Source organism: Pseudomonas crudilactis (assembly GCF_013433315.1).
In the GTDB taxonomy this organism is placed as follows: Bacteria; Pseudomonadota; Gammaproteobacteria; order Pseudomonadales; family Pseudomonadaceae; genus Aquipseudomonas; species Aquipseudomonas crudilactis.
The window spans coordinates 1-81,834 of record NZ_WXVV01000032.1 but is presented as its reverse complement, the minus strand read 5'-3'; the positions used below and the strand labels follow the sequence as shown (position 1 = coordinate 81,834).

The following is an 81,834-nucleotide window of genomic DNA, read 5'->3' as shown; positions in this document are numbered from 1 at the left end:
CTGAAGCAACCTGCTGCCGAAACCTACATAACTCATTGAATCTCAAGGAGTTTTCCGTTTCGACTGCGCCGGAAGTGGGGCGAATTATAGACATCTGAAATCTGCCGTCAACCGTTAATTTCGCTTTTGAGCCCTGACCTTCAATTTGAATCCGCGAACGTCCGATTAGATAGCAGATCGGATTTTGCTTGGTTGCGTGTTTTTTGCAGCGACTTTTATCGCCGCATCTGTCTTAAAATGTTTTCACAGAGCACCGACCGTTTTCTGCCTGCCACCACAGACTGATCTGGATCGATGGGCGCCCACAACGGCGCGGCAAACCGCACCAAACCTGATTGCTTTGCTAAACGATGACTCACCTTCGAAACCTGAAAACAGCAGCTAGGACTTAAATCATGGAAACGTCACTGGAAACAGTCGCCCTTTTCTCCCTCAAGCTGGCTTACGAGGAAGAAGGCCTGAGCCCGATTTTGCGCGACGACCTTGTTATGGGGGATTACCAGAAAGACGTATTCGAATTGCTGGTGAGACGCGGAGATGTCGAGACCATTCAGTTCAAATTGAATCAGTGCCTGGGGTTGGCGATGGATGCCTTGGGGGGTGCAGAGAAACCCCTGGGGCGCGAACTGCACAAGTTGTCAGCCGATTTCGGCGAGGTACGGTCGATGGAGCAGTTGAATCAACCGCTTCTCGCGCTCAAGGGTTATCTGAAAGACATCTTGTGATTGGACTGGGCCTTTATAGAAGATGCTTTGAATGTACTTCGACGTTCCCACCATTGAAGTCTTCGCCGTGAATTCGAACTTCACTTTCCCCTGCGACGAAAAGCAAATCAGTCCGATACTTCAGCGATGAGCTTTCAGCGCTCGAATATCCGTCGCAGCCCCATCGGCACCGACCAGCTTTTTCCACCCCTAGTATTGAAGCTCACCCCGTTCATCTATGTAGTCACCCTTCTCCACCGATCGACCGCTACCACTGCCACGTACTTAACTTCGCCTTCTTTCCAGACGGCGACCACCGGGATCGTTGCAACAGCCAGTGTGCTCACACAGAACAGGCGCAAAGAGCGGGTGCTGACAGGCAGATGAGTTTCTTTGCTCTCAACGTTTAACCTGTTTTGGTATCGTGCTGCCCATCATCGCGGCGCTCGCTGCGAATGCCTGTTGTCGGCTATCGAAAGTTAAGGAAAGGATCGAATGGAGTTTCTGCATTTTCTGGCATTTGTCGCGGTCTGGGGTTTCATGTGGCGCTGGGTGGTAAAAAACCGAGGCAGCTGGAATATTTTCTACGGCAACATCGTCGGCGCAGCGGGCGGCTTCATCGTTGCGCTGGTGGTGCTGTCGATCACCTTGTCGTTGTTTCCTTCGTCGCATGATTACGAAGCGGCGCAGACTGAAAACACGGTCACGCAAGTTGCCGAGCCGACCTCTCTGTTGCCTGAAGCCGAATCTGTAATGCCCGCCGCGGAGCTGAAAGATGCGCCCGTTTTTGCTGCCATCGAGCAGGACGACAAGCCATCTCCTGCCGACTCGGCATTGTTGCCGAACTATGCCAGCCGGGCGCCGAAATCGATCGGGTTACAGACCGTGCTGGATCAAAGCGACTATCAGGGGCGCATGGCCCTGGCAGCGCTGAACAAGAAACTGCGCGGCGACGCACAGGCCGACAAGTCAATGATCGCGTATGTCATGTGCAGCCCGTTTGTGACCAGCACGTTGCGCTTTCCCGCTTCGGCGCGTTTCGCTGACAGCAAAGCGCTAGTCAGCCACCGCTTCAAGGATCAGGTCTACACCTTCAGCAGCACCGTCACCGCGCGCAACATGAACGGCGACGATGTCGCCTACCGTTTCGATTGCTCGGTGCAAGAACAGCCTCGAGCTGACGCCCTACCTGCGCAATGGCGTCTGTTGGCGCTGAAACTGCAAAAAGCCGACTCTTAAGGCTCATTTAAGGGTTCAAGGCGCCGCCTGCGCTATCATCGCCGGCCTGTGCGCCTTGAGCTTTACCCTCGATGTCTCCAACACCCGATGACCTGATCCCGTTGCCTCCTGTTCTGGCCGGCCCTCTGCTGCGACGGCTGGAGCCAACGCGCGTGGTCATGTGGCTGGTCGGCACGCGGCCATTGTCGCTGACCTTGCGCTTGCAAGGTGTAGGAGACATTCCTCTCTGCGCCGGGAAATGCACGGTCATTCCCGTAGGTCGCCAGGCGTTTGTTCATCTTATCGATGTTGCTCTCGAAAACGCCCTGCCCTGCGATACGCCAATCGACTATGACCTGCTGATCGACGACACCACTGGCATCGCTGACTGGGCGGCGCATCTGCTGTACGGCGATGCAAGCTGCCCGAACTTCGTCCTGCGCTCGCGGATCGACCAACTGCTGCACGGCTCCTGCCGCAAACCGCATCACCCGGCGGCGGATGGTTTGCTTTGCGTCGATCAGCTATTGGCGAGCGAAGCCGACCCGCAACAACGCCCGGCCTTGCTGATGATGAGCGGCGACCAGGTTTACGCCGACGATGTCGCCGGCCCGATGTTGCGGGCGACTCATGCCTTGATCGAACGTCTTGGCTTGTTCGACGAACATCTCGAAGGCGCAGTGGTCAGCGACAGCGCCAAGCTCTATGAACATCCGGCCAGTTACTACCACCGTGCGGACTTGTTACCGGCGCTGGAGAGCAACGAGACATTGCGCGAGCGATTTTTCGGCGGTGCACGCAAGCCGATTTTCACCAGCAGTAGCGCTGACAATCACTTGGTGACCTTCGCCGAAGTCATGGCGATGTACTTGCTGGTGTGGTCGCCGACGGCCTGGTCGCTGATCGACCCGCAAGCGCCCGAACTGACGTCCGAACGCCTCAAGCGCTACGCCCTCGAACAGACTCGCATTGACGCCTTCAAGGCTGGACTGGGCAAGGTCGCCCGCGCACTGGCGCATCTGCCGAGCCTGATGATATTCGACGATCACGACATCACCGATGACTGGAACCTTTCCGCACAATGGGAGGAAACGGCCTACGGCCACCCGTTCTCCAAACGCATTATCGGCAATGCGCTGATCGCCTATATGTTGTGCCAGGGCTGGGGCAACAATCCCGATGCATTCAAGGACGTGCTGGAGAAAACCTTGGAGCTGAGCGCCAGCGGTGAAGATCGGTATATCGACAGCCCGGTGCAGGATGCTTTGATCGATGAACTGCTGCGCTTTCAGCATTGGCATTTCGTCCTGCCGAGCAGTCCGGCGCTGGTGGTCATCGACACGCGCACCCGGCGCTGGCGCAGTGAGATGGCGCTCAAGCAACCCTCGGGCCTGCTCGATTGGGAGGCGCTGAGCGAACTGCAGCAGGAGTTGCTCGATCACCCGTCAGCGATCATCGTGTCGCCGGCGCCGATCTTCGGCGTGAAGCTGATTGAAACCGTGCAGAAGGTTTTCAGTTGGTGCGGTTATCCGCTGCTGGTCGACGCGGAGAACTGGATGGCCCATCGCGGCGCCGCGCAGGTGATCCTGAACATTTTTCGCCACTCGCGCACACCGGGTAACTACGTGGTGCTGTCCGGCGATGTGCATTATTCCTTCGTCTACGAAGTACTTATTCGCCACCGCAAGGCCGGGCCACGGATCTGGCAGATCACCAGCAGCGGCATCAAGAACGAGTTTCCGAAAACGCTGCTGGAGTGGTTCGACCGCCTCAACCGCTGGCTCTACTCGCCACGCTCACCGCTGAACTGGTTCACCAAACGCCGACGAATGCGCATCGTGCCGTACACGCCGGAACATGCAGAGGCTGGCGAACGTCTATGGAATTCGGCGGGGATCGGTCAGGTGTTTTTCAATGAACAGGGGCAGCCGCGCGAGATCATTCAACACAATTCCAATGGCGCGGCGAAGACGCGGATGCTCGCGCCGGATCTGGCGGATTATCCGGACTAAGGCCTGCACCGAAAATGTGGGAGCGAGCCTGCTCGCTCCCACAGTGCTGCTTGCCAGCGATCAATGCGCAATCAGCGCTCGCCCCACACCTCTGACAATCATCTCCACCTCCCGCTCATCAATCGTCAACGGTGGCAGCAGCCGTATCGTCTTGCCCCGCGTGACGTTGATCAACAGCCCATGATCCCGCGCGGCGATCAGGGTCAGATCACGCACTGGTTGTTTCAGCTCGATACCGATCATCAAGCCCTGACCACGAATCGCCAGCACATTGGGATTGTCCGCCAGCTCTGCACGCAGACGAGTTAGTAACCGTTCTCCCTGAACCCGGGCGTTTTCCAACAGGCTCTGTTCTTCGATGATGTCCAGCACCGTGCAACCGACCCGGCACGCGAGTGGATTGCCGCCGAAGGTGCTGCCATGGCTGCCGGGGGTGAACAGATCCGCCGCCCGGCCCCGTGCCAGGCAAGCGCCGATCGGCACTCCATTGCCCAGTCCTTTTGCCAGGGTCATGACATCCGGAACGATGCCTTCATGCTGAAAGGCGAACCAGCGCCCGGTGCGGCCGATACCGGTCTGGATTTCATCAAGCATCAATAACCACGCATGGCGATTGCACAGTTCGCGCAGGGCTTTCAAATAACCGGAGGGCGCGAGCTGCACGCCGCTTTCGCCCTGAATCGGCTCGACCAGAATTGCCACGATGCGCTCGCCGTGCTTTTTCTGCGCCTGCTCGAGCGCCGCGAGATCACCGAACGGCACTTTGAGGAAATCCCCCGGCAATTCGTTGAAACCCAGGCGCACCGCCGGGCCATCGCTGGCCGACAAAGTGCCAAGTGTGCGGCCATGGAACGCGTTGGCCATGACCACCACCAGCGGCTGTTCGATGCCTTTGCGCCAGCCGTACAAACGCGCGAGTTTCAGCGCCGTTTCATTGGCCTCGGCCCCCGAATTATTGAAGAACGCGCGCTCCATCCCCGACAGCTCAGTCAGCCGTTTCGCCAGTTGTAGCTGCCAGTCAATGCTGTACAGATTCGACGTGTGCAGCAGCAACCCGGCCTGCTCGCTGATCGCCGAAACGATACGCGGGTGCGAGTGGCCGACGTTGGTCACCGCGACTCCGGCAACCGCATCCAGGTACTCGCGACCGGCCTGATCCCACAGGCGGGCGCCGAGGCCTTTGGTGAAACTCAGGGCCAGCGGTTGGTAGGTGTTCATCAGGGCGGCGGTCATGACTTCAAACTCCAGTGAAGGTCGGTGTGCTGGCAGTATGGTTAGCCACCGAAACTGGATAAACTCGGGAAAACTTCATTCATTTAAAAGCAGGGCTTGATAATGGACCTGTTCCAGTCGATGAGCGTCTACGTCAAAGTCGTCGAAGCCGGGAGCATGACAGCGGCCGCGTTGCAGTGCGACATGTCGACGACCATGGTCGGCAATCACCTGCGCGCGCTGGAGCAGCGGCTCGGTGTGCAACTGCTGCAACGCACGACGCGGCGCCAGCGGCTGACTGAATTCGGCAGCGTTTATTACCAACGTTGTCTGGATGTCCTGGGACTGGTGGCCGACTCCGAACGCTTGGCGGAACAAGCACTCGATGAGCCTCGTGGCCTGCTGCGCATTACTGCACCACTGACCTTTGGCGTAGAGCGTCTGGCGCCGGCGCTCAGCGAATTCTCCCTGCAGTACCCGCAGGTCAAACTCGATGTGGTGCTGACCAACAGCCGCCCGGATCTGCTCGAAAGCGGTCTGGACGTGGCGTTTCGGCTGGGGCACTTCGAGGAGTCGAATCTGATCGCCCGCCCTCTGATCGATTACACACTGACCGTCTGCGCCTCCCCGCAATATGTGGCCCGTCGCGGCATGCCGCAAACCCCTGAAGACCTGCAACAACACGACTGCCTGTCGTTCGCCTACCCTGCCGGCGACGATTGGCAATCGGTGGAAAAACGCTGGCGCCTCGGCGGCCCGGAGGGAGAAATTCTCGTCGACGTCAGCGGGCCGATGCTTATGAATACTTCTGCCGGCTTGCATCAGGCTGCCCGCACCGGCATGGGCATCGTGATGCTGCCGGATGCGCTGGTGGAACAGGATCTGCGCGACGGCAAACTGGTGACCGTCGTTCCCGACTATCAACCGCCCAGCCGCCCCCTGCATTTGCTTTATGCTCCGGATCGCTATCGCCTGCCGAAGCTGCGCCGCTTCGTCGAATTTGCGATGCAGACGTGGGGCAGATAATGATATCGAGCGACAACTGACAAGGAGTCGAACCGTAGATGAATAGCAATCTGACCGTACGCGACCTGCTGCCTGACGAAGTGGAGCCGGTACGACTGTTCCTCGGCCAAAACGGCTGGGCTCACCGAACCCGTTCCAGCGAGCATTTCGCGCAACTCATCAAGAACTCTCAACGCACGGTGATTGCCCTGCACGGTACCCAGGTCGTCGGCTTCGCCCGAGGCATCAGCGATGGTTTGTGCAACGGCTATCTTTCGATGGTCGTGGTCGATGGCCAGCATCGGCGCGCAGGCATTGGCCGCAGACTGGTTAAACATGTCATGGGCGATAACCCCGACATCACCTGGATGCTACGTGCCGGGCGAGAAGGCGCCGAGGCATTTTTTGCCAGCCTGGGTTTCGAGACGTCAGTGATTGCCATGGAGCGACCGAGGCTCAAATAACGAGCCTTGATCACGACCCGTCCCTCACCAACACCGGTTTCTCCTGATAACGCTGCGCAAACACCTGCTTCAGATTCGCCACTTTCGGCATGTCGTTGATCACGATGTACGGATAGCTCGGGTGCTCGTTCAGGAAATCCTGGTGATAGTCCTCTGCCGGATAGAAGCCGTTATAGCTTTCCAGTTTGGTGACAATGGGTTTGCTGTAGGCGTGAGCCGCATCCAATTGGGCGATGTAGGCCTGCGCGACCTTCTGCTGATCGGCGTTGACCGGGAACAGTGCCGAACGATACTGAGTGCCGCTGTCCGGGCCTTGGCGATTGAGCTCAGTTGGGTTGTGCGCTACCGAAAAGTAGATCTGCAACAGGCTGCCATAGCTCACCTGAGTCGGATCGAAGGTGACCTGAACTGACTCGGCGTGGCCGGTATCGCCTTCGCTGACACGCTCATATTCCGCCGTATTGGCCGCGCCGCCGGCGTAACCCGAGACGGCTTTCTGCACGCCTTTGACGTGCTGGAAAACACCCTGCACACCCCAGAAGCAGCCACCCGCGAACACGGCAGTTTCGCTGTGCGCCTGGGTCACTTCATCAAGAGTTGGTGGCGGAATCAGCACAGCATCCTCGCCCCCAAAGGAGAACGCCGAAACCTGGCCAATCACTCCGGCCACTGCAACCCCCAGCAACACGCGACGCCATGTGATTTTCATTTCAATGACTCCTGATCAACCGAAGGTAAAGGCGTAAGCCGATACGCCCGGGTCGAGAAATTCGATGGTGAAGGTTCGGTCCTGCACGCCGTCGTTTTGCCGCACCAATTGATACAGGCGTTGTTCGGTCACATGGCCAGTGCCGTCAGGAGCGACATCGACGCCATGGGCATCGCCCGGAACCTGGCCATCGATCATCACCTTGAAGCGCACGGGTTTGCCGTCCGCTGCCGGACCGAGCACCAGATGCAAGTCGCGGGCATGGAAGCGATAAACGATACGACTGACCGGTGCACTGGCCGTGGCACGCTCGGCACCCACCGACCATTGACCGCCGAGGCTCCAGTCATTGAGTGCCAGTTTGTCCGGCGGGTTGTAGGCCGCGACCTTGTCAGGCACGAGGCTGGTTTCCGGTACGAAATGTTCCGCACGCTGGTAGCCGACATAGGTTTCCGGTGACTGCACTTCGTTCATGTCCGGCGCCAGTTGCACGCCCTTGGCGTCAGCATTGATCAAGCCGTCCGCCACGGTTTTCGCACCCGCCTCACGCAGCAACTGTTGTATGACGCGTTCCGACTCGGCGTAGTCCCCTTCGCCAAAATGGTGGTAACGAATGCGTCCCTGAGCGTCGGCAAAGTAATGCGCTGGCCAATATTCGTTGTTGAAAGCACGCCAGATCTTGTAGTCGTTATCGATGGCGACCGGGTAGTTGATACCCAATTCCTTCATGGCTTTGGTGACGTTGCCCACATCACGCTCGAAGGCGAATTCCGGCGCGTGCACACCGATCACTACCAGCCCTTGATCGCGATACTTTTCAGCCCAGGCTTTGACATACGGCAAAGTGCGCAAGCAGTTGATGCAGGAGTAAGTCCAGAAATCCACCAGCACCACTTTGCCTTTCAACGCTTGGGCATCAAGCGGCGCTGAGTTGAGCCATTGGACGGCGCCATCAAGCGGCGGCAACTGACCTTCGACCGGTAAAGTGCCCGGAGCCTTCGCGGCCATTTTCATTGCACCACCAGCGGCCATCATGCTGCCGTTCGCAGCGCCTTCTTCAGCAGGAACCTGCGCCATCATCGTGCCGCTCGCCTTGGCAGATTTGCCAGACAGCTTGCCGACCAGCGCCTGCTCCAGGCCACCGGTGGAAGCCGTCGATAACCGTGCGAGAACCCCGGTATCGAGCCCCAGCGAAATGGCCGCGACGCCGGCCAACATCAATACGCCCAGACCCCGACGGATCCACTCACCGGTGCCAATCGAGCGTTTCATCAGCGCAAAAACCTTACCGCCCAGCAACAGCGCTGCGGCGAGCGAGGTGGCGGCACCCGCCGCGTAGGCGAGCAACAACAGCGTGGTGGCGATGCTTGCCCCTTGCAGCGCGGCGCCGGTCAGAATCAGCCCCAGGATCGGCCCGGCGCAAGGTGCCCAGAGCAGCCCCGTGGCGACGCCGATCAGAAACGAAGCGCCGGGACGCGGACGATTGTCCTGCCCGGCGGCCTCCGACAGCCGACTGCCGGCCGACACCAGCGGCCGGGTCAGACGCTCGGCCACACGCGGCAGCAGCAAGGTCAGCCCGAACAGAGCAACGAACAGTAACGCGAGCCAGCGCCCGTACTGATTGACTTGAACCACCCAACCGCCGCCCACCGCCGCCAACGAGGCGACGAGCGCAAAGGTCACCGCCATCCCCGCCAGCAGCGGCAAGCCACTCTTGATAAACGGCTGCCCGGTGCGAGCGAAGACAAAAGGCAGAACCGGCAGGATGCACGGGCTGACGATCGTCAGCACACCACCGAGATAAGCGAGAACCAAGAGCCACATAAATTCGTCCTGTCTGAAGTGAAGATCGCGAGCGGGTCATGACTCAAGCCGCCACGGCTTTGAAGGTCATCGCCAGGCCGTTCATGCAGTAGCGCAGACCGGTGGGCTTGGGACCGTCATCGAAAACATGGCCCAGATGGCCGCCGCAACGGCGACAGTGAACTTCGTCGCGGGACATGCCGAACGAACGGTCCTGACGCGTTGCCACCGCGTGTTCCAGCGGCGCCCAGAAACTCGGCCAACCGGTACGACTGTCGAATTTGGTGTCTGATGAAAACAGCGCCAGATCACAGCCGACACAGGCAAACGTGCCAGTGCGATGTTCGTTGTTGAGCGCGCTGGTATAGGCCCGTTCGGTGCCTTCCTCACGCAGGATCTGGTACTGCTCGTCGCTCAGGATCGAGTGCCATTCACTGTCGCTGTGTGTCACCTCGAACGCCTCGTCCGCGTGTGCCTCGCCGATCACTGCCGTGGCAGTCGACAATTTTGGCAATACACCCGCCACCAGGGCTGCAACCCCCAGCCCGCCGCCCGCTAACAGAATCTGTCGCCGTGAAAACATGGCCGTCTCCAAAAATTCCAGATGCCCTTCATGGAACACAGCCTAGGCTTGGATTGATCGCCAAATCCTCACGGGGAGTTAACGAATTCGTGATAACTCGCCCGGAGGAAAACCCGCACAATGCGCTTATCGCGCCGAAGGATTGAGCTCCATGGAACAGACCAAACGCATCCTTGTGGTCGAGGATGACCAACACATCGCCGACCTGATTTGCCTGCATTTGCGGGATGAACAATTCGAGGTGACACACAGCGCCGACGGCGACGAAGGCATGCGCCTGCTGCAGCAAGGTCACTGGGATGCACTCATCCTCGACCTGATGTTGCCGGGGGTCGACGGTCTGGAAATCTGCCGCCGCGCCCGCGCGATGGCCCGCTACACACCGATCATCATTACCAGCGCCCGTTCCAGTGAATTGCACCGCATTCTTGGCCTGGAGCTGGGCGCCGACGATTACCTCGCCAAACCGTTCTCCATGCTCGAGCTGGTGGCGCGGGTCAAAGCCTTGCTGCGCCGGGTCGATGCGATGGCGCGCAATCTGAAAATGGACGCCGGCAGTCTCAGTCTCGACGGGTTGACCATCGACCCCATCACCCGCGAAGTCAGCTTCGACGCTCAGCGCCTGGACCTCACGCCACGGGAGTTCGACTTGCTCTACTTCTTCGCCCGTCAACCGGGCAAAGTGTTCTCGCGCATGGATCTGCTCAACGCGGTCTGGGGTTACAGCCACGAGGGTTACGAACACACGGTCAACACCCACATCAATCGCCTGCGGGCGAAGATCGAAAAAGACCCGACCCAGCCCTCTCGCATCCTCACCGTGTGGGGTCGCGGCTATAAATTCGGTACCGAGCAGCCATGAAACTGAACCTGACGCAGCGCCTGTCCGTGGTATTCGCCGTGCTGCTGTTGGTGTGCTGCGGCACATCGGCATGGCTGCAAGTACGTTCCAGCCAGATGCATGAACTGGAAGTGGTGCAGGGGCTGTCTCGGGATCTGGCACAACACATCGCCCACGACACGGTGCTGATGGACAGCAACGGTCTGATGCCCGGTGCCGTGCGCGAATTGTTCAGCCAGTTGATGTTGGTCAACCCCAGTGTCGAGGTGTATCTGCTCGACACCGAGGGGCGCATTGTCGGTAACGCTGCACCCGAAGGAAGGATGCGGCGCCAACAGGTCAATCTGGCGCCAATCCGCCAGCTGCTCGACGACCAGCCATTACCGATCCTCGGTGATGACCCGCGCAGTGTCGATGGACGCAAGGTGTTCAGTGCTGCGCCGTTGCAGGTCAACGGTAAAGCTGCCGGTTATCTGTATGTGGTGCTGCTGAGCGAAGCACATGATCGTTACGCCGAGCGAGGCGCCACCAGCGCCGCGCTCAACACCGCATTGTTATCGATTGGACTGGTCGCGTTGCTGTGCCTGATCGCCGGTCTGACGGCATTCAACCTGATCACTCGGCCATTGCTGCGATTCACCGAAACCGTCAGCCGCTTCGACATCGATGGCGCGCCGCAACCTCTGCCGATAACGACAGCTGTGGATAAAACCGCTGACCCGGATGAAATCGCCGTACTTGATGCTGCCTTCCGCCAGATGCAAAACCGCCTCGGCGAACAATGGCGCTCGCTTACGCGACAGGATCAGGAGCGCCGCGAATTGGTGGCGAATATTTCCCACGACTTGCGCACGCCGCTGGCTTCGTTGCACGGGTATCTGGAAACCCTGCAACTAAAGGACGCCACGCTGTCGGCCGAGGAACGCCGACGCTATCTGGGCATCGCTCTGGATCAAAGCCGCAAGGTCGGCGGCCTGGCGCAATCGCTGCTGGAACTGGTGCGACTGGAACACGGATTCGTGCAACCGGTGCTGGAGCGCTTTTCCCTGATCGACCTGGTGCAGGACATCTTCCAGAAATTCGAACTGACGGCGGAAGCACGGCAGGTCGAACTCAAAGCCCATTTTGTCCCCAATCTGCCAACAGTCTGCGCCGACCTCGGGTTGATCGAGCGGGTACTGACCAACCTGGTGGACAACGCATTGCGTCATACCCCTCAGGGCGGCGAAATCGAATTCGATCTGAAACATCAGGGGGCCTTGGTCGATGTGACGGTCAGTGACACCGGCCCCGGCATCGCTCCCGAGTTGCGCGAAGGTTTGTTCCTGCGCCCGTTCAATATCGGTGGCGCAAGGCGTGATGGCGGACTGGGGCTGCGTATCGTGCACCGTATCCTGCAATTGCACGGGCGTGATATCCAGTTACTGGACATGAGCGGGCGCGGCGCGACGTTCCGCTTCTCGCTATCAACAGATCAGCAAAGCGCCGAACAGTGGATGATGCGTTCAATGAATTTGCACAGCCCCGGCAAATAGTTGAGACCGCCGGCCCGTTGCTCCGTGACAACGCCGCGCCGCTCCCCTAAATTAGTCGGCCTGAAAAAGCCCTCGGGTTTTCTCATCTCCACTCAAGTTAAAAAGTAGTGAAATTTCAATGTCCGATTTCAACACCGCTGAATCCGTAGTCACCGAATCGTCCAAAGCGGAATACGAAAACTCCATCAATCTTTCACAACACCTGCCACAAGCCAAAATCATCAGCGAGATGGTCCTGGACGCGTTCCAGTCGACCCGCGAAAGCGACCAGATCCGCGAGCTGCGCGCGGCGATCCGTCAGGCTCACGACAGCTTCGATGACGACAAGGCCTACGAGCTGATGGGCGAACTCAAGGCGTTGAAGGATGCTGAAGCGGCCGACCTCGCCGCCCTTGAAGACCTGAGCAGCAAGTTTTCGATCGGCCGTATCCTGTCCAGCTTCAAGGACGATCCGGCGTTCCAGGAAATCGTTTATGGTCTGGCCCTCAAAGTACTGAACCAGACCCATCAGGCGATCAGCAACCCGAGCGGCGGCAAGAGCAAGGCAGCGAAGAAAAAAGAAGTCGAAATCTTCACCATCAGCAAGGACGGTATCAGCGTGACCCTGCCGCTGCGCACGCCGCGTTCGCGTCTGAACGTTGACCGTGCAGCGCTGGAGTTCCTCGGTTTCACCTTCGTCGGTGAAGGCGAAGAAGCGGAACTGGAAAGCGAAGTCTTCGTCGACAACGCGGGTACCGAGCAGGCAGTTAACCGCAAGAACATCATTACTGCGTTGCAGCAGAAGACGGCGTTTGATGGGTACAGCATCGCGGCGCAGTAATAGCGCGGCCGTTGTACGAAAAAGCCCCGCACTGAGATTCAGGCGGGGCTTTTTGTTGCCCGGCTTGGGATTTTTGAGAAGGCGAAAATCCTCGCCCCTCACCCCAGCCCTCTCCCGATGGAGAGGGAGCCGATCGGGAGATATTCAAGAGATGCACCGAAATGAAAGTGCGGTGCCGAATCCACAATCGCCTCAATCTCTCAGGTCGATATATAGCGCAAGACACCTCGGTCAGTCCCCTCTCCCTCCGGGAGAGGGTTAGGGTGAGGGCAAGCCGTGAAGTCACCCTCAAGCCGAAGGATGCAACGCCACAATCATGTCCACTTCAATCGCCGCGTTCTTCGGCAACTGATACACACCGACTGTGGTGCGCGTGTGCCGACCGGCATCGCCAAGCACATGACTGAACACGTCCGACGCACCGTTGGCCACTTCACTCAGGTCAACGAAGTCCGGCGTCGACTTCACATAAACAGTGACCCGCAACAACGCCTTGATCTTGTCCAGCGAACCCACCGCATCAACAATCAGCGCCAGACAACGCATCGCACTGATACTCGCAGCGGCTTGCGCATCCTTGAGGTTCAGTTCCAGCCCGACCCGACCGGGGTACTGAATCTTGCCGTGGGTGCGCGGCACCATACCGCTGATGTACAACTCATCGTGATGACGGATCAGCGGCGCGTAATTGCCGCCGGCGGTGTTCTCGCCATAAATGTCGTAGTTCAGCTCTTGGGCCAGGGCAATAAAACGCTCGTCGCAGGTCATCCTCTCAGTCATTTCGCCCAGCCTTTTGATCAGTGCATGAAGAACCGCAGGTTAAGACAGATGGGCAACCGCAAATGGCAAGGAGCTATCACTGTCATGGTTGGATCCAAATCTAGGGGGTTTGTTACTGCGCCGCAACCCGCAGTCACGGAAAACAAAAGCCCCACACCTCTTTCGAAGTAATGGGGCTTTAAATTTAAATGACTTTGTCGTTAAACGGCGCTCAGGCGGTCAACCATGTCAGGGAATTTTTCAACCAAACGGATCAACAAAGCAGCTTGAGCATTTGGCTTTGACTTTTCCTGCTCCCAGTTTCTCAGAGTGCTGGGACTCGCCCTGATTCGTTTGGCAAAGACGGCTTGAGACATATGTAACCTTTCTCTCAAAGCCACGATTTCTTGGGCTCCGACTTCCGGGACTGGTTTGTCCTCAAGCACTGTATTGCGCAGGGTAATTTTTCCTTCGCGTTGAGCCGCCATCTCATCAACGCCCTGCATCAACTCTGCAAACAGGTCGCGTTTTTTCATGGGGTACCTCGTGTTTTCAACTCTTTATCTATGGCTTTTTTGAGCGCCTTTTCTTGCTCGGCAGTCAGATTATCAAGCTCATCTTTGTCGTAAATTGCAAACATCCAGAACTGACCATCATTCATAAGCCAATAATAGATGACCCGCAAGCCGCCTCGTCGGCCCTTGCCACGTCGAGCATCAGCCCAGCGTAGTTTTCTGAATCCACCCGTTCGGGGCATCACATCGCCTGCCAACGGATTGCCCTGCATATAAGCCTGCAGTTCTCGGTACTCATCGTCTGTCAGGTACTGACCAACGCTTGTGGTAAATATCGTTGTTTCAAAGAATACGGTTCGCATGTGCAAACTATAGGCAAATCGCCTACAGACAGACTATCAACAAATCCGGCTCCAGATAAACAAAAAACCCCGCACATCTCTCAATGTGCGGGGTTTTTCTTCAAGCCTTTGAGCCTTACGGCGCGTACGTCAGCAGCAGCTCTGCGGGCACTTTGAAGTCCAGGGACATCATGACGCTCAACGCAGTGATGGTGAAGATCGAGAACACGAACAGCTTGCGTGCCCAGACCGTGTCATCCACCGCTTTGTAGCCGGTCCAGGCCATGTACAACCAGTACATGCCCATGGCCGCGGCGACGGCGAGGTAGCTCATGCCGGCGTAACCGCTGAAGGTCAGCATCAAGGTCGCTACGAGGAACGCCAGGATGTAGAGCAGGATGTGCTTCTTGGCCACTTGAATCCCGCGCTTCACTGGCAGCACCGGAATCGATGCGGCCAGGTAATCGTTGAAGCGGAAGATCGCGATGGCGTAGGAATGCGGCATCTGCCACAGGCTGAACATCACCAGCAACGTCAGCGCGGCCATGTCGAAGCTGTTGGTTACGGCAACGTAACCGATCACTGGCGGCATGGCGCCCGACAGACTGCCCACCAGCGTGCCGTGAACCGACTTGCGCTTGAGGTACAGGCTGTAGAAGCCGACGTAGATGATGAAGCCGATCACCGCGAACAGAGCGGCCAACGGGTTGGCCACCTTGTACAACAATGCAACGCCGAGAACACCAAGGATGGTCGCGTAGACCAGGGCCAGTTTCAGGGAGATCAAGCCCTGTACCAGCACCCGGTTCTTGGTGCGTTCCATCTTCAGGTCGATGTCGCGGTCGATGCAGTTGTTGAACACGCAACCGGAGGCGACAACCAGGGATGTACCGATCATGGCAGCCAGAAACACCGCCAGATCGACATGCCCTTTCGAGGCCAGGAAGAACCCGCCTGCCACAGAAAGCACGTTACCGAAAATGATCCCCGGTTTGGTGATTTGGATAAAGTGCTTGAGCGACATCGGGTCTTACCTCACTTCGCCATCATGTAGGTGTGGATGCTGAACATGATCCACAACGACAGGCCAACCAGCAGCACGATCACGATCGCCGTAAAGACGAATGCAATCACGTTGTTACGCTGAGCAATGGAACGGTCCAGGTGCAGGAAGTAATACAGGTGAACAATCACCTGGATCACTGCGAACAGCAGAACGATTGCCAGTGTGGTGGCCTTCGGCAGGCTCGGGTACATCACCAGACCGAATGGGATGACGGTCAGGATCACCGACAGGATGAAGCCAATGGCGTACGACTTTACGCTGCCGTGGCCAGCATCATGGCTGTCATGGGAGTGTGCATTAGCCATTACAGAGTCCCCATCAGGTAAACAACGGTGAATACGCAGATCCACACCACGTCCAGGAAGTGCCAGAACAGGCTCAGGCAGCTCAGACGGGTCTTGTTGGTCGCCGTCAGGCCGTGCTTGTTGACCTGGTACATCATGATGCCCATCCAGATCAGACCAGCGGACACGTGCAGACCGTGGGTACCAACCAGGGTGAAGAACGCCGACAGGAAGCCCGAACGGCTAGGACCGAAGCCCTCGGAGATCAGCAGGTGGAACTCGTTGATCTCCATGGCGATAAAGCCTGCGCCCAGCAGGAAGGTCATGAACAACCAACCCAGAACCTGCTGCTTCTTGCCTTTGAACAACGCCAGCATGGCGAAGCCGTAGGTGATCGAACTGAACAACAGCAGAGCGGTTTCGCCCAGCACGTATGGCAGTTCGAAGATGTCGTGGCCCGCTGGGCCACCGGCTACGTTGTTTACCAGTACTGCGTACACCGCGAAGATCGACGCAAACAGAATGCAGTCGGTCATCAGGTAGAGCCAGAAACCGTATACGGTCATCTCGCCCGAGTCGTGGTGATGGTCATCGTGCCCATGGTCACCATGGGCGTGTCCAACATTGGTCACTAAGTTCGACATGGTTTAAGCCTGTTCCAACGAGGTTTCAACACGGGTGGCACCGGCCGGGATTTTCCCTGCCGCGACCAGACGCTTGTGCTGCTCGGCTTCGATACGCTCGATCGTTTCAACCGGAACCATATAGCCCTGGTCGTCACGTGCAGCGTGGATCACGAAGTAGATGACGGTGCCGGCCAGGCTGGCGATCGCCAACCACCAGATGTGCCAGATCATCGCGAAACCGAAGACGGTCAACAGTGCGCCCATCACCACGCCAGTGGCGGTGTTGTTCGGCATGTGGATCGGCTCGTACTTGGCCGGACGCTGGTACGCAGTACCGTTTTCCTTGGCTTCGGTGAACGGGTCGATGCAGTCAGCCTTAGGCAGCACAGCAAAGTTGTAGAACGGAGGTGGCGACGAGGTCGACCATTCCAGGGTGTGTGCATTCCACGGGTCACCGTGATCGCAAACGTTCTCTGGCTTGTTGCGGTCACGCACCGACACGTACAGCTGGATCAGCTGGCAGGCGATACCGACAGCGATCATCACCGCACCGAACATGGCAACGTACAGGTACGGTACCCACTCAGGGTTGGTAGTGGCGTTCAGACGACGGGTCATGCCCATGAAGCCCAGTGCATAGAGCGGCATGAACGCGACGAAGAAGCCCGAGATCCAGAACCAGAACGCTGCTTTACCCCAACCTTCGTGCAGCTTGAAGCCGAACGCTTTCGGGAAGTAGAACGCGAAACCTGCGATGTAACCGAATACCGCACCGCCGATGATCACGTTGTGGAAGTGCGCGATCACGAACAGGCTGTTGTGCAGAACGAAGTCAGCACCCGGGATGGCCAGCAGTACGCCGGTCATGCCGCCGATGGCGAAGGTCACCATGAAGCCCAGAGTCCACAGAACCTGGCTGGTGAAGCGCAGACGGCCCTGGTAGATGGTGAACAGCCAGTTGAATAGCTTCACACCCGTCGGGATGGAAATCAGCATCGTCGCCAGACCGAAGAAGGCGTTGACGCTGGCACCCGAACCCATGGTGAAGAAGTGGTGCAGCCAGACCATGAAGCCCAGTACCGAGATCGCGCCCGAGGCGTAGATCATCGAGTGGTGGCCGAACAGTTTCTTGCCGGTGAACGCCGAGATCACTTCCGAGAAGATGCCGAATGCCGGCAGGATCAGGATGTAAACCTCAGGGTGGCCCCATGCCCAGAACAGGTTGACGTACATCATTGGATTGCCACCAAGTTCATTGGTGAAAATGTGGAAATCCATGTAACGGTCAAGGGTCAGCAGTGCCAGGGTAGCGGTCAGGATCGGGAACGAAGCCACGATCAGAACGTTTGCCCAGGTGCAGGTCCAGGTGAAGATCGGCATGTCCATCAGTTTCATGCCAGGGGTACGCATTTTCAGTACGGTCGCGAGGAAGTTGACCCCCGTTAGCGTCGTACCTAACCCGGATAGCTGTAGCGCCCAGATGTAGTAGTCCATGCCCACGCCAGGGCTGTATTGCAGACCCGACAATGGTGGATAGGCAACCCAACCGGTCTTGGCGAATTCGCCGACGCCCAGGGACAGGTTGATCAGTACTACGCCGGATACCAGCAGCCAGAAGCTCAGGGAGTTCAGGAACGGGAACGCAACGTCACGCGCGCCGATCTGCAGCGGCACTGCAAGGTTCATCAGGCCGGTGAAGAATGGCATCGCCATGAAGATGATCATGATCACACCGTGAGCGGTGAAGATCTGGTCATAGTGTTCAGGTGGCAGGTAGCCAGGCGAACCCTCGGTGGCCATGGCCAACTGGGTACGCATCATGATGGCGTCGGCAAAACCGCGCAGCAGCATGACCATGGCGACGATGATGTACATCACGCCGATTTTCTTGTGGTCGACCGAGGTCAACCACTCGGTCCACAAGTAGGTCCACTTCTTGAAGTAGGTGATTGCAGCGAACAGCGCCAGACCACCGAGGGCGATCATGGCGATGGTCACCATCACGATCGGCTCGTGGAATGGGACTGCTTCCCAACTTAATTTACCAAACATCGTTTACTCCTCTGCCCCGGCAGCTGAATGCGAACTCGAGTCAATTTCCGTGGCCGCCACTTCTTTCTCTTTCTTCTCGTGCTTCAGCGGCTTGCCCGGCTTCATACCTTCGTACTTGTCGACGATGATCTGGAACTGGTTCGGCGTGACCGAGGAGTAGAGCTCGACTGGGTTGTTCTGGCTCGGTTTGGCAAGGGCCGCGTATTCAGCTTGATCAAGCTGTTTAGGTGACTTCTTGACTTCACTTACCCAGGCGTCGAAATCTTCCTGAGTGGTGGAGATAGCCTTGAATTTCATACCGGTGAAACCCGCGCCGCTGTAGTTGGCGGAGATACCGTCCATTTCAGCGTTACGGTCAGCGATCAGGTGCAGCTTGGTCTGCATGCCCGCCATCGCGTAGATCTGGCCGCCCAGACCCGGGATGAAGAACGAGTTCATCACAGCGTCAGAGGTGATCTTGAAGTTGATTGGCGTGTGCGCCGGGAACACGATCTTGTTGACCGTGGCAATGCCTTGTTCCGGGTAGATGAACAGCCACTTCCAGTCCAGCGCGACCACTTCGATGGTCACAGGCTTGACGTCGGACTGAATCGGACGATACGGGTCCAGTTCGTGGGTCGAAATGTAGGTGATGTAACCCAGGGCAATGATGATCAGAACCGGGATGGTCCAGACTGCCACTTCGATTTTGGTCGAGTGCGACCATTTCGGGGTGTAGACGGCGTTCTTGTTCGACGCGCGGTACTTCCAGGCGAACAGGAAGGTCATGACGATAACCGGCACAACGACCAACAGCATCAGCAGGGTCGCGGTGATGATCAGGTTGCGCTGTTCCAGGCCGACCTGGCCCGTTGGATTGAGCAAGGTCATGTTGCAGCCTCCCAGCAACAACGTGCCGAGCAGCGGCACTAGGCCTAGTAATCTGGGGTACCTGTTTTTACTCATCTCACGACCTCTAAAGCAGCTTGCGCAATGCAGTTGGGTTTTGATCGCCAACACTTCACCCTGCCAAGGGTTGGCATTTTCTTTGGATTGAATAAGGGCCGCCCGTCGCGCGTCAGACGCTCGACAAAACCTGGGACAGCGGTCAGTTCTTATTCGAATTCGTGGTCAAAGGCCTTGTTACAGACCAATTCCATTTGGTGCGGAAAGTTGGAAGGCACCGACACCTGGGTGTCTTGAAAGCCTCTCGACTCACTCGACACCCGACTTCCTGCTCGCCTCCTTAATAAAGGCTGAACAGTGCCGGGAATTCAGTGCGGGCGATTGTAGATAGGTAGCGCCCTATACACCATGTCTTATCCCGAAATAATTTTTATCCGTTCGAGCAACAATCCATCGCCATTTTTGCAAAAGTTCCGCATCTTATCGAAATCAATTCTCAACAAAAACACCAAAAATTGTAGGTGTACCCGCGTCAGTTCAGACAGCTCTGACGGCTTTTTCCGAACGCTGGAACAGCGCAAGCCCCGATAACCCAAGGCTTTTGGCCATATGCCAGCGCTTGTTAAAACTGCCTGCTCTGGCACCCGCGTGCTAAAGCCGAAAAACTCCGAAACAGACCAATCCTTTTTTGTAACAACGCCCGATTCCGCATCGCTGAAGCGTCCTGCGACACCGCGCGTGTGACAACATGTCGCACACCTGCAACACCCTGCCTTGTCGTCCGTCACGGTGTTTTCACAAACACTCTGAAATGCAAAAACGCCCCGATTGGCTGATCCGCAAATCGGGGCGTTTTCTGTATCGGCCAGACAGCCGAATAGTTGACTCAGCGCAGTGCTTTTCGGTTACGCGAGGTCAGCAGCGGCACCAGAATCACCACCAGCACGAATGCCACCAGCGCCCACTGTGCCAGCGACAGGCCGAGGATCGGCGGGTACGGCGTCGAGCAGAAACCGTCGACCTGAAAGCCCAGCGGGAAGATCTTCGCCAGCGGCAGATCATCGACAATCGGCTGCAGTACATCGATGCCGCAGCTCACCGCCGGATAGAACTGGGTGTACACGTGATGCCCGGCCACAGCCGCCCCGGCAAGCGCGCAAAGCACCACCAGCACTTCGAATACGGTAATGCTGCGACGGCTGCGCATCGCCGCGCCGATGAACGCGAACAGCGCGATCAGCAGCAACGCATAGCGCTGCAAGATGCACAGTGGGCACGGTGCCTCGCCAAGTACGATCTGCATGTACAGCGCACCACCGATCAGTGCCAGGCAGATGATGCCCAACAGCACCAGAAAGCGCCGCTCACGTCCCAGTCGAATCGTTTCCTCGCTCATCGCGTTTCCTTTATATGTCCATGGTTCAACCGGCTCGCGGCTGAAGGTTGTCGCAAGTCTACACCGGGGGAATAAACGATAAGGCGGTTAAGAAACGATTAACCTCTTAAACTCGGTTCACAAATTCAGGACCCATAACGGCCTTCGCGAGCAAGCTCGCTCCCACTTTGAATTTGCGTCAAACACAAATCCTGTGGGAGCGAGCTTGCTCGCGAAGGTGGCGCCTCGGTCTTAGATCATTCCAAAGCCGAAGCCGGCCCGAAGAACTCATAACGACTCTGCTTCTCCGGCACACCCAGCGCTTTCAGATGGCGCTTGATCGCGCCCATGAAGCCCTTCGGCCCAAGGAAGTACGCATCGACATCACGCTGCTGCGGCAGCCATTCGCCAAGCAGTGCCTGATCCAGCATCCCGACCTTGTCCGCCGCCGGGCTGACACCGTCATCTTCGGCGTAGCAGTAAAAGCGCTTGAGTTGCGGATGACGCTCAGCCAACTCATCAATCCAGTCGCGGAACGCATGCACGCTGCCATTGCGCGCGCAGTGGATAAAGTGCACCGGACGCTCGGTTTCCAGCGCCGCTTCCAGCATCGCCAGAGTCGGCGTGATGCCGACGCCGCCGCTGATCAACACCAATGGCTTGTCGCTCGCGGTCAAGGTGAACTCACCCGATGGCGGGAACAGCTGAATGCTCGCGCCGACATGCAATTGATCGTGCAAATGATTGGACGCACGGCCACCCGGTTCGCGTTTGACGCTGATGCGGTACTGACCGTTGTTGGCCAGGGCCGACAACGAGTAGTTGCGGCGGATTTCTTCGCCATCGAGGATCAGCTTCATGCCGATGTACTGACCCGGCTCGGCCGCGAGGATCGGGCCTTTGTCTGCCGGTTCGAAGTAGAACGAAATGATTTCCGCACTCTCCTCGACCTTGGCCGCGACGATGAATTCACGCGCACCGCGCCAGCCGCCGACGGCTTGTTCTTTCTGGTCGTAGATCGCGGTTTCGGCGCCGATCAGAATATCCGCCAGTTGCCCGTACGCCGCGCCCCAGGCGCTCATCACTTCTGGCGTGGCGATCTCTTCGCCGAGCACTTCGGAGATGGCGCGCAGCAAACAGGCGCCGACAATCGGGTAGTGCTCCGGGAGGATCTGCAGGGCGACGTGCTTGTTGATGATCTTCGCCACCAGATCGCCCAACTGGTCGAGCTGATCGATGTGCCGCGCATACATCAACACGCCGTTGGCCAAGGCGCGCGGCTGGTCACCGCTGGCCTGGTGCGCCTGGTTAAAGAGTGGGCGGACCTCTGGGTATTCGGAGAGCATCATGCGGTAGAAGTGAGTGATCAGCGCTTCACCGCCGCTTTCCAGCAGAGGCACGGTGGACTTGACGATGGCACGATCCTGGACGCTAAGCATAAGATAGACTCCTGAGCTTCTTTGAAAAGTTACCTTAGGCTTATCAGGTTTCATGCCAACTATTTTTTCTATATAAATCAATATATTGAAAACATAGTAGTCATAAAGACTCAAAGATCTTTATAGTCATCCCGACTACATCTTGTCTCTTTGACTACAAGCCCATGACCGCCAAATCCCTGCTGACTGCTCTGCTGCCTCTGGTTTCCGATCTGTCCCGCGAATTGCCCGAGGGCGAGCGTTATCGACGCCTGCTCGAAGCCATGCGCGCCCTGCTGCCCTGTGATGCGGCGGCGTTGTTGCGCCTCGACGGCGAAGCGCTGGTGCCGCTGGCGGTGGACGGTCTAAGCACCGACACCCTCGGCCGACGCTTTAAAGTCAGCGAACATCCGCGCTTTGAAATTTTGCTGAGCGGTGCCGGACCCACGCGCTTCGCCGCCGACAGCGACTTGCCCGATCCTTATGACGGTCTGGTCGATGGCCTCGACGAGCACCTCGAAGTTCACGACTGCCTCGGCTGCCCTCTTTTCGTCGATGAAAAACTCTGGGGGTTGATCACCCTCGACGCCCTCGACCCTGAGCGATTCGAACCGATCGAACTCGACGCCTTGCAAGCGTTCGCCAGCCTCGCCTCAGCCACGGTCAACGCCGCCGAGCGCATTCAACGCCTGGCCAATCGCGCTGAAGACGAACATCAGCGCGCCGAGGTTTATCGCCAAGCCAGCGGCCAGCACAACCGCGAAATGATCGGCCAGAGCAAGGCTCTGAAGAAATTAGTGGAAGAAATCAATCTGGTCGGCGGCAGCGATCTGACCGTGTTGATCACTGGCGAAACCGGGGTCGGCAAAGAGCTGGTCGCCCAGGCTATTCACGCCGCATCAGCGCGCGCCGACAAACCGATCATCAGCCTTAACTGCGCCGCCCTGCCCGACACGCTGGTAGAAAGCGAATTGTTCGGTCACGTGCGCGGCGCCTTCACCGGTGCCACCAGCGACCGGCGTGGCAAGTTCGAACTGGCCAATGGCGGCACGCTGTTTCTCGATGAGGTCGGCGAACTGTCGCTGAGCGTGCAGGCCAAGTTGTTGCGCGTACTGCAGAGCGGTCAATTGCAACGGTTGGGTTCGGACAAGGAGCATCAAGTCGATGTGCGTCTGATCGCCGCGACCAACCGCGACCTGGCCGAAGAAGTGCGCAGCGGTCGCTATCGTGCCGACTTCTACCATCGCCTCAGCGTGTACCCGCTGCGCGTGCCGGCACTGCGCGATCGCGGCCGCGATGTGTTGTTGCTCAGCGGCTTCTTCCTCGAACAGAACCGTTCACGCATGGGCCTCAACAGCCTGCGCCTGAACAGCGACGCCCAGGAAGCACTGCTCGCCTACACTTGGCCGGGCAACGTGCGTGAGCTGGAACACTTGATTGGCCGCAGTGCGCTGAAGGCGCTGGGCAACTGCAAGGTGCGGCCGAAGATTCTCAGCCTGAGTGCAGCGGATCTGGATCTGCCGCATGAGGTTGTGGATAACTCGGTTGAGGCGGTTGCCGGTGTCGTGGCTGAGATGCCGCTGATCAGTGGGGATTTGCGCAGTGCGACCGAGCAGTATCAGCGGCGTTTGATCAGTGCGGCGCTGGAGCGCAATCAGGATAACTGGGCGAGTGCGGCGCGGGAGTTGGGGCTGGATCGGGCGAACCTTGGGCGGATGGCCAAGCGGTTGGGGATGCGAGACTGAAAAACTTAAAAGCTACCCTCACCCCAGCCCTCTCCCGGAGGGAGAGGGAGCCGACTGGGGGATATTGCAGAATTCCGCCGACGTGATCGATCTTTACTGAATCCATAATCGACTCGGTCATTCAGGTCGATGTACAACGTTTGACACCTCGGTCGGCCCCCTCTCCCTCTGGGAGAGGGCTGGGGTGAGGGGCTTTGGCTTTTGATCGAAATGCCATCCGACAACTAACCTAAAGCCCACCCCTTTAACGCCGATAACCCGGCATCAATAGTTTCTGGCGATTTCCACCCTCGCCCACCACCTTTCCACAGAAGGTTCATATGTCCTCCACCAAAGCCCGCGCAGACTCACTTTCGCTTCTGCTGTTTACCTTGCGCAGCGGCAAGCTGATGGCGATCAACCTGCTGAAAGTCAGTGAAATCATCCCCTGCCCGCCGCTGACCAAGCTGCCGGAGTCGCATCCGCACGTGAAAGGCATCGCCACGTTGCGCGGCGCCTCGCTGTCGGTCATCGACCTTAGCCGCGCGATCGGTGAGCGTCCGCTGGAAGATCCGAACGGCGGCTGCCTGATCGTCACTGACGTCAGCCGCTCGAAGCAGGGCCTGCACGTGCAGGCGGTAAGCAAAATCGTCCACTGCCTGACCACTGATATCAAACCACCGCCATTCGGCTCCGGCGGTTCACGCGCCTACATCACTGGCGTGACCTCGGTGGACGGCACGCTGGTGCAGGTACTGGATATCGAAAAAGTTATCCACAGCATCGCCCCGGCGCAGATCGAAATGGCTCCGACCGATCTGAGCATGGAAGACGCTGATGTGCTCGGCAACGCACGCATCCTGGTGGTCGACGACAGCCAGGTGGCGCTGCAACAATCGGTGCACACCCTGCGCAACCTCGGCCTGCAATGCCACACCGCACGCAGTGCCAAGGAAGCCATCGATTGCCTGCTCGACCTGCAAGGCACCGCGCAGCAGATCAACCTGATCGTCTCCGACATCGAAATGTCCGAGATGGACGGTTACGCCTTCACCCGCACCCTGCGCGAGACCCCGGACTTCGCACATTTGTACGTGCTGCTGCACACCTCGCTCGACAGCGCGATGAACAGCGAAAAAGCGCGTCTGGCCGGGGCGAACGGCGTGTTGACCAAGTTCTCCTCGCCGGAACTGACCCACTGCCTGATCGAAGCGGCCAAACACGTCGCGGCGCACGGGCACTGAGTCTTGGCTGAGACGTACTGTTTTTTGATGCGGCGCGACCTCGGTAAGGACGCGCCGGATGCACCTTGGCCACAAGACATTGAACTGGGCACGTACTCCGTCGAACTGGCGGCGGACGTGCATCATTTGATGCAACTCGGCTACCACGAAGGTGGTGGCCGGGTACCGGCGCTGGACACTTGGCAGCAGCAGTTCGAGACCGATCCTGAATACGATCCGACCCTGTGCTTTATTGCCCGTGATGGCGAAGGCGTGGTCGGCGTGGCGCAATGCTGGACCAGTTCCTATATCAAGAATCTGGTGGTGCATCCGCGCATGCAGGGCCGAGGATTGGGTCGGGCGTTGTTGCTCAAGGCATTCAAGGTGTTTCAGCAACGCCGCGAAGGGTTTGTTGATCTGAAGGTGCTGGAAGACAACCGGCGGGCGCAGCGATTGTATGAAAGTGCCGGGATGTATGTGGTCCGCCGGGAACGGGTGCCGGACTGATCGAGCGTCTTCGCGAGCAGGCAACTTCCCGTCTCACACCGACTCCAACCTTGGCCACTCACAACCAAGGACGCCCACCATGAAAGCCATCACCGCAAGCCTGCTCTGCCTCATCGCCCTGGCTTCCCAAGCCTACGCCTCCAGCCCGGACGCCTGGGCCGCCTACGACAAAACCGTGCTCGCCAGCTGCACCAAAGCCAGCGGCCTGAAAAACGCCAAACCGGTCGGCACGCCCGCACAGTTCGATGACCGCGTCGGCTACACCGCCGTCCTGTTGCAAGGCCAATACCCGCAAAAACACATGAAAGGCCAGCAAGGCACCGAACTGTGTCTGTACAACAAACAGTCGAAAACCGCCTTCGTCACCGAGTGGGACTCGATCCGCCCGACCGCCAAAGCCCGGTGAGTGGCGCATAACTTGCTTCGATCCGCGCCTGTGCGGTGGTTTTCCGCCACCGTTTCACCCCCTGATTGAAGACAGATCGCTCAATGAATACAACGTTTTCCTGCGTAGGCTGCGGCAAGTGCTGCACCGACCATCATGTCCCCCTGACCCTGGCCGAAGCCCGCATGTGGGCGGCGGATGGCGGTCAGGTGATTGTGCTGGTGGAGGCTTTTCTCGGTAATGGCCTGGGTCTGCCGGCGCAGCAGCGAGAACATGCCGAACGTCGCTCAGCGATCGTTCGCAGCGGCGCAACCGACGCCCATGTGGCAATCACCTTCGCCGCGTACAACGTAGGCCCTTGTCGGAATCTTGACGAAAACAAGTTGTGCCGGATCTACGAGCGACGGCCGTTGGTGTGCCGCATTTATCCGGCGGAAATCAATCCGCATATCCCGCTCAACCCTGCCGCCAAGGATTGCCCGCCGGAGTCCTGGCAACAGGGGCCGGTATTGATCGCTGGCGGCGAGTTGGTTGATCAGGAACTGGTCGAATTGATTCAACGTTCGCGCCAGGCCGATCGCGATGACATCGGCATCAAGGACGCGATCTGCGCGATGCTGGGGATTCGCACCACAGCGTTGAAGGGCGACGGATTTACTGCGTACTTACCGAATATGGATGCGTTTGCGGCGGTGATTGATCAGGTGACAGCGCAGCCGTTGACGACTGCGCCGAGTGAGTGGGTGTTTCATCTGTCGGGCGATGATGTTGCCGGGCAGGTGTTGGCGGCTGGGGCTCAGGTGGTGACGGAGCCGGCGCAGACGTATGCGTTTATCTCGTTGCGCGCGGCTTGATCCAGATTCTTTAGCGTCTGCACGGGCCTCATCCCGAGGATTTTTCACCAGGCCCATACACGACCGTCCGCGCTTGAGCGCCTGCCACATATGCGCAAGCGCCTGCGCCGGCATGCATTCAGCCATCAGCCGCACGCACAACGCAGCGACGGCTGACGGGAATGCTTGCGACTTCTTCAGCTGGCAGCCACTGCCAGACACTCAAGCTCTACTTTAGCTCCCGGCACCACCAGTTGCTTGCCCGCGAACGTCGTGCGGGCAGGTAACCGGTCGGCAGGGAAATAGCGGCGATAAACCTCGTTCATCCCGGTGAAATCCCCGACGTCGGTGAGAATCACGGTGCACTTGGCTACGTGCGCAAGAGATGAGCCACTTCGGTCCAGCGCGCTACGCAGATTCTCCATGACCTGAACCATCTGCGGACGAATCCCGCCCGCCGCCAGTTGGCCATCGACATCCAGCCCGAGCACACCGGACAAATAGATCGTCTCACCAATCTGTACGGAATCGGAAAACGGCAAACCCTGCGCCTTGGCTCGATAGCGCGGGAAGTCGCTGATAGCAGGCGACAGATAGCGTTCAGTGATCGCCTGATACTGGCCGCTCTGTTTTAAACGCTCAAGGGCCGCATTGAGATCATCACGCAGTTTGCTGTCGGTTTTGCGCAAAGCCATGGCCACGCCCGTGCCCAGCATCGGATCCTTGAGCGCCGGCCCTGCAAAACCGAACGCCTGACCCTGCGGTCGGCTCAAGAATGCGTGCGTAATTTCGATGGAATCCTGCAAGGTGGCATCGATTTCACCGCTTTGCAGACTCGCAATCAGTTGATCGTTGAACTGAAAGCTACGAATCGTCACACCCGACTCAGCCCAGCGTGCCTTGGCGAACGCCTCGCGACTGGTGCCAGCCAACACACCAATACGTTTGCCTTGGAGTGATTTGGCATCAGGTTGCAGATGCGTCCCCTTGCGCGCGACCAACTGGCTGCTCAACGGGTAGAGGTTGTCGGTGAAATCCATGCGTTCCCGTCGCGCCGGGGTGGCCGTCATCGGCATGATCACGTCAAAACGATTGGCCTCAAGCGCCACGACATTGGTCGCGTAATCCTGATCGACCCACACGCAACGTTTTTGCAGTTCGGCGCACAAGGCATTGCCCAACTCGATGTTGAGTCCGACCAGTTCACCTTTATCGTTGCGACTTTCAAAGGGGGGTACGAGAGGTTCGACGCCAAACCGCAGCGTCGGCTCGACCGTCGACGACACACAACCGGTGCTCAGGGCTAACAGCGACAAAGCGGACAGGATTTTTGCCAGAGACATGGAAGCGACCTTTATCAAAGCGTTCACGGGGCATGAATCTTTGACGAAAGGTCGCTTGGATTCCCAGAGGGCGAATCTGCTATCTCTGTGGGAATATTCTGCGTCTAGGTGCGATTACCTCAAGAACAGATCAGCGCTTGCCCATCGACCGACGGGTGCCCGGCGGCGCCATGCCCGGGGTCTTGGTGTGGCCATTCTTGGCGCCGTTCTTGTACCACGGCTGGTTCGAGCCTTTGGCAGAGGCCAGCTCGCCCGGCTTGAACGGAAATTTGAACGCCGGGATATCGGCTTTGGTTTCGCTGGTGTCGGCCAGTTCAGCCGGGACATCGCTCACAGCGTCGTCAACCGGCGGCAGGGTCGGGGAAGTCATAAAAGCTCCGGAAAGCAAAAAGTCGGGCCCGATCAGTGAGCCGCGAAGGCGCGCAGTATACCTGTGCGCCCTGACTCGGCACCTGAAGATTTTTCAGCGCACGCCGAACGGTTTTACAGGTAACTGATGATGACGATGCCTTTGTCGGTTGAGGTGTTCAGCGCTTCGTAGCGCATGGAGATCGGCAGCGACTGAAGACTGCAAGCGTTGCGATCGGTGCCGACATCGACTTTCAGGCCGGGCTTGATTTCGATCTGGCGAGACTCACGAGACGCAAACGCCCCGACCGGTCCGACCTGACAGCCCGAATCAACGATTTGCCCGGTAAAGCGGATCTCGCCGGATTGACTGGCAGGCGCGGCGGAGGCTATGAGTGGAAGCAACAGAAGCACAGACGGCAGAGCGGTTCTCAGCTTCATTTCAAGACACTCCCGGGGTGAGCGGCCCAGAGAGATATGCGCCGTGCGCGGCCTGAGCCATACAAGCTGTATCCGCTCATAGAGGCGGATCTTTAGGAGATTAATCAGGATCGCAAGCCATGCCGGATGTCAGTTCATTCGTTGCTGGACGTTACTCAACAATTGCGAGGCGCTTTCCAACAACTGCGCCAGAAGAGCGTCATCCTCATCCATATACCCTTCGTATTCCGCGAGATTGCGCCGCTCATGACACAACGCGAACAATCGCACCTGAACCTTGCTGATATGCGCCGTATGCACCAGACACTGAAAGACCAGATAGCGTTTATCCGATCGATAACCACTCAATCGAAGCGCCGTCAGCGCCAATGCGTGCGCTGCGTTATAGGCCAAGTCGAAACGGCTGGAAAAAGACAACGTAGAAGTTTGCGCATCCTTGAGCCGATCCACCGCCGAGCGCATCAAGCCCTCACACTCCTTGCGATCCGGCGGCTCCGCTTTCAGCCCACCGCTACGTAGAAGATTCTCCAGACTCTCGTTGTTGCCCATCCTTGGACTCCAAAGGGTTTGCCCCTAACAGATCGATTTTTTCCTGCCGCACCACCCGCACGACAAAGCTGTTTTGCGCAGCCAGTTTCGCCGCCCAGTCTTGCGGGGTGTAAAGCGTCGGGTTGATGGGACGACCCAATTGCTCCTCCATGGGCATGAGCCGTTCCATGACGTCACTGTAGTGCAGGCCTTCGCCGATCAGCATGAGATCAATGTCACTGAGTGTGTTTGCTGTGTCTTTGGCGATGGAGCCATAGACAAACGCCCAAGTGATCTGCTCGGTAAACGGCTGCAATGCCTGACGCAGAGGCTCGGCGATGGCAAACGTCTTGCGAGCGATGCCCAGCAGTTCGGCATAGATGGGACAGGTGGGATTGGCCTGGTAATGGTTCTGATTGCCCACCCTTGTCATGCGCAACACACCGGCTCGCTGCAGACGGTCGAGTTCACGCATGAGACTGCCTTTGCCAACACGCGCCCAGCGCGCGATCTCATTGGCATAGAAAGTCTGGTCAGGCTTACCGAACAGCAGACCCAACACTTTTTGTTGAGTGGTGGTAAACAGCGCTTCGCTTAGAGAGATAGTTTCCACTGTGAAGGCCAAAGAGTCCCAAAAAGGGAACGATAGGTCCCTTTTTGGGACTTATCAACTTGCGGATATTTCCAGAGACAGCGGCCACAGAACAATCGCCATCGCAAACAGGCTCACACCTACATTTGGATTGCGATCCCCTTGTAGGAGCGAGCCTGCTCGCGAAGAACGATGACGCGGTGTTCAGACGGATTACGTTTGTGGATCAACCCGATCCAGCGCCCGGTTCACCGCCAGCTCGGCAAGCATGACGATCTGCTGGATCGCCAGCGCCGTACTGCGCTGCGGACGACTGAGCTGATCGGCCAGATCACCGGCCATGACATTGGCTGAAGCCAGTGATTCGCAGGCGTGGGCCAGCAGGCTTTCGGTGTCGATGTTCGGGTGGATGAGGAACATCGTACTGGGCTGACGCGGTTTGACCGGCTCGGGGCAGAGATAGAAGTCGAGGGCGCGCTTGATGGCTTCGCGGGTTTTGATCTGGTCGTCGGCGCGGATGGCGTCTTCGAGTGGGGTTGTGGGATCGATGGGTGGATCTGGAACTGGCTTAGTCATTGGAAACCCTATTTTGCAAATGGGAGCCATCCCTTGCCGTTTCTCACGCGGCGAAGTGGGTGGCAGCTATGTGCGGGGTGAGAAACCGGAAAAATAGGAAACCGGCCAGACCGAAGTCTGCCCGCACACAGCCGCCATGAAGCATTTGCAAGCAGCGGACAAGCCGCCGGCAATTATGCGGACTGATGGACTGATTCACTAATTTTTCAGGGTTCTCACACCCGATCACCGAGTTTTCGGCGACAACCCAAGACTAGAGAGCGCACGTCCGACGGACAACCTGAAAACCTTGTGGGAAGGTTCTGGTTATTTGACACAAATTTAAACAGCCAAAAGCCAACCCTCACCCTAGCCCTCTCCCAGAGGGAGAGGGGACTGACCGAGGTGTTTGGCAGAGCTACGCCGACGTGCGATACCGTGTTGAACTCAGGTTTTGAAACAGATCAAAAGCCCCTCACCCTAGCCCTCTCCCGGAGGGAGAGGGGACTGACCGAAGTGTTTGGGAGAGCTACGCCGACGTGCGATACCGCGGTGAACTCAGGTTTTGAAAAGCCCACAGATCGGCTCCCTCTCCCTCGGGAGAGGGCTGGGCGGGCGGCTTTCCGATGAGGGGCGAATCCAACGCAAATCAAAAGCCGGCCACGCTGTGCTTTTCACCACTCAATAGGCCGAGTGTCAGCTCGCCTGCTCTTGATCTTGATCCACGGGCGACGTCGGAAGGCTGAGTGGAGGGATTGATCCGGGCGTGGGAGCGCAGCGACCGTTTGGCGCAGCCAAACACAGCGAGAGGAGGTGCAGCGAAGCAAACCGTAGACGCTGCGCCCGGATCGATCCCGCAGCGAAGGAACCCCGAGCCCCAGCGAGCGGGCCGCACGTAGGAGCAAGCGTTTTTGGTTACTTTTTAGGCGTTTGTAAAAAGTGACCCGCCGTAAGGGCGGAACCGTAATCAGCCACACCCGCAGCAACGGATATGCACCCAGCGAAACTGACAGCGCCGACAGCTAGCCGTCACCCTCCTGACCCCCAAACAAGTTTATAAAGACCCTAACCCTGCCCAAACTCCGTCCGGCGCCCACCCCGCATGCGAATCCAAAAGAACAAAGCCCTGCTCGCCACCCTATTGATCGTCCTCGCAGGCGCAGGTCTGTGGTACACCCTGAAACCCGCCCCGACCAAACTCGCCACCCCCACCGCCATCCCGGTGCGAGTCATAGCGGTCAGCGAAAAAGACGTCCCCCGCTACACCAGCGGCATCGGCTCCGTACTCTCATTACACAGCGTCGTGGTGCGCCCACAAATAGACGGCATCCTCACCAAAATCCTCGTCAAAGAAGGCCAACTCGTCAAAGCAGGCGACCTGCTGGCCACCATCGACGACCGCTCCATCCGCGCCAGCCTCGACCAGGCCCGCGCCCAACTCGGCGAAAGCCAGGCGCAACTGCAAGTCGCCCTGGTCAACCTCAAACGCTACAAACTGCTCACCGTCGACGACGGCATCTCGAAGCAGACCTACGACCAGCAACAAGCCCTGGTCAACCAATTGAAAGCCACTGCCCAAGGCAACCAAGCCTCGATCGACGCCGCCCAAGTTCAGCTGTCCTACACGCAGATTCGCTCCCCAGTCACCGGCCGCGTCGGTATTCGCACAGTCGATGAAGGCAACTTCCTGCGCATGACCGACACCGCCGGCCTGTTCACCGTCACCCAGATCGACCCGATCGCCGTCGAGTTCTCCCTGCCGCAGCAAATGCTGCCAACCCTGCAAGGCCTGATCAACGACCCGCAACGCGCACCGGTCAAGGCCTACATCGGCGCTGACACTGATGGCGAAACCGGCAACCTGCTCGGCGAAGGGCACCTGACCCTGATCGACAACCAGATCAACGCCAACACCGGCACCATCCGCGCCAAGGCCGAATTCGACAACGCCAGCCAGAAGCTCTGGCCCGGCCTGCTGGTCACGGTAAAAATTCAGACAGCCCTCGACAAAGATGCGCTGGTCGTACCGCCCACCGTCGTACAACGTGGCCTCGACCAACACTTCGTTTACCGGGTCAACGGCGACAAGGTCGAAGCCGTGCAAGTACAGATGGTTTACCAAGGCAGCGGCCAGGACATCATCAAAGGCGTGAAGGCCGGTGACGTGCTGGTCACCGACGGCCAGTCGCGGCTCAAGCCCGGCTCGACCGTGCAAGTCATGACCGAGCCGGCGCAGGTGGTGCAAGCGGAGCCGAAACCATGAAGGCGCACAAAGGTGTCTCCACGTGGTGCATCGATCATCCGGTGGCAACCATTCTGCTGACCATCGCTTTGGTGCTGGTCGGTTTGATTGCCTTCCCGCGCTTGCCAATCGCCCCACTGCCGGAAGCGGAATTTCCGACGATTCAGGTCTCCGCGCAGTTGCCCGGTGCCAGCCCCGACACCATGGCCTCGTCCGTGGCCACGCCGCTGGAGGTGCAATTCAGCGCCATCCCCGGCATGACCCAGATGACCTCCAGCAGTGCGCTGGGCTCAAGCCTGCTGACCCTGCAATTCACCCTCGATAAAAGCATCGACACTGCCGCGCAAGAGGTCCAAGCCGCGATCAACACCGCCGCCGGCAAACTGCCCAAGGACATGCCGACGCTGCCAACCTGGAAGAAGGTCAACCCGGCCGACAGCCCGGTGCTGATCCTCAGCGTCAGCTCGACGCAAATGCCCGGCACCGAACTCAGCGACCTGGTGGAAACCCTGCTCTCGCGTCAGATCAGTCAGATCGACGGCGTAGGACAAATCAACATCACCGGTCAGCAACGTCCGGCGATCCGCGTACAAGCCTCGGCGGACAAGCTCGCGGCGATCGGCTTGACCCTCGCCGACATCCGACTGGCGATTCAGCAGACCAGCCTCAACCTCGCCAAAGGCGCGCTGTACGGCGAATCGAGCATCTCGACGCTGTCGACCAACGACCAGTTGTTCCACCCCGAGGACTACAGCCAACTCATCGTTTCCTACAAGGATGGCGCCCCGGTTCACCTGCGCGATGTCGCCAAAGTCGTCAACGGTTCGGAAGATGCCTACGTGCAAGCCTGGGCCGGTGATCAGCCGGGGGTGAACTTGGTGATCTCTCGCCAGCCGGGCGCCAACATCGTTGAAACCGTTGACCGCATTCAAGCCGCCCTGCCCGGCCTCGAAGCGATGCTGCCGGCCTCGGTGCAGGTGAAAACCCTGATCGATCGCACCCAGACCATTCGTGCCTCGCTGCATGAAGTGGAAATCACCCTGTTGATCGCGATCATGCTGGTGGTCGCGGTGATGGCGCTGTTCCTGCGCCAATTGTCGGCGACCCTGATTGTCTCGGCAGTGCTCGGCGTGTCGTTGATCGCCAGTTTCGCCTTGATGTACATCCTCGGCTTCAGCCTGAACAACCTGACGCTGGTGGCGATCGTCGTCGCGGTCGGCTTCGTCGTCGACGATGCGATCGTGGTGGTGGAAAACATCCATCGCCATCTGGAGGCCGGCGACGACATGCGCGAAGCGGCGATCAAGGGCGCCGGCGAGATCGGTTTCACCGTGGTCTCGATCAGTTTCTCGCTGGTGGCGGCATTTATTCCGCTGCTGTTCATGGGCGGTGTGGTCGGGCGCCTGTTCAAGGAATTCGCCCTGACCGCGACCTCGACCATCATGATTTCCGTGGTGGTCTCATTGACCCTCGCGCCGACGCTGGCAGCGCTGTTCATGCGCAAACCGGAGCATCACGCCCACGACAAACCGGGCTTCAGCGAACGTTTGCTCGGCTGGTATGAGAAAGGTTTGCGCCGCGCCCTCGCCCATCAGAAATTGATGATTGGCGTGTTCGGTCTGTCGCTGGCGCTGGCCATCGGCGGTTACATCTTTATCCCAAAAGGATTCTTCCCGGTGCAGGACACCGGTTTCGTCCTCGGTACCACTGAAGCCGCTGCGGATATTTCCTACGGCGACATGGTGAAAAAACACTTGGCGATGGCCGAAATCGTCGCCGCCGACCCCGCCGTGCAGGCGTTCTCCCATTCAGTCGGCGTCTCCGGCAGCAACCAGACCATCGCCAACGGCCGTTTCTGGATTGCCCTGAAAAAACGTGGCGACCGCGACGTCAGCGCCAGCCAGTTCATCGACCGTATCCGTCCGCAACTGATGAAAGTCCCCGGCATCGTCCTCTACCTGCGCGCCGGCCAGGACATCAACCTCAGCTCCGGTCCGAGCCGCGCGCAATACCAATATGTGCTGAAGAGTAACGACGGCGCGACCCTCGCGACATGGACGCAACGTCTCACCGAAAAACTGCGCAGCAACCCGGCGTTCCGCGACATTTCCAACGACCTGCAACTGGGCGGCAGCATCACCCACATCAGCATCGACCGCAGCGCCGCCGCGCGTTTCGGCCTGACCGCCAGCGATGTCGACGAGGCGCTGTACGACGCTTTCGGCCAACGCCAGATCAATGAATTCCAGACCCAGGTCAATCAGTACAACGTGATTCTGGAACTGGACACAAAACAGCGCGGCAAGGCCGAAAGCCTCAACTATTTCTACCTGCGCTCACCGCTGAGTGGCGAGATGGTGCCGCTGTCAGCGCTGGCCAAATTCGATGCGCCGACCATTGGCCCGTTGTCGATTGCCCATGACGGGATGTTCCCGGCGGCCAACCTGTCGTTCAACTTGGCGCCCGGTGTGGCGTTGGGTGATGCGGTGATTCTGCTCAATCAGGCCAAGGCCGAGATCGGCATGCCAACCGCGATCAGCGGCAATTTCCAGGGTGCGGCTCAAGCGTTCCAGAGTTCGTTGGCCAGTCAGCCGTGGCTTATCCTCGCGGCGCTGGTGGCGGTGTACATCATTCTCGGCGTGCTTTATGAAAGCTTCGTGCACCCGCTGACGATCATTTCGACTCTGCCGGCGGCAGGCTTGGGCGCGGTGATCATGCTGTGGATCTGCGGCCAGGACTTTTCGATCATGGCGCTGATCGGGCTGGTGTTGCTGATCGGTATCGTCAAGAAGAACGGCATCCTGATGATCGACTTCGCCCTCGAAGCCCAGCGCCACCGAGGCCTGTCACCGCAGGATGCGATTTTCGAAGCGTGCATCACGCGGTTCCGGCCGATCATCATGACCACCCTCGCCGCTCTGCTCGGCGCGCTGCCGCTGATGCTCGGTTACGGCACCGGCGCCGAACTGCGCCAACCGCTGGGGATCGCGGTGGTGGGCGGTTTGCTGGTCAGCCAGATGCTGACGTTGTTCACCACTCCAGTCATATACTTGTGGCTTGAGCGGTTGTTCCACCGGCCCAAACCGATGCCCTCACCGGCATTGGCGACCACAGACTGAGGCAGGGTCATGCGCGTTCTGATTATCGAAGACGAGGAAAAAACCGCGGACTATCTGCACCGCGGTCTGACGGAACAGGGTTACACCGTGGATCTGGCCCGCGACGGCGTCGAGGGCCTGCATCTGGCGCTGGAAAGCGACTACGCGGTGATCGTCCTCGACGTCATGTTGCCGGGCCTCGATGGCTTCGGCGTGCTGCGCGCGTTGCGTGCGCGCAAGCAGACCCCGGTGATCATGCTCACTGCCCGCGAGCGTGTCGAAGATCGCATCAAAGGCCTGCGCGACGGTGCCGACGATTACCTCGGCAAACCGTTTTCCTTCCTCGAACTGGTCGCGCGCCTGCAAGCGCTTACCCGGCGCAGCGGCGGGCATGAACCGGTGCAAGTGAGCATCGCCGACCTGTGGATAGATCTGATCAGCCGCAAGGCCACCCGCGCCGGCACCCGACTGGATCTGACGGCCAAGGAATTTTCTCTGCTCAGTGTTCTCGCCCGCCGCCAAGGTGAAATCCTCTCGAAAACTGCCATTGCCGAGATGGTCTGGGACATCAATTTCGACAGCGATGCCAACGTTGTCGAAGTGGCGATCAAACGCCTGCGCGCCAAGCTCGACGGGCCGTTCGACGAGAAACTGCTGCACACCATTCGCGGCATGGGTTATGTGCTGGAGAGCCGTGGTGTCCAGTAACTCGATCGCGCTGCGCTTGAGCGGGATGTTCACGCTGGTGGCGTTAGTGGTGTTTCTGTTGATCGGCGGCGCGCTGTATCAGCAGGTCGACAAAGGCCTGGGATTGCTCCCGGAAGCCGAGCTGGATGCGCGCTACAGCGTGCTTGAATCAGCGCTCAATCGCTTCGGCACGCCGGAGCATTGGCTGAAGATCAACGCCAAGTTGAAGCTGCTCGGCGAAGAAGACAAACGCATTCGTTTCTGGGTGGTAAGTAATGATCCGGGTTATGAATTCGGCCAGCCGGATGCCGCGATCCGCGCTTTCGCCCAAAGGCCAGTGGGCATGCATGACTTGCAGTTGCCCGGCCAGCCGTATCCGCTGAAGGTGCTGCTGACCGAGTTGCCGGCCAAGGATCAGCGCCCGCCGCTGCGCTTCATGATCGGCATCGATACCGAGACCTTCCACGAGACTCAACACAACCTGTTGATCGCGCTGATCGGGCTGGCGATTGTCGGCGTGCTGATGGCTTCGGCGCTGGGTTATTGGGTCGCGCGGATTGGTCTCAAGCCGTTGATCAAACTGTCCCACGAGGCTCAGCGCTTGGCGCCCCCATTAAGGGCCGGGCGCTTGCGTTTGTCGCCGCTGCCACCGGAGCTTGCGCAGTTTGTCGACTCGTTCAACTCGACGCTGGAACGGGTCGAACAGGCCTACTCGCGACTGGAGTCGTTCAACGCCGACGTCGCCCATGAACTGCGTTCGCCGCTGACCAATCTGATCGGCCAGACGCAGGTGGCACTGACCCGTGGGCGCTCTGCCGAACACTATTTCGAAGTGCTGCAATCGAATCTTGAAGAGCTGGAACGGTTGCGCTCGATCATCAACGATATGCTGTTTCTTGCCAGTGCCGATCAGGGCAACAAGGCGACCAAACTCACCTCCACTTCGCTGGCTGATGAGGTGGCAACGACGCTGGAGTATCTGGATTTCATTCTCGAGGACGCGCAGGTTCAGGTGCAGGTCACCGGTGATGCGCTGGTGCAGATCGAGGTCGCGCATTTGCGTCGGGCGTTGATTAATTTGCTGAGCAATGCGGTGCAGCACACCGGGCCGGGACAGGTGATCGAGGTATGCATCGAGGTCGAGGAGCATCAGGTGAGTATCGGCGTGGCCAACCCCGGTTCGCCGATTGCCAGTGAGCATTTGCCACGCTTGTTCGAGCGCTTTTATCGGGTCGATGCGTCGCGCAGTAACAGTGGCAATAACCATGGGTTGGGGCTGGCGATCGTCAAGGCGATTGCGCTGATGCATGGTGGGGATGTGTTTGTGCGCAGTGATCGGGGGATGAATACTTTCGGGATTTATTTGCCGGTTTGAAAAGCCCCTCACCCTAACCCTCTCCCGGAGGGAGAGGGGACTGATTGGGGGATGCTGCAAATGTGCACCGACCTGATCTTGATTCACCGAATCAATAATCGACTCGATCTTTCAGGTCGATGTACAACGCCAGACACCTCGGTCAGCTCCCTCTACCTCCGGGAGAGGGTTGGGGTGAGGGGGTGATTTTTGCTCCTGCTGTAACAGTCATTTATGAAAATCACGCTGTTTCCCAACGCCCGGCAACCTTATCTTTGCCCGCACCAAACAGCACTCGCCAAGCGAGAAGGTTTTCAAGATGTCCAACAGTATGGGTATTGCCAGCGCTTTTGTTTTGTCCTCATTGATCCTGTCGCCGATGGCGATGGCTGAAGAATCCCACGCGTTCGTGGCGCAGAACACCGCGCGCGCTCAAGCGTATGACCAGCATCAGGCAGAAATGATGGCCAAGGCCAAAGACGCGACGCAGGCCCCTCAGGCTGCAACTTCCCAGGCTCAATCGCTGGAAAAAGACAGCTGAGTCACACACAGCCCCCTTTCCCTCGACGCGGTTGTTTGGCTCTTCCCGTTCAACTGTCGTCATTCCAGGCCGCTGCCTTTCAGCGGCCTTTTTTCGTTGTGGTCTGAAAGCCGTTTGGTTCGTCTGTAACAACAAGAAACATTGAGCGCCTCAAAATATAGAGGTGCCAGTTGACCCAAGGAGCTCCATTGCACGTGCGTTACCCAGTCCGTTTCACTCCGCTGTTCATTGCAATTGCCGCAACGATTGCCCCTGCCGCTCACGCTGAAGAACCCGCTAAAGAGGGCTTCGTCGAGGGTTCGAGCCTCAACATCAACGCCCGCAACTACTACATGAATCGCAACCGCTTGCAGAAAGCGGACGACAACATCGAGTGGGGCCAAGGCTTTCTTGGGATTTTCAAGTCGGGTTACAGCGAAGGCACGGTCGGTTTCGGCATTGATGCCCACGCCATGCTCGGGCTGAAGCTGGATGGCGGTGGCGGCACCGACGGTTCGAGCATCCTGCCGGTCCGAGAGAATGGCGGCAAAGCACCGGGAGCGTTCTCCACCGCCGGGGGCACGTTGAAAATGCGTGCGTTCGATACCGAATTGAAGGCCGGCGACCTGTTCCTCACCAACCCGGTCATTGCTGGCGGTGAAACACGCATGCTGCCGCAGACTTTCCGTGGTGTGAGCCTGACCAACCACAGCTTCGATGGCTGGTTGATCGAAGGCGGCCAGGCGAGTTTCACCAAGCCTTACAACCAGAGTGGTCACACGCGCATTGGCACTTCCTACGGGACATTGGCCGATGGCGATGAAAGTCAGCACCTGAACTGGGCCGGTGTGGCCTGGAGCGGTGTCGAAGGCTTGACCAGCAGCCTGTACGCCTCTGAGCTCAAAGACATCTGGAACCAGTACTACTACGATCTCGACTACACCTGGCAGTTGAGCGATCTGGTCAGCCTCAACCCGGGCCTGCACTTCTATCACACGCAAGACACCGGTGATGCGTTGCTGGGCAACATCGACAACAACACCTACAGCCTGCATTTCACCGTTGGCGTCGGTAATCACAGCGTCACCGCCGCGTATCAGCGGGTCAATGGCAACACGCCGTTCGACTACATCAGCCAGGGCGACAGCGTTTACCTCGACAACTCCCAGCAGTATTCCGACTTCAACGGCCCGAACGAGCGCTCGTGGAAGCTCAAATACGCCTACGACTTCGCCGGTGTCGGCGTACCAGGGCTGACCTCGGCAGTCTCCTATTCGCGCGGTACGGTGGACCTGACCAAGGTGGATCCGAACAGCAAAGGCTATTCCAACTGGTACAGCGCCGACGGCAGCAACGCCAGGCATTGGGAGCGCGATCTCGATTTGCAGTACGTTGTGCAAAGCGGTCAGGCCAAGGATCTGGCGGTGCACTTGCAATGGGCGACCAACCGCGGTGGCAATGGTTACGGCGCGATTGATTCAGACACAGATGAATACCGCGTCATCATCGACTACCCGATCAACGTCTTCTAAGATCGGCGCCCATGACACCGTCTTGAATTCAGTGATGCACCCTGTGGGAGCGAGCCTGCTCGCGAAGGCGGTCTATCAATCGACATCTATGTTGAATGACACGCCGCTTTCGCGAGCAGGCTCGCTCCCACATTGGGAATGGTTTCTGGCTTCGGCTGTGGTGTTTGGCCTACTACGCTTATAAGACTCCCCCCAACCGACAGCCCAATCATGATCGCGAGCCGTACCCCACCCGTTGCGGGCAAGACCGGACGCCCCGAACTGCTGCTGATCTGCGGCAGCTTGCTGACCGTGATCGCGATTCTGTGCATCGTCACGTTCCTGCTGATCCGCGAGCACGCCAACGCTCAGGAATCGGCCACCCGCAGCGCCACCACTATCGCGCAACTGATCGACGCTGATGTGCTGCGCACGGTCGAGCTGTACGACCTGACCTTGCAAGGCCTGATCGCTGCCGCCCAACGCGATGATCTGCAAACTGTCTCACCGCAGATTCGTCATCTGGCCCTGTTCGACCGATCCACCACGGCGCGCTTCAAGGGTGACATCCTGTTGCTCGACAAACACGGCGATGTGGTCGCCGACTCTTCGCGAATCGAGCCGAAACCGGGCAACTTTGCCGACCGCGATTACTTCCTTGCCCACGCGTTCAACCGCGATGTCGGTATGTTTATCAGCCGGCCGTTCAAGACCCGCTGCGACTGCGACGAAGCCAATCAATGGCGGATCAGTTTCAGCCGAAGGATTTCCTCGCAGACCGGTGAGTTTGCAGGCGTGGCCGTGGCGTCGATGAAGCTCGACTACTTCGACCAGTTGTTCAACAGCCTCGACATCGGTAAAGACAGCACGTTGAACATCATCGACAACGACGGCGTCCTGCTGGCGCAGAAGCCTTATCTGCAAAGTGATTCCATCGGCAAAAGCTTCGGCAACCGGCCCAACGTCATACGAATTCTGCGCGACAAGAGTGGCAATGGCAGTTTCAACAGCGTTTCGAGCATCGACCATCAACAACGCCTGTATACCTATTCGCGGGTCGGCAATCTGCCGTTGATCGTGATGGTCGCGCTGTCCAGCGACGAGGTGTTCGGCACCTGGCGCCGCACCGCGCTGTTGATCAGTGGGGCCACCGGCGTGCTGTGCGTGGGTTTGTTATGGCTGACCTGGTTGCTGGCCCGCGAGTTGCGCCGACGTCAGCGTGCCGAGCACGAACTGGCGCAATTGGCCGCCACCGACGCGCTGACGGGGGTGGCCAATCGTCGGATGCTTGATCAGGCATTGCGTCACGAGTGGTTCCGCGCTCAGCGCTCGGGTAAACCGATGTCGGTGATGATGATCGATGCCGATCACTTCAAGGCCTTCAATGACCGCCATGGGCATCAGGCCGGGGATCAGGCGTTGAAGACGCTGGCCAGGGTCATTACTGAAAGTGTGCGGCGACCGGCGGATCTGGTGGCGCGTTATGGGGGTGAGGAGTTTTCGGTGATTCTCGCCGAGACCGACGGTCACGGCGCACAGCAGCTTGCCGAGCATATTCGTCAGGCGGTGGAGCAGTTGCCATTGGTCGACGGAGCCGAGCGGCCGATGACCGCGAGTATTGGCATCGCGACGTGGACGGCGGCGAGTGAGATGACCCTGGAGCAGTTGCTGTTTGCGGCGGACAAGGCGTTGTATCAGGCCAAGGAAGGTGGGCGCAATCGGGTGGTGGTGGCTGCCTGATAGGTTTGCTGGGGCCTCACCGGCCCTATCGCGAGCAGGTTCACTCCTACATTTGAAATGCGTGCCCCTGTAGGAGTGAGCCTGCTCGCGATGAGGCCGGCCCAGGCAACACAAAAACTGCAGGCATAAAAAAAGGCCATCCGAGGATGGCCTTCAAAAAACTAGAGAGGTTTTTTACTTACACTGCCGCAACCGGGCGCATGTAAGAGATCGGTGCAGTACTGGCGTCTTCGAACGTCACCACTTCCCAAGCGTCTGTCTGCTCAATCAACTTGCGCAGCAGCTGGTTGTTCAGTGCATGACCGGACTTGAAGCCTTTGAACTCACCAATCAGGCTGTTACCCAGCAGGTACAGGTCGCCAATCGCATCGAGGATCTTGTGCTTCACGAATTCGTCTTCATAGCGAAGACCATCTTCGTTCAACACGCCATCAGCATCGACCACGATTGCGTTTTCAACGCTGCCGCCGAGTGCGAGGTTGTGCTTGCGCAGGTACTCGATATCACTCATGAAACCAAAGGTACGGGCGCGGCTGACTTCTTTTACGAACGAAGTGCTGGAAAAATCCACGCTTGCACTTTGGGTGCGGTCCCGGAATACCGGGTGATCGAAATCGATCTCGAAGCTCACCTTGAACCCTTCGAAAGGGACGAAAGTGGCGCGCTTGTCGCCGTCTTCCACTGTCACTTCACGCAGGATGCGGATGAATTTCTTGGCGGCGTCCTGTTCTTCCAGGCCTGCCGATTGAATCAGGAATACGAAGGGTCCAGCGCTGCCATCCATGATCGGGACTTCGGACGCGGAGAGCTCGACGTAGGCGTTATCGATGCCCAGGCCAGCCATGGCCGAGAGCAAGTGCTCTACCGTGTCCACTTTGACGTCGCCGTTGATCAGCGTTGTCGACATAGTGGTTTCACCGACGTTTTCCGCGCGGGCAGGAATCTGCACCACAGGGTCGAGGTCAGCGCGACAAAACACAATGCCAGTGTCGACAGGCGCAGGCTTGAGGGTCAGATAGACCTTCTCACCGGAGTGCAGGCCTACACCTGTGGCACGGATAATATTTTTCAGTGTGCGTTGTTTAATCATGGCTTGGGCCGCTTCAGCGCAAATTGCGAACTGGTATCAACAAAGGCTGGCGATGATAGCAGACCATGCCTTTGCTGAACACCAATCACCTTCATAGCCCTGATACATTCCATCAATCGGCCTGACGACGCAGGAAAGCCGGGATGTCCAGGTAGTCCAGATCATCTTGCGGATTCATCTTCGCGGCAGCCGCAGCACCGGCCTGAGCCTGGTTGCGCATGACGGTCGGACGGTCCAGATCACGGTAGTTCACCGCTGGCGCTTCCTGACGGGCCGGAGCCGGTTGTTGCACCTGGGCGGAAGCCATGGAGGTGTGAACGGTGTTGTCGATGACCTTGACAGGCTTCTCGATTTTCGCGCCCAGACCCGTGGCAACTACAGTTACGTGCAGCTCGTCGCGCATGTCCGGATCGATAACGGTACCGACCTTGACCATGGCGTGCTCGGAAGCGAAGGCTTCGATGATGCTACCCACGTCGGAGTACTCACCCAGAGACAGGTCAGGACCGGCGGTGATGTTCACCAGGATGCCGCGTGCGCCTTGCAGGTTCACGTCTTCCAGCAGCGGGTTGCGGATCGCCGCCTCAGTGGCTTCACGTGCACGGTTCGGACCGCTGGCGCAGCCAGTGCCCATCATCGCCATGCCCATTTCGCTCATCACGGTACGCACGTCGGCGAAGTCGACGTTGATCATGCCCGGACGCTTGATGATGTCGGAGATACCGCGAACGGCACCGGCCAGTACATCGTCGGCCTTGGCGAAAGCCGACAGCAGGCTGGCGTCTTTACCGAGGATGGTCAGCAGCTTCTCGTTGGGAATGGTGATCAACGAGTCGACGCTTTCCGAGAGCATGCGGATGCCTTCATCGGCGATCTGCATACGCTTGCGGCCTTCGAACGGGAACGGACGCGTTACGACCGCAACGGTCAGAATGCCCATTTCCTTGGCCACTTCGGCGATGATCGGCGCAGCACCGGTACCGGTACCGCCGCCCATGCCAGTGGTGATGAACACCATGTTGGTGCCCTGCAGGACTTCGGCAATGCGCTCACGGTCTTCGAGAGCGGCCTGACGACCTACTTCAGGGTTGGCGCCAGCGCCCAGACCTTTGGTCACGCCGGTGCCCAGTTGCAGAATGGTGCGCGCGCCGATGTTTTTCAGCGCTTGAGCATCAGTGTTGGCGCAGATGAATTCAACGCCTTCGATGTTGCTCTTGACCATGTGATTGACAGCGTTGCCGCCGCCACCGCCAACACCGATAACTTTGATTACCGGGCTTGCGGGGATGTTGTCTACGAGTTCGAACATTTTCCCTCTCCTTACATTCTCTAGTTTTTTCGCCTACTGCTTTTTTGTTGCGGTGTTGCGGTAAAGCTTTAGAAGTTGCCTTGAACCCACTTCTTCAATCGGTCCAGCAACGGCGCCTGTGGCTCTTCGTTGCTGTAGCTGTCGCGGCTGCCGATGCCGGAGAACGAAACCCCGTCGGACTGCTTTTGCAGGCCGTACATCAACAAGCCAACGCCAGTGGAATAAATCGGGTTGCGCACCACGTCATCCAGGCCTTTCACGCCATGCGGCACACCGAGGCGGACCGGCATGTGGAAGATTTCCTCGGCCAGTTCAGTGGCGCCTTCCATCTTCGACGTACCGCCGGTCAGCACGATGCCGGCCGGGATCAGGTCTTCGTAGCCGCTGCGACGCAGCTCGGCCTGGATCAGCGTGAACAGTTCGTCGTAACGCGGCTCGACCACTTCGGCCAGCGCCTGACGCGACAACTCGCGCGGTGGACGGTCGCCAACGCTTGGCACCTTGATGGTTTCACCGGCACCGGCCAGCTTGGCCAGAGCGCAGGCGTAGCGGATCTTGATTTCTTCGGCGTACTGGGTCGGAGTGCGCAACGCCATGGCGATGTCGTTGGTCACCTGGTCACCGGCAATCGGGATCACTGCGGTGTGACGGATCGCGCCTTCGGTGAAGATCGCGATGTCGGTGGTGCCGCCGCCGATATCGACCAGGCACACGCCCAACTCTTTCTCGTCATCGGTCAGTACCGAGTAGGCCGAAGCCAGTTGCTCAAGAATGATGTCGTCGATTTCCAGACCGCAGCGACGCACGCATTTTTCGATGTTCTGTGCGGCGTTGACGGCGCAGGTGACCACGTGAACCTTGGCTTCCAGACGTACGCCGGACATGCCCAGTGGTTCGCGAACGCCTTCCTGGTTATCGATCACGTAATCCTGCGGCAGGGTGTGCAGCACGCGTTGGTCTGCCGGAATCGCCACAGCCTGAGCAGCGTCGAGGACGCGCTCAAGGTCAGCCGAGCTGACTTCACGATCGCGGATCGCGACGATGCCGTGGGAGTTCAGGCTGCGGATGTGATTGCCCGCCACGCCGACGAACGCCGAGTGAATGCGGCAGCCCGCCATCAGTTGGGCTTCTTCGATCGCGCGCTGGATCGATTGCACGGTGGACTCGATGTTGACCACCACGCCCTTCTTCAGGCCACGGGACGGATGGGTACCGATCCCGACGATTTCCAGCGAGCCGTCGTCGGAGACCTCGCCGACCAGCGCCACCACCTTGGAGGTGCCGATATCGAGACCGACGATCATTTTGCCGCTTTGCACGTTTGCCATGGGTCCTGCCTCTTCTTAATTCTTTGCGACAGCGGGTTGGGCTGTCGTCGGCGCTACTGGTTCCCGCCAGCCAACAGCGAGGCCGTTGGCATAGCGCAGATCGATGCGCGCAATGTTCGTAATCTGGTCTTTAAGTGTCTTGTCATAGATGGCGATGAAGCGGCGCATCTTTTCCACCAGGTTGCCGCGTCCCAGCAGCAACTCGATGCCGGGGCCAGAACTGCCGGCACCGGTGGTCAGGAACCAGCTTCCGCGTTCACGCAGTTCCAGGCGTGCAATCGAAAAGCCCAACGGCCGCAGCATCTGGCTCAGCACCTGATACTGCTGCATCACTTGCTGCTGGGCCCGTTGTGGGCCGAACAGCTGTGGCAGGTGTTCGTAGTTCGCCAGCTCCTTTGGCGTAAACGCCTGGCCCTGGTTGTTCAGTAACGACTCGTCGCCCCAACGCGCCACTGGCAGTTGCTCTTCGAGGCGGATCACCACTTGGTCCGGCCACACCCGACGTACTTCGGCGTGGGCGATCCACGGCATCTGCTCAAGCTCGGTGCGCATACCGGCCAGGTCGATGGTGAAGAAGCTCGACGCCACATACGGAGCGATACGCTGCTGCACCGCTTGCTGGCTGATGTAGCTCAGGTCGCCCTGCACGGCGATCTTGGTGATCGGCCGGTCGGCGTAAGGCAGCAAACGTGTTGCACCTTCGTAAGTACCAAAGCCCAGAGCGACCAGCAGCACCGGCCAGAACAGACTTTTCAGAAAGCTGAAATTGGCTTTCGGCAGGCGCGCGGACATCGGCTCTTTCGCCACCATGCGGCTGGCACCCCGTGGCACCGGCTTGCGGCCGGGGGCGGGAGGCTGATGTCGGAGCTGAGCGCCTTGCATCGTCTTAACCTCGAGCGTCTTCAACACTGGCGGCCAGAATGGCCAGAACCAGTTGTTGGAAATCCAGACCGGCCGCACGCGCGGCCATCGGTACCAGACTGTGATCGGTCATGCCCGGAGCGGTGTTCACTTCCAGGAACCAGAACTGCCCGTCGGCGTCCTGCATCACGTCCGCCCTGCCCCAACCGGCAATCCCCAGCGCCTCACTGGCCTTGGCCGTGAGATCCATGAGTTCCTTTTCCTTGGCGGCATCCAGCCCGCACGGAATGCGGTACTGGGTATCGTTGGCGATGTACTTGGCGTCGTAGTCGTAGAACGTGTGCGGTGTACCCAGGGCGATAGGAGGCAACACCTGGTCACGCAGGGTGGCGATGGTGAACTCAGGACCTTGAATCCATTGCTCAACCAAGACTTGCGAATCGTAGGTACTGGCCGCTTTCCATGCGTCGATCAACTCGGACGCAGAACTCACTTTGGCCATCCCGATACTTGAACCTTCATGCGCCGGTTTGACGATCAAAGGGAAGCCCAGTTCCGTCGCTGCCGAAATACAATCAGCTTCGCTGCACAGCACGGCGTGACGCGGCGTCGGAATCCCGAGGCTGTGCCAGACCTGCTTGGTGCGCAGTTTGTCCATCGCCAGTGCCGAAGCCAGAATGCCGCTGCCGGTGTACGGAATACCCGCCACTTCGAGCAGGCCCTGCATGGAGCCGTCTTCACCGCCACGGCCGTGAAGAATGATGAAGGCGCGGTCGATCTTTTCGCTGAGCAGACGTTGCAGAATGTCGTCGCCAACGTCGATGCCGAATGCGTCCACGCCAGCACTTTGCAGCGCTTCAAGTACGGCGTTACCGGATTTCAGCGACACCTCACGCTCGGCACTCAGGCCGCCGAAGAGCACGGCGACACGGCCGAAGTCTTTCGGCGCGATCGTGGAAAACAGCTTGGCGTAGGCAGCAGTCATTTCAACTTCCCCTCGACCGACGCCGCCACGGCGCCAGCGAACAATTCACTTTTCAACAGCTTCGGCGCGAGACCGCCGATATCACCAGCGCCCTGACACAGCAGGATGTCGCCCGCGCGCAGCAGTGGCTTGACCAGCGGCGCCAGATCGACGCCACGCTCGATGTAGATCGGGTCGAGCTGACCACGCTGGCGGATGCTGTTGCACAGCTTGCGGCTGTCGGCGCCCGGGATCGGCTCTTCGCCGGCCGGATAGACTTCCATCAGCAGCAGCACATTGGCGTCGGCCAGGACATTGACGAAGTCGTCGTACAGGTCGCGGGTGCGGCTGTAGCGGTGCGGCTGGTAAACCATCACCAGACGGCGCTCCGGCCAGCCACCGCGCACGGCTTTGATCACTGCAGCGACTTCGGTCGGGTGGTGACCGTAGTCATCGACCAGCATCACGTTGCCGCCGTCGACCGGCAGTTCGCCGTAAACCTGAAAGCGTCGACCAACACCCTGGAAGCCCGACAGGCCCTGGACGATGGCTTCATCGCTGACGCCTTCGTCGGTGGCAATGCAAATGGTTGCCAGCGAGTTGAGGACGTTGTGGTTGCCGGGCATGTTCACCGACACGTCCAGCGGCTCGCGATCCGGACGCAGCACGGTAAAAAACGTCTGCATGCCTTGCTGGCGAATATTGATCGCGCGCACGTCAGCGTCTTCGCTGAAGCCGTAGGTCACGGTCGGACGTTTCACCAGCGGGAGGATTTCACGCACCACCGGATCGTCCAGGCACATCACTGCCAAACCGTAGAACGGCAGGTTGTGCAGGAACTCGACGAAGGTTTTCTTCAGCTTGTTGAAGTCACCGTCGTAGGTCGCCATGTGGTCGGCGTCGATGTTGGTGACCACGGCCACCAGCGGTTGCAGGTGCAGGAAGCTCGCATCGCTTTCATCGGCTTCGGCGATCAGGTAACGGCTGGTGCCGAGCTGGGCATTGGTGCCCGCTGCATTCAGACGACCACCGATAACGAACGTCGGGTCCAGACCACCAGCGGCGAACACCGAAGCGATCAGGCTGGTGGTGGTGGTTTTGCCGTGCGTACCGGCGACGGCGATGCCGTGGCGATAGCGCATCAGTTCGGCAAGCATCTCGGCACGCGGCACCACCGGAATACGACGCTCAAGCGCGTTCGCCACTTCCGGGTTCGAGGTATTCACAGCGCTCGACACCACCAGCACATCGGCGGCAGCGGCGTTCTCGGCACGGTGGCCGATGAAGATGTGCGCGCCGAACGATTCCAGACGCTCGGTCACCGGCGAAGCTTTCAGGTCGGAACCGGAGACTTCATAGCCCAGGTTCAACAGCACTTCGGCAATCCCGCACATGCCCACGCCGCCGATGCCGACGAAGTGGATGCGACGGATGCGGCGCATTTCCGGTTGCGGCATGGCTTTCTGATTCTCAACCATGGGCCACCTCCAGACAGGTATCGACCACGCTACGGGTGGCATCGGGTTTCGCCAGACGGCGGGCCGCTTGGGCCATATCTTCGAGTCGTTGCGGTTGCATCAAGACCTCTGTCAGGCGCGCGGCAAGGTCCGCGGCACCAGTCGTTCTTTGCGGCATCAGGAAGGCAGCGCCTTCGCGGGCCAAATAATCGGCGTTGCGAGTCTGGTGATCGTCGATCGCGTGGGGCAAAGGCACCAGCATCGAGGGCAGACCGGCGGCAGCCAGCTCACTGATGGTCAACGCGCCTGCGCGGCACACCACCAGGTCAGCCCAGCCATAGGCCTGGGCCATGTCTTTGATGAACGGCTGCACCTGCGCTTCCACGCCGGCGGCGCGGTAGCGCTCTGCAGTGACTTCATCGTGGTTTTTGCCGGCCTGATGAAACACTTCCGGGCGCAAATCGGCAGCGACTTGGGCCAGGGCTTCAGGCAGCAACTTGTTCAACGGTTCTGCGCCAAGGCTTCCGCCGAGGATCAGCAAACGCGCTTTGCGCCCTGCCAGAGCAGGTCGCGATGTGTCGAGGAACAGCTCGCTGCGCACCGGGTTTCCGGTGGTACGGCGGGTGTCCGACAGAGTAAAGGTGTCGGGGAACGCTTCACACACTCGGGCGGCGAACGGCACCAGCAACCGATTGGCGGTGCCGGCCACGGCGTTCTGCTCGTGAACGATCACCGGCACGCCGGCCAGTTTCGCGGCGAGGCCACCGGGGCCAGTCACATAACCACCGAAGCCGACCACACACACCGGCTTCAAGCGACGAATGATCGCCCGCGCCTGCCACACCGACTTCAGCAGCATGAACGGCGCCTTGAGCAGCGACAGCTTGCCCTTGCCGCGCAGGCCGGTAGCGTTGATGCGGTGCAGCTCAAGACCTGCCGCCGGCACCAGTTCGTTCTCGATTCCGCGTGGCGTGCCGAGCCAGTGCACGGTGTAGCCGCGCGCCTGAAACTCGCGGGCACAAGCCAGCGCCGGGAACACGTGGCCGCCGGTGCCGCCGGCCATGATCAATACGTTAGCGCCCATGATTCGGCTCCTCAGCGAAGTCGCTTTCATGGAATTCCATCTCTTCACTGCCCAGGTGGGTTCGACTCTCCCACTCGATCCTCAATAACAAACCGAGGCAGGCACAGCAGATCACCAACGAGCTACCGCCATAACTGAGGAACGGCAAGGTCAGACCTTTGGTTGGCAGCAGGCCGACGTTCACACCGATGTTGATCAGGAACTGACCAATCCACAGGAACGACAGACCGTACGCAACATAAGCGGCGAAGAACTGTTTGGCTTTCTCCGCCCACAAGCCGATGTACATGCCGCGAATACACACGAACACGAACAGCGCGACGGTGCACAGCGAACCAACGGCGCCCAATTCTTCAGCCAGAACCGAGAACACGAAGTCGGTGTGCGCTTCCGGCAGGTAAAACTGCTTCTGCACGCTGTTGCCCAGGCCTACGCCCAGCCACTCACCGCGACCAAAGGCGATCAAGGCTTGCGACAACTGGTAACCGGCACCGAACTGGTCAGCCCATGGGTCAGCAAAGTTGGTCAGACGCGCCATGCGGTAAGGCTGCATTTGAATCAGCAAGACCACGGCCCCGACCGCCAACACCACCATCAGCGAGAAGCGGAACAGCCCGACCCCGCCGAGGAATAGCATGGCCGCCGCAGCGCCCATCATCACCACGGTGGCACCGAAGTCCGGCTCCATCAGCAACAGGCCGGCCATCGGCAGCAGCACGATGAACGGCTTGAAGAAGCCCATCCAGCTCTCGCGCACTTCCTTCTGACGCCGCACCAGATAACCGGCGAGGTAGATCACCACGAACACCTTGGCGATTTCCGACGGCTGCACGTTGAAGAAGCTGAACCCGATCCAGCGCATCGAACCGTTCACTTCGCGACCGATGCCGGGAATGATCACCATCACCAGCAAGCCGAACGCACCGATCAGCATCAGCCAGCCGAGACGTTGCCAGGTGGCGATCGGAATCATCATGGTGACGATGCACGCGCCCAGGCCCAGCACCACATAAATAAGGTGGCGAATCATGTAGTACAGCGGACTGCCCGACTGCGCGGCTGCCACCTCAGTGGACGCCGAGGCGATCATGATCAAACCGAGACCGAGCAAAGCCAGGCAACCGGCGAGCATCGGGAAGTCGAGGTCAATGCCGCGCCCGGTGATGATCGGCGACGGATACGGTTTGATGATATTGCGCAGGCTCATGCCAATTCCTCCACAGCGCGGACGAACTGGTGACCACGGTCTTCGTAATTCTTGAACATGTCGAAACTGGCGCAGGCCGGCGACAGCAGCACCACATCACCCGGTTGGGCAGCGGCGCGGCATTGCGCAACAGCGTCGACCAGTGAGGTCGCGCGAATCAGCGGAACCGCATCGCCAATGGCTGCGCCGATCTTGTCGGAGTCGCGGCCCATCAGGATCACGGCGCGGCAGTTGACCGCCACCGGATCACGCAGATCGTTGAATTCGGCACCCTTGCCATCGCCACCGGCGATCAGGATGACCTTGCCGTCGATATCCGCGCCCAAGCCTTCGATGGCGGCCAGAGCGGCGCCGACGTTGGTGGCTTTGGAATCGTTGTAGTACGCCACGCCGTCGAGATCGCGTACCCACTGGCAGCGATGTTCGAGGCCGGCAAATGTACGCAGCGCCGAGAGCATGGCGTCGAACGGCAGGCCCACGGCATGACCGAGCGCCAGCGCCGCGAGGGCGTTGGACTGGTTGTGCGCGCCGCGAATCTTCAGCTCACGTACCGGCAGCAGGTTCTGGAATTCGAAAGCGAGGTATTTCTCGCCGTCTTCTTCACGAATACCGAAGGCCTTGAAATCCGGTTTGGTCAGGCCGAAGGTCCAGCACGGCTGGCCCTCGCCCATCAGCGGACGGCTCAGCGCATCCTGACGGTTGACCACGAACTGCTTCGCACCCCGGAAGATCCGGTGCTTGGCCAGGTGGTACGCCGGCAGACCGCTGTAGCGATCCATATGGTCTTCGCTGATGTTCAGCACGGTGGCCACTTCGGCGTTGAGCTGGTCGGTGGTTTCCAGCTGGAAGCTCGACAGTTCCATCACGTACAGCTCGACGTCGTCGCTGAGCAGGTCCAGCGCCGGGGTACCGAGGTTGCCGCCGACGGCGACGCGCTTGCCGGCCGCAGCCGCCATCTCGCCGACCAGGGTGGTGACGGTGCTTTTCGCGTTGGAACCGCTGATGGCCACGATCGGCGCCTGCGCGTTACGCGCGAACAGCTCGATGTCACCGGACAGTTTCACGCCACGGGCCGCAGCGGCTTGCAGGGCCGGGGTCGCCAGCGCCAGGCCGGGGCTCACGTAGAGCTCGTCGGCACGGCAGAGGAATTCGACGTCCAGCTCGCCACAACGCACTTCCACGTGCGGATAGTCACGCTTGAGCGTGGCCAGTTCCGGTGGATTTTCCCGCGTGTCCGCCACGGCAAACGACGTGCCCCGGTTCGCCAGGAAGCGAACCAGGGACATGCCGCTCTTGCCGAGGCCGACAACGATGCGGAAGTGGTCAGAAGCGATCAGAGACACTCGTTCTACCTCAGCTTCAGGGTGGCAAGGCCGACAAGCACGAGAATCACGGTGATGATCCAGAAACGGACGATCACGCGCGGCTCGGGCCAGCCCTTGAGTTCAAAATGGTGGTGTATCGGTGCCATGCGGAACACACGGCGACCGGTCAGCTTAAAGGACGCAACCTGAATGACGACTGACAGGGTTTCCATCACGAACACGCCGCCCATGATGAACAGGACGATTTCCTGACGGACGATCACGGCGATGGTGCCCAGTGCCGCGCCAAGTGCCAGCGCACCGACGTCGCCCATGAACACTTGCGCCGGATAGGTGTTGAACCAGAGGAAGCCCAGACCGGCACCGATCAGCGCGCCGCAGAACACGATCAACTCACCCGCACCCGGCACATAAGGAATCAGCAGGTATTCAGCAAATTTCACGTTACCCGACAGGTAGCAGAAGATGCCGAGGCCACCGCCGACCATCACGGTCGGCATGATTGCCAGGCCATCGAGGCCGTCAGTCAGGTTGACCGCGTTGCTTGAACCGACGATCACGAAGTAGGTCAGCACGATGAAACCGAGGCCCAGCGGAATGCTGTAGTCCTTGAGCATCGGCAGGATCAGCGTGGTTTCCACCGGGGTGGAAGCGGTCATATAAAGGAAGATCGCCGCGCCGAGGCCGAACACCGACTGCCAGAAATACTTCCAGCGGCTCGGCAAGCCACGGGAGTTCTTCTCGATGACTTTGCGGTAATCGTCGACCCAGCCGATGGCGCCGAACAACAGAGTCACCAACAGAACAGTCCAGACGTAGCGGTTGCTCAGGTCAGCCCAAAGCAAAGTACTGACACCAATCGAAGACAGAATCAGCGCGCCGCCCATGGTCGGTGTACCCGACTTGGACAGGTGCGATTGCGGGCCGTCGTTACGCACGGATTGACCGATCTGACGGTTCTGCAAAGTGCGGATCATCCACGGGCCATAGCACAGCGACAAAACCAGCGCGGTCAGCACACCGAGGATCCCGCGCAGGGTCAGGTACTGAAAGACCGCGAAGCCTTTGTAGAACTGTTGCAGATACTCCGCTAGCAGCAGCAGCATTAATGTTTCTCCAGACTGGACCCGCACAGAGCCGCAACGATGTTTTCCATCGCTGCACTGCGCGAACCCTTGATCAAAATGGTGGTGTTTGTGTCCTGCTCGGCGTCGAGGGCCTGAATCAGTTCGGCTTGGCTGCCGAAGTGATGCGCCTGTTCACCGAAAGCGTTTACGGCGTGAACCATGTTTGGCCCAACGGCATAAAGCGCGGAAACCTTGCCCCGGGCGTACTCGCCCACGTCGCGGTGCCCCTGCTCCGCCCAATCGCCCAACTCGCCGATATCTCCGAGCACCAGGACGGTGCGGCCGGAAAAGCCGGCGAGTATATCAACGGCCGCGCACATTGAGGTGGGGTTTGCGTTGTAAGTGTCATCGATCACGCGCATGCCGTTTTTCGCCAGTTGCGCGACGGTGCGCCCCTTGACCGGTTGCACGGCGCCAAGCCCGGTGGCGATGCCGAACAGCGACACGCCCAAGGCGTGTGCGGCAGCGGCGGCAGCCATGGAGTTGGCGACGTTATGCGTGCCGAGCAGGTTCAGTTGAACGCGCTCGACACCTTCAGGTGTGTGCAGATTGAAAGCCGGGCAACCACGCGCATCGGTGGTCAGATCGCTGGCATGGAAATCCGCTTGAGTGTTGCTCAGGGCGAACGTCAGTACTTTGCGAGCGCCGGCACGGGTCTTCCAGATACCGAAGGCCTTGTCATCGAGGTTGAGCACGGCGATGCCGTCAGCCGCGAGGCCGTCGATGATTTCGCCTTTGGCTTCGACGATTTTTTCCGGACCGCCAAACTCACCAACGTGCGCGGTGCCGGCATTGTTCAGGATCGCTACGTGTGGCTTGGTCAGGCCAACGGTGTAAGCGATTTCGCCGAGGCGCGAGGCGCCCAGTTCGATCACCGCCGAAGTGTGTTCCGGGGCCAGTTCGAGCAGGGTCAGCGGCGCGCCGAGGTCGTTGTTCAGATTGCCACGGGTCGCCAGCACCGGTCCGCGCGTACGCAGGATGCTCGCGAGCATTTCCTTGACCGTGGTCTTGCCGCTGGAACCGGTGATCGCTGCGACTGGCTGAGTGAATGCAGCACGGTTCAGCGCGCCCAATTGGCCGAGGGCCTGACGGGTATCTTTCACCAGCAGTTGCGGCAAGGTGCTATCGGCGACTTCGCGCTCGACCAGCGCAGCGACGGCGCCTTTGGCGGCGACATCGTTCAAGTAGTCATGACCGTCGAAACGCGGGCCGGTCAAAGCTATAAACAGTTGACCCGGCTGGATCGCACGGCTGTCGATGCTGACGCCGTCGAAACGGGCATCGGCGGCAATCAAACGTGCGTCGAGCGCGTTGGTCAGTTCGCTGAGTTTCAGGGCCTTAAGCATGGGCCACCTCCCAAGCGGTCAGGGCATGATCAGCCTCGACCAGATCGGAGAAAGCGTGGCGCTCACCGTTGATTTCCTGATAGTCCTCGTGACCTTTACCGGCCAGGACAATCACGTCATCCGCCGAAGCACCGGCGATCAGCTGCGCAATCGCCTGGCCACGGCCGGCGACGAAAGTGACTTTATCCACAGCCGTGAAACCGGCGCGGATGTCGTCGAAAATCACCGCTGGATCTTCGGTGCGCGGGTTGTCGTCGGTGACCAGTACCTGATCGGCCAGACGCTCGACCACTTCCGCCATCAACGGACGCTTGCCGCGATCACGGTCACCGCCGCAGCCGAACAGGCACAGCAGTTGACCTTTGACGTGCGGGCGCAGCGCGGTCAGGACTTTTTCCAGCGCATCCGGGGTGTGGGCGTAATCGACGACCACCAACGGTTGCGTGCCACCACCCAGACGCTGCATGCGTCCGGCCGGGCCTTCGAGTTTCGGCAGTACTTTGAGAATTTCGTCGAGCGCGTAATCCAGACCGAGCAAGGCGCCGACGGCTGCCAGTACGTTGCTCAGGTTGAAGCGACCGAGCAGCGTGCTGCGCAGATGATGTTCGCCCTGCGGCGTGACCAGCGTGGCGCGCACGCCATGGTCGTCGAACTGCGCTTCGCGGCAGAACAGATAGGCACTGCTGTCGAGCAGGCTGTAGGTGATCAGCCGCGACTCACGTTTTTCAGCGGCCAGTTGCCGGCCGAAATCGTCGTCGAGGTTGACCACGCGGCACTTCAGATCATTCCAGGCGAACAGCTTGGCCTTGGCCTCGGCGTACGCCTGCATGGTGCCGTGATAATCCAGATGATCGCGGGACAGGTTGGTCATCACCGCGACGTCGAACGCCAGCGCGGTGACGCGGCCCTGATCCAGACCGTGGGACGAGACTTCCATGGCCACGGCTTTGGCGCCGGCCTTTTTCAGGTCGCCCAGGGTTGCTTGTACGGCGATCGGATTCGGCGTGGTGTGCAGACCGCTTTCCAGTGCGCCATAGAAACCGGAACCCAGGGTCCCGACGATGCCGCAATGCTGACCGAGCAGATCGAGTGCCTGCGCAACCAATTGGGTCACGCTGGTCTTGCCGTTGGTGCCGGTCACGCCGATCAGGTTCAGATGATGGCTCGGCTCACCGTAGAAACGCCCGGCGATGTCCGACAGCTGCGCTGCCAGGCCTTTGACCGGAATCAGCGGCACGTCAGTGATCGGCAGCACGGTGGCGCCTTCGACTTCATACGCTACAGCCGCCGCGCCGCGTTGCAGGGCATCGGCGATGTGCGCACGGCCATCGAATTTGCCGCCAGGCACGGCGAGGAACAGATCGCCTGCGCGTACGTTGCGGCTGTCCAGCGCCAATTCACGGATCAACAGATCGTGGCCGGCGTGGGGGAATATCTTGTTCAGACTTAATGACATCAGCCGCGCCCTCCATTGGCTTTCAGCGGAACGACCGGGGTAGCGTTGGCTTGTTGCGTCGTCGGCAGGTTGTCCGGCGTAACGTTCATCAGGCGCAGGGTGCCGGACATCACACGGCTGAACACCGGCGCGGAAACCAGACCACCGAAGTAACCGGCCTTGGACGGCTCATCGATCACCACCACAATCGCGTAACGCGGATCGCTCATCGGGCCGAAACCGGCGAACAGCGAGCGATAAGAGTTTTCGGCGTAGCCCTTGGTGCCCACCGAGGTTTTGCGTGCGGTACCCGACTTGCCCGCCACGTGATACGCCGGCACCTGCGCACGGAACACGCCGCGCGGCGCTTCGATCACCTGGGTGAGCATGCCTTGCATGGTTTTCGCCACGGCTTCCGGCAGCACTTGCGTGGTCTGCGGCGGCTTGTCGGTTTTGATCAGGGTCAGCGGTGCGAGGCGACCGTTGTTGGCCAACGCCGAGAACGCGTGAACCAGCTGAATCGCGGTCACGGAAATACCGTAGCCGTAAGACAGCGTCGCAGTTTCAGCCTTGCGCCACTCGCGATAGTTCGGCAGGTTGCCGACACGCTCGCCCGGGAAGCCGAGGCCGGTGTCCTGGCCAAGACCGACTTTCTGCGCGAGGCGGAAAATGGTTTCGCCGCCGATGTCGAACGCGACCTTACTCATCCCCACGTTACTGGAATTGATCAGAATGCCAGTCAGATCGAGCACCGGGCCTTCGGTCCTGGAAACGTCCTTGATCGTGTACTTGCCGATCTGCAGGGAACCCGGATACACCTCGACGGTGTCGCTCGGTTTCCAGCGGCCGGTTTCGATCGCGGCGCTCATCGAGATGGCTTTCATGGTCGAACCCGGTTCGAACACGTCGATCATCGCGCGGTTACGCATCATCGCCGGTTGCAGGTTGCGACGGTTGTTCGGGTTGTAGGTCGGCTGATTGACCATGGCCAGAATCTCGCCAGTCTTGACGTCCATGATCACCAGGCTGCCGGCCTTGGCGCCGTTCTCGATGATCGCGTTACGCAGCTCGCGGTTGGCCAGATATTGCAGACGCAGGTCAATGGACAACGCCAAGGGCTTGCCGGCCTTGGCGTTTTTGGTGACTTGGACATCCTTGATCAGCCGACCGCGCCGATCCTTGATGACCTGTCGTTTACCCGGCACCCCGGCCAGCCATTCGTCATAAGCCAGTTCGACACCTTCACGACCGTGGTCATCGATGTCGGTAAAACCGACCATGTGCGCAGTGACTTCACCGGCCGGATAGAACCGGCGGAATTCTTCGATGCCATAGACGCCCGGCACTTTCAGGTCGAGCACTGACTGGCCCTGCTCGGGGGTCAGCCCGCGCACCAGATAAATGAATTCTTTGTTGGCCTGGGCCTCAAGGCGTTCGGTCAGGGCTTTAGGGTCCTGACCCAGCGCGGCAGCGAGTGCCGGCCACTTCTCTTTCGCCGTCTGCATTTCCTTGGCGTTGGCCCACAGCGTGGTCACCGGCGTACTCACGGCCAAAGGCTCGCCGTTACGGTCGGTGATCAGACCACGGTGAGCCGGAATCGGAATGTGACGCAGGCTGCGCGCATCGCCCTGACCTTTGAGGAAGTCACGGTCGACCACTTGCAGGTCGATGATGCGCCAGCAGATCGCCGCGACCATGATGCCAAGCAGCGCCACCATCAGGCGGAAGCGCCATGGGAACAGTGCGCCTTCGAGTTTCATCATGGCGCCACCATCTTCACGTCAGCCGCGCCCGGAATGTGCATTTTCAGTTGTTCGGTGGCCAGCACCTCGATCCGGCTGTGCGCGGTCCAGGTGCTTTGCTCAAGAATCAGACGGCCCCACTCGGCCTGCGCCTTGTCGCGCACGCTGAGTTCGTTGTAAAGGGTGTTGAGCAACTGTCGGTTCCAGTGCGCGCTGTACGACACGGCAATGGCCGAGACGAGCACGCCGATGAACAGCAGCAGCATCAGAAAGCTGCCGCCGGGCAGTGGCTTGGCGAAAAGCTTGCTCACCGCAACTTCTCCGCGACGCGCATGACGGCGCTACGGGAACGTGGGTTGGCTTTGAGTTCGGCGTCGGAGGCCGTCTGCGCTTTGCCATGGACTTTGATTTTCGGTTCGAACGCCACGTGGCGCACGGGCAGGTTACGCGGCAGGTTGTCAGCTTCGCCTTTCACCAGTTTGCGCATGAACAACTTGACGATACGGTCTTCCAGCGAGTGGAAGCTGATTACGACCAGTCGGCCGCCGATTTCCAGAGCATCCAGAGCGGCTTCAAGGCCGGCTTCCAGATCACCCAGTTCGTTGTTGACGTGGATGCGCAAACCCTGGAATGCACGGGTGGCCGGGTTCTTGCCCTTTTCCCATGCCGGGTTGGCGACTTTCAACACTTCAGCCAGATCGGCGGTGCGCTCGAACGGCTTGATATCGCGACGCTCGGCGACGGCGCGAGCCATACGACCGGAGAAACGTTCTTCGCCGTATTCCTTGAACACCCGGGCGATTTCCTCAGCCGGCGCGGTGTTGACGAACTCGGCAGCGCTGATGCCGCGGGACGGGTCCATGCGCATGTCCAGCGGGCCGTCATTGAGGAAACTGAAGCCGCGCTCGGCGTCATCGAGCTGCGGCGAAGACACGCCGAGGTCGAGCAGAATGCCGCTGACCTTGCCGCTCAGACCTTGTTCGGCCACCACTGAACCGAGCTCGGCAAAGCTGCGCTGCACAACGACAAAGCGGCCGTCTTCGGCCGCTAGCGTTTGCCCGGTGGCAATCGCTTGTGGATCTTTGTCGAATCCGATGAGCCGACCGTCCGTACCGAGCTGGCTGAGGATCAACCGGCTGTGTCCGCCGCGACCGAACGTGCCGTCCAGATAGCAGCCATCAGGACGTACGGCGAGAGCCTCGACGGCTTCGTCAAGCAGTACGGTGATGTGGTTAAAGCCGCTATCAATAGTCACAGGATCAAATCACGCAGTTCATCAGGCATCGCGCCCGGTTGTTGAATGGCAGCAAGGTCGGCGGCAGATACCGCGTTCCATGCATCCTCGTCCCACAATTGGAACTTGTTCAGTTGGCCTACCAGCATTGCGCGCTTATCGAGCTTGGCGTATTCGCGCAGACGCGGTGGAACCAGAAAACGACCACTGCCATCGAGCTCGAGGTCGACGGCATTACCAATCAGCAAACGTTGCAGGCGACGGTTCTCTTCGCGAAGCGAAGGAAGCGCGCGCAACTTGGTTTCAATAATTTCCCACTCGTCGAGCGGATAGACACACAGACATGGATCAACGGCATCAATGGTCACGATCAATTGGCCGGAACTGCGCGAATCGAGCTCGTCACGGTACCGGCTCGGCATGGCGAGACGGCCCTTTGCGTCGAGACTGATAGCGTTAGCTCCGCGAAACACGTCTGCGTTTCTCCAATTTTTATCGTTTTGAGCTCAAAAAACCCACTTCATGCCACTTTCCGCCACTTGCGCACACTATAGGAATGCGCCCACCACACCGTCAAGGCGCGGATTAAAGGAAAACCCTTACAGAACGGAGATTTAGGAGCTTAAAAGGAGGTGTAACGACAATCTGGCGCGGACTTTCGACCCATAACTTGATGCAGCACTGATAGCTGCGCTCGGAAGTTAAAGTAATTTGTTAAGAGTAAGATTTTTTCGGTATTACAAAAGCGCTTCTGCTGTTGATTGAAGCAAGGTGGGAAATGGCTATTACTGCGTTTGCCGCTGCCGAACTTTCAGAGCAGGCCTGCTGATATTACACAGCCCTGTTGCCATTGATTCAAGCAGGGAAAGAAAAAGGTGGAGAGTCGATCTGTAAGCCGGGTTCTGTCTTGAACAGTCATTCGTCTACGATGGCCATCACTGGACATCTTTAGCAACCTACCCGGTCCCAGCGCGGGCCACGCCTTGGGACCCTATTTGGTCTTGCTCCAAGTGGGGTTTACCTAGCCACGAACTGTTGCCAGACGTGCGGTGCGCTCTTACCGCACCTTTTCACCCTTACCGGCGCCGAAGCGCTTAGGCGGTTATTTTCTGTGGCACTTTCCGTAGGCTCACGCCTCCCAGGCATTACCTGGCACTTCGCCCTATGGAGCCCGGACTTTCCTCCCCCCCCTAATTTTCATAGAGGGCAGCGACTGTCCGATCGACTCTCCGCCGCGAAGGTTAACGGCAGTGCGCCTGAAGAACAAGCGCTAAAAGCCTCAAGACCGCTATGGGCGACGGCTTACACGCCTTTCTGCTTATCCAGCGCGACCTGATACAGCACGTTTTTACGTTCGCCGGTTATCTGCGCGGCCAACGCGGCGGCGCGCTTGAGCGGCATTTCTTCGAGCAGCAGATCAAGGATGCGCATCGCCTCGCTGCTGACTGCATCTTCAGACTCCGGCGCGGTCCAGCCAGCCACCAACACCACGCATTCACCGCGCTGCTGATTAGTGTCGGATTCGACAAACGCGCGCAGCTCGGCCAGCGGCAAGCCCTTGAGGGTTTCAAACGTCTTGGTGATTTCACGGGCGAGCAATGCCTGACGCTCACCGCCAAATACCGTTTCCATATCCTGCAGACATTCAAGAATGCGGTGCGGCGCTTCGTAAAAGATCAGCGTACGCGGCTCTTCTTTAACGGCTTCCAGTCGCGCCTTGCGACCGACCGACTTGGCCGGCAGAAAGCCTTCAAAGATGAAACGGTCTGACGGCAACCCCGCCGCCGACAGTGCCGCAATCAACGCACAAGCACCCGGCACCGGCACTACATTGATCCCGGCTGCACGGGCCTGACGCACCAGGTGATAACCCGGATCGGAAATCAGCGGCGTACCGGCATCGGAAATCAGCGCCACGTTATCGCCTGCAAGCAAGCGGGTAATAAAGCGGCTACCTTCATCTCTTTCGTTGTGTTCGTGACATGCGGCCAGTGGCGTGCCGATCCCGAAGTGCTGCATCAGGCGCGCCGAGTGACGGGTGTCTTCGGCAGCGATCAAGGCGACCTCACGGAGGATCTTCAATGCCCGGGCGCTGATGTCGTCCAGGTTGCCGATGGGCGTCGCCACCACATAAAGCGAGCCAGCAGCGGAATTCAGGGAACCTGGAGCAGTCAAAGCGCACACCTCGTGATCGGTAAAAGCGGCCATTGTAGCGCGACACGAGGCTTGCGACGCGCCTCGACCTACCCTGGTTTTGCGCGCAGTTGTGCGCCGCCGCAACATTTACTCCAGCTAAATCGTCCGATTCACGCCAGTAACATCGCGCCCCGGCCAGTGCTTGGGTACAATTCGACGCTAATTTGATCGAGTATCAGGAACACTTACATGATCGCTTGCCTGCGGCTGTTCACTGCCCTCTGCCTCGCTGCCTTGTTGGCGGCTTGCGCCAGCTCCCCTTCCTCCAGCCTTGGCGAACTTCCACGGACTCCGGATGCCAGCATCGAGCAACTGCTCGAACAGGCTACCCAGGCGAAAACCCCGGAAAAAGCCGCCCTGTTGCGCCTGAGTGCTGCAGACCTGGCTTATCGCCAAGGCAACGCCGGTCAGTCCGCGCAGATCCTGCAACAAGTGCCGATGGAGCAACTCAAGCCCGGCCAGCAGATTTTTGCCAGCACGCTGAATGCCGAACTGGCCATGACCCGCAATCAGCCGAAAGCTGCGCTGACTGCCCTGAGCCATCCAAGCCTGCAACACCTGGGCGAGATGCCTGAAGAGCAGCAAGTACGCACCGGCACCGTGCATGCCCGCGCCCTTGAAGCCGATGGCCAGACTTTGGCTGCCGCCCGCGAGCGCGTGTTCATCGCACCGATGCTGCAAGGCGAAGCCGCGAGCAAGAACCACGAAGCGATCTGGACCCTGATCGGCTCGCTGCCAACTGATCAACTGCAACCCAACACCACCGACGACCTCGGCGGCTGGATGGGTCTGGCACTGGCAGTGAAATCCGCCGGCACCCTGGAACAGCAGCAAGCCGCGATCGACACCTGGCGCGCACAGAATCCAAAGCACCCGGCCGCAATCAACCTGCCACTACCGCTGACCAAACTCAAGGAGCTGGCCAGCCAGCCGCTGAGCAAAATCGCCCTGCTGCTGCCGCAGGACGGTCAATTGGCCGCCGTCGGCAAGGCACTGCGTGAAGGCTTCATGGCTGCGCACTACCAGGCCCAACAAGCCGGGCAGAAGCCGCCAGCGATCGAGTTCTATGACAGCTCGAAACTGACCTCGATGGACGAGTTCTACCGCAAGGCTCAGGCTGACGGCGTGCAACTGGTTGTCGGCCCGCTGGAAAAACCACTGGTCAAGCAACTGAGTACCCGCCCGCAACTGCCGATCACCACCCTCGCGCTGAATTACAGCGAAGGCGATCAAGGTCCGGCGCAACTGTTCCAGTTCGGTCTGGCCGCTGAAGACGAAGCTCGCGAAGTCTCGCGTCGTGCCCGTGCCGATGGCCTGCACCGCGCCGCGATCATGGTGCCGAAAGGCGAATGGGGCGACCGCGTCCTGCGCGCGTTCAGCCAGGACTGGCAGGCTAACGGCGGCAGCATCGTAGCGACCGAACGCGTTGATCAGCCGGTGCAACTGGCCCAGCAGATTGCCGACATGTTCCAGCTGCGTCAGAGCGAAGCCCGCGCCAAGAGCCTGCAGAATGCTGCCGGTACCAACGTAGCTGCGCAGCCGTCGCGTCGTCAGGACATCGAGTTCATCTTCCTCGCTGCCACACCGCAACAGGCGCAGCAGATCAAGCCGACCCTGAACTTCCAGTACGCCGGTGATGTTCCGGTTTACGCGACTTCGCACGTTTACAGCGCCAGCGGCGACGTCAACCAGTACAACGACATGAACGGCATCCGCTTCTGCGAAACCCCATGGTTGCTGGACAACAGCGATCCACTGCGTCAGCAAGTGGTTGCGCAGTGGCCGCAAGCCGCCGGCAGCCTCGGTCGCCTGTACGCGATGGGTGTGGATGCCTACCGCCTGGCACCGCGCCTGGGTCAACTCAAGGCCCTGCCGGACAGCCGTATCGACGGTGAGTCGGGCAGCCTCGGCATGACCCAGACCCAACGCGTTGTGCGCCAGTTGCCTTGGGCGCAGTTCGTCAGCGGCCAGGTTCAGCGCCTGCCGGACACCCCGCGCTAATGCCCGACAGGTCACGCTCGCAAAGCGGCAAGGATGCCGAGCGCCAAGCGCTCGAGCATCTGCAACAACAAGGTCTGCGCCTGCTGGCGCAGAACTGGTTTTGTAAACGCGGCGAGCTTGATCTGGTCATGCTTGATGGCGATACAGTAGTATTCGTTGAAGTTCGTTACAGAAAAAACACTCAATGGGGTGGCGCGCTCGCTAGCATCGATGGGCGCAAGCAGCAGAAACTGATTTTCGCTGCGCAGTATTTTCTTCAGCGCGAGTCGCGTTGGGCCAATTCCCCTTGCCGCTTCGACGTGGTGGCCATCGACAGCCATCCGGATCAGTTGAACTGGTTGCAGAATGCTTTCGACAGTTGATCGGCGGCGTTGCGACCCGGACAATCCCACCGACAAATTTTGCTCTTTGCTTTGCGGGCTGCACATTCATGTGCCGGACAGCCGCGCTACTTAAGGTCACACAGATGGACATGCAATCCCGAATTCGCCAGCTTTTCCAGGCCAGTATCGACACCAAGCAACAGGCGATGGACGTACTTGCACCGCACATCGAGCAAGCCAGCCAGATCATGGTCAACGCCCTGCTCAACGAAGGCAAAATGCTTTCGTGCGGCAATGGCGGCTCGGCCGGCGATGCCCAGCACTTCTCTTCGGAGCTGCTCAACCGCTTCGAGCGCGAGCGTCCGAGCCTGCCGGCTATCGCCCTGACCACCGACACCTCGACGATCACCTCGATCGCCAACGACTACAGCTACAACGAAGTGTTCTCCAAACAGATCCGCGCGCTCGGCCAGCCGGGCGACGTCTTGCTTGCGATTTCGACCAGCGGTAACTCGGCGAACATTATTCAAGCGATCCAGGCCGCACATGATCGCGAAATGATTGTCGTAGCTTTGACCGGACGCGATGGCGGCGGCATGGCTTCGCTGCTGTTGCCCGAGGACGTCGAGATTCGCGTACCGGCCAATGTCACTGCACGTATTCAAGAAGTCCACTTGCTGGCGATCCATTGCCTCTGCGATCTGATCGACAGCCAACTGTTCGGGAGTGAAGAATGACCCCTAATCGCCTTGGCCTTCTGGCCTTGACCCTGTGCCTCGGCATCAGCGGCTGCACCTCGGTGGTGAATGCCAGCCGTGAAGCGCCGATCGATGACGACCGCGGTACCCGCACCTTCGGCAGCAAGATCGACGACTCGTTGATCGAAACCAAAGTGGGTGTAAACGTGGCCAAAGCCGACCCGGCCCTGGACAACGATTCGCACATCGTCGTCACCAGTTTCAACGGCGTGGTTTTACTGGCCGGTCAAACGCCTCGCGCAGATTTGAAAGCCAAGGCCGAGCAAGCGGCAGCCGCCGTCCAGCGGGTTAAAACCGTTCATAACGAACTGCAAGTGATACCGCCGTCCGGCTTCCTGGCACGCCAGAACGACACCTGGTTGACGTCCAAGATCAAGACCCAGATGCTCACCGACGCCAGCATCCCTGGCTCGCGCATCAAGGTAGTGACCGAGAACGGCATCGTCTACCTGCTGGGCCTGCTGACCAAACAGGAAGCCACTCAGGCAACCAACCTGGTACAGGGCGTTTCTGGCGTACAGAAAATCGTGAAGCTGTTCGAATACATCGACTGACAGCCGAAACGCGCGCACAAAAAAGGCGATCCATCTGGATCGCCTTTTTTATTACTTCACCACTTTCAGGCTTGGCCGGCCGCTAGGGCGCGGTGGCTCGCTATCTGGTGGCGGCAGGTCGTCATCCGGCTCAATGTCATCTTCGTCATCCATTGGTGACTCGATATCGAACACCATGCCCTGACCGTTCTCCCGGGCGTAAATACCCAGGATCGCGCTGATCGGCACGTACAGGCTGTGCGGGACGCCACCAAAGCGACCTTCGAAGGTCACCACGTCGTTGTCCATGTGCAGATGACGCACGGCACTGGGGGAGATGTTCAGGACGATCTGCCCGTCACTGGCGAAACCCTGCGGTACCTGCACCGCCGGGTATTCGGAATTGACCAGCATGTGCGGGGTGCAATCGTTATCAACAATCCACTCGTAGAGCGCGCGGACCAGATAAGGTCGACTGGAGTTCATAGCGGCTCCTTAAGCCTTAGCGCATATCGCGTTCGACACCAGACAGACTCGCCTGGAAAGCCTCACGCGCAAACGAGCGCTCCATATAATCAAGCAGCGGCTTGGCTGGCCGCGGCAGTTCAATACCCAGAATCGGCAAACGCCAGAGTATTGGCAATAGGCAGCAATCCACCAGACTTTGTTCCTCACTGAGGAAAAACGGCTTGTCGGCAAACAGCGGCGACACGCCCGTCAGGCTTTCACGCAATTCCTTGCGCGCCACGACTCGCGCGGCCTCCTTGCTCTTCGGATCCAGGATCAGATCCACCAGACCACACCAGTCACGCTGAATACGGTGAATCAGCAGACGACTGTTGGCACGCGCCACCGGATAAACCGGCATCAATGGCGGATGCGGGTAACGCTCATCCAGATATTCCATCACCACGGTCGACTCCCACAACGCCAGGTCACGATCGACCAGCGTCGGCAGACTGCCGTAAGGGTTTACCTCAATCAGTTTAGGCGGCTGGCGACCAGCTTCCACATAAATGATCTCGGCGCTGACACCCTTCTCTGCAAGCACGATGCGCACTCGGTGGGAATAGTGGTCGGCGGGGTCGGAGTAACAGGCCAACCGATTGGTCACGCCCATGGCGATCCTCCTCGCTTGTTGAATTTGTCGGAACCGGAAAAACGCGCGCGCCCAGAGGGCGCCTCCCGCAACGTCTGGCTGACCAGAGTTGCGCTATCGGAGGCGCCCTTGGGCGCGCGCGATTAACAGCAATGCTTGAAGCGTATCAGTGCACGTCTTTCCAGTATTCACGCTTGAGCAGGTAGGCGAACACAAAGAAGAACGCCAGGTACAGCAAGACATAAGTACCGATGCGCTGATGTTGCAGCTTAACCGGGTTAGCCGAGTAAGCCAGGAAGGTTACCAGATTCTTGACCTTCTCATCGAACTGCTCTTCGTTCAGAGCACCGGATTTCGGCACGATGGTCAGTTGATCGCACGCTTCATGGGTCAGAGGCGTGCCGGTCAGCGGATCATATTGCTTCTTGCCGTCTTCGACGATCTGCACCTGCTTGCAACCCACGACCTGACGACCCTGCAGGCCGACCAGCACGTTAGGCATGCCGACGTTCGGGAAGACCTTGTTGTTCACGCCCCATGGGCGTGCCGGATCTTCGTAGAACGACTTCAGGTAACCGTAGAGCCAATCAGTGCCACGCACACGAGCGACCAGAGTCAGATCCGGTGGTGCCGCGCCGAACCAGGTCTTGGCGTCCGCCGGCTGCATACCGATGGTCATGTGATCACCGATCTTGGCGCCGGTGAACACCAACTTCTCCAGCATCAGTTCGTGCGGCACGCCGAGATCATCGGCAACCCGTTCGTAACGCTGGAACTTGGCGCTGTGGCAACCCATGCAATAGTTGGCGAAGGTGCGCGCACCGTCCTGCAAGGCAGCTTTATCGGAGACATCGATGTCGACTTTTTCCAGCTCCGGACCACCGTGTTCAGCGGCGAAAGACAGCACAGGCAACGCAGCAAAAATCAGAGCAAAAAATAACTTTTTCATCAGCCAGTCACCCTTTCCGGAACCGGTTTGGTCTTCTCGAGCCTGGTGTAGAACGGCATCAGAATGAAGTAGGCGAAGTACAGGAAGGTGCAGACCTGCGACAGCAAGGTTCGCTCCGGCGTCGGCGCAAGCACACCGAGAATGCCGAGAATCACGAACGAAATGCAGAACACCACCAGCCAGATCTTGCTCATCCAGCCTTTGTAGCGCATCGATTTGACCGGGCTGCGATCCAGCCATGGCAGTACGAACAGCACCGCAATCGCCGCGCCCATGGCGATAACACCCATGAGTTTGTCCGGGATCGCACGCAGGATTGCGTAGAACGGCGTGAAGTACCAGACCGGGGCAATGTGTTCTGGCGTCTTGAACGGGTTGGCTTGCTCAAAGTTTGGCTTTTCGAGGAAGTAACCGCCCATTTCCGGGAAGAAGAACACAATGAAGCAGAAGATAAACAGGAACACCACAACACCGACAATGTCCTTCACGGTGTAGTACGGGTGGAAGGCGATACCATCCAGCGGGATGCCGTTTTCGTCTTTGTGCTTCTTGATGTCGACGCCGTCAGGGTTGTTCGAACCGACTTCGTGCAGCGCCAGAATGTGCAGCACCACCAGACCGAGAATCACGATCGGCAGCGCGACAACGTGCAAGGCAAAGAAGCGGTTCAGGGTGATCCCGGAGATCAGATAGTCACCACGAATCCACTGGGTCAGGTCGTTGCCGATCACCGGAATCGCACCGAACAGCGAGATGATCACCTGGGCACCCCAGTACGACATCTGGCCCCACGGCAGCAGATACCCCATGAAGGCTTCGGCCATCAGCGCCAGATAAATCAGCATGCCGAAGACCCAGACCAGCTCACGCGGCTTCTGATAGGAGCCGTAGAGCAGACCACGGAACATGTGCAGATAAACCACGATGAAGAACGCCGAAGCACCGGTCGAGTGCAGCAGACGCAGGATCGAGCCGTACTCGACGTCACGCATGATGTATTCAACGGAAGCGAAGGCTTCTTCTGCCGACGGCGTGTAACTCATCGTCAGCCAGACACCGGTGACGATCTGATTCACCAGCACCAGCAGCGCCAGGGAGCCGAAGAAGTAGAAGAAGTTGAAGTTTTTTGGAGCGTAATACTTGCTGAGATGGTCTTCCCACATTTTGGTCGCAGGGAAGCGCGCATCAACCCAATCCATGAACTTGCTCATCACGCTTTCTCCGTATCGACGCCAATGACAATCAGGTCATCGGTCTCATAGGAATGCGGGGGAACTGGCAGGTTCAAAGGCGCAGGTTGCGACTTGTAGACGCGGCCAGCCAGATCGTAGTGAGAACCGTGGCAAGGGCAGAAATAGCCACCGACCCAGTCTTTACCGAGATCCGCAGGTGCCACTTCGGGACGGAAAGTTGGTGAGCAACCCAGGTGTGTGCAGATCCCGATCAGCAGCAGAATTTCCGGCTTGATCGAGCGCACTTCAGGGTCGACATAGGTAGGTTGCGTGGAGTTTTTGGAGGTTGGATCGGAGAGCTGGCCTTCGATCTTCTTGAGATTCCCCAGGATTTCCTCGGTACGACGAACAATGAACACCGGCTGGCCGCGCCATTCAGCAATCATCTGCTGTCCTGGCTCGATTTTGCTGACATTCACTTTCACCGGTGCACCAGCGGCTTTCGCCTTGGCACTGGGAAACCATGACCCCACGAACGGGACCGCAGCCCCCACCGCTCCTGCAGCACCCACCACGGATGTGGCTGCTACCAAGAAGCGACGCCGGCCTGCATTCACGCCGTCATTGCTCATTCAGTCCTCTCCCATCAGCTTTTGTGGCCTGTTAAATCAGGCATCTACTAAATAAATCAATGTTACTTATAAAAATTTTGCCGAGATGGTAATGAAAAGCCCCAATTCTGACAAGGGAATTACCCGGAGCTCTTACCCTCAAGCCTTGCAGTATAGGGGGTCTACGGAAGTGGCAAGTTGTCGCAGCGCAATTCTTTGATAAATCACAGGCATAAAAAAACGCCCGCTTCCGTGAGGAGGCGGGCGTTCTTTTTGAACGTGGAAGCGGAATTAACGCTTCGAGTACTGCGGACGCTTACGCGCTTTACGCAGACCAACTTTCTTACGTTCAACTTCACGGGCGTCGCGAGTAACGAAGCCAGCTTTGCGCAGAGCGCCACGCAGGGTTTCGTCGTAGTCCATCAGAGCGCGAGTGATGCCGTGGCGGATTGCGCCAGCTTGACCACTTACACCACCGCCGATCACGGTGACGTAGATGTCGAACTTCTCGACAGTCTCAGTCAGCTCCAGCGGCTGGCGAACTACCATGCGGGCAGTTTCACGGCCGAAGAAGTTTTCCAGCGAACGGTTGTTGATGGAGATGTTACCAGTACCCGGACGCAGGAAAACGCGTGCGGTTGCGGTCTTGCGACGGCCAGTGCCGTAATTTTGAGTCGCCGACATAATGTACTATTCCGTTAAAACTTCAGTTCTTGGGGCTGCTGAGCAGTATGTGGGTGTGCAGCGCCCGCATAGACTTTCAGCTTACGGTACATGTCGCGACCCAGTGGGTTTTTAGGCAGCATGCCTTTAACCGCGGTCTCGATCACGCGCTCAGGGGCTTTAGCGATCAGCTTTTCAAAGTTGATCGACTTGATGCCGCCCGGGAAACCGGAGTGGGAGTAGTACATTTTGTCAGTGGTTTTAGCACCGGTAACACGAATCTGCTCAGCATTGATTACGACGATGTAGTCGCCGGTGTCAACGTGAGGAGTGTACTCAGGCTTGTGCTTGCCACGCAGACGGCTCGCGATTTCGGTGGCCAGACGACCCAGGGTCTGACCAGCAGCGTCGACGACAAACCAGTCGCGCTTTACTGTTTCCGGTTTAGCAGTAAAAGTTTTCATTCTTTATAGCCTCAGGGGCCGCCCTGTAAATTAGACGGCGGATCTTACTGAATAGTGCGTACTTTGACAAGTCAAAGGCAGCCGGATACAGACGCTTTCGGGGGCTCGGGTCGGCGCGTCCGTTCAACGGCAAGATTCTTCGGCGGCGGCGCATCACTTCCACTGCAGAAAGAGGTCGGCAATTATGCAGATTGCGAAAAATATTTCAACCTGCTTTTATGATTGTTTTGCCCAAGGAGCACCCGATGGACTATCGCCAGCTAGGCCGTACCGACCTGAACGTGAGTGCAATCTGCCTCGGCACCATGACCTGGGGCGAGCAAAACACTGAAGCTGAAGCCTTCGCGCAGATAGAAAGGGCCAAAGAGGCCGGGATCAATTTCATCGACACCGCCGAGATGTACCCGGTGCCGCCGAAAGCCGAAACCTACGCCACCACCGAGCGCTATATCGGCAATTACTTCAAAAGTCGCGGCGACCGTGCCGACTGGATCCTCGCCAGCAAGATTGCCGGACCCGGCAACACCATCGACTACATTCGCGACAAAAACCTGCGTCACAACCGGCAGCACATCACCGCAGCGGTGGATGCCAGCCTCGAGCGCCTGCAGACCGACTACATCGATCTGTATCAACTGCACTGGCCGGAGCGCAGCACCAACTTTTTCGGACAGCTGGGCTACAAACACAAGATCGAAGCCAACCTGACCCCGCTCGAAGACACCCTTGAGGCGCTCGACGAGCAAGTAAAGGCCGGCAAGATCCGCCACATTGGCCTGTCCAACGAAACCCCGTGGGGCACCATGCGTTTTCTGGCGCTGGCCGAAGCCCGTGGCTGGCCGCGTGCGGTGTCGATCCAGAACCCGTACAACCTGCTCAACCGCAGCTTCGAGGTGGGTCTGGCGGAAATCGCCATCCGCGAACAATGCGGCTTGCTCGCCTATTCGCCGCTGGCGTTTGGTTTCCTCTCAGGCAAGTACGAGGGTGGCGCTCGCCCGCCGAAAGGTCGTCTGAGTCTCTACAGCCGCTTCAGCCGCTATTTCAATGCGCAGTCGGAAGCAGCGTGCAGCCGCTATGTGGCACTGGCCCATGAACATGGCCTGGATCCGGCGCAGATGGCTTTGGCTTTTGTGACTCAGCAACCGTTTGTCACCAGCAATATCATTGGGGCAACGACGCTTGAGCAACTGGACAGCAACATTGCCAGTTTCGATCTGAAGCTTTCCGATGAAGTGCTGGCAGGGATTGAGGCGATTCACAAGGATCATCCGAATCCTGCGCCTTGATCGACCGTTAAAAGCTTCGCGAGCAGGCTCGCGCCCACAGGTACGGTGATCCCCTGTGGGAGCGAGCCTGCTCACGAAGAGGCCAGCCAATGCAGCGAAGATCAAAGCGAGCGCGCAATGATCTCCTTCATGATTTCATTGGTGCCGGCATAAATCCGCTGCACGCGCGCATCCGCCCACGCCCGGGCCACCGGGTACTCCCACATGAAGCCGTAACCGCCATGCAACTGCACGCACTCGTCGAGCACCTTGCATTGCAGGTCAGTGCCCCAGTATTTCGCCATCGCCGCAGTTGGCACATCCAGCTTGCCTTGCAGGTGCAGTTCCAGACATTTGTCGACGAAGACTCGGCCGATCTGAATCTCGGTGGCCATTTCTGCCAGCTTGAAGCGCGTGTTCTGAAAGTCGGCAATCGCTTTGCCGAAGGCCTTGCGATCACGGGTGTAGTCCAACGTCCACTGCAACGCCGCTTCGGCTGAGGCCAAACCGCCAATGGCCACCGTCAGACGCTCTTGCGGCAACTCCTGCATCAGATAAGCAAACCCTGCCCCGGCCTGCCCCAGCAGGTTTTCCTTGGGCACGCGCACATCCTGAAAGAACAACTCGGAGGTGTCCTGCGCCTTCATGCCGACCTTCTCCAGGCGCTTGCCCTTGTCGAAGCCCGGCGTATTCGCTTCCACCAGAAACAGGCTGGTGCCCTTGGCGCCGGCCTTCGGGTCGGTCTTGGCGACCACGATCACCAAGTCCGCCAGAAAGCCGTTGGTGATAAAGGTTTTCGAACCGTTGATCACATATTCGTCACCGTCCAGAACAGCGGTGGTCTTCACACCTTGCAGATCGGAACCGGCGCCCGGCTCGGTCATGGCAATGGCCGTGACCATCTCGCCCGAGACCAGTTTAGGCAGGTATTTGTGTTTCAGCGCTTCACTGCCGTAATGCAGGATGTACGGCGCGACAATGTCCGAATGCAGCGAGAAACCAATACCGGTCAAACCCAATCGACCGACCTCCTCGATCACCACCGCGCTGTAAAGAAAATCCGCCCCCAACCCACCATACTCTTCCGGCAGGTGCGAGCAGAGCATCCCCGCCTCGCCTGCCTTGTTCCAGAGTTTGCGGTCGATATAGCCTTGCTTCTCCCATTGCGCATGAAACGGCACCGCCTCTTTTTCGAGGAAGGTTCGTACGCTGTCGCGAAACAATTCGTGCTCGGAGCTGAACAAGGTTCTGGGGATCATGCGGCACCTTTCTTTGTTGTTGGTGGGAGATGACCTTCAGAGACTAAGCCTCCCCTCTGACACAGGACACTGGACACATCCGACAAAAAATAAGACGATCCAGCCGTCTGGTGACCACTTTCCCTTATAAAAACAAAACAAAAGTTGAATTATGTCCAAGCAAGTCTCCACGCCCTTGCGGCGCGTCAGCATCCTGGCAATCGACCGGGTTTTCGCTTCCACTCTCATGCAAGCCAAGGATTTCTTCCATCTGGCCAGCCTGCGTTATGGCAAACAATTGGGCCATGGCCTGACACCGGCATTCGAAACACGCCTGGTCAGCCCCGACGGCAAACCGGTGAACAGTTTCAGTGACGTCGTGATGCCGGTCGACGGCGGCCTGGAAAACGCCGATGTCATTATCCTCCCGGCGTTCTGGGACGATTTCGACACGCTGTGCGGCCGTTATCCGCAAGTGTTGCCCTGGCTGCGTGAACAGCATGCCCGCGGTGCGGTGTTATGCGGCGAAGCCACCGGGGTGTTCTGGCTGGCCGAGGCCGGCCTGCTCAACGGCAAGGAAGCGACCACCTACTGGCGCTTCTTCAATGCCTTCGCCGAGCGCTTTCCAAAGGTCTATCTCAATCAGGACAAGCACCTGACCGATGCCGACAACCTGTACTGCGCCGGCGGCACCACCTCGGCCTGCGACCTCTACATTTACTTGATCGAGCGCTTCTGCGGGGCCAACGTCGCACAAGCCGTGGCCCGCGATATTCTCTATGAAGTGCAGCGCAGCTACGCGCCGGGTCGCATCGGTTTTGGCGGGCAGAAACTGCATCAGGACGTGATCATTCTGCAGATCCAGCACTGGCTCGAAGAGCATTTCGCCGACAAGTTCCGCTTCGAAGACGTCGCCCGCGAGCACGGTATGAGCATTCGTAACTTCATGCGACGCTTCCAGACTGCGACTGGCGACAAGCCGCTGCATTACCTGCAACGCCTGCGCATCGAGACGGCAAAAGGCTTGCTGTCCGGCAGCCGCAAGAGCATCAAGACCATCAGTTATGAGGTCGGTTACGACGATGCGAGCTTCTTTGCGCGGTTGTTCCGTCAGCACACCGAGCTGTCGCCGAATCAGTATCGGCAGCAGTTTCAGCAGGCTGCGTAACCCTCTGCCCCTACACAAACCGATGTAGGAGTGAGCCTGCTCGCGATTGCGTCCGTCCATGCAGCATTTATGTGACTGATCCACCGCTATCGCGAGCAGACTCACTCCTACAGGGTATTGCGGTGAATTCTGGACATAAAAAAGGGCCTGCAATTGCAGGCCCTTTTTTTGTTTCGCGATTCTGCTTAAGGCTTGTGCGCCCGTGACAGGAATTCGTGCGATTGCATCTCCAGCAGACGGCTCAGCGTACGCTGGAATTCGAAGTTCAGACGGCCGCCGGTGTAGAGATCCTTCAGCTCGACTTCAGCGGAAATGATCAGCTTCACGTTGCGGTCGTAGAACTCGTCGACCATGTTGATGAAGCGACGAGCGATGTCGTCGGTGGTGACGCTCATCTGCTCGACACCGCTGAGCAGCACGGCGTGGAAGATCTTGCCCAATTCGATGTAGTCGTTCTGGCTACGCGGGCCGTCGCACAGTTCGCGGAAGTCGAACCAGGCCACGTCGTCGCAAGTACGCAGGGCACGGATCTCACGGTTCTCGATCATCAGCACATCGTTCTCGACCGCAGCCGTGCATTCCGGCGTCAGTGCCTTGAAGCTCTTGCGCAGGCTTTCGTGAGCGGCTTCGTCGAGCGGATAGTGGAACAGCTCCGCTTGTTCGAGGTGACGCAGACGGTAGTCGACGCCGCTGTCGACGTTGACGATCTCAGTGTTCTGCTTGATCAGCGCGATGGCCGGCAGGAAGCGCGCGCGTTGCAGCCCGTCCTTGTACAGACCGTCCGGGACGATGTTCGAGGTCGCGACCAGGGTCACGCCGTTCTTGAACAACTCTTCCATCAGCGTGCCGAGGATCATCGCGTCGGTGATGTCGGAAACGAAGAATTCATCGAAGCAGATCACCCGCGACTCGTCGGAAAAACGCTTGGCGATGATGGTCAGCGGGTTTTTCTCGCCGCCAAGGGTTTTCATCTCTTCGTGCACGCGCTTCATGAAGCGGTGGAAGTGGGTTCGGGTCTTTTCCTTGAACGGCAGCGCTTCGAAGAAGGTGTCGACCAGGTAAGTTTTGCCGCGACCCACGCCGCCCCAGAAATACAGGCCCTTGACCGGCGTCTGATCCTTCTTGCCGAACAGCTTGCTCAGCAGGCCCGGCTTGTTTTGATCGGCGGCGATCAGATCGTCGTACAGACGCTGCAAATGACGCACAGCAGTCTCCTGCGCGGCGTCATGGAAGAAGTCCGGGCGTTTCAGATCAGCTTGGTATCGTTCTAGGGGCGTCATAATTCGTTAGCAAGGCAACAAAAACGGGCGGTCACTGTAGCGACGGCCCGTGGGAATGGCAATCGGCCCTTGGTCGGACCGTGCCGCCGATTAGTCCTGAACCGGGGTCAGCGCGACGCGCAGAGCCTCGATGGCCGCGTCCCGCGCAGCAGTGTCAGCGAATGCCGGGCTGTCGCCAACGCACTCGCCGTCCAGCCAGATGCTGAAGCTCAGGTCTTCGCTGCGCACGTCCAGTGGCTGGCCGGATTGCAGCTGTTTGGTCACCTGCCCTGCGGCTTTGCCGTCAGCAAAGTTGCGCGACAGCAACAGTTGCTCGCCATCGGCTGCCAGCAGACGGAAACGGAAGCTGCCGTCGTCTTCGCGGAAGCTGACGAAACGCGCGGCTTTCGCGGCTTTCTTTTTGGTCGTCGCAGCAACCTGAACCTGATTGACGAAGGAGCGCAGGCCGACGGCTTCGCGCAGTTCGTTGAGGAACGGCGTTGCCACAGCACGGGCCTTCTTCGCACCGATCTGCAAGATGTCTTCCAGGTCTGCCGGGCGCTCGATCAACTGGTGATACTTCTCGCGCGCTTCGCCGAGATCGTTATCGAGCAACTGGAACAGACGGTTCTTCGCCTCGCCCCAACCCAGACCACCGAGCAGTTCGCTGCGGAACTCGTCCGCCTGCGCCGGCGTGGCGAAGGCCTGAAACAGCGTGAACAAGTGCGAGTTGTCCGGATCCTTGGCTTCGCCTGGCGCCTTGGAGTCGGTGACGATCCGCGAGATCGCGTCCTTCATCTCTTTGGCGCTGGAGAACAACGGGATGGTGTTGTCGTAGCTCTTCGACATCTTGCGCCCGTCGAGGCCTGGCAACGTCGCCACGCTTTCTTCGATCAGCGCTTCGGGCATGGTGAAGAATTCTTTGCCCTGACCGAACAGGTGGTTGAAACGCTGGCCGATATCGCGGGCCATTTCCACGTGCTGGATCTGGTCACGACCGACCGGCACTTTGTGCGCGTTGAACATCAGGATGTCTGCGGCCATCAGCACCGGGTAGCTGTAGAGGCCCATGGTGATGCCAGCATCCGGGTCTTCACCGGTTTCGACGTTCTTGTCGACCGACGCCTTGTAGGCGTGCGCACGGTTGAGCAGGCCCTTGGCGGCAACGCAGGTCAGCAGCCAGGTCAGTTCAGGGATTTCCGGGATGTCGGACTGGCGGTAGAAAGTCACGCGGTCGACATCGAGGCCACCGGCCAGCCAGGTCGCGGCGATTTCCAGACGCGAACGCTGGATGCGCAGCGGGTCATCGCATTTGATCAGGGCGTGGTAGTCGGCCAGGAAGTAGAACGAGTCGGCATTGCTGTCGCGGCTGGCGAGGATCGCCGGGCGGATGGCGCCGGCGTAGTTGCCCAGGTGCGGCGTGCCGGTGGTGGTGATGCCGGTGAGGATTCGGGTACGGTTCGTCATGGGTAATCGCTTGTCAGACTGCAATCAATTCGAGAGACGCGGCAGGATCAGATCCTTGAGATCGGTCAGCTTGCCATGAAAAAAGTGTCCGCATTCTGCCACTTTCAGCAGCTCATGGGGGCGCTGGAGTTTTTCCGACCAGTCGTAAACCAGCTGCGGATCGATGACCTCGTCGGTTTCCGGCTGGATCACCGTGAGTTCACCCTGCTGCGGCAGTTGATCCTGCTCGCCCAGACGCATCACCGCCGGCGCAACCATGAACAGGTGCTTGAGCTGTACGCCCTGCGCTTCGAGTCGACCGCCGAGACTTGCTGCAACAAATCCTCCGAAGGAGAAACCGAACAGGGTCAGCGGCAGATCCGGGTGTTTATCACGCAGCCACTTGGCGGCAGCCTGAGCGTCGTCGACCTCGCCGGTGCCCATGTCGTGGGAACCTTCGCTGGCACCAACGCCGCGATAGTTGAAACGCAAGGTGATCAGGCCCGCGTCGCGCGCGGTGCGCTGCAGGGTCGAGACGACCTTGTTGAGCATGGTGCCGCCCTGCACCGGGTTCGGATGGCAGATCAGCGCGATGCCGCGCGGCTGTTCATTATCCAGGTACAAAGCTTCGATCTGGCCGATAGGGCCATCAATCACTACAGGGGTTTCACGCATCAGCAAGGAAGGAACTCCGTGACCTCGAATCGGGTCGACTCGTCTAGCAAATTGTCTGTGCCAATCTATTGCGAGTGAATCGCGGTATACAGCGCAGGTTCGAGCCGTTAACGTAAAGCAAAGCCGTTTATAGAGGAAGGACTCGTGGAACACTCGCTCTTAGTTTGGTTGTTACCGACTCTTGCCCTGGTTGTGGGTGTCGCCATTGGATTCCTGATCGCGCGCGTTGCGCCGAACGCCGCGCCGAGCCGTACGCAGCGTCAACTGGATGATATCCAGGAGCGTTTCGACAGTTATCAAAACGAAGTGGTCACCCACTTCAACAGCACCGCGATGCTGGTCAAGAAGCTGACCCAGAGCTATCAGGAAGTGCAGGATCATCTCGCCGAGGGCGCCAATCGTCTGGCCCTGGACGAGCAGACCCGCCAGCGCCTGATCGCTGCCCTGCACGCTGACGCGGCAGTCGCGCCACGTGAACGCCTGACGCCACCGCGCGACCAGGAGCCGCCACGTGATTACGCACCGAAGACCCCGAACTCGCCGGGCATGCTCGATGAGCACTATGGTCTGAAGAAGTAATCAGCCTTCGCTGACAAACAAAAAGCCCCCGGACAGTGATGTGTCCCGGGGGCTTTTTTGTGTCTGTAATCTTCGGTGTTTGTAGCGGCCCCTTCGCGAGCAGGCTCGCTCCCACAGGGGAATGCATTTCAAATGTGGGAGCGAGCTTGCTCGCGAAGGGGCCGGCACAGGCCAGACAAAAAATACCCGATCACAGGACCGGGCATTTCTTCATTCAGGCATTCGCTTACGGATACTGCTGAACCGTGCCCGGCTGCTGTTGCTGCTGACCACCATACTGCTGGCCCGGAATCGCCTTCAGGTTGACTTCAACGCGGCGGTTCTGCGCCCGGCCATTGACGTCACCGTTGCTGGCAATCGGGTTATCGGGACCGGCACCACGGGCCGACAGGTTGGCACCGCTGACACCTTGCGAAGTCAGGTAGGTCGCCACGCTCTGCGCACGACGCTGGGACAGGTCCATGTTGTGCTGGCGGCTGCCGGTGCTGTCGGTGTAGCCGACAATTTCGATCTGGTTCTGGCTGAACTCTTTCAACGAGCCCGCGAGGTTGTTCAACGGTTGGTAGAAGCTGGAAGCGATATTCGCCGAATCGGTGGCGAAAGTGATGTTGCCCGGCATGATCAGTTTGATTTGATCGCCCTGACGCTGCACTTCAACACCGGTATTGGCCATGCTCGCGCGCAGTTTCTTTTCCTGCTGATCGGCGTAGTAGCCGTAACCGGCAGCGGAAGCGCCCACCACGGCGGCACCGATCAAGGCACCTTTGCCGCGATTGTTGTGGTCGATAGCGGCGCCGGCAAGCGCACCGGCCAGAGCACCCAGGCCGCCGTACTTGGCGGTTTTGCTCATGCCTTGCGAGCCACCGTCGGCCTGGCCTTGATTGTCATACGGGTTAGGCGAGGCGCAGCCGGACAGCACGGCCACGGCAGTAGCGACAATAATCAAACGACGCGTGGTGAACATGGAGAGCTCCTGGTTTTCGCATTCTGTGGTGCAGCGGCCCAATTGGCTAATGGACCTGCGCGGGCGTTTGATCATGACAATGCACAAAAATTCCGCCGGACACTCGTGACAAAATATTTAGGCCCTGACGAACGGGTTTTCGCGCATTTCATCACCCAGACGCGTATCCGGCCCGTGACCGGTCACCACGGTCGCATCCTCGTCCAGCGTATATAGCCGCTGCTTGATCGAACGCACGATGGTCGCCTGATCGCCGCCCCACAAATCCGTGCGCCCTACGCCGCGACGAAACAGCGTGTCGCCAGCTATCAACAGCTTAGCCTCGGAAAACCAAAAGCTCATGGAACCGGGTGTATGTCCAGGCGTATGCAGCGCCACACCACAACCACAGGCCAACTCTTCGTCATCGCTCAACCATCGATCTGGCGATGGCACCGGGGTGTATGGCACACCGAACATCTGGCATTGCATTTCGAGGTTGTCCCAGAGGAACTGGTCTTCTTTGTGCAAATGCAGGGTCGCCCCGGTTTTTTCTTTCATCTGCCCCGAAGCGAGAAAGTGATCAAGGTGTGCGTGGGTGTGAATGATGCTGACGACTTTCAGACCATGCGCATCGAGCCGCGCCATGATCATGTCCGGATTGCCTCCGGGGTCGACAACGATGGCTTTCTTTGTGACCGGATCGCCGATGATGGTGCAATTGCACTGGAGCGGGCCGACAGGGAAGGTTTCACGGATGAGGGTGATCATGGGATGTCTCGTCGAATATTGATGCGCGTTGACCCGCGCAAGGATAACAACAGGTTTTCCTGCAGATATTGCCAACCTTTCCGATATATCACTGAGTCAGTTTTCTGACGTTGCGCTGAAAAAAAGTAATGGCTCAGTGATATCAATTGACGCAGGATCTGATACAAAATTATCGCCAGTAGCGACCACATCAGGACGGTCGCAAACCCTCTCAGGATATTCGAATGTCGTCTCCACTTGGCTATGCACTCACCCAATCGTCGTTTTTAACCGGCAATGCTCAGACTGATAGCCTGATCTATGGCACGCAGTGGCTGAGCCCCGACTTTGGCGGTGAAGATTTTTTTTCGACACGGCTGACCTACAGTTTTGTAACACCCGGCCAATCGTACTTCGCCAAGGATTACAGCCCTGACAACGAATTCCTGAACAGTTTCAACCTGACCACCGCGCAACAGACGGCTATAACCAGCGCCCTCAGCACGTGGAGTTCGGTGGCGAACATCAAGTTCACACTGGTCAGTGACAACATCAACAGCGCTGGCGATCTGCGATTCGGTGGATACGCGGGCATGGATCCGAAGACCGCTGCGTGGGCGTACTTTCCAGATAGAACGCCATTGGCAGGCGACGTATGGATCGGGCCATCGACAAACAATCCGGACCCGGGCAAAGGCACTTACGACTACATGACGTTCGTGCATGAGATCGGTCATGCGCTGGGCCTCAAGCATCCTTTCGAAGCCAGTGCATCCAACAGCAACGTGATTTCGCCGTTGCTGGACGACTCGCACTTCACGGTCATGAGTTACAACAATGCCTACTCGTTCCAGCCAACCACGCCCATGTTGCTGGATATCCTGGCAATCCAGAAGCTATACGGTGCCAACATGCTTTGGCAGAACGGTGACAACGTATACAAATGGGGCGCCAATCAATCGGTTTTCGAGACCATCTGGGACGCCGGCGGCAACGATACGATTGATGCCAGTAACCAGTTAGCGGCCGTCAGCCTGAATCTCAACGAAGGAGCCTTCAGTCAAATAGGCAAAGCGTTCACCGACGGCACCAACCTGCTCAATGATGGTTTGGCGATTGCCTACGGTGCGCAGATCGAAAATGCTATCGGCTCAGCCTTTGACGACACGCTCACCGGTAACGACCTGAACAACACCCTCAATGGCGGCCTCGGCGCGGACACCATGATCGGCGGCGCGGGCATCGACACTTATTACGTCGATAACGTCAACGACGTGGTCATCGAAACCGATGCTTCGCTGACCGCACTCGACCGGGTGTTTTCCAGCATCAGCTACACCCTCGGCGCCAACGTCGAGAACCTGCTGCTGATCGGCAGCGACAACATCAACGCCACCGGCAACGAAGTCAGCAACCGCCTGGTCGGCAACGATGGCAGCAACACGCTCGACGGTGGCCTCGGTGCCGACCGCATGGAAGGTGGCGCTGGCGTCGACACCTATTACGTCGATAACGTCAACGACGTGGTGATCGAAACCGACGCTTCGCTGACCGCACTCGACCGGGTTTTCGCCAGCGTCAGCTACAGCCTCGCCGCGAACGTCGAAAACCTGCTGCTGATCGGCAGCGACAACATCAACGCCACGGGCAACGAAGTCAGCAATCGTCTGGTCGGCAACGACGGCAACAACATTCTCGACGGTGGCCTCGGCGCCGACCGCCTAGAAGGTGGTCTGGGCAATGACACCTACATCGTCGACAACGTCGGTGACACCATCACCGAGAGCAGTACATTGATCAGTGAAATCGACACTGTTCGCTCTTCGGTCGACTGGACGCTGGGCGCCAACCTGGAAAACCTCGTTCTGACCGGCAACGCCCTCAATGGCACTGGCAACAGTCTGAACAACACCCTGACCGGCAACGATCAAAACAATACGTTCGATGGCGGTCTCGGCGCGGACACCATGATCGGCGGCGCTGGCGTCGACACCTATTACGTCGATAACGTCAACGACGTGGTGATCGAAACCGACGCTTCGCTGACCGCACTCGACCGGGTTTTCGCCAGTGTCAGCTACAGCCTTGGCGCCAACGTCGAGAACCTGCTGCTGACCGGCAGTGACAACATCAACGCCACGGGCAACGAAGTCAGCAACCGTCTGGTCGGCAACGACGGCAACAACATTCTCGACGGTGGCCTCGGTGCCGACCGCCTGGAAGGCGGACTGGGCAATGACACCTACATCGTCGACAACGTCGGCGACACCATCACCGAGAGCAGTACATTGATCAGTGAAATCGACACTGTTCGCTCTTCGGTCGACTGGACGCTGGGCGCCAACCTGGAAAACCTCGTTCTGACCGGCAACGCC

Annotated in this window: 78 protein-coding genes and 1 other RNA gene; 28 read left to right on the top strand and 51 right to left on the bottom strand. The window is 59.0% G+C overall.

Features of this window, described 5'->3' with window-relative positions; genetic code table 11:
- The first annotated feature begins 395 nt into the window (after positions 1 to 395).
- The 3 genes from GTU76_RS27385 (at position 396) to GTU76_RS27375 (ending at position 3,934) form a co-directional block, all read left to right on the top strand.
- Complete coding sequence (locus GTU76_RS27385; RefSeq protein ID WP_016983455.1) at positions 396 to 725, top strand: hypothetical protein; 330 nt, start codon at positions 396 to 398, stop codon at positions 723 to 725.
- Between the two features lie 474 nt (positions 726 to 1,199).
- A complete protein-coding gene (locus GTU76_RS27380) occupies positions 1,200 to 1,943 on the top strand; it encodes a hypothetical protein (RefSeq protein WP_016983456.1) in 744 nt (247 codons plus the stop codon).
- A 71-nt stretch (positions 1,944 to 2,014) separates the two neighbouring features.
- Entirely contained in the window at positions 2,015 to 3,934 is a 1,920-nt protein-coding gene (locus GTU76_RS27375; protein ID WP_180700023.1) for an alkaline phosphatase D family protein, read from the top strand.
- A 60-nt stretch (positions 3,935 to 3,994) separates the two neighbouring features.
- Here the strand turns inward: GTU76_RS27375 and GTU76_RS27370 are convergent, their stop codons facing one another.
- Positions 3,995 to 5,167 carry an acetylornithine transaminase gene (locus GTU76_RS27370; RefSeq protein WP_180700022.1) on the bottom strand — a complete coding sequence of 391 codons (1,173 nt, stop codon included), beginning with the start codon at positions 5,165 to 5,167 and terminating at the stop codon, positions 3,995 to 3,997.
- A 102-nt stretch (positions 5,168 to 5,269) separates the two neighbouring features.
- Between GTU76_RS27370 and GTU76_RS27365 the strand changes: the two genes are divergently transcribed.
- Positions 5,270 to 6,172: a LysR family transcriptional regulator gene (locus tag GTU76_RS27365; protein WP_180700021.1), complete on the top strand. Its 903-nt coding sequence runs from the start codon at positions 5,270 to 5,272 to the stop codon at positions 6,170 to 6,172.
- Between the two features lie 38 nt (positions 6,173 to 6,210).
- Positions 6,211 to 6,615 carry a GNAT family N-acetyltransferase gene (locus tag GTU76_RS27360; protein ID WP_180700020.1) on the top strand — a complete coding sequence of 135 codons (405 nt, stop codon included), beginning with the start codon at positions 6,211 to 6,213 and terminating at the stop codon, positions 6,613 to 6,615.
- 10 nt (positions 6,616 to 6,625) lie between these two features.
- On the opposite strand, the gene msrA is transcribed toward GTU76_RS27360, so the two are convergent.
- Genes msrA through msrB form a run of 3 tightly spaced genes read right to left on the bottom strand, consistent with a single transcriptional unit; the run spans position 6,626 to position 9,710 of the window.
- Entirely contained in the window at positions 6,626 to 7,324 is a 699-nt protein-coding gene (gene msrA / locus GTU76_RS27355; RefSeq protein ID WP_180700019.1) for a peptide-methionine (S)-S-oxide reductase MsrA, read from the bottom strand.
- 15 nt (positions 7,325 to 7,339) lie between these two features.
- Positions 7,340 to 9,148, bottom strand: a complete 1,809-nt coding sequence (locus GTU76_RS27350) for a cytochrome c biogenesis protein DipZ (protein ID WP_180700018.1) — start codon at positions 9,146 to 9,148, stop codon at positions 7,340 to 7,342.
- Positions 9,149 to 9,191: 43 nt separating this feature from the next.
- Positions 9,192 to 9,710: a peptide-methionine (R)-S-oxide reductase MsrB gene (msrB, locus tag GTU76_RS27345; RefSeq protein WP_175553257.1), complete on the bottom strand. Its 519-nt coding sequence runs from the start codon at positions 9,708 to 9,710 to the stop codon at positions 9,192 to 9,194.
- Between the two features lie 151 nt (positions 9,711 to 9,861).
- On the opposite strand from msrB, the gene GTU76_RS27340 reads away from it, so the two are divergent.
- From GTU76_RS27340 to GTU76_RS27330, 3 genes are all read left to right on the top strand, one after another.
- Positions 9,862 to 10,572 carry a response regulator transcription factor gene (locus GTU76_RS27340; RefSeq protein ID WP_175553256.1) on the top strand — a complete coding sequence of 237 codons (711 nt, stop codon included), beginning with the start codon at positions 9,862 to 9,864 and terminating at the stop codon, positions 10,570 to 10,572.
- The gene (locus GTU76_RS27335) at positions 10,569 to 12,086 is read left to right on the top strand and encodes a sensor histidine kinase (protein WP_180700017.1); all 1,518 of its coding nucleotides are present in this window, start codon (positions 10,569 to 10,571) and stop codon (positions 12,084 to 12,086) included. Before GTU76_RS27340 ends, GTU76_RS27335 begins: the two co-directional genes overlap by 4 nt.
- Before the next feature lie 118 nt (positions 12,087 to 12,204).
- A complete protein-coding gene (locus GTU76_RS27330) occupies positions 12,205 to 12,906 on the top strand; it encodes a hypothetical protein (RefSeq protein ID WP_016985616.1) in 702 nt (233 codons plus the stop codon).
- A 288-nt stretch (positions 12,907 to 13,194) separates the two neighbouring features.
- On the opposite strand, the gene GTU76_RS27325 is transcribed toward GTU76_RS27330, so the two are convergent.
- The 10 genes from GTU76_RS27325 to hmpA all read right to left on the bottom strand — a co-directional run bounded on the left by GTU76_RS27325 (position 13,195) and on the right by hmpA (position 22,248).
- Complete coding sequence (locus GTU76_RS27325; RefSeq protein ID WP_016985615.1) at positions 13,195 to 13,686, bottom strand: RidA family protein; 492 nt, start codon at positions 13,684 to 13,686, stop codon at positions 13,195 to 13,197.
- A 200-nt stretch (positions 13,687 to 13,886) separates the two neighbouring features.
- A complete protein-coding gene (locus tag GTU76_RS27320) occupies positions 13,887 to 14,201 on the bottom strand; it encodes a helix-turn-helix domain-containing protein (RefSeq protein WP_016985614.1) in 315 nt (104 codons plus the stop codon).
- Positions 14,198 to 14,542 (bottom strand): hypothetical protein, encoded by a 345-nt coding sequence (locus tag GTU76_RS27315; RefSeq protein WP_016985613.1) that lies wholly within the window; start codon positions 14,540 to 14,542, stop codon positions 14,198 to 14,200. Before GTU76_RS27315 ends, GTU76_RS27320 begins: the two co-directional genes overlap by 4 nt.
- A gap of 115 nt (positions 14,543 to 14,657) precedes the next feature.
- The gene (cyoE, locus tag GTU76_RS27310) at positions 14,658 to 15,545 is read right to left on the bottom strand and encodes a heme o synthase (RefSeq protein WP_007916939.1); all 888 of its coding nucleotides are present in this window, start codon (positions 15,543 to 15,545) and stop codon (positions 14,658 to 14,660) included.
- Positions 15,546 to 15,556: 11 nt separating this feature from the next.
- Positions 15,557 to 15,892, bottom strand: coding sequence for a cytochrome o ubiquinol oxidase subunit IV (gene cyoD, locus GTU76_RS27305; protein WP_007916940.1), 336 nt, complete (start codon positions 15,890 to 15,892; stop codon positions 15,557 to 15,559).
- Positions 15,892 to 16,515 carry a cytochrome o ubiquinol oxidase subunit III gene (cyoC, locus tag GTU76_RS27300; RefSeq protein WP_016985612.1) on the bottom strand — a complete coding sequence of 208 codons (624 nt, stop codon included), beginning with the start codon at positions 16,513 to 16,515 and terminating at the stop codon, positions 15,892 to 15,894. Before cyoC ends, cyoD begins: the two co-directional genes overlap by 1 nt.
- A gap of 3 nt (positions 16,516 to 16,518) precedes the next feature.
- Positions 16,519 to 18,549 carry a cytochrome o ubiquinol oxidase subunit I gene (cyoB, locus tag GTU76_RS27295; protein WP_007916945.1) on the bottom strand — a complete coding sequence of 677 codons (2,031 nt, stop codon included), beginning with the start codon at positions 18,547 to 18,549 and terminating at the stop codon, positions 16,519 to 16,521.
- Positions 18,550 to 18,552: 3 nt separating this feature from the next.
- Entirely contained in the window at positions 18,553 to 19,494 is a 942-nt protein-coding gene (gene cyoA / locus GTU76_RS27290; RefSeq protein ID WP_007916947.1) for a ubiquinol oxidase subunit II, read from the bottom strand.
- An 826-nt stretch (positions 19,495 to 20,320) separates the two neighbouring features.
- Positions 20,321 to 20,830, bottom strand: coding sequence for a disulfide bond formation protein B (locus GTU76_RS27285; protein WP_016985610.1), 510 nt, complete (start codon positions 20,828 to 20,830; stop codon positions 20,321 to 20,323).
- A gap of 236 nt (positions 20,831 to 21,066) precedes the next feature.
- Positions 21,067 to 22,248 carry an NO-inducible flavohemoprotein gene (gene hmpA / locus GTU76_RS27280; protein WP_180700016.1) on the bottom strand — a complete coding sequence of 394 codons (1,182 nt, stop codon included), beginning with the start codon at positions 22,246 to 22,248 and terminating at the stop codon, positions 21,067 to 21,069.
- A 164-nt stretch (positions 22,249 to 22,412) separates the two neighbouring features.
- On the opposite strand from hmpA, the gene norR reads away from it, so the two are divergent.
- The 5 genes from norR (at position 22,413) to GTU76_RS27255 (ending at position 26,920) form a co-directional block, all read left to right on the top strand.
- Positions 22,413 to 23,972, top strand: a complete 1,560-nt coding sequence (gene norR, locus GTU76_RS27275) for a nitric oxide reductase transcriptional regulator NorR (RefSeq protein WP_180700015.1) — start codon at positions 22,413 to 22,415, stop codon at positions 23,970 to 23,972.
- Positions 23,973 to 24,292: 320 nt separating this feature from the next.
- Entirely contained in the window at positions 24,293 to 25,195 is a 903-nt protein-coding gene (locus GTU76_RS27270; RefSeq protein WP_007916955.1) for a chemotaxis protein CheV, read from the top strand.
- 27 nt (positions 25,196 to 25,222) lie between these two features.
- Positions 25,223 to 25,681 (top strand): GNAT family N-acetyltransferase, encoded by a 459-nt coding sequence (locus GTU76_RS27265; RefSeq protein ID WP_180700014.1) that lies wholly within the window; start codon positions 25,223 to 25,225, stop codon positions 25,679 to 25,681.
- Positions 25,682 to 25,760: 79 nt separating this feature from the next.
- A complete protein-coding gene (locus tag GTU76_RS27260) occupies positions 25,761 to 26,087 on the top strand; it encodes a hypothetical protein (RefSeq protein WP_180700013.1) in 327 nt (108 codons plus the stop codon).
- Between the two features lie 83 nt (positions 26,088 to 26,170).
- Positions 26,171 to 26,920 (top strand): YkgJ family cysteine cluster protein, encoded by a 750-nt coding sequence (locus GTU76_RS27255; protein WP_180700012.1) that lies wholly within the window; start codon positions 26,171 to 26,173, stop codon positions 26,918 to 26,920.
- A 176-nt stretch (positions 26,921 to 27,096) separates the two neighbouring features.
- On the opposite strand, the gene GTU76_RS27250 is transcribed toward GTU76_RS27255, so the two are convergent.
- The 6 genes from GTU76_RS27250 to GTU76_RS27225 form a co-directional block, all read right to left on the bottom strand.
- Positions 27,097 to 28,242 carry a transporter substrate-binding domain-containing protein gene (locus GTU76_RS27250; protein WP_180700011.1) on the bottom strand — a complete coding sequence of 382 codons (1,146 nt, stop codon included), beginning with the start codon at positions 28,240 to 28,242 and terminating at the stop codon, positions 27,097 to 27,099.
- A gap of 130 nt (positions 28,243 to 28,372) precedes the next feature.
- The gene (locus GTU76_RS27245; protein ID WP_016985604.1) at positions 28,373 to 28,612 is read right to left on the bottom strand and encodes a hypothetical protein; all 240 of its coding nucleotides are present in this window, start codon (positions 28,610 to 28,612) and stop codon (positions 28,373 to 28,375) included.
- 113 nt (positions 28,613 to 28,725) lie between these two features.
- Positions 28,726 to 29,031: a type 1 fimbrial protein gene (locus tag GTU76_RS27240; protein ID WP_180700010.1), complete on the bottom strand. Its 306-nt coding sequence runs from the start codon at positions 29,029 to 29,031 to the stop codon at positions 28,726 to 28,728.
- Positions 29,032 to 29,160: 129 nt separating this feature from the next.
- Positions 29,161 to 29,580: a hypothetical protein gene (locus GTU76_RS27235; RefSeq protein WP_180700009.1), complete on the bottom strand. Its 420-nt coding sequence runs from the start codon at positions 29,578 to 29,580 to the stop codon at positions 29,161 to 29,163.
- Positions 29,543 to 30,172 (bottom strand): nucleotidyltransferase domain-containing protein, encoded by a 630-nt coding sequence (locus tag GTU76_RS27230; RefSeq protein WP_180700008.1) that lies wholly within the window; start codon positions 30,170 to 30,172, stop codon positions 29,543 to 29,545. The genes GTU76_RS27235 and GTU76_RS27230 overlap by 38 nt, the downstream gene beginning before the upstream one ends.
- A gap of 192 nt (positions 30,173 to 30,364) precedes the next feature.
- A complete protein-coding gene (locus GTU76_RS27225; RefSeq protein ID WP_016985602.1) occupies positions 30,365 to 30,727 on the bottom strand; it encodes a DUF6124 family protein in 363 nt (120 codons plus the stop codon).
- A gap of 1,081 nt (positions 30,728 to 31,808) precedes the next feature.
- Between GTU76_RS27225 and GTU76_RS27220 the strand changes: the two genes are divergently transcribed.
- The 7 genes from GTU76_RS27220 to GTU76_RS27190 all read left to right on the top strand — a co-directional run bounded on the left by GTU76_RS27220 (position 31,809) and on the right by GTU76_RS27190 (position 41,858).
- The gene (locus GTU76_RS27220) at positions 31,809 to 32,969 is read left to right on the top strand and encodes an efflux RND transporter periplasmic adaptor subunit (protein ID WP_175553247.1); all 1,161 of its coding nucleotides are present in this window, start codon (positions 31,809 to 31,811) and stop codon (positions 32,967 to 32,969) included.
- Entirely contained in the window at positions 32,966 to 36,067 is a 3,102-nt protein-coding gene (locus GTU76_RS27215) for a multidrug efflux RND transporter permease subunit (protein ID WP_175553246.1), read from the top strand. Before GTU76_RS27220 ends, GTU76_RS27215 begins: the two co-directional genes overlap by 4 nt.
- Before the next feature lie 9 nt (positions 36,068 to 36,076).
- Positions 36,077 to 36,754: a heavy metal response regulator transcription factor gene (locus GTU76_RS27210; protein ID WP_007916978.1), complete on the top strand. Its 678-nt coding sequence runs from the start codon at positions 36,077 to 36,079 to the stop codon at positions 36,752 to 36,754.
- Positions 36,744 to 38,108 carry a heavy metal sensor histidine kinase gene (locus GTU76_RS27205; protein WP_016986471.1) on the top strand — a complete coding sequence of 455 codons (1,365 nt, stop codon included), beginning with the start codon at positions 36,744 to 36,746 and terminating at the stop codon, positions 38,106 to 38,108. The genes GTU76_RS27210 and GTU76_RS27205 overlap by 11 nt, the downstream gene beginning before the upstream one ends.
- Before the next feature lie 298 nt (positions 38,109 to 38,406).
- Positions 38,407 to 38,628 (top strand): hypothetical protein, encoded by a 222-nt coding sequence (locus GTU76_RS27200; protein ID WP_016986472.1) that lies wholly within the window; start codon positions 38,407 to 38,409, stop codon positions 38,626 to 38,628.
- Positions 38,629 to 38,822: 194 nt separating this feature from the next.
- Positions 38,823 to 40,139 (top strand): OprD family outer membrane porin, encoded by a 1,317-nt coding sequence (locus GTU76_RS27195; RefSeq protein WP_180700007.1) that lies wholly within the window; start codon positions 38,823 to 38,825, stop codon positions 40,137 to 40,139.
- A gap of 210 nt (positions 40,140 to 40,349) precedes the next feature.
- Positions 40,350 to 41,858, top strand: coding sequence for a sensor domain-containing diguanylate cyclase (locus GTU76_RS27190; RefSeq protein ID WP_180700006.1), 1,509 nt, complete (start codon positions 40,350 to 40,352; stop codon positions 41,856 to 41,858).
- 178 nt (positions 41,859 to 42,036) lie between these two features.
- Here the strand turns inward: GTU76_RS27190 and lpxC are convergent, their stop codons facing one another.
- The 18 genes from lpxC to rsmI form a co-directional block, all read right to left on the bottom strand.
- On the bottom strand, positions 42,037 to 42,948 hold the full coding sequence (gene lpxC, locus GTU76_RS27185; RefSeq protein ID WP_007916984.1) for a UDP-3-O-acyl-N-acetylglucosamine deacetylase: 912 nt from the start codon (positions 42,946 to 42,948) through the stop codon (positions 42,037 to 42,039).
- Between the two features lie 112 nt (positions 42,949 to 43,060).
- The gene (gene ftsZ, locus GTU76_RS27180; RefSeq protein ID WP_016986475.1) at positions 43,061 to 44,257 is read right to left on the bottom strand and encodes a cell division protein FtsZ; all 1,197 of its coding nucleotides are present in this window, start codon (positions 44,255 to 44,257) and stop codon (positions 43,061 to 43,063) included.
- Between the two features lie 68 nt (positions 44,258 to 44,325).
- The gene (ftsA, locus tag GTU76_RS27175; protein WP_007916987.1) at positions 44,326 to 45,585 is read right to left on the bottom strand and encodes a cell division protein FtsA; all 1,260 of its coding nucleotides are present in this window, start codon (positions 45,583 to 45,585) and stop codon (positions 44,326 to 44,328) included.
- Positions 45,586 to 45,600: 15 nt separating this feature from the next.
- The gene (locus GTU76_RS27170; protein ID WP_180700005.1) at positions 45,601 to 46,467 is read right to left on the bottom strand and encodes a cell division protein FtsQ/DivIB; all 867 of its coding nucleotides are present in this window, start codon (positions 46,465 to 46,467) and stop codon (positions 45,601 to 45,603) included.
- A gap of 4 nt (positions 46,468 to 46,471) precedes the next feature.
- Entirely contained in the window at positions 46,472 to 47,431 is a 960-nt protein-coding gene (locus GTU76_RS27165; RefSeq protein ID WP_175553243.1) for a D-alanine--D-alanine ligase, read from the bottom strand.
- Positions 47,428 to 48,888, bottom strand: coding sequence for a UDP-N-acetylmuramate--L-alanine ligase (gene murC / locus GTU76_RS27160; protein ID WP_016987574.1), 1,461 nt, complete (start codon positions 48,886 to 48,888; stop codon positions 47,428 to 47,430). Before murC ends, GTU76_RS27165 begins: the two co-directional genes overlap by 4 nt.
- Positions 48,881 to 49,951, bottom strand: coding sequence for an undecaprenyldiphospho-muramoylpentapeptide beta-N-acetylglucosaminyltransferase (murG, locus tag GTU76_RS27155; protein ID WP_007916994.1), 1,071 nt, complete (start codon positions 49,949 to 49,951; stop codon positions 48,881 to 48,883). Before murG ends, murC begins: the two co-directional genes overlap by 8 nt.
- Positions 49,941 to 51,158 carry a putative lipid II flippase FtsW gene (gene ftsW / locus GTU76_RS27150; protein WP_007916996.1) on the bottom strand — a complete coding sequence of 406 codons (1,218 nt, stop codon included), beginning with the start codon at positions 51,156 to 51,158 and terminating at the stop codon, positions 49,941 to 49,943. Before ftsW ends, murG begins: the two co-directional genes overlap by 11 nt.
- Positions 51,155 to 52,501 carry a UDP-N-acetylmuramoyl-L-alanine--D-glutamate ligase gene (gene murD / locus GTU76_RS27145; RefSeq protein ID WP_180700004.1) on the bottom strand — a complete coding sequence of 449 codons (1,347 nt, stop codon included), beginning with the start codon at positions 52,499 to 52,501 and terminating at the stop codon, positions 51,155 to 51,157. The genes ftsW and murD overlap by 4 nt, the downstream gene beginning before the upstream one ends.
- Positions 52,502 to 52,506: 5 nt before the next feature.
- Complete coding sequence (gene mraY, locus GTU76_RS27140) at positions 52,507 to 53,589, bottom strand: phospho-N-acetylmuramoyl-pentapeptide-transferase (RefSeq protein ID WP_008082775.1); 1,083 nt, start codon at positions 53,587 to 53,589, stop codon at positions 52,507 to 52,509.
- Positions 53,589 to 54,956, bottom strand: coding sequence for a UDP-N-acetylmuramoyl-tripeptide--D-alanyl-D-alanine ligase (locus tag GTU76_RS27135; RefSeq protein WP_180700003.1), 1,368 nt, complete (start codon positions 54,954 to 54,956; stop codon positions 53,589 to 53,591). Before GTU76_RS27135 ends, mraY begins: the two co-directional genes overlap by 1 nt.
- Positions 54,949 to 56,412 carry a UDP-N-acetylmuramoyl-L-alanyl-D-glutamate--2,6-diaminopimelate ligase gene (locus GTU76_RS27130; RefSeq protein ID WP_016987578.1) on the bottom strand — a complete coding sequence of 488 codons (1,464 nt, stop codon included), beginning with the start codon at positions 56,410 to 56,412 and terminating at the stop codon, positions 54,949 to 54,951. The genes GTU76_RS27135 and GTU76_RS27130 overlap by 8 nt, the downstream gene beginning before the upstream one ends.
- Positions 56,412 to 58,151: a peptidoglycan D,D-transpeptidase FtsI family protein gene (locus GTU76_RS27125; RefSeq protein WP_180700024.1), complete on the bottom strand. Its 1,740-nt coding sequence runs from the start codon at positions 58,149 to 58,151 to the stop codon at positions 56,412 to 56,414. The genes GTU76_RS27130 and GTU76_RS27125 overlap by 1 nt, the downstream gene beginning before the upstream one ends.
- Positions 58,151 to 58,444: a cell division protein FtsL gene (gene ftsL / locus GTU76_RS27120; RefSeq protein WP_007917008.1), complete on the bottom strand. Its 294-nt coding sequence runs from the start codon at positions 58,442 to 58,444 to the stop codon at positions 58,151 to 58,153. Before ftsL ends, GTU76_RS27125 begins: the two co-directional genes overlap by 1 nt.
- Positions 58,441 to 59,388 (bottom strand): 16S rRNA (cytosine(1402)-N(4))-methyltransferase RsmH, encoded by a 948-nt coding sequence (gene rsmH / locus GTU76_RS27115; RefSeq protein WP_008082779.1) that lies wholly within the window; start codon positions 59,386 to 59,388, stop codon positions 58,441 to 58,443. Before rsmH ends, ftsL begins: the two co-directional genes overlap by 4 nt.
- The gene (gene mraZ / locus GTU76_RS27110) at positions 59,385 to 59,840 is read right to left on the bottom strand and encodes a division/cell wall cluster transcriptional repressor MraZ (RefSeq protein WP_007917012.1); all 456 of its coding nucleotides are present in this window, start codon (positions 59,838 to 59,840) and stop codon (positions 59,385 to 59,387) included. Before mraZ ends, rsmH begins: the two co-directional genes overlap by 4 nt.
- Before the next feature lie 402 nt (positions 59,841 to 60,242).
- Positions 60,243 to 60,596, bottom strand: an RNA gene (gene rnpB, locus GTU76_RS27105) — RNase P RNA component class A.
- Positions 60,597 to 60,669: 73 nt separating this feature from the next.
- Positions 60,670 to 61,575 carry a 16S rRNA (cytidine(1402)-2'-O)-methyltransferase gene (gene rsmI / locus GTU76_RS27100; protein WP_180700002.1) on the bottom strand — a complete coding sequence of 302 codons (906 nt, stop codon included), beginning with the start codon at positions 61,573 to 61,575 and terminating at the stop codon, positions 60,670 to 60,672.
- A 177-nt stretch (positions 61,576 to 61,752) separates the two neighbouring features.
- Between rsmI and GTU76_RS27095 the strand changes: the two genes are divergently transcribed.
- The 4 genes from GTU76_RS27095 (at position 61,753) to GTU76_RS27080 (ending at position 65,199) form a co-directional block, all read left to right on the top strand.
- A complete protein-coding gene (locus tag GTU76_RS27095) occupies positions 61,753 to 63,564 on the top strand; it encodes a penicillin-binding protein activator (protein ID WP_016985144.1) in 1,812 nt (603 codons plus the stop codon).
- Positions 63,564 to 63,926, top strand: coding sequence for a YraN family protein (locus GTU76_RS27090; RefSeq protein ID WP_034156479.1), 363 nt, complete (start codon positions 63,564 to 63,566; stop codon positions 63,924 to 63,926). The genes GTU76_RS27095 and GTU76_RS27090 overlap by 1 nt, the downstream gene beginning before the upstream one ends.
- Positions 63,927 to 64,030: 104 nt before the next feature.
- A complete protein-coding gene (locus tag GTU76_RS27085; RefSeq protein ID WP_008082788.1) occupies positions 64,031 to 64,624 on the top strand; it encodes a phosphoheptose isomerase in 594 nt (197 codons plus the stop codon).
- Positions 64,621 to 65,199, top strand: a complete 579-nt coding sequence (locus GTU76_RS27080; protein WP_007917023.1) for a BON domain-containing protein — start codon at positions 64,621 to 64,623, stop codon at positions 65,197 to 65,199. The genes GTU76_RS27085 and GTU76_RS27080 overlap by 4 nt, the downstream gene beginning before the upstream one ends.
- Positions 65,200 to 65,250: 51 nt before the next feature.
- On the opposite strand, the gene GTU76_RS27075 is transcribed toward GTU76_RS27080, so the two are convergent.
- The 7 genes from GTU76_RS27075 to rplM form a co-directional block, all read right to left on the bottom strand.
- The gene (locus tag GTU76_RS27075) at positions 65,251 to 65,664 is read right to left on the bottom strand and encodes a ClpXP protease specificity-enhancing factor (RefSeq protein WP_016985146.1); all 414 of its coding nucleotides are present in this window, start codon (positions 65,662 to 65,664) and stop codon (positions 65,251 to 65,253) included.
- Between the two features lie 16 nt (positions 65,665 to 65,680).
- The gene (locus tag GTU76_RS27070; protein ID WP_007917025.1) at positions 65,681 to 66,298 is read right to left on the bottom strand and encodes a glutathione S-transferase N-terminal domain-containing protein; all 618 of its coding nucleotides are present in this window, start codon (positions 66,296 to 66,298) and stop codon (positions 65,681 to 65,683) included.
- 145 nt (positions 66,299 to 66,443) lie between these two features.
- On the bottom strand, positions 66,444 to 67,226 hold the full coding sequence (locus GTU76_RS27065) for a cytochrome c1 (protein WP_008080280.1): 783 nt from the start codon (positions 67,224 to 67,226) through the stop codon (positions 66,444 to 66,446).
- Entirely contained in the window at positions 67,226 to 68,437 is a 1,212-nt protein-coding gene (locus tag GTU76_RS27060) for a cytochrome b (protein WP_016985147.1), read from the bottom strand. Before GTU76_RS27060 ends, GTU76_RS27065 begins: the two co-directional genes overlap by 1 nt.
- On the bottom strand, positions 68,437 to 69,030 hold the full coding sequence (petA, locus tag GTU76_RS27055) for a ubiquinol-cytochrome c reductase iron-sulfur subunit (protein ID WP_007917031.1): 594 nt from the start codon (positions 69,028 to 69,030) through the stop codon (positions 68,437 to 68,439). The genes GTU76_RS27060 and petA overlap by 1 nt, the downstream gene beginning before the upstream one ends.
- Positions 69,031 to 69,300: 270 nt before the next feature.
- Positions 69,301 to 69,693 (bottom strand): 30S ribosomal protein S9, encoded by a 393-nt coding sequence (gene rpsI / locus GTU76_RS27050; RefSeq protein ID WP_008080273.1) that lies wholly within the window; start codon positions 69,691 to 69,693, stop codon positions 69,301 to 69,303.
- Between the two features lie 14 nt (positions 69,694 to 69,707).
- A complete protein-coding gene (gene rplM, locus GTU76_RS27045; RefSeq protein WP_007917032.1) occupies positions 69,708 to 70,136 on the bottom strand; it encodes a 50S ribosomal protein L13 in 429 nt (142 codons plus the stop codon).
- 245 nt (positions 70,137 to 70,381) lie between these two features.
- Here rplM and GTU76_RS27040 point away from each other — a divergent pair, with 245 nt between their 5' ends.
- Positions 70,382 to 71,422 (top strand): NADP(H)-dependent aldo-keto reductase, encoded by a 1,041-nt coding sequence (locus tag GTU76_RS27040; RefSeq protein ID WP_016985148.1) that lies wholly within the window; start codon positions 70,382 to 70,384, stop codon positions 71,420 to 71,422.
- A gap of 101 nt (positions 71,423 to 71,523) precedes the next feature.
- On the opposite strand, the gene GTU76_RS27035 is transcribed toward GTU76_RS27040, so the two are convergent.
- On the bottom strand, positions 71,524 to 72,660 hold the full coding sequence (locus GTU76_RS27035; protein ID WP_007917034.1) for an acyl-CoA dehydrogenase family protein: 1,137 nt from the start codon (positions 72,658 to 72,660) through the stop codon (positions 71,524 to 71,526).
- A 250-nt stretch (positions 72,661 to 72,910) separates the two neighbouring features.
- On the opposite strand from GTU76_RS27035, the gene GTU76_RS27030 reads away from it, so the two are divergent.
- A complete protein-coding gene (locus GTU76_RS27030; RefSeq protein WP_175555647.1) occupies positions 72,911 to 73,807 on the top strand; it encodes a GlxA family transcriptional regulator in 897 nt (298 codons plus the stop codon).
- 185 nt (positions 73,808 to 73,992) lie between these two features.
- Here the strand turns inward: GTU76_RS27030 and zapE are convergent, their stop codons facing one another.
- The 3 genes from zapE to GTU76_RS27015 all read right to left on the bottom strand — a co-directional run bounded on the left by zapE (position 73,993) and on the right by GTU76_RS27015 (position 77,187).
- On the bottom strand, positions 73,993 to 75,087 hold the full coding sequence (zapE, locus tag GTU76_RS27025; RefSeq protein ID WP_016985150.1) for a cell division protein ZapE: 1,095 nt from the start codon (positions 75,085 to 75,087) through the stop codon (positions 73,993 to 73,995).
- 90 nt (positions 75,088 to 75,177) lie between these two features.
- Positions 75,178 to 76,533: a tryptophan--tRNA ligase gene (locus GTU76_RS27020; protein ID WP_180700001.1), complete on the bottom strand. Its 1,356-nt coding sequence runs from the start codon at positions 76,531 to 76,533 to the stop codon at positions 75,178 to 75,180.
- Positions 76,534 to 76,557: 24 nt separating this feature from the next.
- Positions 76,558 to 77,187, bottom strand: coding sequence for an alpha/beta hydrolase (locus GTU76_RS27015; protein ID WP_026000612.1), 630 nt, complete (start codon positions 77,185 to 77,187; stop codon positions 76,558 to 76,560).
- Positions 77,188 to 77,331: 144 nt separating this feature from the next.
- On the opposite strand from GTU76_RS27015, the gene GTU76_RS27010 reads away from it, so the two are divergent.
- A complete protein-coding gene (locus GTU76_RS27010) occupies positions 77,332 to 77,766 on the top strand; it encodes a Z-ring associated ZapG family protein (protein ID WP_007917055.1) in 435 nt (144 codons plus the stop codon).
- Between the two features lie 226 nt (positions 77,767 to 77,992).
- Here the strand turns inward: GTU76_RS27010 and GTU76_RS27005 are convergent, their stop codons facing one another.
- Both GTU76_RS27005 and GTU76_RS27000 read right to left on the bottom strand, forming a co-directional pair.
- Complete coding sequence (locus GTU76_RS27005; RefSeq protein ID WP_016985153.1) at positions 77,993 to 78,730, bottom strand: YiaD family glycine zipper/OmpA-like lipoprotein; 738 nt, start codon at positions 78,728 to 78,730, stop codon at positions 77,993 to 77,995.
- 117 nt (positions 78,731 to 78,847) lie between these two features.
- Positions 78,848 to 79,480, bottom strand: coding sequence for an MBL fold metallo-hydrolase (locus tag GTU76_RS27000; RefSeq protein ID WP_016985154.1), 633 nt, complete (start codon positions 79,478 to 79,480; stop codon positions 78,848 to 78,850).
- A 224-nt stretch (positions 79,481 to 79,704) separates the two neighbouring features.
- On the opposite strand from GTU76_RS27000, the gene GTU76_RS26995 reads away from it, so the two are divergent.
- Positions 79,705 to 81,834, top strand: a 2,130-nt coding sequence (locus GTU76_RS26995; RefSeq protein WP_281368149.1) for a M10 family metallopeptidase C-terminal domain-containing protein, incomplete at its 3' end; no start/stop codon positions are given.

Coding starts and splice junctions, on each gene's coding strand:
- GTU76_RS27385 (WP_016983455.1), top strand. CDS start 396: ATGGAAACGTCACTGGAAACAGTCGCCCTTTTCTCCCTCAAGCTGGCT.
- GTU76_RS27380 (WP_016983456.1), top strand. CDS start 1,200: ATGGAGTTTCTGCATTTTCTGGCATTTGTCGCGGTCTGGGGTTTCATG.
- GTU76_RS27375 (WP_180700023.1), top strand. CDS start 2,015: ATGTCTCCAACACCCGATGACCTGATCCCGTTGCCTCCTGTTCTGGCC.
- GTU76_RS27370 (WP_180700022.1), bottom strand. CDS start 5,167: ATGACCGCCGCCCTGATGAACACCTACCAACCGCTGGCCCTGAGTTTC.
- GTU76_RS27365 (WP_180700021.1), top strand. CDS start 5,270: ATGGACCTGTTCCAGTCGATGAGCGTCTACGTCAAAGTCGTCGAAGCC.
- GTU76_RS27360 (WP_180700020.1), top strand. CDS start 6,211: ATGAATAGCAATCTGACCGTACGCGACCTGCTGCCTGACGAAGTGGAG.
- msrA (WP_180700019.1), bottom strand. CDS start 7,324: ATGAAAATCACATGGCGTCGCGTGTTGCTGGGGGTTGCAGTGGCCGGA.
- GTU76_RS27350 (WP_180700018.1), bottom strand. CDS start 9,148: ATGTGGCTCTTGGTTCTCGCTTATCTCGGTGGTGTGCTGACGATCGTC.
- msrB (WP_175553257.1), bottom strand. CDS start 9,710: ATGTTTTCACGGCGACAGATTCTGTTAGCGGGCGGCGGGCTGGGGGTT.
- GTU76_RS27340 (WP_175553256.1), top strand. CDS start 9,862: ATGGAACAGACCAAACGCATCCTTGTGGTCGAGGATGACCAACACATC.
- GTU76_RS27335 (WP_180700017.1), top strand. CDS start 10,569: ATGAAACTGAACCTGACGCAGCGCCTGTCCGTGGTATTCGCCGTGCTG.
- GTU76_RS27330 (WP_016985616.1), top strand. CDS start 12,205: ATGTCCGATTTCAACACCGCTGAATCCGTAGTCACCGAATCGTCCAAA.
- GTU76_RS27325 (WP_016985615.1), bottom strand. CDS start 13,686: ATGACTGAGAGGATGACCTGCGACGAGCGTTTTATTGCCCTGGCCCAA.
- GTU76_RS27320 (WP_016985614.1), bottom strand. CDS start 14,201: ATGAAAAAACGCGACCTGTTTGCAGAGTTGATGCAGGGCGTTGATGAG.
- GTU76_RS27315 (WP_016985613.1), bottom strand. CDS start 14,542: ATGCGAACCGTATTCTTTGAAACAACGATATTTACCACAAGCGTTGGT.
- cyoE (WP_007916939.1), bottom strand. CDS start 15,545: ATGTCGCTCAAGCACTTTATCCAAATCACCAAACCGGGGATCATTTTC.
- cyoD (WP_007916940.1), bottom strand. CDS start 15,892: ATGGCTAATGCACACTCCCATGACAGCCATGATGCTGGCCACGGCAGC.
- cyoC (WP_016985612.1), bottom strand. CDS start 16,515: ATGTCGAACTTAGTGACCAATGTTGGACACGCCCATGGTGACCATGGG.
- cyoB (WP_007916945.1), bottom strand. CDS start 18,549: ATGTTTGGTAAATTAAGTTGGGAAGCAGTCCCATTCCACGAGCCGATC.
- cyoA (WP_007916947.1), bottom strand. CDS start 19,494: ATGAGTAAAAACAGGTACCCCAGATTACTAGGCCTAGTGCCGCTGCTC.
- GTU76_RS27285 (WP_016985610.1), bottom strand. CDS start 20,830: ATGAGCGAGGAAACGATTCGACTGGGACGTGAGCGGCGCTTTCTGGTG.
- hmpA (WP_180700016.1), bottom strand. CDS start 22,248: ATGCTTAGCGTCCAGGATCGTGCCATCGTCAAGTCCACCGTGCCTCTG.
- norR (WP_180700015.1), top strand. CDS start 22,413: ATGACCGCCAAATCCCTGCTGACTGCTCTGCTGCCTCTGGTTTCCGAT.
- GTU76_RS27270 (WP_007916955.1), top strand. CDS start 24,293: ATGTCCTCCACCAAAGCCCGCGCAGACTCACTTTCGCTTCTGCTGTTT.
- GTU76_RS27265 (WP_180700014.1), top strand. CDS start 25,223: ATGCGGCGCGACCTCGGTAAGGACGCGCCGGATGCACCTTGGCCACAA.
- GTU76_RS27260 (WP_180700013.1), top strand. CDS start 25,761: ATGAAAGCCATCACCGCAAGCCTGCTCTGCCTCATCGCCCTGGCTTCC.
- GTU76_RS27255 (WP_180700012.1), top strand. CDS start 26,171: ATGAATACAACGTTTTCCTGCGTAGGCTGCGGCAAGTGCTGCACCGAC.
- GTU76_RS27250 (WP_180700011.1), bottom strand. CDS start 28,242: ATGTCTCTGGCAAAAATCCTGTCCGCTTTGTCGCTGTTAGCCCTGAGC.
- GTU76_RS27245 (WP_016985604.1), bottom strand. CDS start 28,612: ATGACTTCCCCGACCCTGCCGCCGGTTGACGACGCTGTGAGCGATGTC.
- GTU76_RS27240 (WP_180700010.1), bottom strand. CDS start 29,031: ATGAAGCTGAGAACCGCTCTGCCGTCTGTGCTTCTGTTGCTTCCACTC.
- GTU76_RS27235 (WP_180700009.1), bottom strand. CDS start 29,580: ATGGGCAACAACGAGAGTCTGGAGAATCTTCTACGTAGCGGTGGGCTG.
- GTU76_RS27225 (WP_016985602.1), bottom strand. CDS start 30,727: ATGACTAAGCCAGTTCCAGATCCACCCATCGATCCCACAACCCCACTC.
- GTU76_RS27220 (WP_175553247.1), top strand. CDS start 31,809: ATGCGAATCCAAAAGAACAAAGCCCTGCTCGCCACCCTATTGATCGTC.
- GTU76_RS27215 (WP_175553246.1), top strand. CDS start 32,966: ATGAAGGCGCACAAAGGTGTCTCCACGTGGTGCATCGATCATCCGGTG.
- GTU76_RS27210 (WP_007916978.1), top strand. CDS start 36,077: ATGCGCGTTCTGATTATCGAAGACGAGGAAAAAACCGCGGACTATCTG.
- GTU76_RS27200 (WP_016986472.1), top strand. CDS start 38,407: ATGTCCAACAGTATGGGTATTGCCAGCGCTTTTGTTTTGTCCTCATTG.
- GTU76_RS27190 (WP_180700006.1), top strand. CDS start 40,350: ATGATCGCGAGCCGTACCCCACCCGTTGCGGGCAAGACCGGACGCCCC.
- lpxC (WP_007916984.1), bottom strand. CDS start 42,948: ATGATTAAACAACGCACACTGAAAAATATTATCCGTGCCACAGGTGTA.
- ftsZ (WP_016986475.1), bottom strand. CDS start 44,257: ATGTTCGAACTCGTAGACAACATCCCCGCAAGCCCGGTAATCAAAGTT.
- ftsA (WP_007916987.1), bottom strand. CDS start 45,585: ATGGCAAACGTGCAAAGCGGCAAAATGATCGTCGGTCTCGATATCGGC.
- GTU76_RS27170 (WP_180700005.1), bottom strand. CDS start 46,467: ATGCAAGGCGCTCAGCTCCGACATCAGCCTCCCGCCCCCGGCCGCAAG.
- GTU76_RS27165 (WP_175553243.1), bottom strand. CDS start 47,431: ATGACTGCTGCCTACGCCAAGCTGTTTTCCACGATCGCGCCGAAAGAC.
- murC (WP_016987574.1), bottom strand. CDS start 48,888: ATGGTTGAGAATCAGAAAGCCATGCCGCAACCGGAAATGCGCCGCATC.
- murG (WP_007916994.1), bottom strand. CDS start 49,951: ATGGGCGCTAACGTATTGATCATGGCCGGCGGCACCGGCGGCCACGTG.
- ftsW (WP_007916996.1), bottom strand. CDS start 51,158: ATGAGCCTGCGCAATATCATCAAACCGTATCCGTCGCCGATCATCACC.
- mraY (WP_008082775.1), bottom strand. CDS start 53,589: ATGCTGCTGCTGCTAGCGGAGTATCTGCAACAGTTCTACAAAGGCTTC.
- GTU76_RS27135 (WP_180700003.1), bottom strand. CDS start 54,956: ATGCTTAAGGCCCTGAAACTCAGCGAACTGACCAACGCGCTCGACGCA.
- GTU76_RS27130 (WP_016987578.1), bottom strand. CDS start 56,412: ATGTCATTAAGTCTGAACAAGATATTCCCCCACGCCGGCCACGATCTG.
- GTU76_RS27125 (WP_180700024.1), bottom strand. CDS start 58,151: ATGAAACTCGAAGGCGCACTGTTCCCATGGCGCTTCCGCCTGATGGTG.
- rsmI (WP_180700002.1), bottom strand. CDS start 61,575: ATGGCCGCTTTTACCGATCACGAGGTGTGCGCTTTGACTGCTCCAGGT.
- GTU76_RS27095 (WP_016985144.1), top strand. CDS start 61,753: ATGATCGCTTGCCTGCGGCTGTTCACTGCCCTCTGCCTCGCTGCCTTG.
- GTU76_RS27090 (WP_034156479.1), top strand. CDS start 63,564: ATGCCCGACAGGTCACGCTCGCAAAGCGGCAAGGATGCCGAGCGCCAA.
- GTU76_RS27085 (WP_008082788.1), top strand. CDS start 64,031: ATGGACATGCAATCCCGAATTCGCCAGCTTTTCCAGGCCAGTATCGAC.
- GTU76_RS27080 (WP_007917023.1), top strand. CDS start 64,621: ATGACCCCTAATCGCCTTGGCCTTCTGGCCTTGACCCTGTGCCTCGGC.
- GTU76_RS27075 (WP_016985146.1), bottom strand. CDS start 65,664: ATGAACTCCAGTCGACCTTATCTGGTCCGCGCGCTCTACGAGTGGATT.
- GTU76_RS27070 (WP_007917025.1), bottom strand. CDS start 66,298: ATGGGCGTGACCAATCGGTTGGCCTGTTACTCCGACCCCGCCGACCAC.
- GTU76_RS27065 (WP_008080280.1), bottom strand. CDS start 67,226: ATGAAAAAGTTATTTTTTGCTCTGATTTTTGCTGCGTTGCCTGTGCTG.
- GTU76_RS27060 (WP_016985147.1), bottom strand. CDS start 68,437: ATGAGCAAGTTCATGGATTGGGTTGATGCGCGCTTCCCTGCGACCAAA.
- petA (WP_007917031.1), bottom strand. CDS start 69,030: ATGAGCAATGACGGCGTGAATGCAGGCCGGCGTCGCTTCTTGGTAGCA.
- rpsI (WP_008080273.1), bottom strand. CDS start 69,693: ATGTCGGCGACTCAAAATTACGGCACTGGCCGTCGCAAGACCGCAACC.
- rplM (WP_007917032.1), bottom strand. CDS start 70,136: ATGAAAACTTTTACTGCTAAACCGGAAACAGTAAAGCGCGACTGGTTT.
- GTU76_RS27040 (WP_016985148.1), top strand. CDS start 70,382: ATGGACTATCGCCAGCTAGGCCGTACCGACCTGAACGTGAGTGCAATC.
- GTU76_RS27035 (WP_007917034.1), bottom strand. CDS start 72,660: ATGATCCCCAGAACCTTGTTCAGCTCCGAGCACGAATTGTTTCGCGAC.
- zapE (WP_016985150.1), bottom strand. CDS start 75,087: ATGACGCCCCTAGAACGATACCAAGCTGATCTGAAACGCCCGGACTTC.
- GTU76_RS27020 (WP_180700001.1), bottom strand. CDS start 76,533: ATGACGAACCGTACCCGAATCCTCACCGGCATCACCACCACCGGCACG.
- GTU76_RS27015 (WP_026000612.1), bottom strand. CDS start 77,187: ATGCGTGAAACCCCTGTAGTGATTGATGGCCCTATCGGCCAGATCGAA.
- GTU76_RS27005 (WP_016985153.1), bottom strand. CDS start 78,730: ATGTTCACCACGCGTCGTTTGATTATTGTCGCTACTGCCGTGGCCGTG.
- GTU76_RS27000 (WP_016985154.1), bottom strand. CDS start 79,480: ATGATCACCCTCATCCGTGAAACCTTCCCTGTCGGCCCGCTCCAGTGC.